111 protein-coding genes, 1 tRNA gene and 1 pseudogene (1 of these 113 running past the window's edge) are annotated in these 115,343 nt (G+C 47.3%); 49 read left to right on the top strand and 64 right to left on the bottom strand.

What is annotated here, in order from left to right:
• The 4 genes from H608_RS0107585 to H608_RS0107570 form a co-directional block, all read left to right on the top strand.
• Positions 1–218: the end of a glutamine synthetase III family protein gene (locus H608_RS0107585; protein WP_028787146.1), read on the top strand. Its footprint begins 1,972 nt before the window's first position; only the last 218 of its 2,190 coding nucleotides appear in the window; its start codon lies beyond the left edge, outside the window; its stop codon occupies positions 216–218.
• A 246-nt stretch (positions 219–464) separates the two neighbouring features.
• On the top strand, positions 465–1,880 hold the full coding sequence (locus H608_RS0107580) for an ammonium transporter (RefSeq protein WP_028787145.1): 1,416 nt from the start codon (positions 465–467) through the stop codon (positions 1,878–1,880).
• A 101-nt stretch (positions 1,881–1,981) separates the two neighbouring features.
• Positions 1,982–3,052 (top strand): outer membrane beta-barrel protein, encoded by a 1,071-nt coding sequence (locus H608_RS0107575; protein ID WP_028787144.1) that lies wholly within the window; start codon positions 1,982–1,984, stop codon positions 3,050–3,052.
• A 195-nt stretch (positions 3,053–3,247) separates the two neighbouring features.
• Positions 3,248–4,021 carry a toxin-antitoxin system YwqK family antitoxin gene (locus tag H608_RS0107570; protein ID WP_028787143.1) on the top strand — a complete coding sequence of 258 codons (774 nt, stop codon included), beginning with the start codon at positions 3,248–3,250 and terminating at the stop codon, positions 4,019–4,021.
• 81 nt (positions 4,022–4,102) lie between these two features.
• Here the strand turns inward: H608_RS0107570 and accC are convergent, their stop codons facing one another.
• The 5 genes from accC to H608_RS0107545 form a co-directional block, all read right to left on the bottom strand.
• A complete protein-coding gene (gene accC / locus H608_RS0107565) occupies positions 4,103–5,440 on the bottom strand; it encodes an acetyl-CoA carboxylase biotin carboxylase subunit (RefSeq protein WP_028787142.1) in 1,338 nt (445 codons plus the stop codon).
• Between the two features lie 65 nt (positions 5,441–5,505).
• Positions 5,506–5,994 (bottom strand): acetyl-CoA carboxylase biotin carboxyl carrier protein, encoded by a 489-nt coding sequence (gene accB / locus H608_RS0107560; RefSeq protein ID WP_028787141.1) that lies wholly within the window; start codon positions 5,992–5,994, stop codon positions 5,506–5,508.
• Positions 5,995–6,153: 159 nt separating this feature from the next.
• Positions 6,154–6,720 (bottom strand): elongation factor P, encoded by a 567-nt coding sequence (efp, locus tag H608_RS0107555; RefSeq protein WP_028787140.1) that lies wholly within the window; start codon positions 6,718–6,720, stop codon positions 6,154–6,156.
• Positions 6,721–6,842: 122 nt separating this feature from the next.
• Complete coding sequence (locus tag H608_RS23505) at positions 6,843–8,345, bottom strand: M56 family metallopeptidase (RefSeq protein WP_051268118.1); 1,503 nt, start codon at positions 8,343–8,345, stop codon at positions 6,843–6,845.
• 27 nt (positions 8,346–8,372) lie between these two features.
• The gene (locus tag H608_RS0107545) at positions 8,373–8,729 is read right to left on the bottom strand and encodes a BlaI/MecI/CopY family transcriptional regulator (protein ID WP_028787139.1); all 357 of its coding nucleotides are present in this window, start codon (positions 8,727–8,729) and stop codon (positions 8,373–8,375) included.
• A 115-nt stretch (positions 8,730–8,844) separates the two neighbouring features.
• Here H608_RS0107545 and H608_RS0107540 point away from each other — a divergent pair, with 115 nt between their 5' ends.
• The 3 genes from H608_RS0107540 (at position 8,845) to H608_RS0107530 (ending at position 11,751) form a co-directional block, all read left to right on the top strand.
• Complete coding sequence (locus H608_RS0107540) at positions 8,845–9,357, top strand: thioredoxin domain-containing protein (protein ID WP_028787138.1); 513 nt, start codon at positions 8,845–8,847, stop codon at positions 9,355–9,357.
• Between the two features lie 257 nt (positions 9,358–9,614).
• Positions 9,615–10,544: a malate dehydrogenase gene (gene mdh, locus H608_RS0107535; RefSeq protein WP_028787137.1), complete on the top strand. Its 930-nt coding sequence runs from the start codon at positions 9,615–9,617 to the stop codon at positions 10,542–10,544.
• 109 nt (positions 10,545–10,653) lie between these two features.
• Complete coding sequence (locus H608_RS0107530) at positions 10,654–11,751, top strand: lipase family protein (protein WP_028787136.1); 1,098 nt, start codon at positions 10,654–10,656, stop codon at positions 11,749–11,751.
• On the opposite strand, the gene H608_RS0107525 is transcribed toward H608_RS0107530, so the two are convergent.
• On the bottom strand, positions 11,736–12,680 hold the full coding sequence (locus tag H608_RS0107525; protein ID WP_028787135.1) for a class I SAM-dependent methyltransferase: 945 nt from the start codon (positions 12,678–12,680) through the stop codon (positions 11,736–11,738). The genes H608_RS0107530 and H608_RS0107525 overlap by 16 nt on opposite strands.
• Positions 12,681–12,763: 83 nt before the next feature.
• On the opposite strand from H608_RS0107525, the gene H608_RS0107520 reads away from it, so the two are divergent.
• Positions 12,764–14,164: an exonuclease domain-containing protein gene (locus tag H608_RS0107520; RefSeq protein WP_245565733.1), complete on the top strand. Its 1,401-nt coding sequence runs from the start codon at positions 12,764–12,766 to the stop codon at positions 14,162–14,164.
• Between the two features lie 150 nt (positions 14,165–14,314).
• On the opposite strand, the gene H608_RS0107515 is transcribed toward H608_RS0107520, so the two are convergent.
• Positions 14,315–14,752, bottom strand: a complete 438-nt coding sequence (locus H608_RS0107515; RefSeq protein ID WP_028787133.1) for an acyl-CoA thioesterase — start codon at positions 14,750–14,752, stop codon at positions 14,315–14,317.
• Between the two features lie 93 nt (positions 14,753–14,845).
• On the opposite strand from H608_RS0107515, the gene bamJ reads away from it, so the two are divergent.
• On the top strand, positions 14,846–15,592 hold the full coding sequence (bamJ, locus tag H608_RS0107510) for a BamJ family beta-barrel-assembly machinery protein (RefSeq protein WP_028787132.1): 747 nt from the start codon (positions 14,846–14,848) through the stop codon (positions 15,590–15,592).
• A gap of 81 nt (positions 15,593–15,673) precedes the next feature.
• Here bamJ and cmk read toward each other — a convergent pair whose 3' ends face one another.
• Positions 15,674–16,360: a (d)CMP kinase gene (cmk, locus tag H608_RS0107505; protein ID WP_028787131.1), complete on the bottom strand. Its 687-nt coding sequence runs from the start codon at positions 16,358–16,360 to the stop codon at positions 15,674–15,676.
• A gap of 111 nt (positions 16,361–16,471) precedes the next feature.
• Between cmk and H608_RS21630 the strand changes: the two genes are divergently transcribed.
• Together H608_RS21630 and H608_RS0107495 are read left to right on the top strand one after the other, a co-directional pair.
• A complete protein-coding gene (locus tag H608_RS21630) occupies positions 16,472–18,253 on the top strand; it encodes a chloride channel protein (protein ID WP_038007671.1) in 1,782 nt (593 codons plus the stop codon).
• 207 nt (positions 18,254–18,460) lie between these two features.
• Positions 18,461–19,297, top strand: coding sequence for a dienelactone hydrolase family protein (locus H608_RS0107495; RefSeq protein ID WP_028787130.1), 837 nt, complete (start codon positions 18,461–18,463; stop codon positions 19,295–19,297).
• Between the two features lie 368 nt (positions 19,298–19,665).
• Here H608_RS0107495 and H608_RS21625 read toward each other — a convergent pair whose 3' ends face one another.
• A complete protein-coding gene (locus H608_RS21625; RefSeq protein ID WP_051268117.1) occupies positions 19,666–20,883 on the bottom strand; it encodes a M43 family zinc metalloprotease in 1,218 nt (405 codons plus the stop codon).
• 408 nt (positions 20,884–21,291) lie between these two features.
• Here H608_RS21625 and H608_RS0107485 point away from each other — a divergent pair, with 408 nt between their 5' ends.
• Entirely contained in the window at positions 21,292–22,095 is an 804-nt protein-coding gene (locus H608_RS0107485) for a glutaminyl-peptide cyclotransferase (RefSeq protein ID WP_038007668.1), read from the top strand.
• A gap of 3 nt (positions 22,096–22,098) precedes the next feature.
• Here the strand turns inward: H608_RS0107485 and H608_RS0107480 are convergent, their stop codons facing one another.
• Both H608_RS0107480 and H608_RS0107475 read right to left on the bottom strand, forming a co-directional pair.
• Positions 22,099–23,004 (bottom strand): class I SAM-dependent methyltransferase, encoded by a 906-nt coding sequence (locus H608_RS0107480; protein ID WP_028787128.1) that lies wholly within the window; start codon positions 23,002–23,004, stop codon positions 22,099–22,101.
• A gap of 67 nt (positions 23,005–23,071) precedes the next feature.
• Positions 23,072–23,416: a HesB/IscA family protein gene (locus tag H608_RS0107475; RefSeq protein WP_028787127.1), complete on the bottom strand. Its 345-nt coding sequence runs from the start codon at positions 23,414–23,416 to the stop codon at positions 23,072–23,074.
• Between the two features lie 97 nt (positions 23,417–23,513).
• On the opposite strand from H608_RS0107475, the gene H608_RS0107470 reads away from it, so the two are divergent.
• The 3 genes from H608_RS0107470 to H608_RS0107460 are packed head-to-tail and all read left to right on the top strand — an operon-like array spanning position 23,514 to position 27,142.
• Positions 23,514–24,041, top strand: a complete 528-nt coding sequence (locus tag H608_RS0107470) for a DUF7935 family protein (RefSeq protein ID WP_028787126.1) — start codon at positions 23,514–23,516, stop codon at positions 24,039–24,041.
• 13 nt (positions 24,042–24,054) lie between these two features.
• Complete coding sequence (locus tag H608_RS0107465; protein WP_028787125.1) at positions 24,055–25,611, top strand: acyl-CoA mutase large subunit family protein; 1,557 nt, start codon at positions 24,055–24,057, stop codon at positions 25,609–25,611.
• A gap of 16 nt (positions 25,612–25,627) precedes the next feature.
• Complete coding sequence (locus H608_RS0107460; RefSeq protein ID WP_028787124.1) at positions 25,628–27,142, top strand: serine hydrolase; 1,515 nt, start codon at positions 25,628–25,630, stop codon at positions 27,140–27,142.
• A gap of 92 nt (positions 27,143–27,234) precedes the next feature.
• Here the strand turns inward: H608_RS0107460 and H608_RS0107455 are convergent, their stop codons facing one another.
• Positions 27,235–27,723, bottom strand: a complete 489-nt coding sequence (locus H608_RS0107455) for an SRPBCC family protein (RefSeq protein WP_028787123.1) — start codon at positions 27,721–27,723, stop codon at positions 27,235–27,237.
• Positions 27,724–28,049: 326 nt separating this feature from the next.
• On the opposite strand from H608_RS0107455, the gene H608_RS0107450 reads away from it, so the two are divergent.
• The 14 genes from H608_RS0107450 to H608_RS0107385 all read left to right on the top strand — a co-directional run bounded on the left by H608_RS0107450 (position 28,050) and on the right by H608_RS0107385 (position 42,590).
• Entirely contained in the window at positions 28,050–28,598 is a 549-nt protein-coding gene (locus H608_RS0107450; protein ID WP_028787122.1) for a DUF2975 domain-containing protein, read from the top strand.
• A 3-nt stretch (positions 28,599–28,601) separates the two neighbouring features.
• Positions 28,602–28,811: a helix-turn-helix domain-containing protein gene (locus H608_RS0107445; RefSeq protein WP_028787121.1), complete on the top strand. Its 210-nt coding sequence runs from the start codon at positions 28,602–28,604 to the stop codon at positions 28,809–28,811.
• 579 nt (positions 28,812–29,390) lie between these two features.
• A complete protein-coding gene (locus H608_RS0107440; RefSeq protein WP_028787120.1) occupies positions 29,391–29,771 on the top strand; it encodes a hypothetical protein in 381 nt (126 codons plus the stop codon).
• Positions 29,772–29,792: 21 nt separating this feature from the next.
• Entirely contained in the window at positions 29,793–32,291 is a 2,499-nt protein-coding gene (locus H608_RS0107435) for a cation-translocating P-type ATPase (protein WP_028787119.1), read from the top strand.
• A gap of 297 nt (positions 32,292–32,588) precedes the next feature.
• Positions 32,589–33,419 (top strand): hypothetical protein, encoded by an 831-nt coding sequence (locus H608_RS0107430; RefSeq protein ID WP_028787118.1) that lies wholly within the window; start codon positions 32,589–32,591, stop codon positions 33,417–33,419.
• 26 nt (positions 33,420–33,445) lie between these two features.
• Positions 33,446–34,285, top strand: a complete 840-nt coding sequence (locus H608_RS0107425; RefSeq protein WP_028787117.1) for a universal stress protein — start codon at positions 33,446–33,448, stop codon at positions 34,283–34,285.
• A 36-nt stretch (positions 34,286–34,321) separates the two neighbouring features.
• Positions 34,322–34,531, top strand: coding sequence for a YgaP family membrane protein (locus H608_RS0107420; RefSeq protein ID WP_028787116.1), 210 nt, complete (start codon positions 34,322–34,324; stop codon positions 34,529–34,531).
• A gap of 100 nt (positions 34,532–34,631) precedes the next feature.
• The gene (locus H608_RS0107415; protein WP_028787115.1) at positions 34,632–35,672 is read left to right on the top strand and encodes a zinc-dependent alcohol dehydrogenase family protein; all 1,041 of its coding nucleotides are present in this window, start codon (positions 34,632–34,634) and stop codon (positions 35,670–35,672) included.
• A 48-nt stretch (positions 35,673–35,720) separates the two neighbouring features.
• Entirely contained in the window at positions 35,721–35,957 is a 237-nt protein-coding gene (locus tag H608_RS24345) for a diacylglycerol kinase (RefSeq protein ID WP_155990084.1), read from the top strand.
• A 9-nt stretch (positions 35,958–35,966) separates the two neighbouring features.
• Complete coding sequence (locus H608_RS0107405) at positions 35,967–36,512, top strand: flavodoxin domain-containing protein (protein WP_028787114.1); 546 nt, start codon at positions 35,967–35,969, stop codon at positions 36,510–36,512.
• A gap of 25 nt (positions 36,513–36,537) precedes the next feature.
• The gene (locus H608_RS0107400; RefSeq protein ID WP_071836935.1) at positions 36,538–37,368 is read left to right on the top strand and encodes a universal stress protein; all 831 of its coding nucleotides are present in this window, start codon (positions 36,538–36,540) and stop codon (positions 37,366–37,368) included.
• A 9-nt stretch (positions 37,369–37,377) separates the two neighbouring features.
• Positions 37,378–39,807, top strand: coding sequence for a phosphoenolpyruvate synthase (gene ppsA, locus H608_RS21620; protein WP_051268116.1), 2,430 nt, complete (start codon positions 37,378–37,380; stop codon positions 39,805–39,807).
• A 72-nt stretch (positions 39,808–39,879) separates the two neighbouring features.
• Positions 39,880–40,644, top strand: a complete 765-nt coding sequence (locus H608_RS0107390; RefSeq protein ID WP_162142849.1) for a porin family protein — start codon at positions 39,880–39,882, stop codon at positions 40,642–40,644.
• Between the two features lie 167 nt (positions 40,645–40,811).
• Positions 40,812–42,590 (top strand): hypothetical protein, encoded by a 1,779-nt coding sequence (locus H608_RS0107385; RefSeq protein ID WP_028787111.1) that lies wholly within the window; start codon positions 40,812–40,814, stop codon positions 42,588–42,590.
• A gap of 69 nt (positions 42,591–42,659) precedes the next feature.
• On the opposite strand, the gene lepB is transcribed toward H608_RS0107385, so the two are convergent.
• Positions 42,660–43,340, bottom strand: coding sequence for a signal peptidase I (gene lepB / locus H608_RS23500; protein WP_028787110.1), 681 nt, complete (start codon positions 43,338–43,340; stop codon positions 42,660–42,662).
• 100 nt (positions 43,341–43,440) lie between these two features.
• A complete protein-coding gene (locus H608_RS0107375; RefSeq protein WP_028787109.1) occupies positions 43,441–44,106 on the bottom strand; it encodes a DNA alkylation repair protein in 666 nt (221 codons plus the stop codon).
• Positions 44,107–44,495: 389 nt separating this feature from the next.
• On the opposite strand from H608_RS0107375, the gene H608_RS0107365 reads away from it, so the two are divergent.
• The 5 genes from H608_RS0107365 (at position 44,496) to H608_RS0107345 (ending at position 48,114) form a co-directional block, all read left to right on the top strand.
• On the top strand, positions 44,496–45,035 hold the full coding sequence (locus tag H608_RS0107365; protein WP_155990083.1) for a DUF6169 family protein: 540 nt from the start codon (positions 44,496–44,498) through the stop codon (positions 45,033–45,035).
• 45 nt (positions 45,036–45,080) lie between these two features.
• Entirely contained in the window at positions 45,081–45,674 is a 594-nt protein-coding gene (locus H608_RS0107360) for a TetR/AcrR family transcriptional regulator (RefSeq protein ID WP_028787107.1), read from the top strand.
• A gap of 61 nt (positions 45,675–45,735) precedes the next feature.
• Positions 45,736–46,458, top strand: coding sequence for an SDR family oxidoreductase (locus tag H608_RS0107355; RefSeq protein WP_028787106.1), 723 nt, complete (start codon positions 45,736–45,738; stop codon positions 46,456–46,458).
• 3 nt (positions 46,459–46,461) lie between these two features.
• A complete protein-coding gene (gene fabF / locus H608_RS0107350; RefSeq protein WP_028787105.1) occupies positions 46,462–47,703 on the top strand; it encodes a beta-ketoacyl-ACP synthase II in 1,242 nt (413 codons plus the stop codon).
• A 120-nt stretch (positions 47,704–47,823) separates the two neighbouring features.
• Positions 47,824–48,114 (top strand): hypothetical protein, encoded by a 291-nt coding sequence (locus tag H608_RS0107345; RefSeq protein ID WP_028787104.1) that lies wholly within the window; start codon positions 47,824–47,826, stop codon positions 48,112–48,114.
• 201 nt (positions 48,115–48,315) lie between these two features.
• Here H608_RS0107345 and H608_RS0107335 read toward each other — a convergent pair whose 3' ends face one another.
• The 4 genes from H608_RS0107335 to mgtA form a co-directional block, all read right to left on the bottom strand.
• Positions 48,316–48,654, bottom strand: a complete 339-nt coding sequence (locus H608_RS0107335) for a zinc ribbon domain-containing protein YjdM (RefSeq protein ID WP_028787103.1) — start codon at positions 48,652–48,654, stop codon at positions 48,316–48,318.
• A gap of 72 nt (positions 48,655–48,726) precedes the next feature.
• The gene (locus H608_RS0107330) at positions 48,727–49,341 is read right to left on the bottom strand and encodes a Crp/Fnr family transcriptional regulator (RefSeq protein ID WP_028787102.1); all 615 of its coding nucleotides are present in this window, start codon (positions 49,339–49,341) and stop codon (positions 48,727–48,729) included.
• A 288-nt stretch (positions 49,342–49,629) separates the two neighbouring features.
• Positions 49,630–50,520 (bottom strand): hypothetical protein, encoded by an 891-nt coding sequence (locus H608_RS0107325; protein ID WP_028787101.1) that lies wholly within the window; start codon positions 50,518–50,520, stop codon positions 49,630–49,632.
• 113 nt (positions 50,521–50,633) lie between these two features.
• Positions 50,634–53,177, bottom strand: coding sequence for a magnesium-translocating P-type ATPase (mgtA, locus tag H608_RS0107320; protein WP_028787100.1), 2,544 nt, complete (start codon positions 53,175–53,177; stop codon positions 50,634–50,636).
• Between the two features lie 420 nt (positions 53,178–53,597).
• Here mgtA and H608_RS0107310 point away from each other — a divergent pair, with 420 nt between their 5' ends.
• Together H608_RS0107310 and H608_RS0107305 are read left to right on the top strand one after the other, a co-directional pair.
• The gene (locus H608_RS0107310; protein WP_028787099.1) at positions 53,598–54,008 is read left to right on the top strand and encodes a VOC family protein; all 411 of its coding nucleotides are present in this window, start codon (positions 53,598–53,600) and stop codon (positions 54,006–54,008) included.
• 30 nt (positions 54,009–54,038) lie between these two features.
• Positions 54,039–54,398, top strand: a complete 360-nt coding sequence (locus H608_RS0107305) for a ketopantoate reductase family protein (protein WP_071836934.1) — start codon at positions 54,039–54,041, stop codon at positions 54,396–54,398.
• Between the two features lie 82 nt (positions 54,399–54,480).
• On the opposite strand, the gene H608_RS0107300 is transcribed toward H608_RS0107305, so the two are convergent.
• A complete protein-coding gene (locus H608_RS0107300) occupies positions 54,481–55,503 on the bottom strand; it encodes an LLM class flavin-dependent oxidoreductase (protein ID WP_028787097.1) in 1,023 nt (340 codons plus the stop codon).
• A gap of 251 nt (positions 55,504–55,754) precedes the next feature.
• Here H608_RS0107300 and H608_RS0107295 point away from each other — a divergent pair, with 251 nt between their 5' ends.
• Positions 55,755–56,579: an alpha/beta fold hydrolase gene (locus tag H608_RS0107295; protein WP_028787096.1), complete on the top strand. Its 825-nt coding sequence runs from the start codon at positions 55,755–55,757 to the stop codon at positions 56,577–56,579.
• 455 nt (positions 56,580–57,034) lie between these two features.
• Here H608_RS0107295 and H608_RS21610 read toward each other — a convergent pair whose 3' ends face one another.
• The 11 genes from H608_RS21610 to rpsA all read right to left on the bottom strand — a co-directional run bounded on the left by H608_RS21610 (position 57,035) and on the right by rpsA (position 72,968).
• Positions 57,035–58,300 (bottom strand): McrC family protein, encoded by a 1,266-nt coding sequence (locus H608_RS21610; protein ID WP_081658820.1) that lies wholly within the window; start codon positions 58,298–58,300, stop codon positions 57,035–57,037.
• Positions 58,290–60,251, bottom strand: coding sequence for an AAA family ATPase (locus tag H608_RS23495; protein WP_028787095.1), 1,962 nt, complete (start codon positions 60,249–60,251; stop codon positions 58,290–58,292). The genes H608_RS21610 and H608_RS23495 overlap by 11 nt, the downstream gene beginning before the upstream one ends.
• Positions 60,252–60,253: 2 nt before the next feature.
• Entirely contained in the window at positions 60,254–61,033 is a 780-nt protein-coding gene (locus tag H608_RS0107280) for an HNH endonuclease family protein (protein WP_028787094.1), read from the bottom strand.
• The gene (locus H608_RS0107275; protein WP_028787093.1) at positions 61,030–62,589 is read right to left on the bottom strand and encodes an AAA family ATPase; all 1,560 of its coding nucleotides are present in this window, start codon (positions 62,587–62,589) and stop codon (positions 61,030–61,032) included. Before H608_RS0107275 ends, H608_RS0107280 begins: the two co-directional genes overlap by 4 nt.
• The gene (locus tag H608_RS21600; RefSeq protein ID WP_162142848.1) at positions 62,586–63,986 is read right to left on the bottom strand and encodes a restriction endonuclease subunit S; all 1,401 of its coding nucleotides are present in this window, start codon (positions 63,984–63,986) and stop codon (positions 62,586–62,588) included. The genes H608_RS0107275 and H608_RS21600 overlap by 4 nt, the downstream gene beginning before the upstream one ends.
• Entirely contained in the window at positions 63,983–65,443 is a 1,461-nt protein-coding gene (locus H608_RS0107265; RefSeq protein ID WP_028787092.1) for a type I restriction-modification system subunit M, read from the bottom strand. The genes H608_RS21600 and H608_RS0107265 overlap by 4 nt, the downstream gene beginning before the upstream one ends.
• A gap of 28 nt (positions 65,444–65,471) precedes the next feature.
• A complete protein-coding gene (gene hsdR / locus H608_RS0107260) occupies positions 65,472–68,726 on the bottom strand; it encodes a type I restriction-modification system endonuclease (RefSeq protein ID WP_028787091.1) in 3,255 nt (1,084 codons plus the stop codon).
• Between the two features lie 151 nt (positions 68,727–68,877).
• A tRNA-Ser gene (locus tag H608_RS0107255) sits at positions 68,878–68,962 on the bottom strand.
• Between the two features lie 65 nt (positions 68,963–69,027).
• The gene (locus H608_RS0107250) at positions 69,028–70,032 is read right to left on the bottom strand and encodes a LacI family DNA-binding transcriptional regulator (RefSeq protein ID WP_028787090.1); all 1,005 of its coding nucleotides are present in this window, start codon (positions 70,030–70,032) and stop codon (positions 69,028–69,030) included.
• Between the two features lie 19 nt (positions 70,033–70,051).
• Complete coding sequence (locus H608_RS21595; protein WP_038007660.1) at positions 70,052–70,822, bottom strand: lysophospholipid acyltransferase family protein; 771 nt, start codon at positions 70,820–70,822, stop codon at positions 70,052–70,054.
• A 211-nt stretch (positions 70,823–71,033) separates the two neighbouring features.
• Positions 71,034–72,968 carry a 30S ribosomal protein S1 gene (gene rpsA / locus H608_RS0107240; protein WP_028787089.1) on the bottom strand — a complete coding sequence of 645 codons (1,935 nt, stop codon included), beginning with the start codon at positions 72,966–72,968 and terminating at the stop codon, positions 71,034–71,036.
• A gap of 365 nt (positions 72,969–73,333) precedes the next feature.
• Here rpsA and H608_RS0107235 point away from each other — a divergent pair, with 365 nt between their 5' ends.
• Positions 73,334–74,287, top strand: coding sequence for a 1-acyl-sn-glycerol-3-phosphate acyltransferase (locus tag H608_RS0107235; RefSeq protein WP_162142847.1), 954 nt, complete (start codon positions 73,334–73,336; stop codon positions 74,285–74,287).
• Between the two features lies 1 nt (position 74,288).
• Here the strand turns inward: H608_RS0107235 and H608_RS0107230 are convergent, their stop codons facing one another.
• The 24 genes from H608_RS0107230 to rplC form a co-directional block, all read right to left on the bottom strand.
• Positions 74,289–76,256 (bottom strand): sensor histidine kinase, encoded by a 1,968-nt coding sequence (locus tag H608_RS0107230; protein ID WP_028787087.1) that lies wholly within the window; start codon positions 76,254–76,256, stop codon positions 74,289–74,291.
• A gap of 101 nt (positions 76,257–76,357) precedes the next feature.
• A complete protein-coding gene (locus tag H608_RS0107225) occupies positions 76,358–77,608 on the bottom strand; it encodes a BaiN/RdsA family NAD(P)/FAD-dependent oxidoreductase (RefSeq protein WP_038007658.1) in 1,251 nt (416 codons plus the stop codon).
• 6 nt (positions 77,609–77,614) lie between these two features.
• Positions 77,615–78,442: a type I methionyl aminopeptidase gene (gene map, locus H608_RS21590; protein ID WP_038007656.1), complete on the bottom strand. Its 828-nt coding sequence runs from the start codon at positions 78,440–78,442 to the stop codon at positions 77,615–77,617.
• A gap of 277 nt (positions 78,443–78,719) precedes the next feature.
• Positions 78,720–80,057, bottom strand: a complete 1,338-nt coding sequence (secY, locus tag H608_RS0107215; RefSeq protein WP_028787085.1) for a preprotein translocase subunit SecY — start codon at positions 80,055–80,057, stop codon at positions 78,720–78,722.
• A 74-nt stretch (positions 80,058–80,131) separates the two neighbouring features.
• Positions 80,132–80,581, bottom strand: a complete 450-nt coding sequence (rplO, locus tag H608_RS0107210) for a 50S ribosomal protein L15 (protein WP_028787084.1) — start codon at positions 80,579–80,581, stop codon at positions 80,132–80,134.
• Positions 80,582–80,719: 138 nt separating this feature from the next.
• Positions 80,720–80,899 (bottom strand): 50S ribosomal protein L30, encoded by a 180-nt coding sequence (rpmD, locus tag H608_RS0107205; RefSeq protein ID WP_028787083.1) that lies wholly within the window; start codon positions 80,897–80,899, stop codon positions 80,720–80,722.
• 41 nt (positions 80,900–80,940) lie between these two features.
• A complete protein-coding gene (gene rpsE, locus H608_RS0107200) occupies positions 80,941–81,459 on the bottom strand; it encodes a 30S ribosomal protein S5 (protein ID WP_028787082.1) in 519 nt (172 codons plus the stop codon).
• Between the two features lie 116 nt (positions 81,460–81,575).
• Positions 81,576–81,932 carry a 50S ribosomal protein L18 gene (gene rplR, locus H608_RS0107195; protein ID WP_028787081.1) on the bottom strand — a complete coding sequence of 119 codons (357 nt, stop codon included), beginning with the start codon at positions 81,930–81,932 and terminating at the stop codon, positions 81,576–81,578.
• A gap of 116 nt (positions 81,933–82,048) precedes the next feature.
• Entirely contained in the window at positions 82,049–82,603 is a 555-nt protein-coding gene (gene rplF / locus H608_RS0107190) for a 50S ribosomal protein L6 (RefSeq protein ID WP_028787080.1), read from the bottom strand.
• A 97-nt stretch (positions 82,604–82,700) separates the two neighbouring features.
• Positions 82,701–83,099, bottom strand: coding sequence for a 30S ribosomal protein S8 (gene rpsH, locus H608_RS0107185; protein ID WP_028787079.1), 399 nt, complete (start codon positions 83,097–83,099; stop codon positions 82,701–82,703).
• A 92-nt stretch (positions 83,100–83,191) separates the two neighbouring features.
• A complete protein-coding gene (gene rpsN / locus H608_RS0107180) occupies positions 83,192–83,461 on the bottom strand; it encodes a 30S ribosomal protein S14 (protein WP_028787078.1) in 270 nt (89 codons plus the stop codon).
• Between the two features lie 56 nt (positions 83,462–83,517).
• Complete coding sequence (gene rplE, locus H608_RS0107175) at positions 83,518–84,102, bottom strand: 50S ribosomal protein L5 (RefSeq protein ID WP_038007654.1); 585 nt, start codon at positions 84,100–84,102, stop codon at positions 83,518–83,520.
• Positions 84,103–84,131: 29 nt separating this feature from the next.
• A complete protein-coding gene (gene rplX, locus H608_RS0107170) occupies positions 84,132–84,491 on the bottom strand; it encodes a 50S ribosomal protein L24 (RefSeq protein ID WP_028787076.1) in 360 nt (119 codons plus the stop codon).
• Positions 84,492–84,559: 68 nt separating this feature from the next.
• A complete protein-coding gene (rplN, locus tag H608_RS0107165; protein ID WP_028787075.1) occupies positions 84,560–84,928 on the bottom strand; it encodes a 50S ribosomal protein L14 in 369 nt (122 codons plus the stop codon).
• Between the two features lie 107 nt (positions 84,929–85,035).
• Positions 85,036–85,293, bottom strand: coding sequence for a 30S ribosomal protein S17 (gene rpsQ / locus H608_RS0107160; protein ID WP_028787074.1), 258 nt, complete (start codon positions 85,291–85,293; stop codon positions 85,036–85,038).
• 44 nt (positions 85,294–85,337) lie between these two features.
• The gene (gene rpmC, locus H608_RS0107155) at positions 85,338–85,547 is read right to left on the bottom strand and encodes a 50S ribosomal protein L29 (protein WP_028787073.1); all 210 of its coding nucleotides are present in this window, start codon (positions 85,545–85,547) and stop codon (positions 85,338–85,340) included.
• 94 nt (positions 85,548–85,641) lie between these two features.
• Positions 85,642–86,064 (bottom strand): 50S ribosomal protein L16, encoded by a 423-nt coding sequence (rplP, locus tag H608_RS0107150; RefSeq protein ID WP_028787072.1) that lies wholly within the window; start codon positions 86,062–86,064, stop codon positions 85,642–85,644.
• A 42-nt stretch (positions 86,065–86,106) separates the two neighbouring features.
• Positions 86,107–86,892: a 30S ribosomal protein S3 gene (rpsC, locus tag H608_RS0107145; RefSeq protein ID WP_028787071.1), complete on the bottom strand. Its 786-nt coding sequence runs from the start codon at positions 86,890–86,892 to the stop codon at positions 86,107–86,109.
• A 2-nt stretch (positions 86,893–86,894) separates the two neighbouring features.
• Positions 86,895–87,335: a 50S ribosomal protein L22 gene (rplV, locus tag H608_RS21585; protein WP_038007651.1), complete on the bottom strand. Its 441-nt coding sequence runs from the start codon at positions 87,333–87,335 to the stop codon at positions 86,895–86,897.
• A gap of 48 nt (positions 87,336–87,383) precedes the next feature.
• A complete protein-coding gene (gene rpsS, locus H608_RS0107135; RefSeq protein WP_028787070.1) occupies positions 87,384–87,650 on the bottom strand; it encodes a 30S ribosomal protein S19 in 267 nt (88 codons plus the stop codon).
• A 67-nt stretch (positions 87,651–87,717) separates the two neighbouring features.
• Positions 87,718–88,557, bottom strand: coding sequence for a 50S ribosomal protein L2 (rplB, locus tag H608_RS0107130; protein ID WP_028787069.1), 840 nt, complete (start codon positions 88,555–88,557; stop codon positions 87,718–87,720).
• 96 nt (positions 88,558–88,653) lie between these two features.
• A complete protein-coding gene (gene rplW / locus H608_RS0107125; protein WP_028787068.1) occupies positions 88,654–88,953 on the bottom strand; it encodes a 50S ribosomal protein L23 in 300 nt (99 codons plus the stop codon).
• A gap of 67 nt (positions 88,954–89,020) precedes the next feature.
• On the bottom strand, positions 89,021–89,653 hold the full coding sequence (gene rplD / locus H608_RS0107120; RefSeq protein WP_028787067.1) for a 50S ribosomal protein L4: 633 nt from the start codon (positions 89,651–89,653) through the stop codon (positions 89,021–89,023).
• Positions 89,654–89,685: 32 nt separating this feature from the next.
• Complete coding sequence (gene rplC, locus H608_RS0107115) at positions 89,686–90,303, bottom strand: 50S ribosomal protein L3 (RefSeq protein WP_028787066.1); 618 nt, start codon at positions 90,301–90,303, stop codon at positions 89,686–89,688.
• Between rplC and H608_RS24340 the strand changes: the two genes are divergently transcribed.
• Positions 90,304–90,450, top strand: coding sequence for a hypothetical protein (locus tag H608_RS24340; RefSeq protein WP_155990081.1), 147 nt, complete (start codon positions 90,304–90,306; stop codon positions 90,448–90,450).
• 130 nt (positions 90,451–90,580) lie between these two features.
• Here the strand turns inward: H608_RS24340 and rpsJ are convergent, their stop codons facing one another.
• The 4 genes from rpsJ to H608_RS0107085 form a co-directional block, all read right to left on the bottom strand.
• Positions 90,581–90,886 (bottom strand): 30S ribosomal protein S10, encoded by a 306-nt coding sequence (gene rpsJ, locus H608_RS0107110; RefSeq protein WP_028787065.1) that lies wholly within the window; start codon positions 90,884–90,886, stop codon positions 90,581–90,583.
• A gap of 188 nt (positions 90,887–91,074) precedes the next feature.
• Positions 91,075–91,701: a porin family protein gene (locus H608_RS21580; protein WP_051268112.1), complete on the bottom strand. Its 627-nt coding sequence runs from the start codon at positions 91,699–91,701 to the stop codon at positions 91,075–91,077.
• Positions 91,702–92,110: 409 nt separating this feature from the next.
• Positions 92,111–94,255, bottom strand: coding sequence for an elongation factor G (gene fusA, locus H608_RS0107095; RefSeq protein WP_028787064.1), 2,145 nt, complete (start codon positions 94,253–94,255; stop codon positions 92,111–92,113).
• A 373-nt stretch (positions 94,256–94,628) separates the two neighbouring features.
• Positions 94,629–97,493 carry a DEAD/DEAH box helicase gene (locus H608_RS0107085; protein ID WP_028787063.1) on the bottom strand — a complete coding sequence of 955 codons (2,865 nt, stop codon included), beginning with the start codon at positions 97,491–97,493 and terminating at the stop codon, positions 94,629–94,631.
• Between the two features lie 232 nt (positions 97,494–97,725).
• Here H608_RS0107085 and H608_RS24240 point away from each other — a divergent pair, with 232 nt between their 5' ends.
• Positions 97,726–98,412 (top strand): hypothetical protein, encoded by a 687-nt coding sequence (locus H608_RS24240; RefSeq protein ID WP_211227042.1) that lies wholly within the window; start codon positions 97,726–97,728, stop codon positions 98,410–98,412.
• Positions 98,413–98,626: 214 nt separating this feature from the next.
• Here H608_RS24240 and H608_RS0107075 read toward each other — a convergent pair whose 3' ends face one another.
• Positions 98,627–101,176, bottom strand: coding sequence for an ATP-dependent Clp protease ATP-binding subunit (locus tag H608_RS0107075; RefSeq protein ID WP_028787062.1), 2,550 nt, complete (start codon positions 101,174–101,176; stop codon positions 98,627–98,629).
• Between the two features lie 95 nt (positions 101,177–101,271).
• Here H608_RS0107075 and H608_RS0107070 point away from each other — a divergent pair, with 95 nt between their 5' ends.
• Together H608_RS0107070 and H608_RS0107065 are read left to right on the top strand one after the other, a co-directional pair.
• Complete coding sequence (locus H608_RS0107070) at positions 101,272–101,649, top strand: STAS domain-containing protein (protein ID WP_028787061.1); 378 nt, start codon at positions 101,272–101,274, stop codon at positions 101,647–101,649.
• 83 nt (positions 101,650–101,732) lie between these two features.
• Entirely contained in the window at positions 101,733–102,641 is a 909-nt protein-coding gene (locus tag H608_RS0107065) for a ribonuclease Z (protein WP_028787060.1), read from the top strand.
• Positions 102,642–102,761: 120 nt separating this feature from the next.
• Here H608_RS0107065 and H608_RS23490 read toward each other — a convergent pair whose 3' ends face one another.
• Positions 102,762–103,889: an alpha/beta hydrolase gene (locus H608_RS23490; protein WP_051268111.1), complete on the bottom strand. Its 1,128-nt coding sequence runs from the start codon at positions 103,887–103,889 to the stop codon at positions 102,762–102,764.
• 276 nt (positions 103,890–104,165) lie between these two features.
• On the opposite strand from H608_RS23490, the gene H608_RS0107055 reads away from it, so the two are divergent.
• The 4 genes from H608_RS0107055 to H608_RS0107040 all read left to right on the top strand — a co-directional run bounded on the left by H608_RS0107055 (position 104,166) and on the right by H608_RS0107040 (position 108,426).
• A complete protein-coding gene (locus tag H608_RS0107055) occupies positions 104,166–105,185 on the top strand; it encodes a ferredoxin--NADP reductase (protein WP_028787059.1) in 1,020 nt (339 codons plus the stop codon).
• A 16-nt stretch (positions 105,186–105,201) separates the two neighbouring features.
• Entirely contained in the window at positions 105,202–106,404 is a 1,203-nt protein-coding gene (locus H608_RS0107050; protein ID WP_028787058.1) for an MFS transporter, read from the top strand.
• 71 nt (positions 106,405–106,475) lie between these two features.
• On the top strand, positions 106,476–108,113 hold the full coding sequence (gene pafA / locus H608_RS0107045) for an alkaline phosphatase PafA (RefSeq protein ID WP_028787057.1): 1,638 nt from the start codon (positions 106,476–106,478) through the stop codon (positions 108,111–108,113).
• Positions 108,114–108,171: 58 nt separating this feature from the next.
• A complete protein-coding gene (locus tag H608_RS0107040; RefSeq protein ID WP_028787056.1) occupies positions 108,172–108,426 on the top strand; it encodes an acyl-CoA-binding protein in 255 nt (84 codons plus the stop codon).
• 51 nt (positions 108,427–108,477) lie between these two features.
• On the opposite strand, the gene H608_RS0107035 is transcribed toward H608_RS0107040, so the two are convergent.
• The gene (locus tag H608_RS0107035; RefSeq protein WP_028787055.1) at positions 108,478–109,659 is read right to left on the bottom strand and encodes an AIR synthase related protein; all 1,182 of its coding nucleotides are present in this window, start codon (positions 109,657–109,659) and stop codon (positions 108,478–108,480) included.
• A gap of 89 nt (positions 109,660–109,748) precedes the next feature.
• On the opposite strand from H608_RS0107035, the gene H608_RS0107030 reads away from it, so the two are divergent.
• A complete protein-coding gene (locus tag H608_RS0107030; protein WP_028787054.1) occupies positions 109,749–110,684 on the top strand; it encodes a bifunctional riboflavin kinase/FAD synthetase in 936 nt (311 codons plus the stop codon).
• 175 nt (positions 110,685–110,859) lie between these two features.
• Here H608_RS0107030 and H608_RS0107025 read toward each other — a convergent pair whose 3' ends face one another.
• Positions 110,860–111,627 carry a hypothetical protein gene (locus tag H608_RS0107025; protein ID WP_028787053.1) on the bottom strand — a complete coding sequence of 256 codons (768 nt, stop codon included), beginning with the start codon at positions 111,625–111,627 and terminating at the stop codon, positions 110,860–110,862.
• 86 nt (positions 111,628–111,713) lie between these two features.
• Positions 111,714–112,712, bottom strand: coding sequence for a DNA polymerase III subunit delta (gene holA, locus H608_RS0107020; protein WP_028787052.1), 999 nt, complete (start codon positions 112,710–112,712; stop codon positions 111,714–111,716).
• A 220-nt stretch (positions 112,713–112,932) separates the two neighbouring features.
• Here holA and H608_RS0107015 point away from each other — a divergent pair, with 220 nt between their 5' ends.
• The gene (locus tag H608_RS0107015) at positions 112,933–113,916 is read left to right on the top strand and encodes a hypothetical protein (protein WP_028787051.1); all 984 of its coding nucleotides are present in this window, start codon (positions 112,933–112,935) and stop codon (positions 113,914–113,916) included.
• Positions 113,917–114,033: 117 nt separating this feature from the next.
• Complete coding sequence (locus H608_RS0107010; RefSeq protein WP_028787050.1) at positions 114,034–114,924, top strand: hypothetical protein; 891 nt, start codon at positions 114,034–114,036, stop codon at positions 114,922–114,924.
• Between the two features lie 289 nt (positions 114,925–115,213).
• Here the strand turns inward: H608_RS0107010 and H608_RS24930 are convergent.
• Positions 115,214–115,343, bottom strand: a pseudogene (locus tag H608_RS24930) (transposase); the annotation flags it as partial.

The raw sequence follows: 115,343 nt of genomic DNA, 5'->3' as shown, positions 1-115,343 counted from the left end.
ACATCAACAAAGCCAGCGACCTGGTGGAGAAGATGATTGAAGCCCGTAAGATCTGTAACGCCATGGAAGACACCCGCACAAAGGCTATTGCTTACCAAAGCCAGGTGAAGGACGCTTTCTTCGATGAGATCCGCTATCATGTGGATAAGCTCGAATTACTGGTAGATGACCGCGAGTGGTATCTGCCGAAGTACCGCGAGTTGCTGTTCCTGCGCTGATAGTCAGGATAATAAATTACGAAACCCCGCCATTGAGCGGGGTTTTTTATTGGAAAATACCCATATATGCGTTTTCTTTAATCTAATTAAAATTTTAAATAATATCAATTTTGTTTTGGCATTTGTTGAATTTTTTACACATTTTTAGGCAATTTTATCAAAACTAACAGGCGTTAATAGCACAATAGTTTAAATTCATAATGTTATTTTAATATTATACATATTTATTATTTAAAAAAAAGCACTATGCCCAAACTAAGCATCAAGCAAATCGCCCCCTTCCTGGTGTTGACGGTGGTGGCCGTGGCCGCCATCTTCGTTACGCCCGGAACCGCCTTTGATCCTTCCTCGGTTGTTGAAAACGGAGCTCCCAAGTACACTTACGACAGCGGTGACATTGCCTGGATGCTTGTGTCCTGCGCGTTCGTATTCCTGATGACCCCCGCCCTGGCTTTTTTCTACGGTGGCATGGTCGGTCGCAAGAACGTTTTATCAACCATGATCAAAAGCACCGTGTCGGCGGGTATCATTTCTGTGCTGTGGGTAGTAGTTCAGTTCAGCCTTTGCTTCGGCAAATCGATCAATGGCATTATCGGTGATCCTTCCACATTCTTTTTCTTTAAGAATGTAATGAACGGGGAGCCCTGGCCACTGGCGTCTACTATTCCCCTCCCGCTGTTTGCTTTTTTCCAGCTGATGTTTGCCATTATTACTCCCGGTCTCGTAGTAGGTGCTGTAGCCGAACGTATCCGCTTCAGTTCTTACACCCTGTTCATTGTACTTTTCGGCGTATTGGTTTATGCTCCGCTTGCACACATGGCCTGGCACCCTGAAGGCCTGATGTTCCAATGGGGCGTACAGGATTTTGCCGGCGGTACAGTTGTGCATATTTCTGCGGGCATGGCCGCCCTCGCAGGCGCCCTGGTACTCAAACCCCGCAAAAACAAGACAGCCAGTTCTCCTGCCAACATTCCCTATGTGCTCATCGGCACCGGCCTGCTCTGGTTTGGCTGGTTTGGTTTCAATGCCGGTAGTGCTGTCGGGGCCGGTTCACTGGCCGTGTATGCTTTTGCCACTACCAATACCGCTGCGGCCGCTGCCGGCCTCGCCTGGATGTTCTTCGATGTTGTCCGCGGTAAAAAACCTTCCGTGCTTGGCTTCTGCATCGGTGCGGTTGTAGGATTGGTAGCCATCACTCCCGCTGCCGGTTTTGTAGGCGTTCCACAAGCCATCTTCATAGGCTTTGTTGCCGCTATCGTTTCCAATTACGTAGCAGAAATACTCAAACACAGAACAAAACTCGATGACCCGCTGGACGTATTTGCCTGCCACGGTCTCGGAGGCATGACTGGTATGCTGCTGACAGGCGTATTCAGTATGACCGCCCCCGGCGAGTCTGCGTTGTTCAAATCACAATTCCCCATTCAACTCGTAGGCATGGTCGTGGCCGTCAGCTACAGCTTCATCGTTTCCTTTATTCTCTTTAAAGTGATCAACTGGGTGATGCCGATGCGCGTAAGCGAACAGGAAGAAGAGTCCGGCCTCGATGCTTCACAACATGACGAAAAATATTTCCAGGGACATCTTATTGTCAACGGCACCAACGGTTCGCTGACAGTTACCGAAACAATACATAAGGAAATAGAGATCGTGAAAGAATAAGACGGCAAAGCATTTTGCCTGTTGCAAAAAAAGGTACAGCACATTGGACTTCTGACACAAGTCCGTGCTGTACCCATTTCTAATAAAAAAAACCAACCACAATGTTAAGAAAAAAAATTTTAGCATCGGTCATCCTCATGCCCTTTACGGCAGCTATGGCACAAGACTCAACAGTTGTAGAAGAAAAGAAATCCCCACTTACTTTTTCCGGTTCGGTCGATGGCTATTACAAATATGATTTTGCAAAAACAGCCGCCAACAGCTTCACCAGTTTCACCGGCAAACATAATTCGTTTGCATTGGGAATGGGAAGCATCAAAGCCACCTACGAAGGCGATAAGATCGGTGCAGTCGTTGATCTTGGTTTTGGTCCGCGTGCAAAAGAGTTTGCTTATACCGATGATGGAATCACTGCAGCGATCAAACAACTTTATGTAACGTATACTCCTGCAGAATGGCTGACGCTTTCATTGGGCACCTGGGGTACGCACGTGGGTTACGAAGTGCTGGATCCGCAGGTCAACCGCAACTACAGCATGTCGTATATGTTTACCAACGGACCTTTCGGTCATACCGGTTTTAAAGCGCAGGTAACAAAAGGTGCACATTCATTCATGGCAGGGATAGCCAACGCTACCGATTACCGTGTGGTACCGGAGGATCAGATCAACAAAAAATTTGCGCTTGCGCAATACGCTTATGCCGGCGACAAAGTGAGCGTGTACCTGAACTATGTAGGCGGTAAAGCTCCCGACACAACCAAGAGCAACCAGGTCGATGCCGTGGTCACCGCAAAATTCAGCGACAAATTCTCCATCGGTTACAACGGCACCGTTGCGTTTGTAAACGGTTGGGATGGTGTAAAGAATACCAGTTCCAAAAGCTGGTGGGGTTCGGCGCTTTACCTGAATGTAGATCCGAAACCATGGTTTGGGCTCACCCTTCGCGGCGAATATTTCAATGACGACAACCAATTGAAAACGTTCTCCGGCGCTGCCGCGGGCGGCAACATATTCGCCACTACCCTGTCGGCCAATTTCAAAGTGAGCTCGCTTACGCTGATCCCCGAGATCCGTTTCGATAACGCCAGTGAAGATATTTTTACCGACAAAAATGGCGCAGGCACCAAATCTGCCACCAGTGTTCTCGTAGCAGCCGTGTTGTCATTTTAAAAAAAATAGCCAACTGCTTTAGATTTATTTCAACTCCTGCCCGGAATGATTGTCATTTGACGATTGTTCCGGGCTTTTTGCGTGCATACGTTTTATCGACAAAAATCACTGTACGAACAAGCGTCAGTTTAAGCATTATCTTTGCCGCAGGTTTAGAAGAAGAACTGATTAGCACATTTTTTCAATTGCCTGCATATGAAGCTGTTTCTATTCGTACTGGTTACAGCGGCTTCTCTGCATACGCGAAGCCAGCCGTTGTTTCATCTTGCCGATATCAAAGAGGCCACTCCTGTCTCTGAAGACTCCGTTTTGTTTGCCCACCATGAAGCAGGTCACCCGCTTTACCGCGGCATTACGCGCAATGGCAAATTGCACGGTAGCTGGACAAGCTGGTATGCTTCCGGAAAGAAATGTGATGAAGGCCGCCTCGAAAAAGGCATTCCCGATGGTGAATGGAAAACTTGGTATGAGAATGGCCAGGTGCGCCACGTCCGCAACTATTCTTATGTGAAATGGTCGCGCATCAGGGAAGAACTCAGCAAACCAGTGAAGCATCCGTTATATCCGCTAACCAGACTGGCACGTACACGTTCGGGTGCCGAACTCCGCGGTCTGCATCCCGACAAATCATTTCAACGTTCGGCTACAGGTGCCACGCTCCGCGACATCGTTACCAGTAATATCACCAATCATATCGGCTACATACCAGTGTTTGCACAATGTGTGCTGCATGGACAATACCTCAACTATGCAGACAATGGTGCACTGCTGGATTCGGGTTATTATAAAAATGGCTTGCGCGACGGTATATGGGTCGAATGGTCAACGGACCGCACCGAGCGTGGCACGGGCGCTTATCATCACGGACAGCGTGATCGTGAATGGAAATACTATGACATCAATAACCGTCTTCTTTATATCGTTGTTTATAAGCAGGGGCAAAAGCAATTCAGAAAAGACTTTTCGTGAAAACCAACCCCTGAAGCTGCCGTCACGTTAACAAAAAAGCGACCTGTACAGGTCGCTTTTCTTTTATCATGCAGGAAACAATTATTGCAATTTGAATCCTTCGATGAATTTGGTATTAAAGTCGCCGCTGCGGAAACGTTCGTCCTGCATCAACTGCAGATGGAACGGAATAGTAGTCTTGACACCTTCGATTACATATTCGCTGAGTGCGCGGTACATGGTATCGATGGCTTCGTTGCGTGTGCGGGCAACCGTAATCAATTTGCCGATCATGGAGTCGTAGTATGGCGGGATCACATAACCTGCATACACGTGGCTGTCTACCCGTACACCGTGGCCACCTGGCTGGTGCAATGTGGTGATCTTGCCCGGTGAAGGTCTGAAATCGTTGTACGGATCTTCGGCATTGATACGGCATTCGATGGAATGCATCTGGGGAATATAATCGCTGCCGGAGATGCGCTCACCCATGGCGATCTTGATCTGTTCTTTGATAAGGTCGAAGTTGATCACTTCTTCTGTTACGCAGTGTTCTACCTGGATACGCGTGTTCATTTCCATGAAGTAGAAATTGCGGTGTTTGTCTACCAGGAATTCGACGGTGCCTACGCTTTCGTAATTGATAGCGGAAGCAGCCTTCTTGGCGGCATCCCCCATCCGTGCACGGAGTTCATCGGTCATGAAAGGAGAAGGAGACTCTTCAACGAGTTTCTGGTGACGGCGCTGGATAGAACAATCGCGTTCGCTGAGGTGACAAACGTTGCCGTATTGGTCGCCGGCTACCTGGATCTCGATGTGGCGGGGTTCCTCCACAAATTTTTCCATGTAGATACCGTCGTTCTTGAAGGCGGCACCGGCTTCCGCTTTTGCAGTATCGTAGGCTTTTTCCAGTTCACTTTCTTCCCATACGATGCGCATCCCTTTACCACCGCCACCGGCAGTAGCTTTGAGGATAATGGGGTACCCCATTTCGCGTGCAAGGCCACGGGCTTCTTCCACGCTTTGCAGCAGTCCTTCGCCACCGGGTACCACGGGTACGCCGGCTTTGATCATGGTATCTTTTGCGGTGATCTTGTCGCCCATTTTGCTGATCATGTCAGCCGTGGGCCCGATAAACTTGATGCCGTGTTGTTTGCAGATGCTGGCAAACTTTGCATTCTCGGCAAGGAAACCATAACCGGGATGTATGGCATCGGCGTTGGTGATTTCCACCGCGGCCATGATATGAGGAATATTGAGGTAAGAATCGCTTCCCTGTGGTTTGCCGATACAAACTGCTTCGTCGGCAAACTTAACATGCAGGCTGTCGCGATCAGCGGTAGAATAGACGGCCACCGTTTTGATACCCATTTCCCGGCAGGTACGAATGACGCGCAGGGCGATCTCACCACGGTTGGCAATCAATATCTTTTTGATCATAGTGTGTTGAATAAATAAAAAGATGAAATAGTAAATCGCTGTCTTGGTTGTTTAGCCTTGCTTTATCAAGCAGGTTCAACCAGGAACAGTGGCTGATCGTATTCCACCGGAGAGGCGTCGTCTACCAGCACTTTTACTACTTTACCGCTTATTTCGCTTTCGATTTCATTGAAGAGTTTCATGGCTTCGATGATGCACACTACTTTACCGGGTGTGATCTCGTCGCCGGGCTCAACGAATGAAGGTTTGTCGGGAGATGATTTGCGGTAGAATGTACCGATCATCGGGCTCTTGATTGTTACCAGGTTGGAAGCAGGTGCTTCGGCCTTGGGTTTTTCACTGGCAGGGGCGGCTCCTGTTACCGGCTGGCTCTGAGCGGCAGGCTGAGGTGCGTATACCGGAGCGGCCATCTGAGCCGGGGCAGCTACCACTTGCGTGATATTGTCTTCTTTCTGCCGGATAGTTACCTTGAAATCCTTCTGCTCGATGGTCACCTCACCGATATTTGATTTGTTGACCATTTTGATCAACTCCTGGATCTGTTTAAAGTCCATGTGTTTCAATTTAACAGGTATTTTATTTAAAGAAAAGGATGGCTAAGATAGGGGCAATAGAGGATTCGCAGATCATTTTTACCCTAATTTTCGCCAAAAACAATAAAAAATGGCCTAAAATCAGTTGTTTTCAGGCCATTTTCAATAAATATGGGGTAATTATTCTTTTACGCGTTCAACGTATTCACCGGTTTTGGTATTCACCCGGATCAGTTCGCCTTCGTTTACAAACAAAGGTACGCTTACGGAAGCGCCGGTTTCCACGGTTGCAGGCTTCAGGGTACGGGTGGCGGTGTCGCCTTTCAGTCCCGGCTCTGCGTAGGTTACCAGCAATACAATCTTGTCAGGCAATTCAACACTCATCGGTTGTTCAGTCTCGGTGTTGATGAGCACGCTTACTTCCTGTCCGTCTTTCAGGAACTGGGGAGCATCGATCAGTGTTTCGGCAAGTGCTACCTGCTCAAACGATTCATTGTCCATGAAGTTGTAGCCGGAGTCGTCTTTGTAAAGAAACTGATACGCTCTTCTTTCCACGCGCACGGGGTAGATATTGTCACCGGAGTTCCATGTTTTTTCAATGGAGCGGTTGTTGTCTACACCTTTCAGCTTGGCCCATACTTTGGCGGCTGCGCGGGCAGTTTTGTTTTCACCGAATTCTACGATAGAATAAAGGCTGCCATCGAGTTTGATGATCATGCCCCGGCTGATATCTGAGGTAGTTGCCATAATTGCGATTTTGATCCCGGAAAATTTCGGGGAGGCAAAGATAAGGGTCTGCCCTTTTAACCGCAAAATCTAAAAAATGCGGGGCTGATTTGGTAATGTGTTAGTTTGAAAATTAGCGCAGGCTACTTCAATTTGGGGGCAGGTGCCGGTGCATCTTTGGATGTATGCTCCACCGGGATCACGCGGATATGGTCGGCGCGCATCTGGTACGTTCCGTTTTTGGCATCGCCGGTCTTGGTAATGACAACCGAGTCGGACATCAATGTCACTCTACCATTGGTGTATGCAACGTTGCCTGTGTATACCTGTTTCATCTGCTTGTCGGCCGCCACTACGCGTTTTTCTTTTTTATCGGCAGCAGCTTTCTCCCATTGCTGTTCCGTGGGCAGTTTCGCCGCTTTACTTTTTTTCACGGGCGTTTCGATGATCTCGATCTCCTGGACCTTCCTCTCCCTGGTTTTCATTTTCTCTGCCGGCACTTTTTTCTCCCTGACCGGCGTGATTTCGAGGGTCTCTTTTTTCTTTTCGACGGGTGCCAATTGCAGCGTTGTTGTTTTTTCTTTTACAGGTACGATCTCAATGGTTTCCGTTTTTGCAGGTTGCGTTTTCGGCGCTTTGAAACGCACCTCTTTAACTACCGGCTCTTTGGCTGATTTTTTAGCCGCCGGTTTTTTAAATGCTTTTTCCTGAACTCTTACTTCTTTCACCTTGGGCACCGTGTCTGTAAGCGGCCATGCGGGTGCTATCGCAATAGTCGTTTTTGCCGGCGGCCAGTTGCTGCGGAAAGAAAGTAAGACGATGGAGGCTACCGGTAACAGTAGCAGGAACCAGGACAAATGTGCCCTTGCTGTTTTGTTTTTGTTCATCATGGCTATACGTTTTTTAAGTGAAGAGACATTGAAGGAAATGCCTGCCGGTACAGGTCGCTGACCAAGCACCTGCAGCAAGAGGTACTGGTACTCTTTTTTATCAACACCGGTGGCCAGCACACGGTTATCCGCAATGAACTCCAGGTTTTGACGGATAGCTTTCCGGATCAGCCAGGCGGCAGGATTGTACCAATTGATCAGGCATAGAAATTCTGCCCATAACATGTCCACCGTATGACGTTCGCGGACATGCACAAACTCGTGCCGCAATATATTCTCCAGCTCACCGGCGGTATGTTGATGCTGATTGATATAAATGGCATTGCCGAAAGAAAAAGGAGCGATCGGCTCTTCCACCTGGTACACTTTCACCTGCCCATCTCGCAGCAGCGAAGCTTTGCTGCGCAATTGCCGGAGCGACCATAAACGGACACAGATACGTATCAAAAGAAACAGGCTTACGGCAACCAACAGGCCCATGACCCAGGTGCTGAGGCCGGCGGCTTCTGCGGCAGGACGTGCATACTGTGTTACAGGAGGCACCCATTCTTTTACCTGCTGCATACCCGGTGAAGACGGCGACCACAAATCGGTGAGGTCGATCAATGGAATAAGAAAACTAACCATCGAGTACAACAACAGGTACCAGCGGTTATGACGGTAAAAGGTGAAGCGCTGCAATACCAGGCGGTAAAAAATGTACATCACGCCGAGCGATAATGACAGCTTCAGCAAATACAACAACAAGGTTGACATGCAAGAAATAATTTAATTATGAAAAGATCACTTTCCCTTTTCAATCATCTGCAGTATCTCTTTGAGCTCTTTGGCACTGAGCTTTTTCTGTTCTACGAAAAAGTTCACCAACTCCTTATAGGAGTTGTCGAAATACTCACGCACCACCGTGCCCATGAATTTCTTTTTGTAATCGTCCTCGTCAATAGCCGGCTTGTAGAGATAAGTATTACCGATAAGCCGGCTTTGCAAATAACCTTTCTTTTCCAGGTTCTTGACGGTGGATGCCAATGTGGTGTAAGGAGGCGGATCGGACATCTGCTCCATAAAAGCCTTGATGTTTCCTTCTCCTGTACGCCAGATCACGAGCATCGTTTCTTCTTCCTGTGTGGTTAAACGTTCCATATAAATCTACGAAGTTTTCGTAAAGATTACGAATATTTCGTAGATAGGCAAATTTTTTGCATTCTTTTTTAGCATTTAAATGACGCCCGGTGGCTGAATGCTGTTTCTTTGCAGGATGAAGAGATATCTTGTCCTGCTGCTGATGATTACCAGCCTCATGCAGGGGCTTGCAGCACAAACAGACAGCGTCGACATAGCGCGTCCGCCGTACAAACGGTTTCCGCAAAACCTGCCGTTGCAGTTGTTGTTGCCGGACAGCACCACCAGATTCACCCGGGAAGATTTTGCCCGCAAAAAACCTGTGTTGCTGATGTTGTTCAGTCCCGATTGTGAGCACTGCAAGCATGAAACGGAAGGTATTATCCGGGAAATGGAACGCTTCAAAAAGATCCAGATCGTAATGGCCACTACGGCCCCGCTGGACCGTATGCGCGAATACATTGCCAGCTACGGCCTCAACAGATACAAGAACATTGTAGTGGGCAAGGACGTCAACTACCTCCTGCCCGTTTATTTCGATCTGAAAAACTATCCCTTCCTCGCATTTTACAATAGCAAGAAGGAACTGATGGAGGTGGTGGAGGGCGCATTGCCCATTGAAAAGGTGTTAGCGAAGTTTGGGCTTTAGGGAGTATTAAGTAGTAAGTTTTAAGTAGTAAGTTTTAAGTAGTAAGTCGGGGTTTAGGTAATAAATACACAAGCCTTGCTGAAGACCCGAGGATGGTTCGTGAATACACGAACCATGGGGTTGGATGATTTATTGACGATTGACCATTCACGATTCACCATTGACTATTCACCATTGACGATTCACGATTGACGTATTAACTTCCTGCGTATCTTTGCCGCGCAAATAATTTCCTCATTCCATAAATTCTTCGATTCATGAAAGTAACTGTAGTAGGTGCCGGAGCCGTAGGTGCTACCTGTGCAGACAATATTGCACGCAAAGAGCTCGCTTCGGAACTGGTTTTACTGGACATCAAGGAAGGGCTGGCCGAAGGCAAAGCACAGGATATGATGCAAACGGCGGCACTGCTGGGTTTTGACACCAAGATCACCGGCAGCACCAATGATTATTCCAAAACTGCCGGCAGCGACGTAGTCGTTATCACCTCCGGTATTCCCCGCAAACCAGGCATGACCCGTGAAGAACTCATTGGTACCAACGCCGGTATTGTAAAGTCTGTTGCCGAAAACATCCTCAAATATTCTCCGGATGCCATCCTCATCGTGATCAGCAACCCGATGGATACCATGACCTACCTCGCGCTCACTGCTACAGGCCTGCCTAAAAACCGTATCATCGGTATGGGCGGTACACTCGACAGCAGCCGCTTCAAGTATCAGTTGAGCCAGCACCTCGGTGCCAGCCCGGCCGATCTGAATGCCGTTGTAGTGGGTGGCCACGGCGATACTACCATGATCCCCCTCATCCGCCTCGCTACCTGGAACAGCGTACCCGTAACACAGTTCCTGTCTGAAGATCAGCAAAAACAAATCGTGGCCGATACAATGGTGGGTGGTGCTACCCTTACCAAACTCATCGGTACGTCTGCCTGGTATGCTCCCGGTGCGGCCGGTGCCGCCCTGGTAGAAAGCATCCTGCGCGATGAGAAGAAATTGTTTACCTGCTGCGTAGCCCTCGAAGGCGAGTATGGCCAGAAAGATATCTGCCTGGGCGTACCTGTGATCATCGGCCGCAACGGCTGGGAGAAAATCCTGGACTTCGGATTGAACGAAGCAGAACAAGCAGAATTCAACAAGAGCGCCGACGCGGTAAGAAGCATGAACGACGTGCTGAAAACCCTCTGAGCTTTTCCCTGATATTTATACGAAAGGGCGTACCATGTACGCCCTTTATTTTTGCGTAAACACGCATCCTCTTAGCCTTTTGCCGCGTATATTTAAGTAAATTTTCTTCATGCGTTTTATCAGCTGCCTTGTCTTATGCCTGCTGCTCTCCCGCAGCCATGCCCAAACCATTCAACCAGGCTTTGATGCCCGCGAATACGCCCAGCTTTTATCGCTTGCTTTTTACAGCTCGAGTATTCCCGATTCAGCAGCCCGTCTCACTACACACGACCCTTATCATCTCGAATACCGTTCCCCTGAAGTAGGCCTCAAAAACCGCTGGACATTGTACCTGCGCGAAGACGGTGTGGCCGTAATCGACGTAAGAGGAACAGTGGCGGATAAAGCAAGCTGGCTGGCCAATTTCTATGCGGCCATGATTCCCGCTACCGGCAGCCTGCAACTCAATGACACTACGCAATTCTCCTATAAACTTTCCGCAGATCCCAAAGCCAATGTGCATGTGGGATGGACGGTAGCACTCGCTTATCTCGGACCCGATGTGGCGAATAAAATCCGCGAGTATTACAGTAAAAACAAGATCAAAGAATTTTACATTTTCGGTCACAGTCAGGGAGGCGCCATCTCCTTTTTGCTCCGCTCCTACCTGCATTACGAACAACAGGCCGGACGTTTACCCGCCGATGTAAAATTCAAAACCTATTGCAGCGCGGCACCCAAGCCTGGCAACATGTTCTATGCGTACGATTATGATTTTATCACCCGCGGCGGCTGGGGCTTCAATGTGGTAAACGCGGCAGACTGGGTACCTGAAACACCCTTCTCCATTCAAACCATCAACAGTCTGAACCCCACCAACGTATTTGTGAACCTGCCCAAGACCATCAAAAAACAAAAGTTCTTTGTACGGCTTGTCGGCAATACGCTTTACAACAAAATGGAACGCAAGCCACGCAAGGCACAACGCAAGTATGAAAAATATCTTGGGAAAAAATTATTCAGGCTGGCCCTTCGCAAAGAGCTGCCCGGTATGAAAGAACCCACCTATGTACACGATGGCAATTACATGCGTGCAGGGTCTCCCATCATCCTCATGCCTGACAGCAGGTATTATGAATTATACCCCGAAAATCCTGATAAGCCCTTCACCCATCACGTGTTTGGCGCATATATGCATCTTCTGCAAAAAGATTACCTCGTGAAATAATAACACCAGCGGAATAATCGCCCTTCAAAATCAAACGGTGTGGTCGCCTTCGTGATGTCGCGAAACGAAGCGGCATTGATGTGTTCGGTATCGAGCACAAATTTTCTGAAGTTCGTACTGAAGAAAAGGTGTCCGCCGGGATTGAGCCGGTCGAGGCATTGATTGATCAGCACAACATGATCACGCTGGATATCGAGAATGTCTTCCATGCGTTTGCTGTTGCTGAAGGTGGGCGGATCGAGTACGATGATATCGTACAACGTATCGGAAGGTTCGCGGAGGTATTGCTTTACATCGGCAGGGATGAAACGGTAACGGTCTTCATCGGTAAACCCATTCAGCGCGAGGTTGCGTTGCGCCCAACCGAGATAAGTGCGCGACATATCCACCGTATCAACCTGTGTAGCACCGCCAGCCGCTGCGTATACAGAAAAGGAACCGGTGTAGGAAAAAAGGTTCAGCACTTTTTTACCTTCACTTAATTCTCTTACACGCATGCGTGTGAGGCGATGGTCGAGGAATAACCCGGTATCGAGATAATCGCTCAGGTTTACGAGAAACTTCAAACCGTTTTCTTCCACTACCCATTCGTTGCGCGCCTGCTCGAGGCGTTGATATTGACCGAGGCGTCCGGGTTTGCGCTGACGCAGTTTCAGAAAAATACGCTCTTCCGGAACGCTGAGGATCTCCGATAACACCAGTAACGCTTTCGAAAGCCAGTTGTCATGTTCTTCGTCGGTCAGGTTATGACGGCGCTTGTACTCGGCAACATATAATTTGTCTTCATACAATTCCACGCACAGCGGAAACTCCGGCAGATCGTGGTCGTAGAGACGATAGCAGGTAACACCCTGCCTTTTTGCCGTTTTGGAGAGATGCCTGTACACTTTTTCCAGCCTGTTGCGAAACATGTCGAACTTATCCTGCATGCCGCAAAGATTTGATGATTAGGCCGGAAAAAAAATTTATCCGTTATAAAACAATATTTTGCTAATTATTTTAGGAATTTATTTTGGAAAATACGATCTTAGCTGTCGCTTTTTTTACCATGTATGCGATAGTGGATATAGAAACAACGGGGTCGTACGCGTCCGGTAATGGTATTACGGAAATAGCCATCATGCTGCACGATGGCCAGCAGGTAACGGGACAATTTCAGTCACTTGTCAATCCGCATCAGCACATACCCCGCTACATTACGGCGCTCACCGGCATTACCAATGAAATGGTGGAAGCTGCGCCTTCGTTTGCAGATATTGCAGAGCAAGTTTATCAATTGCTGGACGGACGTGTGTTTGTTGCACACAGTGTCAACTTCGACTATCCGTTTGTCAAGGGCCAGTTGAGTAAATGCGGATATGAATTGCAGGTAAAAAAACTGTGTACGGTCCGGTTGAGCCGCAAACTGGCGCCGGGCTTTCCTTCGTACAGTCTCGGCAATTTATGTCATTCATTAGGCATTCCGCTGGAAGACCGTCACCGTGCCGCAGGTGATGCCGCTGCCACGGCCAGACTGTTTTCCTATTTATTACAGCGTGATGAAGAAAAATTCATCCTTAAAAGTCTGCAACGGAACTCCAAGGAAACGATCCTGCCGCCACATGTGCCGAAGGAACAATTTGATCAACTTCCTTATACTCCCGGCGTTTATTATTTTCATGATGACAAGGGCAAGGTGATCTATGTAGGCAAGGCACGCAATATCCGCTACCGGGTCAACAGCCATTTCAGCAACAACAGCCAGAGCCGGCAGAAACAGAATTTTCTCCGGCATACGCACCAGATATCCTACCAGCCTTGTGCAACCGAACTAATGGCCCAGATACTGGAATCAACGGAAATCAAAAAACGCTGGCCCATCTATAACTATTCCCAAAAAAGACAGGAGCAGCTTTATGGCATTTTCGCCTATGAGGACCGCAATGGTTATCAGCGGTTGATCATTGAAAAAAACAAAGCCCGTCTCGAAGCCGTTCATACTTTCCATTACCTCACCGAAGGCCATACATTGCTGCGCCGCCTGATACAGGAATACCGTTTGTGTCCGAAGTTGTGTTTTATCCAGACCAGCAACGACCGTTGCGTGGGCCTGGAAGACGGCTACTGCGATGGCGCCTGCGAACATGAAGAAGATGCGTACACTTACAATGAACGCGTAAGGGCAGCCATGCGTTCCGTGCAAGAACGTCCTTCTTTTGTTATCGTGGAAGAAGGAAGGCAACCACAGGAGCAATCCTGCATATTGGTATGGAAAGGGGAATTTGTGGCGATGGGCTATATCGCTTCCGATATACAGATCAGCGATATCGATCAATTACGCGATATGCTGACGCCTTATAAAGAGAATTTGTTTATCCGCAACCTGGTGCATAGTTATGCGGATAAGTACCCGCAGCGTGTGAGGAAGTTTTGAAGAGTTGAAACAGCCGTTGTAAGTTTTGAGTAATAAGTTTTAAGTAATAACAGCGATCCCTCGCTGCCTTGGTTCGTGTATACACGAACCAAGGTGCCTATTTATTCAATCATTTCCACATTTTCACACTTACACATTTGCACATTTCCCTCATTCCTCCCACACAAACGTCTCATGCTTCGGTATCTGGTTGAACACATCCGCTACCTGTTGCGGTGCTATTGCAATTTTTCTTTTCGCTGTATTCAGCCACGCTCCGTCTACTGTAACGATCGCGGCCACCGTCTCGTCATTCTTCACAATCTCATGACGGATCGACCAGCGTGAAAAATCTGCGCGGGCTTTCACCAGCGTCAGATCGATCGTCACTTTATCGCCCAACCTGATCTCCCGCTTGAATAAGGCTTCTTCCCGGAACAGGATCGGCCCGATCGATAGACCGGCCATCACAGCGGGCGTAAGACCACATCCATTCAAAAACTCGATCCGGCAGAATGCGCCCCAATCGTAATAAACAGAATGACGCAGATGCACATTCGGATCCAGATCCGACCAACGCACCTGTAATTCACGTACAAAACGGTCCATAATCGCGTGATTTTGTTAACAGCCGCTAAAATTAAAGGATTTATACGCCGGAATCGGAAGGCAGACTATATTTTTGCCATTCAATTTTAGTACATGAAGAAATTATTCCTTTTTACCTTATCTGCCGGTCTCGTACTTTCTGCCGCTGCGCAAAAGACGCCGGTGAAGAAACCAGCAACCAAACCCGCCACCAAACCTGCTGCAAAACCTGCCACCGGCGGTGTCGTTCTTAAAAACCTTTCCGATTCTGCCAGCTATGCACTGGGCGTCAACATCGCCACTTCCCTGAAGATGCAGAACATGACCAGCATCAATACCACTTTGCTCAACCGCGCCATGCAGGATGTGTTCAACAACAAACCAACCCTGATCGACGAAAACTCTTCGTTCATGGTCCTGAATGCTTACGCCAGCAAAATGCAGGAAGAAAAAAGCAAATCTGCGATCGACTCAGGTCAGAATTATCTCGCTAAAAACAAATTGCGGCCCGGCGTAAAAGTTACTTCCACCGGCTTGCAGTACGAAGTACTCACCCAGGGTTCAGGTCCTAAGCCGGCTGCTGAGGACACAGTTACCGTTCACTACCGCGGCACGCTGATCGACGGTACTGAATTCGACGCCTCTTACAAACACGGACAACCCATCTCCTTCCCGCTTAATCGTGTCATTCCGGGATGGACAGAAGGTTTGCAATTGATGAACCAGGGTTCCAAATACAAACTCTTCATTCCTTACAATCTTGGTTATGGATTGCAAGGCAGCCCTCCCGTTATTCCCGGTGGTGCAGCCCTGATCTTTGAAGTAGAGTTGCTTGAGGTGAAAAAAGCCAGTCAACAATAACTATTATAATCGTCTTATAGCGAAAAAGGGAACCAATGGTTCCCTTTTCTTTTATGAGTTCGGTGTCTTGTCTTATTTCGTTTATTTTCCGGCTTTCTTTCTATCGTGGATCCAACCCAGGGCGAGCTTAAACTGTTCGTCTTCTGTTAGTTTTGTATTGTCCAGCACCACGGCGTCATCCGCTTTACGCAGGGGACTTACTTCGCGGTGTGAATCGATATAATCGCGCATTTCGAGATTGTTCTTTACTTCTTCGATGGTTACGTTGGGATTTTTTTCATATAATTCTTTGAAACGGCGTTCCACGCGTACGGCATTGTCTGCCGTCATGAAGATCTTCATTTCTGCATCGGGGAATACGACTGTACCGATATCCCTTCCGTCCATCACGATCCCTTTTTTCTTTCCGAGTTTCTGTTGCTGGGCCACGGCAAACTCGCGCACTTCGCGGATGGCCGCCACATCGCTCACTTTCTCGGCTATCACCAGGTCGCGGATCACATACTCAACGTTCTCATCGTTGAGATACATCTCGCTGCTCTGTGTTTTTTCATTGAAATGAAAATCGAGGTGGATTTCCCCGAGCGCCTTATGTACTTCGCGCTCGTCGGTCCAGTCGATATGATTACGGAGAAAATAGAGCGTAATAGCCCTGTACATCGCTCCGCTGTCTACATACACATAGTTCAGTTCGCGGGCTAATTGACGCGCCAGGGTGCTTTTTCCGCAACTGGACCAACCATCTATCGTAACAATAATCTTCTTCATGAATGAGCCGGCAAAATAATAAAAAAAGAGCGAGACCTGTTCTCGTAGTGTATTTTTTCCTGTCCTTATCCTCAACAGCCTATCTTTGCCCTTCACCAGTTATCACAGAGAATGCAGGGATTCAAGAAATTGTATCAATATTTGCTTCAGTTTCTCCGGGAAAAAGTCACACGGCCACAATTCATGATGATCATTGCCTCACTGGTCGGATTCGTTTCGGGTATGGCGGCGGTGGGATTGAAAACGCTGGTGCACTACCTGCAATACTGGATCGAAACACTCCCGGTTTCCCGGTTTGCTTATTTATTTTTCCCTGCTGTTGGTTTGGTGATCACTGTATTCATTATTCACCGTTTTTTTGGCGACCAGATCGAACGCGGTATCGCGATGGTATTACGGTCGATCGCGCGAAGATCGTCTTTCATTCCACTCCGCAACACTTATCAGCATATCATCACCAGTTCTGCAACCGTTGGTTTTGGTGGTTCAGCCGGTCTGGAAGCCCCTATCGTGGCAACGGGTTCCGCCATCGGTTCCAACCTCGGCCGCATCAGTGACCTCAATTATTCGGAGCGGTCTTTATTGATTGCCTGCGGTGCCGCCGCCGGTATCTCGGCTATTTTCAATGCGCCTATTGCGGGCGTAATCTTTGCGGTGGAGGTTTTACTCGCCGAAACCCTGGTAAGCTATTTTATCCCGCTCATTATCTCCTCCGTTATCGGAGTACTCTGTTCAAAGATTATCCTCGAAGAGGCCATTCTTTTCAACTTTTCACTCAAGCAAACCTTCGACTACAACAATGTGCCGTTTTATATTCTGCTTGGGGTGGCCAGTGGTTTTGTTTCATTGTACTATGCACGCTTGTTCAAACGCACCGAAAGCCGCATCGAGCATTGGAAGATCAATCGGTATACCAAAGCGCTGATCGGTGGCGTGATGCTGGCAACCATGTATTTTTTACTCCCCCCTCTTTTCGGGGAAGGTTATGAAAGCGTGAAGGTGGTGGCCAGCGGACAAATGGATACCATCACCGAAAAAGCGAAACTATTTGGATTACTCGGCCGAGATTGGGGACTTGTTTGTTTTACGATCCTGATCTTTTTACTCAAACCGATTGCGGTTGCCATTACCATTGGCAGTGGCGGTAACGGGGGCAACTTTGCACCTTCCCTGTTCACGGGTTCCTATCTCGGTTTTGCCTTTTCCAAATTACTCAACAATACCAACTGGTTTCGCGTACCGGAAGGCAATTTCAGCCTGGTAGGCATGGCGGGCGTGCTGAGTGGCGTAATGTATTGTCCGCTCACGGCTATCTTTTTGATCGCGGAAATCACAAATGGCTACGAACTATTCATTCCGCTGATGATCGTTTCCTCCATTTCTTTTTTTATTGTAAAAAGTTATGAGCCCTACTCAATGGAAACGAAGAAGCTGGCGCTCGAAGGACAAATTTTCACCCATAAAAAAGAAAAAAACATCCTCACCTCCATCAACCTCGATGATATATTGCAACCCGCTTATCAGAGTCTCGCTATCGACCAGCCCTTGTCGGCACTGGTAGAAGTGATCAAACACAGTGACAAAAACATTTTCGCCGTCCATGATCAGAAAGACCGTTTTGCCGGTGTGATCGAATTGAATGATATCAAGCAAAAACTTTTCCAACCGCATCTTTTTGAAAAGACCACGTTGCGTTCGCTCCTGAAAAAACCTGCCGCCACCATCAGCGACCAGGAAAGCATGCACACCATTATGGAGAAATTCGACATCACACAAAGCTGGTATTTGCCCGTGCTGGATAATGAAAAGAAATTCCGCGGTTTTGTATCCAAGTCGATGTTGTTTAATAAATACAGGGAGATTTTGTCGAGACAGTCGGATTTGTACGAGTGAGTCGTCAATCGTCAATCGTGAATGGTCAATGGTGAATGGTCAATGGTGAATCGTGGGTTACTTGAGCTTAGTAGCTTCGATCTCACGCAAAGACGCCAAAAAAATACCTAAAACTTATTACTTAATACTTAATACGGCTGTTCCCCCCTTACACCTTACGCCTTCTCCCTTTTGCCTTAACTTTACAAAACAAAAACACACTCAACTATGCAATTCAATCGCCTGTTGTTTGCTGCCGGAATAGCGTTGGCAGCGACTACAATGACCGCTTGTAATAATGAAAACAAGCAGGACAAACCTGCTGAAACGGCGGCCTCAAAAGATATCAAAGGAGAAAACGTAACCTACAAATCGGACAGCCTTTCCATGCAGGGATATGTAGCCTACGACAATGCCGTTGAAGGCAAACGTCCGGTGGTGCTGATCATTCCAGAATGGTGGGGCGTTACGGATTATGTGCGTGGCCGTGCGCGTCAACTGGCAGAGCTTGGTTACCTGGCATTCGTGGTAGACATGTATGGAAACGGCAAAGTTGCCGAAGCACCCGATTCTGCGGGCGCGTGGGCAGGTGCTTTTTATAAAGATGCCCCCTTGGCGAAAAAACGTTTTGATGCAGCCCTGAACCAGGCACTCACTTATGCGCAGGCCGATGCTTCCAAAAAAGCAGCCATCGGTTATTGCTTTGGCGGTGCGATGGTACTGAACATTGCGCGTCTGGGTGAAGACCTGAATGGTGTGGTAAGTTTCCACGGCAACCTGCCCGTGATCCCCACCACCAAAGAAGCATTGAAAGCAAAAATCCTCGTTTGCCACGGTGAAGCCGACGGCTTCATCAAACCCGAAGAGATCACTGCTTTCCGCAAACAACTCGATTCACTGGGTGCCAGCTATGAATTCAAATCTTACCCGGGTGCGCAGCATGCGTTTACCAATCCTGATGCAACGGCCAACGGTAAGAAGTTTGGCATTCCCATCAGCTACAACGCTGCGGCCGACACCGCTTCGTGGAACGACATGAAAGCTTTCTTCAAAACGATCTTCTGATAAAAAAAATCCCCTGCAATTGCGGGGGATTTTTTTTAAAGTCAAACGTTAAACAGCCGTATTAAGTAGTAAGTATTAGGTTGTAAGTTATCCCTACACCTTAAGACTTCTACCTTCCAACGACTGAATCACTTATTACTTACTACTTAGAACTTATAGTTGGCGCCCTTGTTGGTCTCCCGACCAGCAAGCAAGAGTCAGGTTTATTTGACAGGTTAAGGTCTACTTCGTACCTAACGAAGGGATGAGCAGGTCCGTTGGTCTGGAGACCAACGGTGGCGTGATGTCGGATTCACTTAATACTTATTACTTAATACTTATTACTTAATACTTATTACTTAATACTTATTACTTAATACTTAGCACTCCTATTGCCGTATTATCTTCTGCTGCAACTTCTGTCCGTCTTTCCTTACAGCGGTGAGCAAATACATCCCAGCCCGGAGCCGGCTAAGATCGAGTTCCTGTTGTTTCATTTTAACGGTAGCCTTCAGCACAGTTTGCCCCTGCATGGAGGTAATAGAAATTTCGCTGCCGATCCATCTTTCATCAAAGGCTACATCCATCCACACTTTACCTGTTGTGGTTGGATTGGGGTAAACGTTTGCATAAAGCCAGGCAGGATCTGTCTGTGGCAATGGAATTTCGTTGATGAGTGGCGGGTTGAACGCGTAGGTGCGTAACAGTGATTCGCGCGGGCCACCCGGCGCAAACTGTCCGCGCATTCTTTCTTTTTGCCCGTTGGTAAAAAGATTGGTGCAGTTTCCGTCGGTGAGGTCCATGTAATTCATGTACATATCCCCACCCGCTCCGTTGTTGCAGGTAGAACGTATTCCTGAAGGACAGCCTGAAGTGAAATTACTCTGGGTGGGTGTATCGCCTATCAGGTCATCACCGCAATAAGCATCGCCCCAGATATGCCGTAGACCAAGCCAGTGGCCCACTTCATGCACAGCGGTGCGATTGGTGCCGAATGCAGGAAAACTCAAAACGATCCCGTCGCGGAAACTTTCACCACCCACCACGCTGCTGTAACCCAGCCCGCGTTTGAGGCTCACGACCCAGATATTCAGGTAATTTGCGGGATCCCAGGCGTCCAAACCCATCTCTGTTGCTTGTTTCATTTTATCGTCCGCTTCCCAGGAAACAACGGGTGTATACTTACGCTCAATGCCGGAGGTCGAACGTTTACGCGGGTCAGAAACAGCCAGGGCAAATTCAATTTCGCAATCGGCGGCCAGACGTCTGAATGCCGCGGGTGTATTGTTGGTATCTGCATTGCGCCGGCGAAAGCAGGCATTGAGTTCGGCTATCTGCTGGTGCACCAGTGCATCGCTGATATTTTCCGAAGGAGCATGATAAAGAATATGAACCACTACAGGAATTTTGATCACCGGCATATCTTCCACACGCGCCGCTTCATTGGGATGTTCGCTGATAAAACGTTCGATCGCCTGCTGACGGATCTTCAGCAACGGATCAGCCGAAACCTGTGCCTGTTGGTAGGTAGTGCTTAAGCAGGATGATGATTGTGCTCCGGCAATTGCTGATACAAGGAACAGCAGGAAAAGTATCCCCAGTCTCATAGAGGAAATTTGTCTTTTGATGAAAAATCGGATTGCCCTGGAGATTCAGTGGAATTGGTACGGATTCAGAAGAATTGGAGAGAGACAGAATAGTGGACAGTTCTCGATTCGTCAACAGATACGGACTTCAGATGAGGGGCGCTGTACAAGAATTTGTTAATAAGCAGTCAGCGATGGATCAAATATAATCGTTTTTATAATTAGTAGGTTATTTTTACGTATAGTAAAACTACGATGGGAAAGAGGCTCAGAGAGCCAATGTGGAAATGTGCCCGCCTGCGGCGGGGCCATGTGGAAATGTGAAACCAAATTTTTATTGACAGAAATGGCTGTTTCATTTGCACATCTACATATTTCCACATTTACACATTCTTGCCATCCACTACCTTTGCATCCACAAACAGGAATATGAAATATTTTTTCTATAGCGTTTTATTCATCACACTGCTCACTGCGTGCAACAACAACGAACCGAAAAATCCGGGCAACAACAACCCCACCCCCGGCCTCAGCGCGCCCGCATCGATCAGCTATGCGATCCTGAAAAATTATCCGCACGACACCACCTCGTTTACCCAGGGCCTCACCTTTTACAAAGGGCAGTTCTATGAAGGCACTGGCAATTACGGCAGTTCGAAACTCCTCGAAGTAGACCTGGCTACCGGTAAAGCAAAACGCTCCATCACGCTTCCCAAAGAATTTTTTGGCGAAGGCATCACCATATTGAACGATACTGTTTACCAACTTACCTGGAAGGAAAAGAAAGTATTTGCTTACACCGTAAAGGATTTCAAAAAAGTAAAAGAGTTCCCCATCAATACAGAAGGCTGGGGCATTACCACCGACGGTAAAAGCCTGATCGTGTCCGATGGCACCAGCAACCTTTATTATTATGAACCCGCCACCTTCCAGTTGCTGCACACACAAATGGTAACGCAGGAAGGCAGCCCATCTTTCAATCTCAATGAGCTCGAGTATATTGATGGGTATATCTACGCCAATCAATGGCAATATCCTTATATCTTCAAAATCGAACCGGGAAGCGGCGCCATCGTCGGTCGCATCGATCTGCAACAGATCTGGGATCGTGTAAAGGCAGACGATCCGCATGCGGATGTCCCCAATGGCATCGCACACGACACTACGACCAACAAGACTTACATCACGGGTAAAAACTGGCCGCAGCTTTACGAAATAGAAATCGGGAAGTAATAATTATTCAGCGGTGTGGCGGATCAGGTAAATCACCGAACTGCAACGACGCACATCGCCGGATGCTTTCAGGTTGGAACGCAGGCCCTGCCAGGCCGCACCGATCCAGTTGGATTGACCATTTTTATATTTGCTGCTGAGCAAGGCAATATAAAAACTGTCGTACCACATCGGTTTGTGCGCTATCACTTCCATGGCATGTTGCGCCATCAGACGATCTATTGATGCCGGGGAAAAATGATACAGGTGACGCGGCACATCATAAGCCGCCCAGTAAGGACCATAGGTGTCCGCATCTTTTGACGTATAGTTCGGTACGGCAATAAGCAAGGTGCCACCGGGCTTGAGTAATTGTTTCAGCTTTTCGATATAATCATGCAATTGATGTACGTGCTCGAGCACATGCCACAGCGTAATTACATCATAAGTGGCAGCGGGAAGTCTTTCCAGTTCATCTATCTCCTGTACCTGCAGGTTGTATAATTGAGCCGCAATTTTGCGCGCCTCGGCATCAGGCTCGAGCCCTGTCACTTTCCATCCACTTTCCTGCATGGCGTGCAGGAAGGTTCCCACACCACAACCGATATCGAGCAGGTGACCATTGGACAAGCCTGTTGTACGCTCAATCAGCCGGCGTTTGTTGCGGATCGTGCGGCGACGCACGGCCTGGTAAATTTTATTGATGAGCCCGCGCGAGGTATTGGTATGGGAAATATAATCTTCGGATTTGTAATACGGACCTATCTGCGTGCTATCGGGCACATCCTGTGTAAAGCGTAAAGTACATTCCCGGCATTCCCATACGGCAAAAGATTCTTTGCTTACGGTATAATCGATTGCGTTCAGCACAGGCTTGAGTGAGGCCGAATGGCACACGGGACAATTCGTGTAGTGAATACGGTCAGGCATACAGGAATAATAAGGCGCAAAGAAAAGCATTCAACCGGAATATTCAGCCGGTTGCGCTCATTTCAAGTTATACGGCGAAGGAGGTGCCGCAACCGCAGGTACTGCTGGCATTTGGATTGGTAAATGTAAACCCGCGGTTATTGAGCCCATTTTCCCAATCGATCTGTATACCGAGCAGGTACAGTTCATGTGCCTTGTTCATGGTACACGGAATGCCTTCTATGGTGAACTGCTGGTCCACTTCTTCCATTTTATCGAATCCGAGCACATAGGAAAGTCCCGAGCAACCGCCGCCTTTCACACCTACGCGCAGGTGCAGGCTGTGGTCAAAGCCCGGTTCGGCCATCAGTCTTTTGATCTCTTTCACGGCCCCGGCCGTCAGGCTAACGGGCGCTTCAACTTGTGTATCCATACTGCAAAAATACAAAGAAATCCGGTGACGCACCCGCGGGCGGGCTAACAGATGTTTGCAAGCCATTGAAATCCTTATTTTTGAGCAAAATAATTGCATGGATACTTCAACCGTCAGCCTGATCATTGCTGTCCTGGCCCTGCTGATAGCAGTGGCTGCCTTTTTTGTCCGTAATTCCAAAACCTCCTCCGCTCCCGCTGCTCCCGCCACTCCCCGTGAATCTGCAGACGGCTACACGTCAAGACCTCTTCAACTACAGGCCTACGAACGCCTGGTGGTGCTTACCGAACGCATAGCCCTGCCGTCGCTTGTCAACAGATTGAATCAACCCGGCCTCAGTGCCAACGACATGAGAATCGTCCTGGTAGAAAACACACGCCAGGAATATGAATACAATGCTTCACAGCAGATTTATGTAACCCAGCAGGCCTGGGAAGCCGTGCGCAATTTCAAAGACCAGAATATTATGCTGATCAACCGCGTGGCCGCATCGCTGGCACCGGAAGCATCAGGCGTCGATCTCAATAAAAAAATTCTTGAAACGCTGGTCGCGCAAAAACTCGGCGAAGTGCACAACATGGTGCTGGAAGCCCTCAATCACGAAGCAAAACAACTGATGGGCTAATCCCGTCTTACTTATGCCAGAAGAAAAATACACAGATTCCGGTATCCTCATTAAGCCGGTTTACCATTCGTCCGATATACCTGCGGGCGAGCCTGCACAACCGGGTGCTTTTCCTTTTACGCGTGGCGTACAACCCGATATGTACCGCGGTAAACTTTGGACCATGCGTCAATACGCGGGTTTCAGTACCGCGGAAGAAAGTAATAAACGTTATCACTACCTGCTTTCGCAAGGCGTGAGCGGATTAAGTGTGGCGTTTGACCTTCCGACACAAATCGGTTACGACAGTGACCACGCACTGGCCGAAGGCGAAGTAGGAAAAGTAGGCGTTGCCATCGACAGTATCGAAGACATGCAAACGCTGTTCCATGGTATCCGCCTCGATGAAGTGTCGACCTCGATGACCATCAATGCCACCGGGTTCATTTTGCTTTCCCTGTATGCCGCACTGGCAAAACAACAAGGCGCCGATCTGAAAAAAATATCCGGTACTATTCAAAATGATATCTTAAAAGAATACGCAGCCCGCGGTACGTATATCTATCCGCCGAAACCGTCTATGCGCATCATCACGGATATCTTTGAATGGTGCAGCCGCGAAGTTCCAAAATGGAATACCATTTCCATCAGTGGTTATCACATTCGCGAAGCAGGGAGTACGGCGGTACAGGAAGTGGCATTTACCCTGAGCAATGGCAAAGCTTATGTACAGGCCGCGCTCGAAAAAGGACTCGACATCAATGTGTTTGGCAAACGGCTTTCTTTTTTCTTCAATGCACATAACAATTTGTTTGAAGAAGTGGCCAAGTTCAGAGCCGCGCGCAAGATGTGGGCATCGATCATGAAAGAGCTGGGTGCCACCGATCCCAAAGCGATGATGCTGCGCTTTCACACGCAAACCGGTGGCAGCACTTTGACGGCGCAGCAACCCCTGAACAATATTTCCCGCGTCACTATTCAGACAATGGCCGCGGTACTGGGCGGCACGCAATCATTGCACACCAATGGCTACGACGAAGCGCTGAGCCTGCCAACAGAAGAAGCAGCACGCATTGCTTTGCGCACGCAACAGATCGTGGCATTTGAAAGCGGTGCGCCGGACACGGTGGATCCGCTGGCCGGCTCTTATTATGTGGAGGCACTGACGGCCGAAGTAGAACAAGCTGCCTGGCAACTGATGGAGAAAATAGATGCAATGGGCGGCAGTGTGTCAGCTATCGAGGAAGGATTTATCCAGGATGAAATTGCACGCAGTGCCTACGAATACCAGCAACATATCGAAAGCGGAGAAAAGATCATCGTTGGCGTGAATAAATTCCAGGTAAGCCAGGAAGCGCCTATTCCCGTGTTCAAGATCGACGATTCCATCCGGCTGGTGCAATCGGAGAAGCTGCGCAAACTACGCCAGGACCGCGATCAGGCTACCTGCGATCGTTTGCTGAACCAACTGCGCGACAAAGCGGTGACTGGTGAGAATATGATGCCTACCGTTGTGGAAGCCGTCGAAAATAAAAGCACGCTGGGCGAAATTGCCGATACATTGCGAAATGTATTTGGTGAATACCGTTAACCATTAATACGATTGTATGAAAAAACTCATTGCAGCCTGCCTGCTGGGTGTTTCTTTTTGTGCACATGCACAATCCTCTTTTGTAAAAGACAGTCTCGACAGTTATATACAACGCGGCCTGCGCAACTGGAACCTACCCGGCCTTGCCGTGGTGGTGGTGAAAGATGGGAAAACGGTTGTGCTGAAAGGTTATGGCGTGCGCGACATCGGGACGAAGGAACCGGTGAATGCCGATACGCGTTTTATGATCGCCAGTAATACCAAACTCTTCACGGGCACGGCATTGGCACAATTGGAGTTTCGCAAAAAGCTTTCACTGGACGACAAAGTGACCAAATACTTTCCCGACTTCCGTTTGTACGACAGCATCAGCACGCAATTGGTATCCGTGCGCGACATGCTGTGTCATCGCATCGGCACCAAAACATTCCAGGGAGATTTCACCTTTTGGAACAGCAGTCTTTCGCGCGCGGCCATCATGCAAAAAATGAGGTTGCTGAAACCCGGACGTCCTTTCCGTCAGGATTACGGCTATTGCAACAGCTGTTTTCTTACCGCGGGTGAAGTCATTCCCAAGGTAACCGGCCTGTCATGGGAAGCCTATATAACGGACAGTATACTCAGACCTTTGGGCATGACCCGCACTTCGGCTTTGTCGGCAGGTATGGAAAAAATGGATAACGTAGCGCGGCCTTACACCACGAGCTACAGCGACCAATTGCATCGTGTGCCCTACGATCAGTGGGACAACCTTGCTCCCGCTGCGTCAATCATCAGTACGGTGAACGATCTTTCGCACTGGCTGCAATTCCAACTGGACAGCGGGCGCTACCAGGGCAAGACGATCATGCCTTTTGCAGTACTGCAAAAAACAAGAGACGTCAACATCATTACCGGCAGCCGCAAGTCGCTGCAATTCCCGATGCACTTTCGCGGATATGGCCTGGGTGTGTACTCAGCCGACTACAATGGCAGGCAGGTTTACTGGCATACAGGCGGTGCGGGGGGCATGGTGAGTAATGTATGTTTTGTTCCGGAGGAAAATCTCGGCATTGCCATCCTTACCAACAACGACAACCAGAGTTTCTTCGAAGCATTGCGTTATCAGCTGCTCGATGCTTATCTCGGCGTAGCTTATGTTGACCGCAGTGCGCAACTACTACCGGGTGCGCAAAAAGAAGCGAAAGAACAATTGCAGGAGATCAGCAGTTGGCACGCTCGTGTGAAAGGAGCATTACCGCCACTTCCCGTTTCCAGCTATACAGGCACCTATCGCAATCCTATCTACGGCCCTATCGATATCAGCACAGGCAAAAAAGCGGATCAGTTATTCATCCGCTTCGAAGGACATGCCGATCTCACCGCTACCCTTTCCTGGATGGATAATAATGAGTGGCTTCTTGAATACACGAATATCGAGTATGGAATTTTTAAAGTAAAATTCCGCACGCAGGGAAACAAAGTATCGGGCATTGAGTTAAGGGCGAATGAATTTGTGGAGTATGATGCGTATGATTTTGTGAAGCAGTAGATAAGTCAAAAGTTTCAACAGCCGCAAATTTTCGCAATGGAAATTTGTTGACTTAATACCTGCTGATTTACGGCTATTTACTTGACGGCCTGTTACCTGCTACCTTTCAAATCCCTCTCTTTATCCGTCTGCGCCTGTCCGCCTTTATTAGGTAAGCCCTTACCGGTGACGATATAATCACGAAGACTTCTGCCGATATAATGTGACCAGCCCTGGTAGCATGCTTCATAGCATTCATCGGCGGGCGTGAGGCCTGCGTGTGTGAACACCAATTCTGTCTGATCGCCTTTTGTGCTTATTTCAAAGATCACGTTGGTGTTGATCCATTCAGTTTTGTCTTTGGTAAAATTGAAAGCATTATCGAGTATATGCCAGACAACTTTTTTATCCGGAACCACTTCGGTTAATTCGACTTTACAGCGATGAATATCTTCGAATTGGTAAACGAACAGATCATTAACATTTTCTGTTGCGCCTTTGATGTCTTCCGACCACCAGGCACGGGGATTCTGCACGGCTTTAAAAACTTCAGCGGGCGTATTGTTTACCACAACAGTAGTGGTGAAATCCTGATTTTGCATGAAATAAGTTTGGGTCAAAGTTATTTTCTAACAACAATTATGACGGGGTGTAAACTGGCCGATGTGAAGGGTTGGGTTGGACAATTTGAGAAAGAGGTAAGGTGAAAGGTATAAGGTTGAAGGCGTAAGGCTTAAGACGTCAGGTGAAGGCGCTATATCATGACAGGGGTTGTCGGTGAGCCTGGCGTCAATTGCCTTACTGTTACGTAAAGACTTAAGGCATATACGTTGAGTCTCACACCTTTGAATTTTCATGAAAATCAAACTTTTTTTATTGTTTTTCAATAAATATTTATAGTTTTACCCCATCAACTAAAAATCAAACCATGACAATTACAACCAAACACATGCTGACTTTCCTGCAAGTCCTCTCGTGGGTCATCTTTGTTGGTGTGTGTATCGAAGCCGGCGGTATTTTATTCAAAATGATCTATACGCTGTTCTGGCATCCCGCCGGGGCAGATTTCTTCTGGGACAAAGCAGACCTCTCGCCGCTGTATCACTATGACCGCTCACATTTTATTGTCGAAACCTCTTACATGGTCATCGTATCCTGCCTGAAAGCAACCATTTTCTACCTGATCATTAAAGTTTTTTATGATAAAAAAATAAGCCTCTCCAACCCTTTTAACCGGTACGTATCACGCTTCATTCAAAGCATGGCTTATCTCGCTTTCATTGTCGGCGTCTTTTCCCATTGCGGCGTCAACTATACCGAATGGCTGGTATCACAAGGCGTAAAAATGCCCGAGATGCGTCACTTGCGTTTCGACGGAGCAGATGTATGGCTGTTTATGGGCGTATCGCTGCTGGTCATCAGCCAGATCTTTAAAAGAGGTATCGAATTACAGGAAGAAAACGATTTAACCATCTGATCTATGCCCATAATTGTAAATCTCGACGTGATGATGGCGAAGCGAAAGATGTCGCTCAACGAACTGTCGGAAAAAGTAGGTCTTACCTTGTCCAATCTTTCCATTCTCAAAACGGGCAAGGCCAAAGCCATCCGCTTCAGTACGCTTGAAATGATCTGCATCGTGCTGGATTGCCAGCCGGGCGACATTTTGGAGTACAGGGAGAAGTGGTAAATTTAGGTATAAGGCTGAAGGTATAAGGTAATAAGTAGTAGATTGACCAACAGTGGCCGGAATCATTCGGGCTACTCTTTACGCTACCCGCAAATTCCTTTTTTGGTTCATGAGGACACCACAACTGTTTGGAAGATTTTAAAACCTGTCAATCCGACATCACGCCACCGTTGGTCTCCGGACCAACGAACGGGCCTGCTCACCCCTGAGTTATGTACGAAGTTGGCCTTAACCTGTCAAAGCAACCTGACGCTTGCTTGTTGGTCGGGAGACCAACAAGGGCGCTAACTTCTAACTCACGCCGCCATTACGTTAAAAAATGAAAAGCGACTCTTAGGGATAAACGTTCCGAACAGATGTAGTGCGGACACGAACCAAGAGTGATATGACTCAGTATTGACTAATCAAATGCCAAAGCAGCATTCCGCTGATGGTTCGTGAATACACGAACCACGGACTCCCATTCACGATTCACCATTCACGATTGACCATTGACCACAATCATCTGTTGCGGTGAGGCACCTCATGCCCTGTTAACAGTAACCTGCCGACATTCACTGGTAATTAATTTATTTTTTTATGCCATACACCGACATCAACAACCTGGAACTCAAATCCAATGAATGGCTGGCCACTGTAGGCTTCTACCGCGAAGACCTTGAAATACTGGAGGAACGCCTCGCCGAAGTAGCTGCCAAAAACACTCATGAAGAAGTACTGAAAGAAGTAGAGCATTTTCAGAATCAATTCGACATACAAAAAGCCAACATGGCGGATTATACCAGCCGCATCAAGGACTACGTACACCTTTGCGCGGAAGATGTGAAAGCACATGCGGGAAAGGTGAACGTATCATTGAAGAAAGACCAGGAGCAACTCGGACAGGAACTGGTTTCCTTTGAAAAAATTGTCAAATCGCTCAGGGCTGATTTCAACCGGTTCCTGGCAAAACGGATGTAATCCACCTTCAATAACATTCCCATGCCCGGCAAAGTAGCCAAAGCGACCGGTGTAACAGGTCTTTCGTCGTCTGAAGCTGCTGAGCTTCGTCTTCAGTATGGAGACAACAGGATCAGCTCACGCAGGCAAATGCGGCTGCTACATACACTCGTAGCGATACTCCGGGAGCCGATGTCGGTACTGCTCATCGTTGCCTGTCTGCTTTATTTTGTACTGGGTAACACAGCGGAAGGCATCCTGATGGCGGCGGCCATCGCACTCATTTCAGCCATTTCCGTTTACCAGGAAGTTCGCAGCAATCATGCCGTACGTGCGCTGCAGGAATTCACGCGGCCTGCCGTGACCGTTATCCGGGACGGTCTGCCTAAAAGCCTTCCCTCCGCCGAACTGGTGCCGGGAGACGTGATCGTGCTGGAGGAAGGGGCAAATGTTCCGGCAGATGCGTTGGTTATTCAGGCAAATGATTTCACCCTGAACGAATCCGCGATTACCGGTGAGTCGTTACCCGTGATCAAAAATGAACAACCCGGCAATAATGTATTGTACCAGGGCACGCTTGTCAACAGCGGTAAGTGCCTGGCGCGTGTATCCGCTACCGGCAATGAAACCATATTGGGCAAGATCGGGCTATCCGTCGGGGGTTACCAGACACAGAAAACCATTCTGCAAAAACAGGTCAGTAAAGTAGTAAGGAACCTCGCCCTGTTCGGCATGGCTGCTTTCACCGCCATCTTCCTGGTTAATTATTTTCATTCCGGTCAATTTGTCGTCAGCCTGCTTTTCGCTTTAACCCTCGCCATGTCTGCTATACCGGAGGAGATTCCCGTAGCTTTCAGTTCCTTTTTTGCCCTCGGCGCTTACCGGCTTGGCCGCGCCGGCATTATTACGCGACAACCACAGATACTCGAAAACCTTGGTGCAGTAAATGTTTTGTGCCTCGATAAAACAGGCACCATTACCGAAAACAGGATGTCGTTGAAAATTCTTTACGATTTTAAAACTGATAGCCTCATTGAACCGGCCGACACCATTCCTCCACAATATGAACGCTTGCTTTTATATGCAGCCCTCGCCAGTGAAGCCGAACCATTCGACGCCATGGAGAAAGCGATCATGGAAACCTATCTGCGCGTAACAGACACCTCTGTTTATCATCGTATGGAAATGGTGTATGAATATCCGCTGGAAGGCAGGCCGCCGATGATGACCCACGTTTATAAAGATGGAGCAGCAATAGTAGTGGCGGCAAAGGGTGCGACAGAACGCATACTCGATGTGTGTCACCTGGATCCGGCAACCAGGGTACGCGTAACTGCCGTACTGAACGACATGAGCAGCAAAGGTTACAGGGTTTTGGGCGTTGCCAGTGCTACCGCCTCCCTTTCGCATCTCCCCGCGCAGCAAAACGACTTTAACTGGTCATTCGAAGGATTGCTGGCCCTGTATGATCCGCCCCGTAAAGAAATGCCGGCCTTTATCCGCAAACTCTACGAAGACGGTATTGAGATAAAAATCCTGACCGGCGATCATGCCACCACCGCCAGTCAGATTGCCGGACAGATAGGTATAAAAGAACCGTTGCGTTGCCGCAACGGCGAGGAGATCATGCAGATGGATGCTTCGACACTGGCAGCAGTGATAAAATCAACTGCTGTTTTCGCAAGGATGTTTCCGGAGGCAAAAAGAAAAGTTATCAAAGCCTTACAGTCGGCAGGCAATGTAGTAGCCATGACGGGTGACGGCGTGAATGATGGCCCCGCATTGAAAGTAGCCGATATCGGTATTGCCATGGGGAAGAAAGGAAGTGAAATTGCCCGGCAGGCTTCCGATCTCATCCTTACCGACGATAATCCTTCCGGGTTTCTGCAGGCAATAAGCGAAGGCCGCAGAATTTACAGCAACTTGCTGAAAGCAGTCCGGTATATTCTTGCTATTCATATCCCCATCCTGCTTACAGCCTCCCTGCCCGTCATATTGGGATGGCGGTTTCCCAACATCTTTACACCAGTCCACGTCATTTTCCTGGAATTGATCATGGGCCCTACCTGCTCCATCTTTTTCGAACGGGAACCCGTGAGTGACGCAGAACTAAATGCCGGTCCCCGTAACAAAGACCAGGGATTGTTTACCAGGCGTGAATTGCTGATAAGTATTGTACAGGGACTGGTCATTGCGGCCGGTACCTTGTTGATCTATTATGTATTTATGACGCGCGGATATGCCCTGGAAGAAACAAGAATGGCGGTTTTCACCACCATTATATGCGGCAATCTATTTCTCACCTTTACCGGCAGATCTGCTGTCCATACCATCTTTCAGTCGCTAAAGTTTAAAAACAACCTGGCCATATTCGTCGTGCTTGCTTCGGTTTGTTTCCTGCTGATGTTGCACCTGCTGCCTCCGGTACGTGGCTTATTCGGCCTCCAACCCATAGGTATCACCAACTTCCTCCTTTGCCTGGCAACAGCGTTCGTAAGTGTAATGTGGATAGAATTGTTCAAAAGAAAGCGGCCGTTTTAAGTAATAAGTTTTAGTAGTAAGTAAATAAGCACAGGCTGGGCCGTAAGGAAATGAACCAGGAAGAAAGGTTGCAGGTGTCTGGATGCATTCATTGTTGGTGTCAACACCAACAATGGCGGCGAACTAATGAAGTACTATTGACCTATTGACTTATTCACGATTGACGATTCACGATTGACGATTCACGATTGACGATTCACGATTGACGGGTACTGACATATATCACATCCCTCCCTGCCCCTCCTCATAGGAAACCGCCTGTCGACAGAATAGCTTTACTATCTAACTCTACAGGACATGAAAAAGATCTTACTTGCCTTTGACGGAACGCATTACTCGCAGGCAGCACTCGATTTTGCCTTTCAATTGCACCAGCAAGCCCCTATCTTTCTTACGGGAGCGTTTCTGCCGCAGGTAGATTATTCCGCCCTGTGGAGTTATTCTGTTGGCAATGAAGCAGGCAGTGTGATCCCGTCCGCCGAAGAATCCACCTCCAGGGAGATTCACCAGAACACTTCCCGCTTTACCGACTACTGTAAAAAACACGAAATCCCTTTTAAAATACACAGGGCTTACATGAATTTCGCCCTGCCGGAATTAAAAAAAGAATCCCGGTTTGCCGACCTGCTGATCGTCAGCAGCCAGGAGTTTTATAAACAGGCTGGCACCGAGTTGTCCAATTATTACCTGAAAAATATTCTGCACGAACTGGAATGTCCGTTGATCGTGATGCCGGAGAAAAAGATGAAAGCCGGCAATAATATTATCGCCTATGATGGCAGCGCCTCCGCCATGTATGCCATCAAGCAGTTTGCTTACCTCTTTCCAGAATGGGCCGGCAATCCTACTACCGTTGTATATGCCACACCACAACAGGGCAATGAATGGCCCTACGAAACCGAAATACGTGAGTTCATTTCCGCACATTTCAAAAACGCAGTCTGGCAGCGGTTGGTAATCCCCTCAAAAGATTTTTTTACCAGTTGGCTGATGGAGAAAAATAATTCCATCCTCGTAACCGGTTCTTTCGGCCGGTCCGGTTTGTCCATGTTATTCCGAAGGAGTTTTGTAACAGAAGCCGTCAATGAACATTACATGCCTGTATTCATTGCGCATCAGCATACCTGACATTATTAACGCTAAACTTTTTTCCCGTGAAAAGAATACTACTGGCAATAGACGCCACCAATCCCGATCCGCAGGCCATCGATTTTGCCTGTTATATCGGCCGGCTCACCAAATCTGACATTACAGGTTTCTTCCTGGAAAATCTTGTAGCAAACGAAGAACCTTCGTTAACAGAGACCGGTGGCATGCCGCAAATGGAATGGAAAATCGATGAGAAAGGAACGGACCTTCAGCATAAAAAATCATTGACCGGGAAAAATATTGAGTTGTTTCACAACTGTTGCGAACGCAAGTCAATACATAGCAAAAGCCTTGTGGTCAGTGGCAGACCGGCGAAGGAACTGATAGCAGAAAGCCGGTACGCAGATCTGATTATTATCGATGCCGCTACTTCTTTCGACAAATTGTACGAGGGTTCACCGACTGAATTTGTCAGGGATGTTTTAAAAGATGCGGAATGCCCCGTTATCATCGCCCCCGATTCATTCGAAGGCATCGACGAAATCGTATTTACCTATGACGGCACCAAGTCTTCCTCTTTTGCCATCAAGCAATTCACTTTGCTCTTCCCCGAATTGAGCGAAAAAAAAGCCACCGTGCTCAACATCACACAAGACGGCGAATGGAGCAGCGCCGGCAAACAGCATTTTCTCGACTGGCTACAGCCACATTATACGACAGTCGGGTTGAAGACGATGACAGGCGATGCAGGCTATTGCCTGTTTGATTATCTCTTTAAAAGAAAAAATGCCTTTATCGTAATGGGTGCCTATGGCCGCAGTAATCTCTCCCGTTTTTTCCGGCACAGCCAGGCCGACCTGCTCATCAATACCATGACGCAACCCATCTTTATTTCCCACTACTGATCATCCTGCAGAAGGGATCATTTTAAAATATACATCATGAAAACAAATATGGGCATGGCCGACCGCATAATACGTATTGCCATCACAATAGCCATCGTTATCCTTTATCTCAACGGCGTGATCAGCGGAATCGCCGGTATCGTACTGCTCGCGCTTGCCATGGTTTTCCTGCTAACCGGTCTTATCGGCACCTGCCCGCTCTACCGGCTGCTGCACATCAGTACCTGCCAGCGGAAAACCGTCTGACCGCTATCAGCCGGAAACACCTGATGCGAATCATGTTTCCTTAAAACAGGGGTCAGCAAACAGGCAGTTATATCACATTACATTCGGAAAAATTAAATCAATGAAAGCACTTATCTATCACGGACCGGGAAAAAAATCATGGGATGAAAAAAACAAACCGGAAATATTACACCCGACAGATGCAATCATCAAAATATCCAGCACAACGATCTGCGGCACCGATCTTCATATATTGAAAGGTGATGTACCTACGGTTACCGAGGGAAGAACGCTCGGCCATGAAGGGGTAGGCATTGTCGAAGAAACAGGTGCTTCCGTTTCGAATTTCAAAAAAGGCGATCATGTACTCATTTCCTGCATTACGTCCTGCGGCAAGTGTGCTTACTGCCGTAAGGGAATGTACTCACATTGTACCGACGGAGGATGGATACTTGGCAATACGATCGACGGCACACAGGCCGAATTCGTTCGCATCCCGCATGCAGATACGAGCTTGTATCCTATACCCGAAGGCGCAGATGAGGAGGCCCTCGTCATGCTCAGCGATATTTTCCCCACCGGCTTTGAGTGCGGTGTATTGAACGGCCAGGTTAATCCCGGGGATACCGTTGCCATTGTGGGTGCAGGCCCTATAGGACTGGCATCACTGCTTACCGCACAGTTCTATTCCCCCGCGGCCATCATCATGATCGATCCGGATGCCAACCGGCTGGAGACAGCCAAAAAATTCGGAGCGACGCATTGCATCAATAACAGCAAAGACAATGTAGCAGACAATATCGGCCGCATTACCGGTGGCACCGGCGTTGACGTAGCCATCGAAGCGGTGGGCATCCCCGCTACTTTCGGCATTTGCCAGGATATCATTGCACCCGGCGGACGGATAGCCAACGTGGGCGTACACGGCAAAAGTGCCGAACTCCACCTCGAAACACTCTGGTCTAAAAATATCACCATTACCACCCGCCTGGTCGATACCGTCACCACCCCGATGTTGTTGAAAACAGTCGGGGCAGCCAAACTTAAACCGGCGCAATTGATTACTCACCGGTTTAAATTATCAGAGATCATGAAAGCTTACGATACGTTCGCCAATGCTGCCGAAACCAAATCGCTTAAAGTAATTATGACAAACGAATAAGGGAACTGTTCGTCAGCAAGAAGTCTGTCACCTGTTAAACAATCCTGTATGCGTCGTAACTATTCTTACCAGAAAATTGCTGCACTTTATAAGCGATTCCAGTTTCACGTGTCAGGCTTTGTACTCGCAGTATTGGGCGTATGGCTGGGCTGGAAAATATCCATGAAGCCATACGTACCCGACTGGCTGCTTATCATACTGGCCATCTGGATGCTCGTGCTGATAGCAGAGTTGATACGCTTCCGTATTATTTTCAAACAACGGATCAGGCGTGATAAAGACTAATGCATTTATATGAAAAATTTAATTGTTTACCAGGGAAAATACGGCGCCACCGAACAATATGCTCAATGGTTAGCCGAAGAGTTTCCCCTGCCTGTATACCGCGCAGAGTCCTGCGACGCAAATGAACTCGAACAGACAGGGCTGCTGGTGATGGGCAGCAGTGTATACATCGGTAAGTTACAAATCTCCCGGTGGGTAAATAAATACCTTAACCAGTTGTATGGAAAGCAACTCATCCTATTTGTCGTAAGCGGCACACCACTCAGTGAAAAAGAGACACTGTTGAAATACGTCAACTCGTCGCTTCCCGAACAGATCACCGACCGCTGCCGCATATTCTATCTTCCCGGCAGACTCATTTACAATAAACTCTCCTGGAAAGACCGGCTGCTACTGCGCATCGCATCCATATTTACCGGGACCAGCAGGGAAAATAAAAAAATGCTGCGGGGATACGACGATGTTAAAAAGGAACACCTCGCAGCCATCAGCAGTGAAATAAGCAGGCTGTTAAAAGAGCAGCAGCCCTCAAGTATGACTACGGTTATCGGCTGACAAACCACTCACAAATAAAAAACTTATGAAACCCATTCTCGTTGCGACCAATTTTACGAAAGATTCTATGAACGCTGTAAACTATGCGGCTGATCTTGCCGTAGCATTGCATACCAACCTGTTTATTTTATTCGTCACCCCGCTACCACTGGTCTATTCAGACCTGCCGGTATCGGAGCAGTTCTTTTCCGTAATGACGGAAGACGCCGAAAAAGAATTGGTCAGACTGAAAACAGCCGTTGTTAACAGAACGCAGCACGGCTGTGAAGTGCATACACATCTCGCACAGGGAACAGTGGAGTCGCAGTTGGAGAAATATTGCAGCACCGTCGATCCGTTTGCAGTAGTAATGGGCACGGGAGATTCAACGGCCGTGGAGAGAACCTTATTCGGTGCCACCACGCTTACAGCCCTCAGACAACTTCACTGGCCGCTGATCATGATACCTGAAGATGCCCTTTTTGTACCCATGAAAAACATCGGTCTCGCCTGCGATCTGAAAGACGTGCGCGAAACACTTCCCGTTAAAGACATTAAAGATCTCGTAAAACTGTTCAACGCAGACCTGCATATCATTCATGCCAGCCCGGAAAGCCCCGGTTCTTTTGATAACGAAACCATTTCCGAGACGGAATATGTAAATGAACTCTTCGCCGACCTTTCGCCGCTCTATCACTTTATTCACACACAGCACACAGAAAGTTCGATCATCGATTTTTCGGAAAAGAACAAGCTGGATCTGCTGATCGTTATTCCGAAAAAGCACAGCCTCATTAACCGGCTTTTTACCACCGCTCATTCCAAACAGCTCGTGTTACATACACATGTACCGATCCTTGCCATGCATGAGCACTAAATAAGTATCATGAACAACTATGTGATCCCGTTCTCCCATATAACGATTGATGATGTGGGCATAGTAGGCGGCAAAAATGCGTCCCTGGGAGAAATGTATGCCAGGCTTTCCCCCCGCGGCATCCCGGTTCCTGATGGTTTTGCTACTACCGCAGTCGCCTTTGACGAATTCCTGACCGCTAACCGGCTCAAAGAACCACTGCGGAAACTAATGGCGCAAATTGATAAGATCACCTATAGTAATCTTGAAGAAACGGCTGTGCAGGCCAGGCAGTTACTACTTAAAGCCAGCCTGCCACAACAATTGCAGGAAGCGGTATTGGACGCATATAAAGTATTGCAGACATCGGGCACCTCCGCAGTAGCGGTACGCAGCAGTGCCACGGCAGAAGATCTTCCGCAGGCGAGCTTTGCAGGACAACATGAATCTTACCTCAATATCAGCGGCGGTGAAAATGTACTCAACGCCATCCGGCGCTGTTATGCTTCCCTGTATACCGCCAGGGCCATCAAATACCGTGAAGACAATGGTTTCGCTCATGACAAAGTATTACTCTCTGCGGGCATACAGCAAATGGTGCGCAGCGATCTGGCCTGTTCGGGTGTAGCATTTACCCTCGAACCGGAGTCCGGGTTCAGCGATGTGGTCACGCTCAGCGGCGTATGGGGACTGGGTGAAAACATGGTGCAGGGAACCGTGACACCCGATGAATATACCGTGTTTAAACCAACCCTGCGGCAAAACAAACTGGCCATTATCCAGAAAAAACTCGGCGATAAGGCGAAGACCATGCTGTATAACAGTATTTCCGGTGCCACCGAAACGATTGTGAATACCGATACACCTGCGGAAAAACGCACGCAATTTATTCTGACGGATGAAGAGGTGATGAACATCTCACGTTGGTGTGTGCTGATCGAAGAACATTATCAAAAACCAATGGATATAGAATGGGCTAAAGATGGTGTATCCGGAAAAATTTTCATCGTGCAGGCCCGGCCCGAAACCGTCCACTCCCGGCAAAGTCCTTACCTGCAAAAAATATTTGCGTTACAGGAAAAAACAACACCCATTGCAACAGGAAACGCGGTTGGCGAAAAAATTGCAACCGGTATTGCAAGGGTCGTTGCCAGCCCGGAAGAATCAGAAAAAATACAGGCTGGAGAAATTGTGGTAACCGATATCACCAGTCCCGACTGGGATCCTGTATTGAAAAAATCGGCAGCGATCGTTACCAACAAAGGAGGCCGGACAAGCCATGCATCGATCGTAGCGCGTGAACTCGGCGTGCCTGCAGTGGTAGGCACCGGCAATGCCACAACAGTCATAAAGGACGGAGATGTAATCACCGTCTCCTGCGCCGAAGGCAAGACAGGTTTTATCTACAATGGAAAATTAAACTACACTACCCGCGACATCGACTTCCGGAAAATAACCAAACCTGCTTCCACACAGGTAATGCTGATCGTGGGTGATCCGGATCAGGCTTTTAAACTTTCCTTCTATCCAAATGATGGTGTTGGACTGATGAGACTGGAATTTATTATCACTCATTCGGTACAAATACATCCGATGGCACTGATCAGGCCCGCTCAGATCACTGATCCGGTCACGAGGCAACGAATCGAAGCACTTACATCCGGCTACCCCGACAAAAAGCAATATTTTGTTGAGCGGCTTGCCCAGGGAATTGCGACCATAGCGGCTGCCTTCTATCCAAAAGAGGTGATTGTTCGCACCAGTGATTTTAAAACCAATGAATACGCCAACCTCATCGGTGGCAGCAGCTTTGAACCGGTTGAAGAAAATCCGATGCTTGGATTCAGAGGTGCATCCCGCTACTATGATGAGCGTTACCAGGAAGGATTTGCCATGGAATGTGAAGCCCTTAAACGCGTGCGGCAGGATATGGGTTTTACCAATGTAAAAGTGATGATCCCCTTTTGCCGAACGGTGGAGGAAGCGAAAAAAGTAGTAGCCGTGATGCAAAAAAATGGCCTTGACCGCGAGAAGGATGATTCACTTGATATCTATATGATGGTGGAGATTCCTTCCAATGTATTGCAGGCGGATCAATTTGCCCGGATCTTCGATGGCTTTTCGATCGGCTCAAACGACCTGACCCAACTCGTATTGGGCGTGGACCGCGACTCATCCATCATCAGCACCATCTTCGACGAACAAAATCCTGCTGTAAAGGAAATGATTGCCACGGCTATTTCAAAGGCCCGGCAGGCAGGTATCAAGATCGGCTTGTGCGGACAAGCACCAAGCGACTTCCCTGCGTTTGCCTCCTTCCTTGTGCAACAGGGAATATCCGGTATCTCCTTTAACCCCGACGCACTCCTGGCTGGTATCGCCAACATCTGTCAGGCAGAGCTTGAAATGCGTAAAGCACACCTGCCTGAACCTGACACAGCCGTTAACGGCCAACCATAGCATGTGTCCGAATATTGAATTTGTGCTGAACAACAGATGCAGCGATCACCGGAAAAAAATAAACCTGTTCTCATGAAAAAGAAATACTTCCTGGCTTTAATCGTCGTCACCATCCTGGGAACACAAAACATGCTGGCGCAGCAAAGAATCGATATCGGTATCAAAGGTGGATTGAGTATACCTAACCTCACAACCGGCAGCACTGCCAACCCCGTCAACAGCGGTTATGGTTCGAGGCTTGGTGCCGACTTTGCCATGCATGCTGAATTTCATTTATCCAACCATTTTTCTTGTCAACCGCAATTGCAATACTCGCAGCAAGGCGGCCGGAAGGACGGTAACCAGGCATTTGCCGTACCGCCCGATATGACTGCTATGTTTCCCCCCGGAGAAGTTCCTCCATACCTCTATGCCGACTATAAAAGCGTGGCCAAGATCAACTACCTGATGCTTTCTACATTAGCCAAATACCGTCTAGCTCTTGGCAAAAATTTTACGGGATATGTTGCAGCGGGCCCTTTTGTAAGCATCGTACTATCGGCTAAAAATATCACCAGTGGTGCCAGTATTATTTACCTGGATGCGCAACAGACTACTCCCCTGGTGTCAACGCCTCAATCATTTGACAATACCGAAAACATCAAACCGGATCTCCGGCCCGTCAATGCGGGCATAAACGGCCATGTGGGTATCAGTTACCAACTCAGGATGGGCGCTGTTTTTATTGAAGGCGGCGGTAATTACGGATTGATCACTATTCAGCAAAACGACGCGAACGGTAAAAACAATACGGGTGCCGCTACTGTCAGCCTCGGTTATCAATTTACGCTGCGGTAATACCGTAAACAGATTATTCTATTTTATTATCCGTCACTCCTCATCTTAACTCAACTAAGAATTTACCATTACGCACTTCTTCATTACTTGATATTTATCATGCAACTTCTCTCCGGTTGACGTAGTAGTTATTCTATCTTCGCCGCGTAAAAATTTTAATATCCACTATGCACCGATCTCTACCCACAAAATGGGTGAAATGCTTTGTCATTTCACTAAGTCTCTTTGTCTCTTATCGTACTACGGCGCAGTTCACGCCGAGCCACACCTTCACTATCGAAGCCAGCACCAACAGTGTACAGGTACAGGGCAGCGGCGAACAGGGCAACCATATTTTTCCGAATGGAAGGATTGGTATCCGGATGAACAACGGCAACTATCGTGTTTACAAAACCGATGGCACCTTACTCACCACCTTCAGTACTAACTTATCGGGTTTTACTGCGGCAAAAGTTATTGGCCTTTCCAATAACCAGTTGCTGCTACTGGCGGATTCGCGTTTTGCGATCATGAACCTGGCGGGACAGACAATATTGCCGGTTACTTCAACAGGCATGAGTATTTACCCGGGAGGTTATCCCTATCTCGATGCAGCAGAGTTATCCAATGGTGATATCGCTTTCAGCATTTATGCCAGCGATGGCTCCAACCAGATCCGCGTATTTACTAAAGCCGGTGTGGCCGTAAGCAGTATCGTCAATGTGAAAACAACCGGCACGGGCCGTCCAAGCCCTTCCGGAAACCAATACTACAGCGGCCAGATCAAAGCAAGTAACAACGGTACATTCCTTTTTGTATACACCACTTACTATGCCGGTATCCATGGTGTGATGTTCAACAACGACGGCTCGATGCGTACATGGCCCGCTACCGGCAACAACCATTATCAATTGCTGACGACCAATGGTCAGGATGGCTTTGAGTTGTTTGCCACGTCAAACGGCGACTACATGGTATCGCTGATGCGAAGCAATATTGGCGGAGTAAGAATCGGCTATGACGGCGCTATTCTTTCCACGTCCATCGCCCGCGGCACCAACAGTTACAATATCGGCGCGCTGGCTGTCAACAGAAAGACGGGGGGCAACTATGCCCGCGCCACCGCTGATGAAAGTATCGGTACGCGATATGACGGCACCGATGACTTCAACGGCACCGGAAACCTTTATGCCGAACAACGCAGCTTTACCGGCACGGTTAACCTCGCCAAACAATCATTTGCAACCGGTTATTACAACGTCAAATATGACGACAACGAATGGGATTATCTTCCCAATATCCGTCCCGGAATTTTTACCGTATCGAGCATAGAAGGCGGCAGCGGCGGATATGGTTTAATTACCATGAATTACAATACGGCAGGCACTGCCTGGTCGCTGACCATGCGCTTGTATGATGTAACAGGTACCTTGCCTGTAAAGTTGGAAAGCTTCCAGGGCAAAAAGCAAAATGAATCGGCTGTACTGAATTGGAATACTTCCGGGGAAACGGCCTTCAGTCATTTTGAAGTGGAGTGGTCGGCCGATGGCAGCACATTTGCCAAAGCGGGTACGGTTCAGTCTGCAGCAGGCAATGGTGCAAAGGCTTATACCTTCACCCATCCGTTTACCGCCGATATGTCGCAGGAAAGCCGGTTATATTATCGGTTGAAAATGGTCGATAAAGACAACAGCTATACACACAGCAGCATTGTTACGATCAACAACAGCGATTTCTCTGACGTAAAATTATATCCCGTTCCCGCCGCCGGTCATATCTGGATCGAAGTGCCGGTTAGCGTAAGCAGGCAGCGACCTGTTTACAGCATCGCAACGCCAGGTGGACAGATCGTTCTGCAGGGCAAGATTACCCAGGCGGTGCAGCAAATCCAGCTTCCCGCTATGGCTCCGGGTATGTATTACCTGCGATTGAATAATGAAACAGGCAAATCATTCCTGAAAAAATAATTGCTCAGAACTCGACAAAATAAGAGAGCCGGCTATAATGGCCGGCTCTCTTATTTACAATGAAAAAAATTATCGCCGTCCTAATACGGTAGCGACGTAGTCGCTTTTATCTACAAAACCGGTATAACGGGAATCTTCGGCATAAGCGCGGTTGTCACCGAGTACAAAATATTTACCTTCCGGAACGATGATGGGACCGAAATGATCCTGGTTCCAGGGCTGTTTAAATTGCTCCTGTATGCCTTTGTTGATCTCGTCCTTCGGAAGGGTCAATCTCCTGCATTTAACACCATGCGTGGCAACGAGTTTATCCGATAAATAAGTAGTGATGGAATCGGAGGTTGTATTGGTGACAAAAGGGTTGGCCAGGGTATCGATCGTTTTCACTCGCTCCCACTCGTTTGCGGCGAGTATATAATTGTGCGCGAGTGAAAGATCCTTGTCCGCATCCACGTCGTTGACGAACAACCGGCCATCGCGGATCTCGATCTTATCTCCTTCGAGTCCGCATAAGCGGAACAGTTTGGCATGGCGACCGAATTGCGCACTGTTGGCATTATAACAGATAAAATCGAAGCGGGACGGTTTCTTGAGATTGGAAACAAAAAAGCCCTCACGGTTCTGAAACGTAGGGTAATTGGCGATGCCGCCGGAAGAGAGGCGACGAAAAGCATTGGTCATCTGTCCGATAGCCCAGAGTGCGAGCAGCGAAATGACAATGATGAACGTGTATTTGAGTTTTTTCTTCATTTGTATAAAAAGTTGGTAACAGACGGACGCGGCAAGATAAACAATTAGTCAAAGCAGCGGTCGGGCATAGCAAGCTGAGTTCGCTGACAGGATAGCAAAACTATTTCTGACGTTTCACCATTTCATTGATCCAGATCGGTGCATAAGGTGAGGTGCAGCCTTTGGAAACCGGGTAGTCTTTATAAATGCCAAGCTTTTCTCCGATAGCGAGTGCTCTTTTGCGGTGTTCAGCGTGATGGATGCCGATATTGGCCAACGCGCTGTTCATCGTCCACTGCACTTCGGGCGGCGCCTTGGGCATTTCTTTCTCCAGCCGATCGAGCAAGGCGGAAATATCGATGCCTTCCGGACTGCGGGCAATGCGGCCGGAGGTGAGGCTCCAACCCTGGCGTGCACACATTTTGTCTTTGGACTTCATCCACTTCTCGCGCAACTTTTCTTTATCAGGAAAATCTTTGATCACGTGAGAATAGAGCCAATCTGCCACCTGTGAAAAGGTTTCTGATTTCACCATGTTCTCCAGTTCAGCAGGGGATAAATCTTTGGGTCTAAGAATAAGAATAGCAACGAGCCTGGCGTCGATATTGCCGGTGGCCCATAAATCGAGGGCGAGTGCATGATCGGATTTGATCTCAGCCGCCACTTTGCGGATATCCCACATCTTAACGCCGAACTGGTTATTACCTGCGCCGGCTTTGAGATTGTGTTTGAGGGTGGATGGATTGGCAAGTGATTCGAGCTTTTTGAGCACGTCGTTGACTTTCATGGCGTGTTGGTTTGGGCCAAAGATAGCGAGAGAGCGTTGTAAGTAGTAAGTAATAAGTTTTAAGTAATAGGTAATAGGTGTAAGGTGTAAGGCGTAAGGTGTAAGGCCCGACACTTCGGGCCGAAGCTTCGGGCATTCACGACTGACGATTGACCATTCACTATTGACGACTGACGACTGACGATTGACGATTCACGATTGCTATTGCCCGATTATTAAACGCTTAGTCTTATCACGAAAAATCTCAGCGATTTATCGTGTTTTCCCTTTGGACTTCGGCTTGTTGCGATCGTAACTTTGTTTCATTATGAAAAAGACGCCAGATAAATCTATCAATTCCAAAGGAGCCCCCTTCTTCAAAAAAATGCTTGAAGATCAAAAAATCATTCATGAACACATCAGGAAAGGGGGAAAACTCAAAGACCTTAAACAGTATAAGTTCTACAAACCTTTATTCATTAAAGAGGAATGACGACCACGTCTTTGAGTTCACTACTAAACTCGGTGTACGATACAAAACTTACTTCCTTGATTACAATACTTTGTTTGAACATTATCCTCACATCGTCTGTCGTGCATATTCATTCGGCCTAGAAGTGCTCGAAGGCAACCCAGCCAGTTCACCTCCCGACCCAAAAGTCGGCGCAACCATAGCAGAAGTAATCAGACTTTTTCTCACGGAAGCTGAGAATGTTATTGTTTATGTCTGCGACAACCTCGACAATAAGCAGCTTGCCAGAAAAAGAAAATTTGACAATTGGTTTAGGCAATATAACGATGGTAACTACACGAAATACAACAATATTGCGTTAATTGATGGGGTGGAAGTCTATAACTCGCTTATCGTTCATAATCAAAATGAACAGCATCATTTAGCCCTTACGGCATTTGAGGAGGTAAATCGCTGGGCTGAAAAAATTGAGAAATAGATTTTATACCAATCGGTATATTTCACCTATCTTTGTCCTCCAATCATGTCAAAAGCAGCACAAACCAGGCAATTCATTATCGAAAAAGCATCACCCCTTTTCAATATCAAAGGGTACGACAACACCTCGCTGTCCGACATACAAGAAGCGACCGGCCTCACCAAAGGTGCTATCTACGGCAATTTTGCCGATAAGAACGAACTCGTTATTGCCGCTTTCGAGTATAATTGCTCGCTCCTGCGGCTCACTATCGACGAAGCCATCGCCTCTACCTCCACCGCCAAAGAAGCGTTGCTCGCCTGCACCGGCTTTTACGCCAAAAACTGGCCAACGGTTTTTAAAAAAGGAGGCTGCCCCATGATGAACGCCGCCGTAGAAGCCGACGATCATCTCCATTTTATGCGCGACGCCGTACGGTCGAGCATGAAACGTTTTATGAAAAAAATCCAGCAGTTGATTGAAAAAGGACAGGCCAACGGCGAGTTTAAAAAAAACGTTCATTCCGCTGAGTATGCCGCCCTCCTGTTCAGCATCCTGGAAGGCAATATCCTTTTGGCCAAGATCATGAACGATCCCAAATACCTGAAAACCGCCGCAACAAGAATCAGCCGCATGATCGAAGAAGAATTATCCACTTAACCTTTTTTTTAACTAATTATATACCGATCGGTATATTTTATAAACATTAAATATTACAGTCATGAACACTTCCGCAAACACCATTTTTATTTCCGGCGGCTCCGCCGGCATCGGCCTCGCCATCGCCAAATTGCTTTCAGCCCAGGGTAATAAAGTCATCATCAACGGCCGCAACCAGCAACGGCTCGATAAAGCCCTGCAACAGTTGACCAACGCCGTTGCCATCCAGGGCGACCTTTCAATCGAGAACGATCGCATCAGAATAGCAACCACATTAAAACAAGATCATCCCGATCTCAATATCCTCATCAACAATGCCGGTGAAGCTTTTCCCTATTCCCCTGGCCAGACAGCCAACGATTACGAATATGCCGCCAGGGAAATCAATACCAATTATACCGCCATCATTCATTTCACCCAATTGCTCCTGCCTGCCTTAAAGCAAAAACCCCAATCAGCTCTTGTCAACGTCACTTCCATCCTGAGTATGATCCCTTCGTCCGGATTGCCAACCTATGCAGCCAGCAAAGCCGCCTTACATTTTTATACCCAATCGTTGCGCCAATCACTGTCCGACACCAATGTGCGTGTTTTTGAATTGATGCCTCCATTGGTTAACACCGATTTTTCAGCGCCCATCGGTGGAGAAAACGGCATCCCTCCGCAGGAAGTCGCCGCCGATTTATTAGTAGCTTTAGCAAGTGATCAATTTGATATTCCGGTTGGTCAGACAAAAGCCGTTTACGCGTTATTCCAGGAGGCTTCGGCAAAACTTAAAAACTAATTTATGAAACGTGTAGTCATCACCGGTATCGGAGCGCTTACGCCGATCGGCAACAACGTAAAAGATTTCTGGCATTCGCTCGCCAACGGTGTCAGCGGTGCCGCACCCATCACCAGGTTCGATACAGCTAAATTCAAAACGAAGTTTGCCTGCGAGTTGAAAAATTTCAACCCGCTCGATCATATCGAAAAATCAGAAGCCCGGCGTTACGATCTCTTTACGCAGTATGCCCTTATTGCCGTAGCCGAAGCCGTTAAGAACGCCGCTATCAATTTTGAAACATTGAACCGCAACCGCATCGGTGTGATCTGGGGATCCGGCAACGGCGGCATTGGCACTTTTGAGGAACAGGTAAAAGAATATGTAAAAGGCGACGGCACACCGCGCTTTAATCCGTTCTTCATTCCCAAGATGATCGTGGATATCGCTTCCGGCGTTATTTCCATAAAATATGGTTTGAGAGGCGTCAATTTTGCGACCGTGTCAGCCTGTGCTACCTCCAACACGGCCCTGATCGATGCCTTTAATTATATCCGCTGGAACAAGGCCGATATGATCGTTACCGGCGGTTCGGAAGCGCCGATCAACGAAAGCAGCGTCGGGGGCTTCAATTCATCCAAAGCTTTATCCACGCGCAATGATAGTCCGGCAACGGCTTCCAGGCCTTTTGATGTAACCCGCGATGGTTTTGTAATGGGTGAAGGTGCCGGCGCTATTATCCTCGAGAGTTATGAGCATGCCATTAAACGCAATGCGCCCATCCTCGCGGAAATCGTGGGCGGTGGCATGGCGGCAGATGCGTATCACCTTACCGGCACGCACCCCGATGGCGAAGGCGCTTACCTCGGCATGCTGGCCGCGCTGGAAGAAGCCGAAATTAATCCTTCCGATATCGACTACATCAATACACACGCCACTTCTACATTGTTGGGCGATAGTAGTGAACTCAGGGCTATCGAAAGAGTTTTTGGCCCACATCCCAACCTCAATATCAGCGCCACCAAATCCATGACCGGACATTTACTGGGCGCGGCGGGTGCGGTGGAAGCCATTGCCTGCATCATGGCCGTACAGCAAAACATCGTACCGCCTACCATCAATTCAACCGATATCGATCCGGGGTATAAAGATGCGTTCAATCTTACCCTCGGCAAGGCACAGCCAAGAACGGTGAACTTTGCCATGAGTAATACCTTTGGTTTCGGCGGACACACGGCCACCACCATCATCAGGAAGTTTGCCTAGACGCAACTGAAAACCAGACACTCCCATTGAAAAAATGACAGTAACCACTGTCATTTTTTTATTCAAATCCATTGCTGGCATTGTATCTGATAGGATTTAAACGGAAGATAAAATGCGGTTATGAGTACGGAATTTTTTATATCCCTGACGCTTCTCACACCCGAGGGGCCCCAGAGTTTTGCCCGCTTTACGCTGGGCGGGGACCAAAAGTATGCGCTCAGCATTTTCAACGCCCTGCAAGGTGCGGCTGAAAGCGATTCCCCGGGGCTTCTTCAACTCGAGTTCATGGAACTATCCAATGGATTGCCGGTTAACATAAAACTGAAAGACTGTACATTGGAGCAGTTGAGCTGGAATTGTAAATACCTGACGAAAGAAGCGTTCAAAAGAGCCGGAATGAATTACCGCTAAATCTGCTTATTCCTTTTTCTAAAAAACGATGACGATGAAAAAGAAACTGCAACAACCCTGGCGTTTATTGAAAAAATATTACCGGAAACTCTCCTGTGACCATCGCGAAGACGATGACCCATTTGACAGTCCGTATATCGTGCTGTAAGATCATCAAAAAAGGAGCCGCTGGCTCCTTTTTTATTTTAAACAGCATTATGTTTATGCTTTTTTTACAAACTCGGATTTGAGGGACATGGCTCCAAATCCGTCGATGCGGCAATCGATATTGTGATCGCCGTCCACCAGCCGGATATTTCTCACTTTCGTACCGGCTTTGATACTTTGTGCGGATCCTTTCACCGGCAGTGTTTTTATCGTCACCACGCTATCCCCGTCTTTTAAGATATTTCCATTACTGTCCTTTACGATAAAAGCACCGGCAGTTTGCGCTTCTTCTTCCGGATTCCATTCATGACAGCATTCGGGACAGATCAGCAAATTGTCCATTGCGTAAGTATAAGTTGATTTACAAAGCGGGCAAGGTGTTGTTTCGGACATGCTGTTTTCGTTTTGCCGCAAATGTAAAAAAACTATTGCGCTTAGTTAGACTGATTTTCGTCAGCCTGCAGGTCAAAGCGTCGCATACAACTTATTCGTTTCAGGTCCGTCCCCGGATTTTTTTTGCAATCGTCCGCGCATGCGGCTGAGGGATTGCGGTGTAATGCCCAGGAAACTGGCCAATTGATATTGTGGAACCCGCTGTACCAGGTCGTAGCGTGTTTCAAGCAATGTAAGATACCGTTGTTCAGGTGAAGATGTTTTGAACTCATCAAAGGTCGCCTGGTTCCTCGCCACTTTTTCCTCCGATATCATGCGGCACAACGATTCGAACCGCGGAAATTTTTCAAAAGAGATCTGCTCTATTTCCGGAGTGGATACAGCCAGGATAGTCTCTTCCACGCAGGCAACAAAATACTCCGATGGTTCTCCCGTGACGCTGCAAAGAGGCGCGAATATCTCCCCCTCGGTATAAAAGGCGGTTGTTTTTTCTTCTCCGTCGATCATGTAATAGCAACGGATACATCCTTTGACCACAAAGAAACCTTCGTTTAACACTTGCCCTTCCCTGAGTAAAATGGCATCTTGTTCAAACCTTTTAAAAACGCTGAGGTCGATTATAGCCTGCTTTTCCTCTTCAGAAAGTGTTATGTATTTCTCGATGTAGTCGAACAGTATTCTTTCCATGACTGTATTTATTATCTAAAGTTAATCAGCCGCTGTATTTCGCCGCCGGTGTATCTACAAACGACACAAAAAGTAGCACGAAAAACATTTGCAGGACCGGATGCCTGCTGGTAATTTAACCCATTAAACTGTTGACAGGTGATTTTTCTTGGTCCGCCCTGCTGTTCATTTTACTAAAAAAGACGCTTTTTTCCGGGCGTCTTGAACAGGAAAACAAGTTGTGCCGGGTGATGGCGAGATGTAACATTGGGTATGTGAGATGACTAAATGAAACTCAGAGACTATCGGCTATTGAATTTTAATACCTGCACGTTGCAATCGATCCTTCAATTGTCTCCACGTACTATCATTCAACGTTCCGGCCGGGAAAACTTCAACATGGTGATCTTTAAAGATCAGACGAATACATTCAGCCTGCCTGGATTTTGTTTCATAATTCACGTTCGCAACAGTATCTAAGTCATAACTTCTTTTCAGGAATGGGTCCAAATGATTTTTAACCAGCATCACTTTATCAGAAATTTCGAAATAATGCATCGACCAGCGATTGAGCACAACCCACAGGCTGCAAAAAAAACCAGCAAATACGACTCCGGCATAAGAGGTGTCGTCATGCAGACACGCATAGAGAACTGACCAAAAAACCAACCACAATATTAGTCCCCGAAATGAAAAAAAGGGATTACCACTATATAACTGAAAACTTTCTTCCGCAGGCTCCATTGTACCATCTTTTCCGGCGAGTATATATTGGTGAAGATGAGCTTTAATTTCAGCTGCATTGGTGTAAAAATTTTCATAAATGTTTTCCTGGCGACCATCCTTGAAATATATAACAGTAGCCCTGGTCTGGGGATCAAACAACATGGGGAATATTACTTTCTTTTGAAATTCTACCCGCTTGATATCAGAAAGTTTAAATATCCGGGAACTGAACGCGATAAAGGACCCATCTAGTGTAATCTTCGGCGCATTGCTGACATATTTCCAGGCGGTATAAAGTCCAAAAAGAATGAGCATGATTCCCAACACCATGGCAATGTCTCTCCCAAGATGATAATCCCCACGAAACTTGGGCATGGTTATAAACAACATCCCTAATCCTGAAAGGGATGCAAGAAGGAAAACAGTCAACAAATAAAATTTCACCGGGTGACGGCGTAGTGTAATGGTGGGCATGCTGGCTCGGTAATTTAATACGACATCCGTTCGGACAAAACTAAGACTTTTGCTTTTCCTTTATCAGAACAAAGCAACCCGACAACTTCTTTTTTTTATCCTGCCAACACAACTCAGCCCACACGACCTACCCGCTTGTAAAACCATTTCTTAGCTACTTCGGCCATCACAATATATCCCGTTATGAGTAACAACATCCAAGCATAAAAAATACCCGGCAATCGCGTAAAACCCAGCAGTGTTGCAAAAGGCATAAACGGAATTGAAAGAACGACGAGGATAACTGCGCCGGTGGCGACACTCAACAACCGGCCGGGCAAACTCTTGAAAAAAGGCAACCGGGTACGTACCACCAAAACGATCAGCGTAGCGGAAATCACCGATTCGGTAAACCAACCCGTTTGAAAAACCTTTTCATCAGCTTTTAAAAAATGTAACAACACACCAAATGTCAGGAAATCAAACACCGAACTGATCATGCCAAACACGATCATGAACCGCTGAATAAATTTAATGTCCCATTTACGGGGTTTATCAACGGAAACCGCATCCACGCTATCTGTAGCAATCGTCATTTCCGGAAAATCAGTCAGCAGATTCGTCAGTAATATCTGTTTGGGAAACAAGGGAAGAAATGGGAGAAACAAGGATGCGCCGGCCATGCTGAACATGTTGCCGAAATTGGCGCTGGTGGCCATAAAAATATACTTCATCGTATTGGTGAAAGTCTTACGCCCCGCTACGATGCCCGTCACCAACACATCCAGCCCATTTTTCAGCAATACGATGTCGGCGGCCTCTTTGGCCACGTCCACCGCCGTATCAACGGAAATGCCCACATCTGCAGCATGGAGTGCCGGTGCATCATTTATTCCATCCCCCATAAATCCTACCACGTTGCCGGATTTTTTTAAGGATAAAATGATCCGTTCTTTCTGATTAGGTTCTACCTCAGCAAAAATATCGGTATGCGCCGCCTGCTGGAATAAAGCACTCTCACTCATTTCTCTTAACTGTTTTCCCGTCAGTATAACCGGTTCTTCCATACCGATTTGCTTAGCGAGACTATGTGCCACCAGCTCATTATCCCCTGTAATCAATTTGAGTTGCACACCAAGGTTTCGCAGATCAAGTATCGTTTGTCTTACTTCCGGCTTTGGCGGATCAAACAAAGCGATAAAGCCAAGAAATATCATATCGCATTCATCATTTCTGGTAAAATCTGTTGCCTGGCTGCTATTTTTATAAGCTACGCCAAGTACCCGGTAACCTTCGGCACTCAGTTTTTCATACTGTCCGTTGATCGAAGCGAGTTTATCAGCCAGCGGAATCAACTGGCCGGCGCCTGTTTCCGCGCGATCGCAGACTTTAATCACAGCGTTCAGCGCACCCTTAGTGATAGCCAGGTTTTGTTGACCACTCCTTACCTGTACGGTAAGCCTTTTGCGGATAAAATCATACGGCACTTCTGCCTGAATAGTAAATCCGGCTTTATCACCGGCATAACTGGCACTTATCGCTTCGTCGATGGGGTTTTTAAAGCCCTTTTGAAAAGATGCATTCAACCAGGCGTAATGCAATATTTTTTCTGAATGATTTCCTTCTGTATCCAACGTATCCTTCAGCGTAACTTTTCCGGCAGTGATGGTGCCTGTTTTATCGGAGCAAAGAATATTCATGCTTCCGAAATTCTCGATGGAGGAAAGCCGCTTGACAATCACCTGATTTTTGGCCATGGCTTTTGCGCCAATGGATAGATTGATACTGATAATAGCCGGAAGCAATTGTGGTGTAAGCCCCACAGCCAATGCCAGTGAAAACAGGATCGAGTCGAGCGCCGGCCGGTGCAGCAGAATATTGATACCGAAAATAATGATCACCAGTATCAGGGTAATCTGCATCAGCATGTAACCAAAATGCCGTATCCCTCTTTCAAACTCAGTTTCCGGTATGCTGGTTCTTAACCTGGCAGATATTTTTCCTAATTCTGTTTGTTTGCCCGTTGTGACGACCAAAGCTTTTGCCGTACCGCTGATAACATGTGACCCCATAAAAAGCGCATTGCTCCTGGCAGCGAGTTGCGCATCTGCCGCCACTACCCCGCTGTTCTTTTCTACCGGGAAAGTCTCGCCGGTAAACGCTGCCTCATCGATAAACAGTTCTTTTGACTCGAGCAATAAACTGTCTCCCGGAATCACATCTCCCGCATTCAAAACAATTACATCACCTGGCACCACCTGTTCCACCGGCAATTCCGCTTCCACGTTGTCTCGTATGATACAGCATTTGATCTGAACCATCTTCAACAATCCGGCAACAGCATTGGCCGCGCCTTTTTCCTGCCAGAACCCCAGCAAACTGCTCACGAGGGTAATAAATAAAATAATGACTGCATCCGTAAAATCGGCCAATCCAATGGAAATTAAAGCGGCAACGATCAGCAATAATGTAAGCGGGCTTCGAAACTGGTTTATGAAAAGGATAAGGGAAGATGTATGCGAACGGGCTTTTAATGTATTGGGCCCGTAATCTTTTAACCGCGTGGCAGCCTGTTCTGCTGACAAGCCTGTCTGGCCGGAGGCTAATTGCCGCAACACGTCATCTGTGCTTAGACTCCAGAATAGTTCGACGGAAGGGGGTGATGAAGAAAGGGGCATTGGTATTGCTTTTTCTCATTGAATGGCTAAAGCTATACTATTAAAGCGGGGTATCAAATGAGACCGGTCATCTGCCGTATGTGTGCAGGTCAGGTGATTTTCGGAGATCGGTGCTACCTCGGTGGATAAATCATTTTCAGGGTATGTGGCTGAACCTCCAATGACAGACAGTTACCTGGAAAAACGACCGCGAATAATGTCTGCAACTTGTAGGCTCCTTACTTGGAAACAGACAGCGGCTTCTTTTCATCGCAAAGAAGTTGAAGGCGGAGGCGGCGATGAATATGTGAGAGGCTTCATCCATATTAATCTTTGACTCTTACCCGACGCAAATCGCCCCTTATTTTGTTGCAAATCACCCCCAGGCTTATAATAGAGAAAATTACCTTTGGATAAATTAAGCAACCAAATTTTACAAATATGGATACCGGCTCTGCAATAAAACTGGACGTTTACATAAATTACCCGGGACATTGTGAGGAAGCATTCCGCTATTACGAGCAGCATCTCGGTGGAAAAATAACGATGATGGTGCCTCACCAGGAACCACCACCCAATTTTCCGAAAGCATGGAAAAAACCAATTCTTCATGCAATAATTGATATTGGTGGCACGATCCTGAGGGGAGCAGATATTCCCGGCGCCGAGCCTATGCGCAGCGCCTATCTCACGCTCAGATTTGACACTGCGGAGAAAGCAGAACACATTTATAAATTGTTTTCCAGCGAGGGCGAAGTGTTCATGAAGATGGGAAAAACGCCCTTTGCCAATAGATTTGCCATGATACGTGATAAGTTTGGCACTTCATGGATGCTGCTTAACCAGGACTAGATACAACCCGTAAGCTAGAAAAAGGCGATTGTGAACAGTGTGTTTAACTCGGTTTGCCCGTTGCTGGAGACGGACAATGGTATCTTTCACCGGAATGTTGCTGCACTGGAAATTGCGAGGACCGTCATTGCAGAATGTATTGCTGTTGCACGCACGCAAGGCATTTCGCTTACAGCGTCAGAAGTGGAAGAAAGCCTGTTGAAGATCAGCAAGCTCTCGGATGGGCAGTTGATCTCTACCTACCAGGATATTCTCGCCGGAAGACGGACAGAGATCGATACCTTGAATTTTGAAATAGTCCGGATGGCGGGGAATGTCAATGTATCTAATACGAAGTTACTGGGGGAATTGGTGCGGTTAAAGGCAGATATGAGTGGCGGAATAATATGAACAGGCAAACTCCTCTTGCCTCTTTGCGTTAAAAAAAATAAACGCCTGATAAATCACCAGGCGTTTGAAGCTGTTTGTAAAATTATCGCCAACCCAGCCCCGGCGCTACATGTTCAAGAATAGAGGACAATACGTGTACGTTGTAATCGACACCTAACGTATTGGGTATAGTCAATAGCAATGTGTCTGCTTCGCGGATGGCTTCGTCTTCAGAAAGTTGTTTAATCAACTGATCAGGTTCGGCGGCATAACTTCTTCCGAAGATGGCACGCTTGTCGGCCTCGATCATCCCGATTTTATCGGAACTACCGCTCTCCCGCCCAAACAACTGACGATCGCGCTCATTGACCAAAGCAAAAATCGACCTGCTTACAGATACGCGTGGCTCACGTGTATGGCCTGCTTTTTTCCAGGCTTCTTTGTAGAGTCTTATTTGCTCGGCCTGTTGTATATGAAAAGGTTTTCCGCTTTCATCGTACTTCAATGTGGAACTTTGGAGATGCATGCCATTTTCTGCGGCCCATACGGCGGTAGCATTGGAGGCAGCGCCCCACCAGATCCGCTCACGCAGACCTGCCGAGTAAGGCTCTAGCCTTAAAAGACCGGGCGGATTGGGAAACATGGGATAAGGATTGGGCTCGGCAAAACCAACGCCCTGTAGCTTATCGAGGAATTCAAGCGCTTTCTGTCGCCCCATATCCGCATCGGTTTCGCCTTCCTTCGGTTCATAGCCAAAGTAGCGCCAACCGTCAATTACCTGTTCGGGCGAGCCCCTGCTGATACCAAGTTGCAAGCGGCCGCCTGCAATCAGGTCCGCGGCTCCGGCATCCTCCACCATATAAAGCGGGTTTTCGTAACGCATATCGATCACGCCGGTTCCTATCTCAATCTTTTTCGTTTTGGCGCCAATGGCGGAAAGCAAAGGAAAAGGCGATGCCAGTTGCGCAGCAAAATGATGCACGCGGAAATAAGCCCCATCGAGTCCTATCTCTTCTGCAGCAACAGCCAGATCGATGGACTGAAGCAGGGTGTCGCCCGCAGTACGGGTACTATAGGCCGGATGATTGGCCCAATGGCCGAATGATAAGAATCCGATTTTTTTCATAGATAGCTACTTGTATTATCCAGTTTGAAATTAAGGATGAAGGAAGATCAGGACACTGGCACTTCTATCGCTTGTCCCCTATTAAAACAACAGAGTCAGCAAAAGGTTTGTCGGAAAATTGCCCTTGATTGGTCGCCTTTGCACCGCCTGCAACTGCGGTATACCATTGAATTTTGCATTCATAATACAATTTTATGAAGCGCTTACGTAAACCGGGAAATCTCCTTAAATTACTTGCAATAGCAATCCTTATGTCTGCAACACTTCCCTCAAACGCCCAGGTAATTAAACCCGTTACCAGTGGTTATGCGCCGGCCAACGGCATCAATGTTTACTATGAAGTATACGGCCAGGGCGAACCGGTCATTTTGCTGCACGGCGCCTACCACACAATCCAAACGAACTGGGGGCAACTGATACCGGAACTGGCGAAAACCAGGAAAGTAATTGCCATCGAAATGCAGGGACATGGCCATACGCCTTATTCGGAAAGAAAATTGACGCGGGCTGCATTGGCCAGCGATGTGGAAAAGGTGATGGATCATCTTAAGATCGACAGCGCCGATGTAGTGGGATATAGTTTCGGTGGGCAGGTGGCTTATCAATTTGCCATACAAAGCCCCGACCGTTTGAAAAAGCTCGTCATAATTTCTTCCGTACATAAAAGCGAGGGCTGGATAAGCAGCGTGACCGATGGTTTTAAAAAACTAAAGCCCGAATTCTTCACGAACACTCCGATGCATGCCGCCTATGATGCGGTCGCACCGGATAAAAACAAATGGATTCCATTCGTTGAGCAAATGATTGCTTCGGCGGGCCAACCCTTTGATCTGGGAGATGAAAATATAGCTAAAATCGCCGCACCCGTATTGATCATCTCAGGCGACAATGACGGCATGGATAAAATTGAGTTGGCCAAAACGTATAGACTATTAGGCGGCGATGTTGCGGCGGACTTCCAGGCAAAGCCTGCCTCGCGCCTGGCCGTTGTGCCCGACCAAAGCCATGTGAGCCTGATGAGGCAAACTAAAACGATACTGGATTACCTGGAAAATTTTTTATCAATGATGAATTGATAAACAAATATTGATGTTCCAATGCTTCGGCAAGCCACAGCCTGGTTTATTATCCTCCTGTTCCGATTGCTTCAGTAATTCACCCTATTCATCGGTAACAAATGGCAGGCTTGCGTGCATAAATCTACCGGCTCAAAAAAATTACGGTTTGGCTCCGCTTAATTTACCGATCAGAGAGGTAATCAAAAAAAACTCCCTGATAATAATTAATTATCAGGGAGCTGGGCGGAGAGGGTAAGCCAGTTGGCAAAAAAATGCAGTTCACCGGATGCTTACGCGAAAAGAATAACTAAGATCGATACGTTGAACTTCGAGTTGGTGCGGGTGGCGGGAAGATGGAGGTACCGAATAAAAAGATTTTTGGAAATTGGTAAGTTTGAGGATGGAGTTTACAGGGAATTAGATTTCCAAAGTTGAATACTATTGCTATTTAAAAGCAAGTTTAAACATCCCATTCAATATGAGCCCATTAAACTCAGCAAAAAAAGTCGGCCAAAGCTATCATTGACATTACCGTTTTCTTCATCGAATATATCGACAAAATACATCTCGCAATAGTGAGAAAAGTCCTTTATTGAGACAGAACTATTATAGACTTTTTTACCAATGTTTTTTTGACCAACTGATGGATAGAGAAGAATGGCGTGATTGGAATTGAACTGGATATTGTACGTGAACATCTGTTGAAGATCACGATCGGAGGGATAGTCTTCATCTACGATCTTCCACTTTGTATCTATGATTACACTTCGTTTTGCCTCTCCTTTTTTGAAAGTAACCAGGATATCAGGCCGGATAGTTTTATGTGCCCAAAAAAGTTGGCTATTTTGAGCAGTTACAGATAGCTCGCTTTCCCCGAATTCACTTTCAATTTCTTTGAGCGTTTTATAAATGAACTTTTCAAAGAGAACATTCATATCAAATAACAAAGCAAGTACTTGCTGCCGCCCAGATTTAAAGGCAGGGCAATAATTAAGGATAATCATCTCAGCCAGCACTAACGCATCTTTATACACAAAAGTTTTGCGGTCCAGCTTTAATTGACCAAAATCTGAAATATCCTGCTTCCGGGGTTCAACGTCTTCGAAATAAAGTAACAAGCGTTTAGCATCGTGTATAATATCGCTTTTAAATGAAATATCGGCAACAATTTCCAATGCTCTTTTCAAAATCCGGTTATAAAGATTATCCCTGGTGTAGCATGTGTGCTCTGTAAAGAAGCGTTCTTTATGCAGTAGGTTGTGCTGTAATTGCTTTCCGATCAATAGTCTCCCTTTCAGTACAGATAGATTGGCTTGTGCTTTCTTATATTTTTTTACCAGGCCTTTATGTATCAGCTGTTCAGTTTCCTGCAGGAATTCCCGTAAGTAGATGTCTAACAGGTTGGCATTTTGCGTATGCTGCGACACACTGGAGGCCTCATTTATCTTAATATATCCAGCTTTGCGCAACATATATAGTAGCGCTCTTTGCCATTTCGATACATCTTTTTCATCACTATTCCTATCTGCTTTGGGTAGTATCTCAATAGTCTTGTTGCCTACTTGTATTAGCCCTACATAAGATTTGAACGTAATTTTCTTATGGCCTACATTAAAGTATTTGCTTCGATGGAGGTCATTATATTTAACCAGGGTTTCGAAATGAGGCATTTCAAACCCCTGTTCTCCTAAACTCAAGCGGGAATACTCAAAAACAGAAATAACATGGTTACGATTCATAGATTGTTTTTACCGCTGCTATGAATTTTTCATCGTTATCAAAATCCCGGATGCTTTTCAGGTGATAGATCTTCCCATCGTTCATATCCTGAACATCATAGCCAGGAACTTTCATCAAGTTAACGCTATTCTTAGTTGTCTCATCCAAGAAAGCCATACCGATGACCAAACCAATACGGCCATAATCCCGGTAGCAATATTCCTGTAGCAGCGGTATGATCTTATTGAAGAGTGTAGCTTTTAAATCTCCAACGGAACGGACGTTTATAAGGTACGCATGACCGATCATAACATCCCGTCCCAGTATTTTTTCAATACGTTTATTAACAGCATTCAGCAATAAGCAGAGATTGATGCCCGAAAATTCTTTTGCCAAGTCAGCCAAAGCAGCTATCTGACTTTCCAGTGGTGTATTCTCCTTACGCATAGGCCCCCAATAGATCTCTTTATCTTTCTCATTATTCTTGTCTTCCGGGAATCCCAATAATTGGTAAAATGGTGTTTCCAATGCTCTGTACTCCTGATCGTCCCAGGAATATTTTTCATTGTCCCACCAAAATTGCCACAGCATTCGCTCCGGTTTTAACAGTGAGGGTTCCGGCGCCATTTCTTCAAAGACAAAACGGCGCCTTAATGCCGTGTCCAAAGCTTCAACGCTACGATCTGCTGTATTCATGGTGCCGACAATATACAGATTCGGCGGCAGCGCGAATTTTTCCTTACTGTAGGGAAGCATTGCGGTTATACTTTCTTTTTTTCCTAGGCGTTTATCCTCCTCCATCAGGGTAATCAGCTCGCCGAATATCTGGGCAATGTTACCTCTGTTGATCTCGTCAATGACAAGGACATAATTTTTTACGGTTTTATCATTTGAATTATTGCCCACAAATGATTTCAGATGTTCCAGTATGCCAGGATAATAAATACCTACGCCTGTTGGTCTCACTTCCTTCCTTTTATAATAGTAGTCTCGTAGTGTACCAATACTGAGCGTATGTCCCGTACTGCCGTTGGCTTTTCTGAACCGGATGGATGATTTCGTAAAGTCCGCAATCGTAAATTCCTTCCCCTCCGTTTTCATGCTGAACTTTATAGACGGGTTTTCTTCCCATTTTTCCAGCAAATGACTGAAGGCTTCCTCAAATGAGAGTTCTCCCTTGGTTTCGTTCTTCGCATCCAGCCAATTACCTAATGCCAGGTTGGCAATGTTTTTCAAAATGCCTGGTTCTACGTCATAAGTAACTTGTTCTTTGCCGTTTGTCATTGGTTTGATGCCTTCAACAAAGTCTTCATAGCTCATACTCTGGTGAAACGTAACAAAAGCTATCTGACCATCTCCCGGGTTCTCCCAATCTTCAATCAGCAATTCGTCAAAACGGTCCTTTAACTCTGTTCGGTTACTAAAACGTTTAAACAAATGGGGTTCTTTAACGCCATCTGCAATAGCCACAGCCTTATTAATTGTATGATAGGTTTTTCCCGTTCCAGGAGGTCCGTAAAGGATAAGATTTGATGGGAACTCATTAGTCAGATCTTCCGGGTCAAACGATAAAGCCAATTCAGTAGCCGGACTATCAATGCCACCCCGGTTAAAAATAAGCCTGACATTATCCATATTATTAACACTGCTGATGGTAGAGCGATAAGCACCCCGCCCGTCGATATCAAAGCGTTTGAAGGCTTTGTCCCAATCAACTTTCAGGATTTTACCATCTTGTTTATTTTCTGTTACAGTACCTAATGCATGTACACCCAATACAGAAATGGTTTTCCCATTTTCTTTACGAGTATAGGTTGTTTTTGCTGCCAGGCGCGCTCCTATCGGAACAGCATTAACTGTATGTTGAAACTTATCGTTATACCCGTTTTCCCAAATCCCTTCTTTTAAACAGCGTTCTAGCTGACTTACTCCGTCCCATTGAAAACCTACGCAATAGTATCTCGTATCCATAGTTATATGAGTCCTTTTCTAATATTTTCTATTATCATTCCAGCAAAAGGATATTTAGGATTCTGTGCTTTTTTTAGGTGTGCTCTCGCATCTTTCTTCTTTTGTCGTGTTACGCCGTTTCCAATGGGAAGATTTGAAATAAGCTTTTGAGCTTGATAAAGAGATAAATGATCTTCCCTGCTTGATTTCAAATCTGCTCTATCCTTTAGTTTAAATATCTCTATGTTCAGATCTCCACGCCCACCAACGACAGTTCCTACTGGAACAGATAAATTAAATGTTATGTGAATAACAGGATCAATCTTCGTAGGATTAATTATTGTGCAATTTTCACCCGAACAATCTGACGGGGCGATACCACGTACGCCTGTTACAGGGAAATAGTTGCCCTTCTGTCCACTTTGATTACACACGGTGCAAGAGATTAACATATTATCCCAACTATACGCAAGCCAATAATATCCCGGACGAGCAAATGCAGCTCTTCTGGTCTGTTGCCAAGCAGTCTTTGGTCTGAAATGTTCTATAGCCCCTTTGTAAAGAGGCTTTTCGCAATAGGCGCATTTAGGTCCTTGGCATTCCAAGAGCTTCTTTCTAAATTCATCACCGCCGTAGTCAGCACTAAATAAATATTTCCCGTTATTAAATGGTGTCGGGTCATGCGCATAATCACGCAAAACTTGATTTGTTGCGACTTTCCATTTTACTTTACCTCTATGGGGATGCCCAACTTGGGAAAAAATTGCTCTGGGAGGGTGTTTATTTTTCTTAATAAAGATCATATCGAATTGTGCTTATTCGCTATTGAATACACCAAATGCATAGCTTTAAAATCGTTTAAGGTTTCTCCTGTAGGCAGTACGCCCGTCTCTTCTTCCATCGTTCGTAACTGTTGAATGTCGCCTTCAGTTAATTCTGGCTGTGACAATAACCTTTCTCTCAATTTCATGTAATCATCCAGCTGTGGAGGGCGAGTATTCTCAAACTCAAAATATTCACTAGCTAAAACCTGGTCTATTCGCCAATTATGAATTTTTAGATCATTATCATCCACAATGATTTTATCTCCTGCTCTTTTATACAAGAATATATCAGCCTCTTCAGCGGCTTGAACAATTAATGGACTATGCGTAGCAACAATAATATGGCTGTTATCATCATTCAGGTTAAAATCATTTAAAAGCTGAACGTAGCTTCTTTGCCATACCGGGTTAAGGTGGGTATCCGGCTCGTCAAGCAAAAACAAGCAATCATCTTTTCCCGTTATCAGGATTAGCCCTAAAACAGTGATTAACTGTTGTTCTCCTTCACTTAGTTGCGTGAAATCAAAAGTAACATCGGCTGTCTTGGATTTCACATTTAACTGTAGTGTCTGAATTGAGTCAATCTGTAGTAGTGATTCTAATGCATCAAAGAAGTGAATAGGATGGCCGAATTTGTCATAAATGCCTGCAGCCAGGTCAGTTTTATTAATGTTATTGAGTTCTAACTTTTCAATTTTCTTTTCTTCGTCAAAATAGCCAGAATAGCTCCGAGCATTGTTATAGAAATAAGAGATCACTTCATTTGCTTTGCCTTTTGCTCCCCAAAATGGAGTGGTCACTTTACTACCTTCAAGAATGTTCTCTTCGAGGTAATCCATACCCATTACTTGTTGTTTACTCGTTCTGCTGTACCAACTGGGTTGTCTCAATATAAAGTTGATTTCCTCCAATTCTGTGAAAGAACAAAATCGATTGATCAGGTCTTGAGTTTTAGCTTGAAATGCTGCACTAGCCGTTTGACCTTTATAAAGGAGCAGGGTAAGCAATACCAACTGGGCATGATGATTTTCGGCAAAAAATAGTTTACGGAAACGCTTATCCAGTCCCTCGTTTTCCTTTAAATCACCCCATACCAATTCTTCATAAGGTCTGATAATTTGCCGTATTCGTTTGTTTTCACCCGAATAATAACCAATGATATATTGAGGTAAATACTCTTCTCCTCTATTGCGTTTGAATGTATTAAAATCAACTACAGCGAAAAGATCGACGCCCCCCTTCTGTCTTCTGAAAACCAAAAATTTATCTTCCCGACAAAGAATACGCATTTCAGAATTGCGACATTCATATTGAATGAAATATTCAAAGTTACCGGCTGCATAAGCCCAATCCTTAAAAGCCTCCTCCGTCTCCAATTGATCTAGTTCTCTAAAAATAAGCGCAAGAATCTCTATCAGATTAGATTTGCCTAATCCGTTTTTCCCAACAAGAAGACTAATCAAGTGATTTTTAAACTTAAGATTCAGTCCTTCTACATTTTTGTATTTAGAAACGATAAGCCGTTTAATCCTCATTTTGCTTTCATTTGAGTGATTTTCTGAAGGAGTAAGCTTGCGGGTTCATCATTTGGATCTTGGTTTACTAATTGACCAGCGAAAGCTTTACCTAGAATACGTAATGGCAGTTTACGTAGCTTAGTTGTAAGTTCGTTGTACAATATTTCTATTCTATCAGCAATCGAAAAAAGGTCATTTATTTGTTTTACGATTTTCTCTTGCTCATCAATTTCTGGCAGAGGAATTGCAAATGCAGATAGCTTCTTTGCATTAATATTAGATTGACTTACGCCATCTGATTTTACTTGCCAAGCCCAATCACGTCCATATTTTGAATTCAAAACAAAATTCAGGTAATATGGATTTAGCTCTTCGTTTGCTACAACTCTTATAATATATCCTGCATAGATTGCGGGCTGTTGTCCCTCATAGATAGAGGTCTTACCAACCAGCTCGGGACTATTAGTTCTATTAAATAATACATCTCCAGATTCTAATAAGTAACTCGCTATTTCCTTTTCGTCAGACGAATATTTTAAGTCAGACCAATCGAGTTTCCCATTTTGAAGGTTTCCCATTCGCAATACTGGGACTTTCCCTTCATTCTCCGATTTTTTTGATGTACCATAAGATACTCTTTTAGTTAGTGTCCCCAACTCATGCCATTGCCATGTATCCGGTATTATAAATGGTGTGGAACTATTAGCAGTACCATTTTCTATCTTTCTATTTTCTCTCCACTCCTCCGTCAATTTCCCGGTTACCGCCTGCATAAGTACATTCTCTCTGAATTGATTTAGCAACACAGGAATTTTATCCAATCGTTCGTTAAGTAAATCCAAATGATGATATAGATTATCAAGTTTATCTGCTATTCGCTTTTGTTCATTAAGCGGAGCTATTGGTATCGAAATCTGCTCATATTCTTTGTATTTTAAGTTTCTGAGGTTATTACTCCCACCTTGATAATTAACTATTTCTCCGCTATTATAAAAGTGAGTTAAATAGTAATTTATGTACCGCTTATCTAAATGAGGGGTTAGCCTAATTTTTCTGAAAAAATTAGTACATATTTTCGGGATGTGAGATTCAAAAGATAGAGTTTCCTTGTCAATAATTACAGTTCTTCCAACAGGTTGGTTGGGTCCACCGCCGGATACCTCTAATAATATATCTCCTTCTTTAAGTTCTCTTTTTTCTAAACTTACTTTTTTAATTGCTCTTAGCGCAGCTGTTTTACCCTTTTCTTCACGCCAGTTTTTCAATTCACTTCCTCGAATACAGTACACCAATGAATATTCTCTATCATCAAATAACGTATCTGAATCGATACCCCAGTCACCACCAATTACACTAGAAATTAATGAGTGGAATGGAGAAGAGTTCCAGCTATCGGGTAGTTTATTTTCTATCACTTTAATAATGCCATTATTTTTTCAAGTTCTAATTCAATGGTTTTTATTTCATTCTGTGCTTCACGGGCAATGTCTGCCGGTTCCGTTATTTCACTTTCACCATTTAAGGCTCTTTCGTTCATCAGCCCTATATCCAGCGAATCTTTTTTGGAGACGATTTCTTCGCGAGTATAACGGCTCCAACGTACATCGTTAACCTGCTCACGTTTTTTTAAATCAATCACACCATCATATTCCTGCTTTACGTTATCAATGCTTATGCCGCCTGTATAGGCTAATACAAAATCAGCAAAGGCATCCCGTTTGAATGGCGTACGCTTACCATAGGCGGGTGCATTCGTTCGCATATCATAAAACCAGACTTGTTTTGTGTTGCCTGTTTCCGTTTTGCCGCGTTCAAAAAAGAGCACATTGGTTTTTACTCCTTGTGCGTAAAAAATGCCGGTCGGCAGACGAAGAATAGTATGCAGGTTACATTTGTCCATTAGATCTCGCCGGATTTTCTGTCCGTCATTATCTTCAAATAATACATTATCCGGTAACACTACAGCGGCCCTAGCGCCTCCTCGTTTATGCAGGGAGCGGTATATATGCTGTAGGAAATTGAGTTGCTTGTTGCTGGTTGGAAAAGTAAAGTCGCCGCGTGTAGGGCGCTCACCACCTATCTTGGTACCAAAAGGAGGATTCGCCAATACGCCATCATAATTTTTAAAGTTCTTTCCCAACTCGCTCAAAGTATCCCCTAGAATAATTTTGCTATCCTGTCCATGCAATTTTACGTTCATTAGTGCCAATCGATGTGCATCCTGTACCAGCTCACAACCACTGAATGCCTCTGTAAGCTGAAATTTTCTTTCCTTGGTATCCAGGTCATAATAGTTGTCTGTCTTTTCGCGCAGGTACTGGTCTGCCGCGATCATAAACCCGAAAGTGCCTGCTGCGGGATCATTCCAACGCTCACCAATTCTGGGTACCAGCAAGTCAACCATTACATTGATCAAGGGTCTGGGTGTAAAATACTGCCCGGCACCGCTCTTCTTTTCGCCTGCATTGCGTTCCAGCAACTCTTCATAAATAGTAGCAATCTTGTCTTTTTCATGATCGTCGAACCAGTCAATATTGTCGATGCTCGTGATCAGCGTACGCAGATTAGCCGGTTTGCGTAAGGTTGTTGCCGCATTGGTGTAGATCTCGCTTATGGTGTCATTTTCACTTTTGGCAGCAATGGTAGCTAATAACTCCCGGTAGGTATCAAAAAGGTCTTTATTGTCTTTAATACCTTTCAACCGGCTCCAGCGGTACTCTTCCGGAATTTGTTCTTCAAATCCTTTCACTTCGGATAACCGAAGGAAAAGGATATAGGTCAACTCATTCAGGTATTGGTGATAGGTGACGCCATCGTCGCGCAACACATCGCATAAGCTCCATAATTTCCGGGCAATATCTTCTGCACTCATAATATACTATTGTTCTTTAAATTGTGCTTTATGCCGATTGGGCATATAAGTTATCATTAATGGTATCTAATACGGCTTGCAACTGGTGTTCGAATATTTTATCTAATCGCCGGAAACCGCCTTCATCTTTAAAAGGTTCGTCATCCAGGTCTTTTATTTGCAAAATTGTTTCTTTCAGCAACTGCTTTTCAAAACGATCCAGCCACTTACTTTGTACGGCATTCCATTGTTTCATATTCCTCACCTTCAGCATTGCCCGTTTAATTCTGTCTTCATGGCTTTCCAGCGATGTACCTATGGCAAATGTGCGTATAAAGGAAATAATATCAGCCGCGATATCTTCATTTTTCGCCTGTTTCCAGGCTGTGCGTAAAGATACCGTATTGAACCCTGCTGCATCTAAAACGATGAGCAGCTCTTTTAATGATTTTCGATCCAATTCCTTAGGCCGGTTGCATACAATGGATAATGCTGCTACCTGGTTAAGGTTGTTTTTGATAAAACTGGTGAAACTATCCAGATAGTCTTCAGGCTTGCTACCTTTTCCATAACCACGCGTTGTTTCGATATACTCATCTTCATGCTCTGATACCATTACATAACCCGGAGCAGGTTTAAATTCATCAAGGTATCTCCATAGTGCCCGTCGCTCTTGAATGATATTTTGTATCTCGGTACTGTTCAACTGGCTTTTAAGGATATCGATGAATTGAGAGATGTTATTTCCTTCGGCATAAAAACTGAAGGTATTTTCTGCATCCTCCGAATCTTCGATATGACGTCGTTTCCTTTGCAGTTTGGCAATGATCTGTTCTACCTGTTTCTTTACCCGTTCCTGCGTTTGGATAACATCCAGCTCCTCCGATAACTGTTGAAAGGATGCCTTTGCATTTACAGAAACAGGCCTCATTTGTGTATAATCCCTAAGGGTTTCGTATAAGCCCACGGCGTCATAAATCTGGAAAAATTCTTTATTGATTTCGTCGCATCTGCGCGTAGCACGTCCTAACATCTGCTCATATAAAATACGGGATTTTACCCGACGCATAAACACCAGGTTACTGATACGCGGCACGTCGATCCCGGTTGTCAATAAGTCAACGGTGACGGCTATATTAGGGAACTGTTCATTTTTATAACGGTTCAACAATTCCTGCGGCTTATAGGATTTACCGGTAATCTTTTGGATTGCATTATCCGGCACATCAATTCCTAAGCTGCCGTATTCTTCTTTAAACAAATGAACCAGGGTATCAGCATGTTCATCGGTAGCGGCAAATACCAGTGTTTTAGCATCGCCTTCCGGGTCCAAGGCTTTTGCCAATTGTCTCACTACTGTCCTGTTGAAGTTTTCGGAAAGTACCAGTTTGTTGAAGGCCGATACATCAAAATGCAACTCATCCTCCAGGGCTTCCAGTTCAATAATGCTATTCTCTTCCTGGTCATAAGCTTTGGGCTTTTCTCCTTTTTCCCAGGTGATACCTTCTTTACTCAGTTTGGTTTCTATCTGGTGTGGCGGTTCATGATCTATTAGATAACCATCTATGACGGCTTCTCTGTAAGAATAGAAATAAACCGGGGTGCCAAAAATTTCAGTGGTATGTAAGGCCGGCGTTGCCGTTAATCCGATGGCATAGGCATCGAAATAATCCAAAACCATACGGTATTTGCTTACATAATCATTCTGATCTTTGAATACTAATTCCTCGTCATCCATTTCCTTATCCATCAGGTAGCCCCGATGTGCCTCATCAATGATAATACAATCATACTGATCTACCGGAAAGACATCTTCATCACCTTCTTTGTAAAACAGGCGTTTTACCATACTCTGCACTGTAGAAAAATGCAGCCGAGTATCCTGTTCCGGCATTTTTTCTTTCAGCTCTTTCACATCGTAGATCTCTGCGAATGTGTTCAAGCCTACCACTTTATTATCCTTGAAAGCATTAATCGCTTGCGTACCTAAAAGATTGCGATCCACGAGAAACAATATCCGGTTAAACCTGTTCGTCTGTATTAAATGGTAACATAGGCCGATAATAGTTCGGGTTTTACCGGTACCCGTTGCCATGGCAACTAAGGCTCTGTGGTTTTCGGGTGCTGTTACAATCCTTTGTTCAACAGCTCTGATAGCATCAAGCTGATAGGCACGAAGTCCTAACCCTGACCTGCTTTCCAGGAAATCGAGACTCGATGATAGTAGTTTCTGGTTAGCCTGCTGAATGTCCTTTTCCCTCAGTTTAATGAGCCCTTCCGGGGAGTACCATCCCTGCAACGGACGCGCATTGTTTGTTTTTTCGCGTACATCCAGGAACCAGATGCCACTCTTTGTCTTGATCTGTTCCAGATAGGGACGCCCATTGGTTGAAAATAAAAAAGGTACTTTATACCTGTCCCATGCGCCTAATAATATAGCTTCTTGATCAGCTTCCACCAATTCTGCATATACTTTTGCTTGCCGGAGATCTGTGGAAATATCCTGCCCATATTTTTTTGCCTCTACAAATCCATACAATTCGCAACCAATAAACAAAGCATAATCAGCCCAGTTGGGGCCTGAAGGCCACTCCGCGATAGCCATATTTTTACCTCTTTGCGGAAGCGTTTTATGTTTTTTATAATTAAGCGTTTCTGTATTCACCAGCCAGCCTGCAATTGCAAGCCGCTCATCTATTAGTGCCCTCGTTTCTGCTTCAGACATGCTGATCTTTGCAGCTGCTTTTGTCGCTCTTTGCCTGATCGTTGCTCTTTTTTCTTCACTCAGTTCATTTATATTCCGTTCTTCAAGTAATTTATTAAACGCAGCTTCCAGCCGCGTATACTGCATTTCCAGCTGCTTTAACTGAGTGTCTTCTCTGACATCATCCGGAAGAATAAATTTAACATGGTCTAAGGACTGATCACCTGATGAATAGATTTCGCAGAACCATTTAGCGAGTTGGAATGCTGCATATAAACATGATTTGGCTTCATCAAAGGTCCCTTTGCCATCATGAGCAGCCGTATTTCCTTTCTTTTTGATCAGAAAGAATAAGTCCGAAACAGTAGTAGATAGTATTTTTTCTTCTTCCAGTATTTTTATACGGTTGTGAAATGTATTAACCCAGGGAAATACTAATTGGTGTTCTTCAAATAAGTATTCGGATATCTTTTCACCTAATTGCCTCAACTTAATCAGGCATACCACTGGATCGTTGTAAAGGTAGTGTTCAGCAGTTTTACCGATATTATACAACAGCGGAAACCCCTGTTCCAGGTATATGAAATTAGATGGTTGCATATCCGCAATAAATTACATAGCATTTAATGGCAAATCAATATATAAAATAAAGATGATTGTGAAAAATGACATTAAAGCAATTTATCAATACAATCCCCCCAACAAAAAAGCCTCTTGTCATCGACAAAAGGCTTTTCCTATTTGGTTCCAGCGGAGAGAGAGGGATTCGAACCCCCGGACCTGTTACAGTCAACGGTTTTCAAGACCGCCGCATTCGACCGCTCTGCCATCTCTCCGCGGCAAAAGTAAGTGTACGCAGATTAATGGCAAAATTCATGTTCTACTTTTTTACGATAATATTTTAATTCACAATCAGTTTGGCTTCCAGTACCTGGTAACCCGCCGCTATTCCCTCCTCGCCTTCCACCATCCTCAACAACAACTCCGTAGCGGCCTTCCCCTGCTCGGCGGGAAATTGTTCTACCGATGCCAATAACCCTCTTTCCAGGTAACGCATAAACGACAGGTGCGCATAACTTACAAAGCTGATGTCCGTGTTGATCGTCAGCCCCTGTTCGCGGCAGTAGGCCATCGCTTCCAGTGCTACATAATCATTGAAAGTGATCACCGCCGTAGGCCGTACTTCGCGCGCCAGCAATTGTTTCATGGCAATTCGTGTGGCATGCGAGGCCAGTCCCGTATCAGTTAGCACGATCTCCATGCCGGGATGCCGGGCCGCCGCCGCTTTGATGCCCTGCTCGCGTTCCGCCGCCGCAGCCAGCGTAGCCGGACCATTGATGAATCCTATATGAGTATGTCCGCGTTGTGCCAGCAACTCTACCAGTTCCGACGATGCCCTCGCGAGGTTGCAACGTACACCATGATAGAGTTGCCCGGCAGGTACCCGGTCGAAGAATACCACCGGCAACCCGTATTGTTTCAGTTCATCGAACAGGCCATAGTCACGCGTGTCTTTGGCTAATGATATTAATACACCATCTACACGGTTGCGGCGCATCGAGTCCAGCACTTCGCGCTCTTTGGCGGGGCGGTCGTGCGACTGGCCGATGAGCACGGTATACCCCTGCTGCTGCGCCAGTTCTTCCACTGCCTGGATGGCCATGCAAAAAAATTCTTCCCGTAGATTCGGCACTATCAGACCGATAGTGCGGGTACGGCCTTGTTTGAAAGAGATGGCCGCCTGGTTGGGTTCATAGTTCAGTTGTGCCGCCAGTTCCTGTACGCGCTGGCGCGTTCGCAATCCGATACCCGGGTGATCACGCAGGGCGCGCGATACGGTGGATACGGATACATTGAGTTGCCGCGCAATTTCTTTGATGGTTGCGGGCTTACGTGTATCGGTCATAGTGGTTAGCCTCCCTGCTTCAGGAGTTAATGGCTTCAGGCGACACCCATTGGTGTTTACCTTCCGTCATATAGTGTTTGCTTTGTTCGATGGCATCCATCACTTTTTCCAGTATCACATCCGCCGGTTCGTTGTAAGTCAGTTCCAGCGGGGCTTTAAAGGTAACTGTTAGTTTGGTGCCACGCTTCAGCAGCTTGAGGCCGGTTTTGTTAAAGGCGCGCGAAAATCCCGAGATCACCACCGGTACCACTACGGGTTTGCTGTAGCGGATGATGATGGCCGTGCCTTTACGTCCTGGTGCAAAGGGCGCAGTAGTTCCTTGCGGAAAGGTGACGATCCAGCTTTTTTCCAATGCCCTTGTGATTTTACGGGTATCGGAAGGATCGAGTCCTTTGCGTACTTCCTTGCTTTTTTCATTCCAGGTGCGTTTGACCGTGATGCCGCCTGCCAGCAAAAAGAAACGTGCGATCCAATTGGAATGCATGGTTTCTGCCGCAGCGATATATTGTATGCGCGTGAAGGGGTTCAGTAAGTAGTAGGGAATCGGGCCCAGGCTTTTTTTCCTGCCCCATTTTATCGCGGAGAAGATGGCAAAAAAAGTGATGACGTCGGCGAAGTAGGTCTGGTGATTGCTGACGAAAAGTACATTCTGCTTCGGCAGTTTGCGGACATGCTCTGCTCCTTCGATCCGTAATTTGTTGATGATAGAAAGGCGGGGCCAGTAGAACAAGCCTACTACCAGGTGAACAAACTTCCGCACAAGGCTATAATTGACCAATCGCTCCCACATGCAAGCATATTTTGATTTGCAAATAGAACCCAATTTAAGAATAGAATGTGAAAATGTGTAAATATGTAAATGTGAAAATGTACGGAGTGGACCTGGGTTGAGTTGCCCTTTCACATTTACACATGGCCCCGGGCAAGGCCCGGGCACATTTGCACATTAAAAAAGCCCCCGCCAGAGGCGAGGGGCTTTTTTGTATAAACAGGATTAGTGCTTATTCTGCTTTGGGTTCGTCAGCAGCGTTGGCAGCGGCGTCGTTATCCAGTTTTTTCTTCAGGTCGGCCAGCACGCCCAGGTCACCCAGGGTTGCTTTTTCTACCTTGTTCTGGATAGTTTTCACAGCTTTTTTGGTCTTGTCAGACTCAACCTTCGCTTCTTTCTTAGCAGCTTCACGCTCTTCGAACTGACCCTGCTCCCAGATGCGGCTGTGTGAAAGCACAATACGCTTCTCGTTGCGATCGAATTCGATTACCATGAATTGCAGTGTCTCGTCGGCACCTACGCTCTTACCATCTTCCTTGTTCAGGTGACGGTTAGGCGCAAATCCTTCCAGACCGTAGGGCAGTTGTACAACGGCACCTTTATCGTCGCGGCGGATCACGGTTCCTTCATGGATACTGCCGATGGCAAATGTATCCTGAAGGGTATTCCAGGGATCTTCCTCGAGCTGTTTGTGTCCGAGTTGGAGTTTGCGGTTCTCTTTGTCAATACCCAGGATCACTACGTCGATGTTTTCACCAACTTTCGTGTATTCACCGGGATGGTTGAAACGCTTCAGCCAGCTCAGGTCAGAGATATGGATCATACCACCAATGCCGGAAGCCAGTTCAACAAACACACCGTAGTTGGTGATGTTTTTCACCAGGCCGGTATGACGGCTGCCTTCAGCAAAGCGTGTTTCGATGTCGTTCCAGGGATCAGGAGAAAGCTGCTTGATAGAGAGGCTCATCTTGCGGCTGTCTTTGTCGAGGGTAACGATCTTCGCTTCGTACTCGTCGCCGAGTTTGAAGAACTCTTTCGCATTGATTGGTGTGTTAGCCCATGTGATTTCGCTAACGTGTACCAGACCTTCCACACCCGGGAGGATCTCCAGGAATGCACCGTAGTCTTCGATGTTCACTACGCGGCCTTTAACCACATTACCCTCTACCACGTTCTCAGGCAGCACATCCCAAGGATGCGGAGTCAGTTGTTTCAGACCCAGGCTGATACGTTTTTTCTCGTCGTCGAAATCCAGTACCACCACATTGATCTTCTGGTCCATCTTCAGCACCTCGCTTGGGTGAGAGATACGGCCCCATGAAATGTCGGTGATATAGAGCAGACCGTCCAGGCCACCCAGGTCCATGAAGGCACCGAAATCGGTGATGTTCTTCACAGTACCTTCCAGTACCTGTCCTTTTTCCAGTTTGCTCATGATCTCGGCGCGCTGAGCTTCGATATCGCTTTCGATCAGTGCCTTGTGCGATACTACGGCATTCTTGATGGTCTCGTTGATCTTAACCACTTTGAATTCCATAGTCTTGCCAACAAACTGATCGTAGTCAGTTACAGGCTTAACGTCGATCTGAGATCCGGGCAGGAAGGTTTCCATACCGAATACATCCACGATAAGACCACCTTTGGTTTTAGAGGTAACGATACCGGTGATAACTTCACCAGTTTTGTGTACTTCCACGATACGCTCCCATGCACGTGTGATACGCGCTTGTTTGCGGCTCAGGTTCAGGTGACCATCGCGGTCTTCTTTCTCCACGATCATTACTTCCACATCATCACCTACTTTCAGACCGGGGATGTCACGGAATTCGTTGAGAGAGATCAGACCATCACTTTTGAAACCGATGTTCAGTACCACGTCGGTCTTGGTCAGACCTACCACGATACCTTTGATCAGTTCGCCGTCGTTCAGTTGTATGAACGTGTTGTCATAAACATCGTCATACTTTTCTTTTTCTTCTTTGGTGTAAGAAGTGACGTTGCGTTTGTCTACGCTCCAGTCGAAATCGTCATGCGCTGTCTCTACAACAGGCGCAGCCACAGGTGCAGTTGTTGTCGCTGCAGAAGCGTCAGGTGCGGTTTCCACCTCACCAGCTGCGTTCTCCTGTGCATCAGCGTTTAAGTGTTTTTGAATCAATTGATGAAACATAAATTGTTCCCGAAGGGTTTTAAAATCGGGGGAGCAAAGATACGGAAAAAAGGTGGAAGGCGGAAGGTTTAAGGGAAAAACAGCCGCTTCAGGTTATAAGTAGTAAGTTATAAGTTAACAGCCATATCTGAATGATAATCAATCTAAAACATGCGTTGTGGTTGGTTCGTGTATACACGAACCAAGGCGAACGGACGGATTCACGATTGACGATTGACCATTCACCATTCACTATTCACCATTCACTATTCACCATTGACCATTGCCGCTTGACAATTCACAAGTATTTTCAGTTTTAAGTGTTTTCTGTGCATCGTATTGTGTTTCAAGCATTCAATCACTTATTTTCACCCAAAAGAACACTTTTGCTTTACGCTGTACTCCGGGTTCATGTCCGGTTATGCTTGTGGATCTGCTGTCCGGAAATCAGGGTTAACCGCCCGGATCTGCTGCGTACGCCAGGGCCCGTGCTCATTGCAGCCAATCACCCCAACTCCTTTCTCGACGCCGTTATCATCGATGTATTGTTTCAACGTCCCGTTTGGTCGCTGGCACGTGGCGATGTTTTTAAGGGAAAAATGATCCGCCGCATTCTGCACGCCGTAAAAATCCTTCCGGTATACCGCCGCTCCGAAGGCGTGGAAAATCTGCAGGAAAATTACCGCACGTTCGAAGATTGTATCCGCCTTTTCGAAAATAACGAACAGGTGCTCATTTTCAGCGAAGGAAAATGTATCAACGAATGGCATCTGCGCCCCTTACTCAAAGGCACTGCGCGGCTCGCCTTCCAGGCCTGGGATCGCGGCATTCCGTTGACCGTATTACCCACCGGCATCAATTATGATTCATTCCGGTCCTTTGGCAAGATCGTGGAGATCGGGCTCGGCAACCCTATTCAGCCCTTGCCCGCTTCCGCGGAACTAAGCGACGGGAAACGCATGCAGGATTTTAACCGGCAGTTGCAACAACAACTTGCCTTGCACGTAAAAGAAATTGCACCAGGGGACAAAGAAAAAGCAAAACGTTTATTTAAAAGACCGCTCTCCGTTATACAACGTATCGCATTAGCAATACCTGCCGCACTGGGATGCTTGCTGCATTTACCCGTTTTCCTGCTCTCCCGTTTTCTTACCAACAAGTATTTTTCCAACAACGATCACTACGATTCCATTCAACTAAGCCTTATTATTCTCGGCTACCCTGTTTACTTATTGGTCGTTTTATTATTGGCGCTGTTTTTTGCTCCCTGGCCCTGGTTTTTATGCATCATCCTGATGCCCTTGCTGGCACGTGCTGCGGTTATTTTTTATAAAAAATAAATCAGCCGGGACTGATCACCAACGCCGTTCCTCCTCCATCATTCTCTTTCCAGCGTATTTGCCATCCTACTTCATGGGCCCTTGCCCGCATATTGTACAATCCGTTGCCGGCGCCTTGTTTTTCCGCATCGGCGGGCAGTCCTTTTCCATTGTCTTTTACCGTCACCTGCCAGCTTTCTCCTCCCTGGAAGAGTATCAGCACTTCATCTGCGCCACTGTGACGGAACGCATTGTTGATCGCCTCCTGGAGAATCCTGTAAAGATGGAATGCCTGCGACGGAGGTAAAGAATGATCATTGTCCAGTTCGTCTACCACACCGGCATGAATATGCGGATAGCTCGGTTGGATGCGTTGCAGGAAAACTTTTATCCGGTCGCTGATGGCCGTTAAGGTCAATGCTTCTCTTTTCAATACCCAAATGGTGTCCGTCAGTTCCGATACGATCGACAATGAATTATTCCGCAGTTCCTGCACCGATCGTTCCGCTGCTACCACAGGCGCCATCATCTGTAACTGGCTTACATTCGACACCATCGATGCGGCATAGGCCCCGAGGTTGTCGTGCAGGTCGGCGGCTATCCGTTTGCGTTCCTGTTCTTCCGCTTCTTTCACTGCCTGCGCCGATAGTATTTTTTCTTCTTCGTGTATCATGCGCATCTTCAGTTGCTGGCGCTTACGGTAGCTGATGAATAAGATTACCGCGATAGCCGCCGCCGCAAGCAGGATACCGGCTATACCGTACAATTGCTGATTTTTGCGCGTGATATCCAGCTGCTGCTGGATGATGGTGTTTTCTTTTTTCTGTACTTCGTATTGCGTTTGCAGTTCCGCAATAGCCCTTGCAGAATTCTCCCGATACATCGTGTCTTTGAAGGAAGAGAGTTGCTGCACGGTCTGCGCGTACTTTGCATTGTCGCCTGCTTTTCTATAACATTCCGCCAGGGTATTATAGACCAATACGATCGCGGCACTCATTTTTCTTTCGCGCGCAATTTGCAATGCTTCCATGCATAAAACCACCCCTTGCTGCGGCTTGCCGGTTGCGCTGTAGAAAGACGCCAGCACCGTCATGTCCGACACGGTATACAACGGATCACCGATCTGCTTGCGCAATTGCAACCCGGCCTGTAAGAGTTGTTCCGCTTCCTCTACGCGGTTAACATAACTCAACATCAGCCCTTTCACGTTCATACTTGCACAACGCACATAAAGGCTTTGTATCCGTTCCCCTATTTCAATGGAACGTGTGGTATAGTAAAGACACGAATCGGCATAGCGCTGCTGATGATCCGCTTCGTACAGGTGCAGAAAACAAATGCCTGCGTTGGAGTTAAGTAATCCTTCCACCTGGAGCGTCGTAATTGAGTAGTGATGTTTGTTGTACACCCGGGCCATCGCCAGAGCAGGATGAACCACCTTCAGTGTTTCATTGAAATGTCCCATCATCGACGGGCCGGTAGACATATTCAGTTGAAGGTTCAGCAACATGGTCGTATCGCGGTCTTTCTCCAGCAATGGCAACAAGCCATAATAAAGCTGCATCGCTTCCTTGATCTTGTTGCTGCGTGTAAGCCGGTTGGCATCGAGCATGATGAAACGTGCATAGGGTTCTTTGTAATCATCTTTGTAAGCAAGTGTCTTCAATTCCTTCTGGATAAGACTATCAAGACGTCCATCGATGATGCCGCTGCGGGCCATGCTGTAACCCGTGTAGTAACGCATCAGCGAAGCACGCGGTTTGTCTTTTAATTTTATGGCAAGCTGGTATCCTTTCTCTGCGTAATGAGCCAAGGTGTCGTTAGAGAGTGATGCATTGTCCAGTAGCAGGTGGTAGATCGATAATAGTTGTTGCGAAGAAGGTTGCTCTGCGGCAATTACTTTTTTCAGGCTGTCGATGCGTGGCGTTTGCGCCCGCAGCAGGCAGGTAAGCATCAGGAAAATGATACACAGGAAGGTCTTGGTTGGCATGGTGGAAAGAGGTTGGGCATCTTAAAAGTACGCCAATTGCTTCCACTCTGCAGCATATTTATTTATGCACTACTACAAATTAAGTAGGGGAAATAAAGGCATCAGGACAGGTCGGTATCTGCTGCGATGGAATTAGCGGCGATCCAGCCGCTTGTCCACGCATGCTGGAAATTGAATCCGCCGGTAATGCCGTCCACATCCATGATTTCCCCGGCAAAAAACAAATTCGGCAGCTTACGGCTCATCATGGTTTGCGGATCGATCTCGCTGAGTTTGATGCCACCTGCGGTTACAAATTCCTCTTTGAATGTTGTTTTGCCGGTGACATTGAATTCACTGTTCACCAATTCTTTGATCAGTTTGTTCTGCGCTTTGGCGGGAAGATCGGCCCATCGTGTATCAGGAGTTATTTCACATTGCTGCAACATGAATTCCCATAAGCGTTGCGGCAACTGCCAGGGATTTTTGTTAACGAGTTTTTGCGCAGCGCGTTCATGTCTGTATTGCTGAAATTCTTCTCTGAGTAACTGCTCCTGTTTATCACCGAGCCAGTTGATCTGGCAGGTAAAATGATAGTTCATTTTTTGCAGATCGCGGGCACCCCAGGCGCTCGTTCTTAATACAGCCGGGCCGCTGAATCCCCAATGCGTGATGAGTACGGGGCCTGTTTGTTCGAGTTTGGAACCGCTGATGCGCACACGTGCTTCCGGCACGCTGACGCCCATTAAGGCCGTGATGGGATGATTGGGAACATTAAATGTAAACAGGGAGGGAACCGGCTCTTCGATGGTATGGCCGATGGCACGCAGCCAGTCAAACATCGAAGACCTGGGGTAGCCGCCGCAGGCGATACAGACATAGTCTGCCGTCAGCGATGAGTTTTTGTCTGTACGAAGAAGGAATTGATTATTCTCCGTTATCGTCAGTGCTTCCACTGTCGTTTGCAGGCGGATGTCGATGTTATAACGGCTTGCTTCGCGAAGCAGGCATTCAACGATCGTCTGCGAGTTATCGGTAACCGGAAACATGCGGCCGTCGCTTTCGGTCTTGAGTTGTACATCGCGTTCGGCGAACCATTCAATGGTGTTTTCGGTAAAAAAACGATGGAATGCTTTTCTCACGAAATGTGTTCCGCGCGGATACCTCATACTGAGTTCGCGTATATCGAAGCAGGCATGTGTTACGTTGCAGCGTCCGCCACCGCTGACACGCACTTTGGACAACAGCTTGTTTGTTTTCTCGAGGAGAAAAACTTTCAGCCCGGGGCGGAGCCTTGCTGCGTTGATGGCACAGAAGAAGCCGGCAGCACCGCCGCCGACCACTACCAGTGTTTTATTCACCGGAACGGTCATGCAGTGTTATTGTTGGGTATCGGCAGTTACGGCCGTGTTGGCGAAGTAGAGATAAGGGTTCTTTTCTTCCGCAGCTTCGATCGGTGCATAATTGGAGAGGATATCGGCCTTGCCTTTGCGCACGCACACGTCGTGTTCGAAATGAACGGAAGGTTTGCCATCGAGTGTGCGGACGGTCCAGCCATCCGCTTCGGTGTACACATCTTTTTTGCCCATGTTGATCATGGGTTCGATGGCGATGACGATTCCTTCGCGGAGTTTGGCGCCGGAGCCACGTTTGCCGTAATTAGGCACCTGCGGATCTTCGTGGAGGCTGCGGCCGAGACCGTGGCCCACGAGTTCGCGTACTACGCCGTAGCCGTGTTTGCGTTCGGTATGTTCCTGGATGGCAAAACCGATGTCGCCGGTGCGGTTGCCAGCTACGGCTTTTTCGATGCCTTTATAAAGCGATTCTTTGGTGATGCGGATCAGGCTGAGGACTTCGCGTGCAGGTTCGCCAATGGCAAACGTGTAGGCGTGGTCGCCATGCCATCCATCGAGGATAACGCCGATGTCGATGGTAACGATATCATTTTCCCGCAATTCGCGGGTATTGGGAAATCCGTGTACGACAACGTCGTTGACGGAAATACAGGAATTGAAGGGATAGCCATGGTAGTTGAGGAAAGAAGGGATGGCTTTATGATCATGGATGTACTCACCGATCTTTTTGTCAATGCTCAGGGTAGTGACGCCGGGCCTGAGGTCGGCGGCGATCGTTGCCAGCGTCTGGCTTACGAGAAGCGCGCTCTTGCGCATGAGCTCGACCTGGTCATTTGTCTTTACAATAATCATAGTGCAAAGGTACGACTGGGAATGTGAAAATGTGCAAATGTGCCGCGCGTTCCGCGCGGTTGATGTGGAGATGAGTGAATGGTGAATCGTCAATCGTCAATGGAACAGCCTGAGTCCCCTGACTCACTGAGACTCCCGACGGGCGTTCTTCACTCGATTCTTTTGCTCCCCATTTTCACATTTACACATGGCCCCGCCTCAGGCGGGTACATTTTCACATCATAAAAAGCACCCCCGCAAAACGGGGGTGCTTTTTATAACTTATTTACCTGCAAACTTAATACTGCACAGCAGAAGTTGTCTGGCGTCCCTGGATACGACCGCTCTTCATGAGGCCGTCGTACTGGCGCATCAGCAACTGTGTTTCGATCTGCTGGAGCGTATCGAGGATTACACCAACCATGATCAGCAGGGATGTGCCGCCGAAGAAGTTGGAGAATGCCTGTGTCATACCAAAGGTAAGCTGGATGATACCGGGAAGGATACCAACCAGGGCCAGCAAAATGGCACCGGGTAATGTGATACGGTCCATGATGGTACCGATATAATCTGCGGTAGGCTGTCCGGGTTTAACACCGGGGATGAAACCGTTGTTTTGCTTCAGGTTGTCTGCAATTTGCTTCGGGTTGAAGATCAGGGCAGTGTACAGGAAGGTAAACCCGATTACTACTACAGAGTAGATGATCATGTACCAGATATTGGTATGATCGGTAAAGATTGCGGAGATCGAGTTTTGTTTGCCGAGTGTGAACAACGTAGGGAGGAACATGATCGCCTGGGCGAAGATGATCGGCATTACGTTGGCACTGTTTACTTTCAGTGGCAGGAACTGGCGTGCGCCGCTGAACTGGCGGTTGCCTACGATCTGCTTGGCATAGTTGACGGGTACTTTACGTACGCCCTGTACCAGCATGATACATCCTACGATGATCGCGATCAGTACGGCAATTTCCACGATGAAGATCAGGATGTCGCCGGCACGCAGTGAGCGTGTGGTCAATTCCTGTGTAAAGGCTTGTGGCAGGCGGGCCAGGATACCGACCATGATGATCAGTGAAGTACCGTTGCCGAGACCTTTATCGGTGATCTTTTCACCCATCCACATCACGAGCAGTGTACCTGCAGTGAGGATGAATACGGTGGTGTAAGGGAAATAGCCGGAGAAGGCTGCGATTTTGGCTTGTGCTGCAGTCTGGTTGAGGTAACCGATATAGGCAATTGCCTGTACTACGGTTACGGCAACAGTGAGGTAGCGGGTGTATTGGTTGATCTTTTTACGACCGCTGTCACCGTCCTTCTGCATTTTCTGGAATTTGGGAACCAGCACGGTCATCAGCTGCATAAAGATAGAGGCAGAGATGTACGGCATGATACCCAGGGCAAAGATAGAAGACATGTTGAACGCTCCACCTGCGAAGGTGTTGATGAGGTCAAGCATACCGTTGCTGGATTCGCTGTTTTTGTTGATCGCTTCCAGTTTAACCGGGTCGATACCTGGCAAAACGATGTGCGAACCGATACGGTAAACAACGACCAGCAGAAGCGTGAAGACGATTTTGCTTCTCAGCTCCTCGATGCTCCAGATATTCTTAAGTGTCTGAATTAATTTTTTCACGGAAGTTATAACTGTTTAAAGGCCCTGAAACATAAAAGACGCATTTGGTAATGCGTCGCGCAAAATAAGAAAAATTACTTAACGATCTCTACAGTTCCTCCTGCAGCTTCGATGGCAGCTTTTGCCTTTTCACTTACCGCGTTCACTTTGAAAGTGAATTTCTCTTTCAGTTCACCGTTACCGAGAACTTTGATACGGTCGGTCTGGCTGATCAGCCCGTTGATGTAAAGATTCTCCAGGGAAAACTCGGTGATACCGTACTTCTCTGCCAGTTGTTCGATCTGACCGAGGTTGAGTACTTTGTATTCTACGCGGTTGATATTGTTGAACCCTCTTTTGGGAACACGGCGCTGGATGGGCATCTGACCACCTTCGTGAGCCATTTTGCGTTTGTAACCGGCGCGGCTTTGTCCACCTTTGGTACCTTTTGTGGAAGTACCACCATGTCCTGAACCGTCACCACGGCCGATACGTTTTACTTTGTGTGTTGCGCCTTTTGCGGGTCTTAATTCGTGCAGTTTCATTTTTTTAATTTTTACTCGACGGGGTTTATTCCCCTCGCTTGTTTATGAATGTGAAAAAGTGAAAACCTGGTTGATTAAATCGCCGCGAAGTTACGGGATTCATCACCACATTTTCACATTTTCTGTTTTTTCAATCAATTAGGCTTCTTCCACCTTCACCATGTGCTCTACTTTACGCACCATGCCGAGGATCTGTGGGGTAGCTTCTACCTCTTTGGAAGAGTTGGTTTTATTGAGTCCGAGGGCACGCAGGGTAGCTTTTTGGCGTTCCGGGCGGTCGATCGGGCTCTTAACGAGCGTTATCTTGATCTTTTTCATTGTTAAAAGAGTTGAGGGAAAGGGTCAGGCCTTTCACCGGATTATCCATTAAATACTTTCTTCAGGCCCACTGTACGTGTTTTCGCTACGTTGATGGGTTCGCGGAGCATAGCCAGCGCCTTGAAGGTAGCTTTTACCACGTTGTGAGGGTTGGCAGAGCCAAGTGACTTGGCCAGTACGTCTGTCACACCTGCGCTTTCCAGCACGGCGCGCATAGAGCCTCCGGCGATTACACCGGTACCATGAGCGGCAGGCTTGATCAGCACTTTCGCAGCGCCTTCTTTAGCCCACTGATCGTGAGGAATGGTGCCTTTCATAACCGGAACTTTGATCAGGTTTTTCTTGGCATCTTCGATCCCTTTGGTAATAGCTTCCTGTACCTCCTTGGCTTTACCCAGACCATGTCCTACAACCCCGTTTTCATTACCTACCACAACCAGTGCAGAGAAACTGAAAGCACGGCCGCCTTTGGTAGTCTTTACAACACGATTGATAGCAACAACTTTGTCTTTCAGTTCAAGGTCGCCTGCTTTTACTCTGTTTAAATTAACTTTTGACATACTCTTTGTTTGGTATTTTGTCCGAAGCTTTACTTCGTAGGGTCCGGGAGCGGCTTGCACCGCTACCCTTTCCGTTATATCTTAAATTACGTTAGTACCTGTTTGGATTGGTTTGATTAAAACTGCAGGCCACCTTCGCGAGCACCTTCAGCCAGTGATTTAACACGGCCATGGTACAGGTAACCGCCACGGTCAAACACTACGTCTTTGATACCGAGTTCAGCGGCTTTACGGGCCAATGCTGCACCTACGAGCTTGCTTTTATCAGACTTGTTACCGGACTGCGCCTGTACGTCTTTATCTTTTGAAGAAGCTGAGGCCAATGTCTGACTGTTGTCGTCGTCGATCAACTGAGCGTAGATATCGGAATTGCTTCTGAATACGGACAGACGGGGCTTCTGAGCTGTACCCGCGATTTTCTTGCGGATATTGAAGCGGATCTTCTGCCGTCTTACTGCTTTTACGTTTGACATCTTTGTTGTATTTAGAATCCTGATGCTGCCAGGATTTATATAATTTGAAAATTTGAGGATTTGAAGATTTGATAATGAGCTTTTTTTCAATTAGCCCGGTTTCAAATTTTCAAATTTTACTTGCCGGCTGCTTTACCTGCTTTCTTACGAACCACTTCACCCACATAGCGAACACCTTTGCCTTTGTATGGCTCTGGCTTGCGGAGGCTGCGGAGTTTGGCAGCTACCTGGCCGATGAGTTGTTTGTCGGTACCTTGCAGGGTGATGATCGGGTTCTGACCTTTTTCCTGTTGGGTAGCTACAGACAGTTCTTTAGGAACTTCGAAGATGATGTTGTGGGAATAACCGAGTGCCAGGTCAAGTGTATTGCCGCTGTTGGCAGCCTTGAAACCTACACCGATCAGTTCGAGTTTGCGTTCGAAACCGTCGGTAACACCTTTCACGAGGTTTGCCAGCAGTGCGCGGTACAGACCGTGCATAGCACGGTGACGGATCTGGTCAGTGGGGCGGGTCAGCACGATTTCATTCTCCTTCACTTCCACTGTGATATCGCGGTCAATGCTTTCTTTCAGTTCGCCTTTGGGGCCTTTCACCGTGATCACGTTGTCTTTTCCTACGGTTACAGTAACACCGGCAGGAATGATCACTGGTTGTTTACCTATACGAGACATAATTAAAAAGTTTGTCGTTTGTATTGTTGTTTAAAAATCTGCCAACCGGTCAGCCTGTACAGGTGAGGGCTTAATGTATCGGCAAACAATGCTTTGCTTAGTAGATGTAGCAGAGTACTTCGCCACCTACATTCTGTGCTTTTGCTTCCTTGTCCGTCATTACACCTTTAGAGGTAGAAATGATGGCTACACCCAAACCGTTTTTCACGCGGCGGAATTCAGAAGGAGAAGCATACTGACGCAGACCGGGGCGGCTTACGCGCTCCAGGCTCTGGATAGCAGGCTGCTTGCTTGCGAGGTCGTACTTCAGGGCGATTTTGATTACGCCTTGTTTGTTGTCGTCCTCGAATTTGTACTTCAGAATATAGCCCTGATTGTAGAGGATCTCTGTCATACGCTTCTTCAGGTTTGAAGCCGGAATATCTACGACACGGTGTCCTGCCATCTGCGCATTACGGATTCTTGTCAGGAAATCTGCTATAGGATCTGTTACCATTTTCTATTAGAATTAATTCAATTTGATAATTTGATACGTTGAAGACGGTGAGTCGGTTAATGTTGGCTCACTTTCAAATCTTCAAATTTGATTTACCAGCTTGCTTTTTTCAGGCCGGGGATTTTTCCGTTCAGCGCCATGTCGCGCAGAGCCACACGGGAGATACCGAAGTAGCGAACGTAACCTTTGGGGCGGCCGGTGAGCTGGCAACGGTTCTTCAGACGTACTGGAGAAGAGTTCTTTGGAAGCTCGTCCAGTGCAGCCCAGTTGCCGGCTTTCTTCAGTTCTTCCCTTTTCGCCGCATATTGTTCAACCATACGTTCTCTTTTATGCTGGCGGGCTGTTACTGATTTTTTTGCCATGTTGTAAAGTTTCTGTTTTTAAAAAGCTTCAATGATTTATTGAAAGGCCTGGGCTATTAAGCCTGGGCTTCTGTGTTTCTCTTGATGTTTTTGAACGGCATTCCCAATTCTTTCAGCAGTTCGTAAGCCTCTTCGTCTGTGTTGGCGGTGGTTACGAATGTGATATCCAGACCGGTGATCTTGTTCACCTTATCGATGTCGATTTCGGGGAAGATGATCTGCTCGGTTACCCCCAGGGTGTAGTTTCCACGGCCGTCGAAAGCTTTCTCGTTGATGCCTTTGAAGTCGCGTACGCGGGGCAGGGCAACTGCGATCAGACGATCCAGGAATTCATACATCTTATCGCCGCGCAGTGTTACGCGCGCGCCGATCGGCATGTTCTTCCGGAGTTTGAAGTTGGAGATATCCTTTTTGGAGTTGGTTGCTACCGCTTTTTGACCGGTAATGGTGGTCAGTTCGTCAACGGCGATGTCAACTAACTTCTTGTCGCTTACCGCGCCGTTTACGCCACGGTTCAGGCAGATCTTCTCCAGGCGGGGAGCTTGCATTACGGAATCGTAGGCAAACTTCTTCACCAGGGCCGGAGCCACTTCATTCTTGTATTTATCGGCCAGTCGCGGAGTATATGCTTTCGTACTCATTATTTAAATCTTTTAAAAGTGCTTAGAGATTATATTTTTTCTCCTGATTTCTTTGAAATGCGAGCCACTTTTCCTTCTTCGCGTACGCGTTTTACCTTGGTAGGTGCTTTGGCTTTCGCATCCCACAACATCACATTGCTGATCTGGATGGGCATTTCCTTTTTGATGATACCACCCTGTGTGTTCTGTGCAGAGGGTTTGGTGTGTTTAGAAACAACGTTAACGCCTTCTACAATCACCTTGCCTTCGGTGAGGAGAACTTCCTTCACCACCCGGGGTTTGTACTCCGGTTTGCCGTTATTATCTTTCTGGGGTTTAGCATCGCCGGCAATAACAATTACCAGGTCTCCCTTCTTGATGTTGTACTTCGGTTTGAATCTTGTGCTCATTTTTTTATGCTTTATGCGAAACGCTTTGACGCAGTACGCAATGTTATGATTAGTCGGGTCGCAGGATCTTACAATACTTCCGGCGCCAGGGAAACGATCTTCATGTAACCCTTGTCACGCAGTTCACGTGCAACAGGGCCGAAGATACGTGTACCGCGAGGCTCATCAGCCTGGTTCAGCAGTACAACGGCATTGTCGTCGAAGCGGATATAAGAACCGTCTTTACGGCGCAGTTTGTTGGTGGTGCGCACGATTACGGCTTTGGCTACGGTACCTTTTTTGATACCACCTGCAGGCAGGGCGTCCTTCACCGTAACGACTATTTTGTCGCCGATCTTGGCATAACGCTGACCGCTGTTACCCAATACGCGGATGCACAGAACTTCTTTTGCTCCGCTATTGTCGGCTACGTTCAATCGGCTTTCTTGCTGTATCATCTTATTTAAGCTTTAAGCTCCTTCTGCCATGCAGAGTGAGCAGTTTAAACTGTTATTTATCATGCAGGCACGGCTGACCTTCCCGGTAAATTCCGCACCCTTTCGGATTACTTCACTTTCTCTACCACCTCAACCAGTCTCCAGCGTTTTGTTTTGCTGAGCGGGCGGGTTTCCATGATTTTAACCACATCACCGATGCTGCACTCGTTCTTTTCGTCGTGTGCATGGAACTTGGTGGTCTTCTTCAGGAATTTACCGTAGATAGGGTGTTTTACTTTTCTTTCCACCGCAACGGTGATGGTTTTGGTCATCTTGTTGCTGGTGACCACCCCTATCCTTGTTTTTCTTAAATTTCTTTCAGCCATTTTATTGAGCTTTTAGCTTGATATTTAATTATCGGGAGACCGGTTTAGGCTTCCACCTTTCTTTTATTGAGTTCGGTCTGTACTCTGGCGATATCTCTGCGGAGACCACGGATAGTCATCGGGTTTTCCAGCGGAGAAATTGCGTGGGCAAACTCTACCTTCTTCAGGCGTTGCTTGTCCTCTTCGAGACGGGCTTTCAGGTCGCTGTCGCTCAAACCCTGGAGGCTCTTTACAAAATCTGCTTTCTTTGACATGTTTCTTAATTTGAAAATTTGTGAATTTGAAAATTTGAAAGTTTATTCTATATGAGCCATTTTCAAATCAGCTCATTTTCAAATCTTCAAATTATTATGCGGTTACCAGGTCACGACGCATGATGAATTTGGTTTTGATCGGCAGCTTACCGGCAGCGAGTGCCAGGGATGCGCGAGCAACTTTTTCATCAACACCGTCGATCTCGAAGATGATGCGGCCCGGCTTCACCACGGCAGCCCAGTACTCCAGGTTACCTTTACCTTTACCCATACGTACCTCTGCAGGTTTGTGGGTGATCGGCTTATCTGGGAAAATGCGAATCCACACATTACCTTCTCTCTTCATCTCACGGGTCAGGGCCTGACGGGCAGCTTCGATCTGACGGTCAGTGATCCAGTGCGAATCCAGAGCTTTCAGCGCGTAAGAACCGAATGAAATGGTAGCGCCTCTTTTGGCATCACCTTTCATGCGACCTTTCTGCATCTTTCTGTGTTTCGTTCTTTTCGGTTGTAACATTTTATAAAAAATTTGAAAATGTGAAAATTGATAATGCGGATATTAGTTCCGGCGCTCTCCGCGTCCGCCACCACGACGATCACCACCACCTCTGCGGTCATCACGACGATCACCACCTCTGCGATCATCACGGCGATCACCACCAACACCGCCTTCGTTCTTACCACCAGCGATGATGTTAGGGTTCAGGTCGCGTTTAGCCAGTACTTCACCTTTACAGATCCACACTTTGATACCGATCTTTCCGTAAACGGTTTGGGCAAATACGTTAGCATAGTCGATATCCATACGGAAAGTGTGCAGGGGTACACGACCTTGCTTGAATTCTTCACTGCGGGCGATCTCTGCACCGGCCAGACGACCGCTCAGTTTGATCTTGATACCTTCGGCACCCATGCGCAGTGCAGAAGCGATAGCCATTTTGGTGGCACGTTTGAAGTTGATACGATTCTCGATCTGACGAGCGATGGTATCACCTACAATCATGGCATCCAGTTCGGGACGACGAATCTCGAGAATGTTGATCTGTACATCGTCTTTACCAGTCAGTTTCTTCAGCTCTTCTTTGATGCGATCTACTTCTCCACCACCTTTACCGATGATGATACCAGGCTTCGATGTATGAATAGTAACGATCAGTTTACCCAATGTTCTTTCAATAACGATCTTGGAGATACCACCTTTATTAATACGGGCGTTCAGGTAAGTCCTGATCTTATGATCTTCGATCAGTTTGCCAGCATAATCTTTTTTGCTGCCATACCAGTTAGATTCCCAACCACGGATGATACCTAACCTGTTACCAATCGGATTTGCTTTTTGACCCATGATTATTCGTTGTTAGTTTTTTTTGTTCTTTTTGCTGTTGTCTTTTTGGGAGCCGCTGCTGCAGTTTCAGTTGCAACCTCTTCGCCCTTGGGGGCTGCGGTGGCACCACCTTTCACATCCACGATCACAGTTACGTGGTTGCTGCGCTTACGAACGCGATAGCCACGGCCCTGGGGAGCGGGACGCATACGCTTCAGCGTACGTGCACCGTCAACGAAGATGGTTTTTACGATCAGCGCGCTTTCATCCCCGCCTTCATTCTTCTGCTTCCAGTTGCTGATTGCACTCAGCACCAGTTTACGCAGAGGCACCGCAGGATGCTTGGGGTTATGTTCTAACTCGGCCAGCACTTTTTCTACTTTCTGACCACGTATCAGGTCAGCCAGCAAACGCATTTTGCGGGGCGACGTGGGATAATTTCTCAATTTAGCTACTGCTTCCATTGTTGCTTATTTAAGGTCTGTGGTTTCCCTCAGACTGTTAAACGATCATTAGTCTTTTTTAGAGTGTCCTTTGAAAGAACGTGTTGGAGCAAACTCACCCAGTTTGTGACCAACCATGAATTCGGTTACGTATACAGGGATGAATTTGTTGCCATTGTGTACGGCAAATGTGTGGCCTACAAAATCAGGAGAGATCGTAGAGCGGCGGCTCCATGTTTTGATCACGCCTTTTTTGTTTTTGCCTTCGTTAATAGCCAGTACCTTCTTCTCGAGGTGAGTAGCTATGTAAGGACCTTTTTTAATTGAACGAGCCATATTCTAATTCGTTAATTTGATAATTTGATAATTTGAAAATGTTCTTTTGGTGAGCGATTTTCAAATCTTACTTCGCCAATTTGCTTCCGTTTTTGCGCTGGATGATCAGTTTGTCGCTGGCCTTACCACGTGTACGTGTTTTCAGACCGCGTGAGTATTGACCATTTCTGCTGCGGGGCTGTCCGCCTGAAGCTTTACCTTCACCACCACCCATCGGGTGATCTACAGGGTTCATGGCTACACCACGGTTGCGGGGCTTGATACCTTTCCAGCGGTTACGGCCGGCTTTACCCATGCTCTGTAGGCTGTGGTCGCTGTTGCTCACCACTCCTACTGTTGCATAACAGTTAACCAGTACTTTGCGCAGTTCGCCGGAAGGCATTTTCAGCACGGCGTATCTTTCTTCTTTGTTGGTCAGCTGAGCGGAAGAACCGGCGCTGCGTGCCAGCTTGCCACCCTGACCAGGCTGCATTTCAATGTTGTGAACGTTGGTACCCAGCGGCATGTTTTTCATCTGCAGGGCGTTACCAACTTCAGGAGCTACGGCATCACCACTGATGATGGTTGTACCTACCTGGAGTCCCTGGGGGGCCAGGATGTAGCGTTTTTCACCGTCTGTATAGTTCAGCAGCGCGATGAATGCTGTACGGTTCGGATCATATTCGATAGATACAACAGTGGCTGCAATATCTTTCTTGTCGCGTTTGAAGTCAACGATACGGTACTTCTTCTTATGTCCGCCACCACGGTAGCGCATAGAAAGGTGACCGGAAGAGTTACGACCGCCGGTTCTTTTCTTGGGTTCCAGCAGGCTCTTTTCAGGTTTGTCAGATGTGATCTCTGCATACGCGTTCCCGATTCTCCAACGGGTACCAGCGGTAACAGGTTTGAATTTCCTTAATGCCATTTTTAAAATTCTTGTGCCTTTCAGGCTTTTGTTGATTTCAACACTTCGCGGCGGTTGGTTGCCTTTCGGTGGTAACCTTGGTTACCCCGGGGGTGATCAGATGTTTGCGTACAGATCGATCGTTTCACCCTCGGCTACGGTTACATAAGCTTTCTTGTAAGAAGGCTTACGTCCGGAGATGAAGCCGGCTTTGGTAAAGCGGGTTTTGCTTTTGGCGGGAGATACTGCAGTGTTAACATTCGTAACCGTTACGCCGTAGAAGCTTTCGATCGCTTTCTTGATCTCCAGCTTGTTCGCTTTCTTAGCCACTTTGAAGGCGTAGCGACGCAGTTTGTCTTGCTGCGCGTTAGCCTTTTCAGTCAAAATCGGCTTTATCAATACATCAGAAGGATTCATACCTTTTTAATTTGAAAATTTGAAAATTTGATGATTTGACGATGATAAGATCAATCAAATCAGTCACTTACGCTGCAGCTTCGTCTTCTACAAATACTTTAGCCGCACTTTCTGTCAATACCAGTACTTCGGAGTTAACGATGTCGTAGGTATTGATATCGCTCAGCAGTACACCCAGTACAGAGGGTACGTTGCGGAGAGACAGTTCAACATTGCTGTCGTTCTCAGGAAGGATGAAGAGGGCTTTTTTATCAGCCACTTTCAGGTTACCCAGGATGTCAACAACAGATTTTGTCTTCGGAGCGTCGAGGTTGATGTCCTCTACCACTACGATCGCATTTTCTTTTGCTTTATAAGACAGGGCAGAGATTTTGGCCAGGTCCTTCACTTTACGGTTCAGTTTGAAATCGTAGCTGTGAGGCTTGGGGCCGAAGATGGTACCACCACCTTTATAGAGAGGGTTACGGATGTTACCTTTACGGCTACCACCAGTACCTTTTTGACGATGCAGTTTGCGGCTGGCTCCTTGTACTTCAGCACGCGTCTTCACTTTGTGCGTACCCTGACGCTGAGCAGCCAGGTATTGTTTCACAGCCAGGTAGATCACGTGATTGTTAGGCTCTATGCCGAAGATATCTTCGGGCAGTTCAATCGATCTGCCTGTGCTTGTTCCTTTGCTATTTAAAACTTCAACTTTCATTTTCTTAGTTTTTGATAACCCTCACAGGTTGATTACTTCTGGATTAAAACAATTGAACCGATGTGGCCCGGTACAGAACCGCTAACCAGGATATAATTTTTGTCGGCGAAAATTTTCACCACTTTCAGGCCTTTCAGTTTTACGCGGTCACCGCCATCACGGCCGGCCATGCGCATACCCTTCATAACGCGGCTTGCGTCAGAAGAGTTACCAAGAGAACCTGGAGCACGCTGACGGTCATGCTGACCGTGGCTTTGCTCACCTACACCGGAGAAGCCATGGCGCTTAACAACACCCTGGAAACCTTTTCCTTTGGTAGTACCGACAACTTCAACCTTGTCACCTTCTTCGAAGATGTCAACAGTTACAGTTTCACCAATATTTTTTTCGAGAGAAGAGTCGCGGAATTCTTTGGAGAATTTTTTAGGCGCAGTCTGTGCCTTTGCGAAGTGATTTTTTTCGGCTTTCGTAGCACGTTTTTCTTTCTTTTCGCCGAAAGAGAGTTGGAGAGCGTTGTAACCGTCAGACTCTTTGGTCTTCACCTGTGTTACAACACATGGACCTGCTTCGATGATCGTGCAGGCTGTTTGTTTTCCAGTGGGATCGAAGATGCTTGTCATCCCGATTTTCTTCCCAATAATACCTTTCATTTGTTTCCAAGTTTACGCCTGCAGGATTATTGGGACATGCCTGAGCGGTGTGCTACCGTCGGCATCGATCCCCGTTTAGCTACCAACCTTTTCCTTTGTGTGAGCAACTTCGCTCCCTCGGAAGTACCGGTAGTAAACAAACCCTGAATGGCTTGTTTTTATGTAATAAACCAGAGCTCTTTTGGTCCGCCCGAGGCGAATTTGAGAGATGGCATTGATTTAACTAACGAGTATAAGAACTAAAAACGAAAAGGCGCCAGGGCGCCCATCCGATATGTTATGCTTTGATTTCAACTTCCACACCACTCGGCAGATCCAGCTTGCTCAGCGCATCTACTGTGCGTGAAGAAGAAGTGTAGATGTCCAGCAGACGCTTGTGCGTAGCCAACTGGAACTGCTCACGGCTTTTCTTATTCACGTGGGGAGAACGCAGAACAGTAAAGATCTTCTTACGGGTAGGCAGGGGAATTGGTCCTGTTACTACTGCACCTGTGCTGCGTACTGTTTTTACGATCTTTTCCGCTGATTTGTCTACCAGGTTGTGATCGTAAGACTGTAATTTTATTCTGATTCGCTGAGACATGTGTGTAAACCCGCTTTTCTTTTGGGAGTGCGAAGGTAAGGAGTTTATGATTATTGCCAAAAGTTTTACGCTTTTTTTCGTTTTTTTTCAGGCAATTATTTTTCACCTCTCCCCTGTTCAAACGCTGTATTCTACCTCTTTTAATTGACAATCAACTACTTATCATTTTTCAGCGCTTTTGACGGTTTTCAGAAGGTTACGCCGGCAAAAATATGAAAAGCCTGGCTTCTCCATTTGTCCTGGTTGCTTACATCATTCAGATTGGTCAGTCCCATTTCATACCGCGCTCCAATGTTGATCAGCGGCAATTGCAGCAACAAACCGCCGAGCAAAGAAAATTCCCCTTTCCGGAAAATGTCGCGGCCCGGCTGGCGCAGGCTGTCCACCTTGCTGTTCATCAGTTGCCCCCATTGAGGCCCCAGTTGCAGTTTCACCCGCTGTGATTGCCCGATATCAATATTCAGCAGGATCGGGATTTTGAAGTAGTTCAGTTTGGCCTTTTTCTGGTCGCCGCCCAGGAATATGTCGTCATAGATGTCGGTTTCGTCGCTGGTGATCTCGCTGGAAGTCTGGGTAAAGTTGATTTCCGGCTGAATACCGAAGCGACGGCTGAAGTTCCACTGCAGAAACCCTCCCAGCATATAGTTGTAGCGGAAAGACTCGTTGAAGGCCTGGCCTTCGATCTTATTGATATTCACGCCCGCTTTGGCACCGAAGCGGAAGGTCCGTTCCGTGTCTTCATGAAATTTTTGCTGGGCGTTGAGCAGGGCCGGGAAAAGGACAATGGCGGTTAAGGTAGTGACAAACAGGCGCATAACAGAGTTTTTGGGATAAGGCCAAAGAGTGTGCCGGGATGAGATCGTGAATGGTGAATCGTGAATCGTGAATAAACAGCCCTTGCCCCCAAGCGCTTCATGGTGCGTCACTGCGGGTCATGGCTGTTTACTTATAACTTAATACTTATAACGGCTGTTTAACCTTACACCCCAAGCCCTACACCTTTAACCATAAAAAAAGGCTCAAGAATGAGCCCTTAACCTTTAAATGTGTTTTTCAAGTAGCCTGGACGGCCTTATAGGATGATCCTAAAAACGGGTGTGTTTTCAGGAACTATTTCAGCAAACCTGATGCCATATCACCTTCATTTGCTTGATCAGGATTAATTTATCCGCATAAAAAAGGCCGCCCCGGAGGGCGGCCCTATCTGATTTGAATAGTGTCAGATTAAGCGCTCACTTTACCTTTCGCTTTCGCTACTACCTCTTCAGCAATGTTGCTGGGGGCTGGTGCATAGTGAGAGAACTCCATGGTAGAAGAAGCTCGGCCTGATGACAGAGAACGAAGCTGCGTTACGTAGCCGAACATTTCGCTCAGCGGTACTTTTGCTTTGATCACTTCTGCACCTGCACGGCTGTCCATGCCTTCCATCATACCACGACGACGGTTCAAGTCACCCGTAACGTCACCCATGTACTGGGCTGGTGTGATTACTTCTACTTTCATGATCGGCTCCAGCAATACCGGCTTGGCTTTGCGTGCAGCTTCACGGAAACCTTGCTTGGCGCAAAGTTCGAATGACATACCATCAGAGTCAACCTGGTGGAAGCTACCGTCGAACAGACGGATCTTCAGGTTGTCAACAGGATAGTTAGCCAATACACCCTGGGTCATTGCAGATTCGAAACCTTTCTGCACAGGCTGGATGAATTCACGGGGAATCGATCCACCTACGATATTGTTCACGAACTGGAAGTTCTTGTCAGGGTTTTCTTTTTGCCATTCTTCGTCAACCGGTCCGAGGTCGAACACGATGTCGGCGAACTTACCACGACCACCGGTTTGCTTTTTCAGCGTTTCACGGTGTTCAACGGTTGTGTTGAAGGCTTCTTTATAGGCAACCTGGGGAGCACCCTGGTTTACTTCTACTTTAAATTCACGACGCATACGGTCGATGATGATCTCAAGGTGCAGCTCACCCATACCACGCAGGATGGTCTGACCGGTATCTTCATCTGTGTTTACACGCAGTGTAGGGTCTTCTTCTACCAGTTTAGCGATAGCCATGCCCATTTTATCAACGTCGGCCTGGGTTTTGGGTTCAACCGCGATAGCGATTACGGGCTCGGGGATGAACATGTTTTCCAGTACGATCGGATGGTTTTCGTCGCAAAGGGTATCACCGGTTTTGATTTCTTTGAAACCAACAGCCGCTCCGATATCACCAGCTTCGATGAAGTCGATCGGGTTCTGTTTGTTTGCAAACATTTTCATGATACGGCTGATACGCTCTTTCTTACCGCTACGTACGTTCAGTACATAAGAACCTGCATCCAGGTGACCGGAATAGGCGCGGAAGAAGGCCAGACGACCTACAAACGGGTCGGTCATGATCTTAAACGCGAGGGCCGCAAACGGCTCTTTCGGGTCAGCCTTACGGGTGATTTCTTCACCACTGTCAGGATGAGTACCAACGGTATCAGGAATATCCACCGGTGAAGGCAGGTAACGGCAAACCGCATCCAGTGCAGTTTGTACACCTTTATTCTTAAAGGAAGAACCGCACATCATCGGAACGATAGACAGGTCGATCGTTGCTTTACGGATCGCTTCATGGATCTCGTCTTCGCTAATGCTGTTGGGATCTTCGAAGAATTTCTCCATCAGGGTGTCGTCGTATTCAGCTACGGCTTCTACGAGGCTCGCTCTCCATTCTTCTGCTTCAGCTTGCATGTCGGCAGGAATGTCGATCTCGTCATAAGTCATGCCTTCTGTTTCCATGTGCCAGATGATCCCTTTCATTTTGATCAGGTCAACCACACCCTGGAAATTGTCTTCAGCGCCGATTGGCAGCTGCAGAGGTACTGCTTTGGAACCCAGCATTTCCTTTACCTGCTTCACTACATTGAGGAAGTCGGCACCGGAACGGTCCATTTTGTTTACAAAGCCGATACGGGGTACGCCGTAACGGTTGGCCTGGCGCCATACAGTCTCAGATTGAGGTTCTACACCGTCAACCGCAGAGAACAGGGCGATCAGACCGTCGAGTACACGCATAGAACGCTCCACCTCTACGGTAAAGTCCACGTGACCCGGAGTATCGATGATGTTGAAGTTGTATTTCTTGCTGTCACCAGTTACTTTACCCTTGTCAGTAGGGAAGTTCCACTGGCAGCTAACGGCAGCCGAAGTAATGGTGATACCGCGTTCTTTCTCCTGCTCCATCCAGTCGGTAGTAGCTGCACCGTCGTGCACCTCACCGATACGGTGAATCATACCTGTGTAGCGGAGGATACGCTCCGTGGTAGTGGTCTTACCGGCATCGATGTGCGCGGCAATACCAAAGTTTCTTTGAAATTTCAAGTCTGCCATGACTGGTTAAATTTGTTGTTTACTTTATTTTTTGTTGTATTGATTGGCCGAATGTTGATCGAAAAACTGAATGCGTTTCAGGCTATTTTCAGTAGTGGGGAGGTATATCAGCTAACTATAAACAGAACAATGCATCCCGGCCGGGGAGCAAAAAAGCTGATATGGTAGATTAGACTCTCATAGACTGCCGTATGGGTAAAATCTCTTTCGCGTCACTTTCGTCCACATCCTTGGTTTCTACCTACGGCGGCGCAAAGGTAGGAATTAATTTGAAGATTTGGCAATTTGAAGATTTGAAAATGGGGAAACCGACGCATCAACTTGATAATCAATTTTCAAATCAGAGTTTTCTGGTCACATTCCCCTCTCCCATTTACCCAAACAAATAAGCGATATCTTCTTCGTTCAGCATTTTCACAAATCCTTCGTCTGCGCCTACCAGCTCTTCCGCCAGTTGCTTTTTCTTCTCTTGCAAACGCACAATCTTTTCTTCAATCGTGTCCTTGCAGATCATTTTATAGGCAAATACATTGCGGGTCTGACCGATGCGATGCGTCCGGTCGATAGCCTGTTGCTGCACTGCCGTGTTCCACCACGGATCAAAGAGGAACACATAATCTGCCGCAGTCAGCGTCAACCCTGCATTACCGGCTTTCAGGCTGATCAGGAACAGATGCGTGTCGTTGCCTTCTTCCTGGAAAGCATTAACCATTTCGGCCCTTTTGGCCGGCGGTGTCTGCCCGTCGAAGTGATAATATTTTATGCCCTGCCGTTTACATTCTTCCGCCAGCAGATCGAGCATGCTGCTGAATTGCGAGAACACCAGCGCTTTGTGCGCCGGCAAGATTTGTTTCAGTTCGTCCATTAATACATCTGTCTTCACGGAGTCGGCACCAGTGCGTTCTTCTTGCGGCAACAACATGGGCGAATTACATACCTGCCGGAGTTTGAGTATGCCTTGTATAACGGCAAGCTTGCTCTTCGCCAATCCTTGCTGTTTAATGTCGAGGAACAGGCTGCTTTTGATCTGATCGCGGATCTGCTCGTACAGTTCGCGTTGCAGGCCTCCCATTTCGCACCATAAAACAGATTCCGTTTTTTCCGGAAGTTCCGTAGCCACCTGCTCTTTTGTTCTGCGAAGAATGAATGGCGCTGTCAACTGACGCAGGGCGCGTATTTTGTCTTCATCGCCGAACCGGTCGATGGCGTCGGCATATTCACGTTTGAAGAACTCGCGGCTGCCGAACATGCCAGGCAATACCACGTTGAGCTGCGCGTACAGGTCGAATGTATTGTTTACCACCGGCGTGCCGCTGAGTGCCACACAAACCGTCACCTGCAGGGCACTTACCGCCTGCGTGATCTGCGCCGAAGGATTTTTGATATTATGGCTTTCATCGACAATGGCGGTTTCGTAGGAAAATGCCTGGATAGTGCCTGCGTCGGCACGGAGTGTGCCGTAGCTCGTGATCAGCACCTGCACTTCGGGATCGTCTACCTGTGCGGACTTCCGGTTGGCGCCATGATACACCAACGTGCGGATGCCGGGTGCAAATTTTTCCAGCTCCTGCTGCCAGTTATAGATGAGCGAGGAAGGACAAACAATGATATGCCTGCCCTGGGGGAACTGTTCTACGCGGGAAGCGAGGAAACAAATAGCCTGAAGCGTTTTTCCCAGCCCCATGTCATCCGCGAGGCAGCCACCTGCACCGGCTTCGGCCAGTAACCGCATCCATTCATATCCTTTTTGCTGGTAAGGCCGCAACTGGGCCTGCACCTGGGCTGGGACCGTATAAACCAGGTCGTCGCTTTGCTGCCATTGCTGCCAGCGTTGCCACCATTCCTTTTTCATGGAAGGGATCGGTGAAGCTTCTGCTCCGGCTTCCGTTTCGCCGAGTGCCATCCATTTGCTCACGGTCAGTTGGTCACCCTGCACTTTACCATGTTTGATTAGCGGAGCGTATTGCCGCAGCCACTCCTCTCCCAGCACACCGAGGCTGCCGTCTTTCAGCATCACGGCACGTTGGCCGGCCAGCAACATTTTTTGCAGGGACCCGAGTTCTACTTTTTCCTTGCCGAAACGGATCTCCATTTTCAGGGTCACGCGGGTCTCTTCCTCCTGCGTCACTTTGACAAGCGTCTCCACCTGGTGGGTTGAATACCGGAAATGCTTCAGCATGTCCATTCCCAGTAATTCAATATTACTTGTGAGCAATTGGTGATAAGCTTTGAGAAACCACTGCTTCTTTTGCGCATCGGCAAAAGACAGGTAATAGTAACCGTTTATTTGTTTGGAAAAATTGGCGTGAAGCGATTCGAGCAGCTCCAGGAATTCTTTCTCATGTGTTTTGTCGCGGCGGATGGCATAGGCCACTCCATTCTGCACAATATCCACCTGTTCCTGCCACGGGCCTTCTATCACGAAGCCGTCGTAAAGCCATTGCGGCGTCAACATGAGAAAGGTGTTGTTGAGTTCGCTGAAGAATACGCGGTTGACCGGTTTTACCGCTACTTCCTGCTGGCCGAAAAGGTTATTGCGGTTAACCGTATAATCCTGTTCGAGCCGGGCGAGCACCTGGCTGGCCAGTTCTTCGGGCCGGGAAGCATATTGGGCCGGATTTTCGGCTGCCAGCCATTCGAGTGTCTGGTAGTCGCGGTATGACAACAGGAAGTATTCGTTACCACTTTCCAGGAGGTAGTGGGTACGGAGGAAATCGGTGAGTGGGTATACAGCGCCGTTCAGTTCTACCTGGTTGAGGAGCTGTAACGCGCCTGTTTCATCTTTTTTCACCTCAAACTGTAACCGCGGGCGATAAGTACTGAAGCGGCAGGGTGCGGTGGAATAATGCCGGTTGCCGTTCAGTTGTTTGGTATGATACCATTTGGCAACACCGGTAAAAGGTTTGGCTTTTTCCAGCAGTTGGTGGTAATGGCGCAGCATGGCCTGCCGGAAGAATTGGCCGTACTGGATGCCGCCTTTTTGTTTGGTATGCCGTTGTTTGATCTCGCGTTTGGCCTCGTCGAGGGCTTCGCGGCCAAATTCGCGGAAGAGTTTGAGCATTTCCCTGGGCCATTCGGGAAAGAGGTTGCCGAGGCTGCCGCCCATATCTCCGACGTCGTATTGCAGACTGGCGTCACCTTTGCGGATGAGCAGGGTCTGCACAAGAATGTTATTTTCCAATAACCGATGCGGAGCTAACAGCAGGGCTGGTTTGACAGTTTCCTTCGCGGCCTTCATGGTGATTATTACCCGGATTTTAAACGTACCAATGATATAAAAAGGGCGGCAAACTTAGGACTTACCGGTGAAACGTCCAGCGGCCGGCAGCAAAATACAGGAGAAGAGGGAGGTGAACATCAGTAAATATTTATAAAATGGCTATGGAAATTTTGAAATTACTTTTTATTCGTTGTAATTTCATCACCGGTTCTAATCATTCAATTTAACCCCACTTAAAATCTTACCGGTCATGGCAGTAAAAAAGAAAGCCAAAGCATCTCCCGCAAAAAAGAAAGCGGTGAAAAAAGCAGCGAAGAAAGCCGCTCCTAAAAAAGCAGCTAAGAAAGCGGCTCCCAAAAAGAAAGCAGCCAAAAAGGCCGTTAAGAAGGCAGCTCCTAAAAAAGCCGCCAAAAAGCAGGTTAAAAAGAAAGCAGCGCCGAAGAAGAAGGCTGCTCCAAAAAAGAAAGCCGCTCCTAAAAAAGCAGCTAAGAAAGCGGCTCCCAAAAAGAAAGCAGCTAAAAAAGCCGCTCCGAAGAAAGCGGTGAAAAAGGCAGCAAAAAAGGCCGCTCCCAAAAAAGCAGCTAAGAAGGCAGCTCCTAAAAAGGCCGTGAAAAAAGCGGCTCCGGCTCCCAAAAAGGCTGTGAAGAAGGCAGCGCCGAAACCTGCTCCTAAGAAAGCAGCTCCGGCACCCGCACCAAAGAAAGCCGTTAAAAAAGCAACACCTGCACGCAAACCGGCTCCGAAGCCGAAACCTGCACCGGCTGCTACTCCCGCAGTGATCGAATTTCCACCCGATGAACCGGTAGTGGAACAAAAGGATATCGTTGATGAGCCCGCCATTGAGGAAACCGATAATGTGGTGGACGATCTGCCCGAGGTTGACGAAACCGTTACCGAAGCAGATGAAAACGAAGAGGACGAAAAGCCTTTCGTTTAATTAACCAGCAACCTTGTTTAGTAAGTACAGGCCCGGAGAGATCCGGGCTTTTTAATTTGATGATTTGAAAATTTGAAGATTTGGTAATTGCTTATTTAGGTTACACCTTACAAGGCTGTTCTATTTTCAAACTTTCAAATTTTCAAATCATCAAATTAAAAAAGGGGACCACACTGTGGTCCCCGGGGCTTACTAAACCTTATATGTTTACAGCTTACGCTTTCGACTTGGTAGATCCTGAAGGTGATTCCTCCACCGGATCACGGAAGGTAAAGCGCAACTTATTGTTCTCTTTATCCAGATCGGCTTCCAGCACATCGCCTGCTTTCACATTCATGTTGAGGATCTCTTCAGCCAGCGGGTCTTCCAGGTATTTCTGGATCGCCCTGTGCAGCGGACGTGCACCGAATTGCACATCGTATCCTTTTTCTGCCAGGAATGCTTTCGCGTCTTCCGTCAGTGCCAGATCGTAACCCAGCGCATTCAGCCGCTTCAGTACTCCCTTCATCAGGATGTTGATGATGCTGAAGATATTTTCTTTAGACAGGCTGTTGAAAATAATCACGTCATCGATACGGTTGAGGAACTCGGGAGAGAAGGTACGCTTCAGCGCTTTCTCGATCACCGCTTTATTGGCTTCGTCTTCATGCTCCATTTTGGAGGCCGTGGTAAAGCCAACACCTGAACCGAAATCTTTCAACTGACGCACCCCGATATTGGAGGTCATGATGATCAGCGTGTTCTTGAAGTCCACTTTTCTGCCCAAGCCGTCGGTCAACTGGCCATCATCAAGTACCTGCAGCAGGATGTTATAAATATCCGGGTGGGCTTTTTCGATCTCGTCGAGCAGGATCACGCTGTACGGTTTGCGGCGTACGCGCTCGGTGAGTTGTCCACCTTCTTCGTAACCTACATAACCCGGAGGCGCACCGATCAGCCGGCTCACCGTGAATTTTTCCATGTATTCACTCATGTCGATGCGGATCAGTGAGTCTTCTGAATCGAACATGTAACGCGCCAGTGCACGTGCCAGCTCCGTTTTACCAACACCTGTGGGGCCGAGGAAGATGAAAGTGCCGATTGGCTTCTTCGGATCTTTCAGACCTACACGGTTACGCTGGATAGCTTTCACCACTTTGGAAATGGCTTCATCCTGACCGATCACCATACCGCGCATGTCTTCCGACATTTTACGCAGCTTCTCTGTCTCTGCCTGCACCATTCGTTTTACCGGGATGCCGGTCATCATGCTGATTACCTCGGCAATCGCTTCTTCGTCGATCGGATAGCGTTTGTGTTTGCTCTCCTCTTCCCAATCAGCTTTTGCTTTCTCGAGATCTTCTGCCAGACGTTTCTCGGTATCGCGCAGTGAAGCAGCTTCTTCGAACTTCTGACTTTTTACTACTTTATTTTTTTCGTTCTTCACATCTTCGATCTTCTTCTCAAGATCAACGATGTTTTGCGGAACGTTGATGTTTTTCAGGTGAACGCGCGCACCTACTTCGTCCATTACGTCGATAGCTTTATCGGGCAACAGCCGGTCGGTGATGTAGCGGTCGCTGAGTTTAACGCAGGCGTCGATCGCCTCATCGTTGTAACTCACGTTGTGGTAGTCTTCGTATTTAGACTTGATATTATTCAGGATCTGAATCGTGTCTTCAACACTTGGCGGATCGATGATTACTTTCTGGAAACGACGGTCAAGTGCACCATCTTTTTCAATATACATACGGTACTCATCCAGTGTGGATGCGCCGATGCATTGCAGTTCGCCGCGTGCCAGTGCCGGTTTGAAGATGTTGGAGGCATCCAGTGATCCGCTTGCTCCGCCGGCGCCCACGATCGTGTGCAACTCGTCGATGAACAGGATCACGTCGCGGTTTTTCTCCAGCTCATTCATGATGGCTTTCATGCGTTCTTCAAACTGACCGCGGTATTTGGTACCGGCCACGAGGGCGGCAAGGTCGAGAGAGATCACACGTTTATCAAACAATACGCGGGATACTTTGCGTTGTACAATGCGAAGTGCCAGGCCTTCCACGATGGCGGTCTTACCCACACCGGGTTCGCCGATCAGGATCGGGTTATTTTTCTTGCGGCGCGAAAGAATTTGCGACACGCGTTCGATTTCTGCTTCACGCCCCACAATGGGGTCGAGCGTACCCATTTCGGCCAGTTTGGTGATATCACGACCGAAGTTGTCCAGCACAGGGGTTTTGCTCTTTGCATTGCCGGCCTGTTTGGAGCTTCCTTTCTGCTGGGAGTATTTTTTCTCTTCGTCGAAGTCGTCGTCGTTTTCGTCGGTGTATTCTGCGCGCGGGTCGCTGGATTTTACAATACCAAGCTCCTGGCGAAACAGGTCGTAGTCCACGTCAAACTGATTTAGGATTTGTGTAGCAATATTTTCTTTGTTCTTGAGGATGGACAGCATCAGGTGTTCGGTCTCCACGGTGGTACTTTTCAGCGCTTTCGCTTCGAGCACCGTCACACGGATCACTTTTTCAGCCTGTCGCGTCAGTGGCAGACTGTTGATGTTTGCGATGTTTTTCCCTGTCTTATCCTTAACGGCCAGTTCGATTTCCTTTCGGAGCTCATACAGATCGACGTTGAAGCTCTTCAGGATCCGGACAGCCGTATTATCTCCTTCCCGGATTAATCCGAGCAGCAGATGCTCTGTGCCGATAAAGTCATTTCCCAGTCTCAACGCCTCTTCCCTGCTAAATGAAATGATCTCTTTTACCTGGGCTGAAAAGTTATTATCCATATTAGATAATTGGGTTTGATACAATATTAACGAATATATTTGGTTCTTGTTTGCCTCTATTTATAAACGTATTGTTCATAAACTTGGTTGTAATTATGCAGGTCAAAATAGATACCAAAGAAAAATTTCATGTCATCACGGTATCAGATGCCATACTTTCTGCTAGTATGACAGTAGAATTGGAAAAAAGCTTGCTTCCCTACCTGCAAAATGTCGTTAAAAATGTGATTCTGGTCTTATCGGAAGTTGGCAGCATCGAAGTTGAAGCGGCCGAAAAGCTCGTTTTGATCCAGCAACAGTTTTACGAAAACGGTGCTTCATTTGTTATCTGCGGCCTTCAACCAGCCGTTGAAGATTTTTTGGACAAAAGTGAACTTTTGGAGATTATGAATGTTACACCAACCGAAAGCGAAGCTTGGGACATTGTGCAAATGGAAGAAATCGAACGCGAACTCCTCGACGGCGAAGTCTGACAGTCCCGGCACCTCTGTGCAGCGCTTTGTCCTAAAATGCAGTCTTTCATCCATTAAGACGTCTAATCGTTTATTTTTATTGCATGCTCGCTGTTACAATACTCGGAAATAATTCGGCCGTACCGGCATTCGACCGTCATCCGACCAGCCAGATCGTTACGATGGATGGAGATAGCTTCATGGTCGATTGCGGTGAGGGCACCCAGATACAGCTCATCAATTACAAAATCCGCCGCAGCAAGATTTCCCGCATCTTCATTTCCCACCTGCACGGCGATCATTACTTCGGTCTTATTGGTCTCATTAATTCATTCAGCCTGCTCGGACGCAAACAGGATCTCCATATTTATGGCCCTGCACCGTTGCAACAACTGATCGAACTGCAACTGAAAGTTGCCGACACCACACTTTGCTTCGACCTCCATTTTCATACCATCCGTAATGAAGGCATACTGGTGGAAGATGATAAATGCATCATCCGTTGTTTCCGCACCAACCACCGCATCGAGTGTTTTGGTTTTTCTTTTACCGAAAAGAAAAAACCCCGGCGCCTGCTGGCAGATAAAGCAGCAGAACTCGGCATACCCGTTGCCTTCTACAGTTGGCTCAAAAGCGGTGAAGATTATATTGCCGAAGACGGCACCGTGATCAAAAATGAAACCGTGACGGCACCCGGCCCCCGCAGCTATTCCTATGCGTTCTGCGCTGATACAAAGTATGACGAACGGCTGCTGCCACATGTTACAGGAATGGACATGATCTACCACGAAACAACCTACCTCGATCATTTGCGCGACCGCGCGGAGTTACGTTTTCATTCCACTACGCGTCAGGCTGCAGAGATCGCGCAGAAAGCAGGTGTAGGAAGATTGCTCATCGGACACTTCAGCAGCAAGTACGATACGCTGGAAGAATTTGAGACCGAAGCACGTGAAGTATTTGCCCATACAGATCTCGCACTCGAAGGCGTCACCTATCTGGCAGGCGTGTAGGTTGTGAGTAGTAAGTTATAAGTGGTAAGTAATAAGTAATAATTGTTAATTCACGATTCACGATTCACGATTGACGATTCACGATTGACTATTCACCATTGACGATTCACTATTCACCATTCACCTCCCCAGCAACCATTCCAATGCTTTGGGAAAAACCTTGCGCCATTCGCTTTCGGTGTGACGCCCTTCCGGATTTATATCAATCTGGTATTTCCCTTTACTATTCTGTTGCATCAAACCGAATATCGACTGCATATCTGAAACCATCTTAGCGCTTTCTTTCTCTCCCGCATAAGCAAACATTTTTCCTTGGAAGCTTTTCGCTTTTTCTTTCACCGTTTCTGCGAGCGGTCTGGCGGTCCAGAATGCGGGAGATAACACAGCCGCGCCACCGAATATTTCCGGGTACATCAATGCGGTATAAAAAGAAATGAGTCCGCCCATTGAACTGCCTGCCAGTATACGGTCCCTTGCATGGGGCCGCGTGCAGAATTTTTTATCGATATAGGGCACCAGGGTTTTGGCAAGGAAGGCTGCATATTTTTTCCCTTCGCCGGCGATACTGTCGAGGTTGTAGGGATTGTATTCCTTCAGGCGTTGTTGCGCACCATGATCGATGGCAACCACAATACACGGAGTGCCGGTGCTGTCGAGGTATTCATCCACTCCCCATTCGCCGGAAAAAGATGTGGCATCATCAAAAACGTTTTGACCATCCTGCATGTAAACCACCGGATACCGTCTTTGGCCGGATGCATAGTCTTTCGGTAAATAAATCCATATCCGCCGCGTACGGTTGAGTTGTGGTATGAGGAAAGCTGTATCCAGCACTTGCACCTGCGGGCTGGCCGTGGATAACCGCGCGGGTCGCGGAAAACGATCGGTCCAGCAGTCTACCCGCCAGTTGATAGCCGTATCCCTGCCAATGCGGAACACGCGGTTGGGAATATCGCTGCCATCGGTTTTACATTCTGTCTTTTCCCAGCTCCCTCTGGTGATCTTGCAGACATATTCGCCTGGTGGCAGGGAAATGTTTAACCGGTAAGTGTTGCCTTCGTGCTGAAAGCGATAAGCCGTATCCGCGGGGTTCCAGCCATTGAATGAACCGGCCAGGAACAGATCTGCCTGCTGCGGATGATAAGGCGGCAGTTGCGTTACGGCAACGGATACATTGTATTGCCCCGCCGCGGCAAGTGGCAATAATAAGCTGCAGGTAATAAATTTTAAGTTTACGAACGAAGGCATGCCACAAGGTAAATAAGTTTTAAGTATTAAGTAGTAAGTAGGAAGTTTTGGGCGCGGAACGATTCACTCATGGACTTATTCACCTACAAAAAACACCCCATGGTTCGTGTATACACGAACCATGGCAGATTCCCTTATTCACTTATTGACTTATTCACTCCCGATACTTCGGGATGACGATTGACGCCCCTTCGGGAGCCTCCGGAAGCGCTATACCTCATTCACTATTCACCATTCACTCCCGATATTTCGGGATTGAATTTTTACTTTTGAACCATGCACGAGGTTATCATAAAAGAGATAAAAGACGAAACGGCCGACAGCAAAACCTTCGAGCTGTCACCTGTGGCGCCCTGGCAACCCACTTACCAGTCCGGGCAGTTCATCACCTTCCTCTTCACACATCACGGAGAAGAAGTGCGCCGCTCCTATTCCTTTTCCTCTTCACCCGAAGCGGGCGAACCGATGCGGATCACCGTCAAACGCGTTGACAATGGCAGCTATTCACGCTGGCTACTGCAGCACGCTTATCCCGGCATGACCCTGCGCACAGCCGGTATCAGCGGACGTTTTGTGCTGCCGGAAGAAACTATTCTCCCACCTTTATTTTTCCTTGCCGCCGGCAGTGGCATCACGCCCATTTTTTCTTTGGTGAAAAAAGCGCTGCTTACCACCGATCAATCCATCACGTTGATTTATAGCAACCGCTCGCAAAGCGATACTATTTTTTATGCTGATTTAATGGCCTTGCAGCAACAGCACCCCGAAAGATTGCACATTGATTTTTTATTCAGCGATTACGGCGATTTCCGGCACAGCCGGTTAAGCAAATGGCTACTGCTTTCATTGCTGGAACGTTTCCGTATTCCCCTCACACAAACCCTTTTTTATACCTGTGGTCCCGAGACCTATATGCTGTTCACTTCAATCGTACTCGTGGGTGCGGGTGTACCCAAAGATCATATCAGGCGGGAAAGTTTTGACTCGCGCAAACCCGCTTTTGTTCCCGTGCCGCCGGACAAAGACGAACACCTGGTAACACTCGAAGGACGCGATGCCATTTTTCAGTTGAAAGTAAAATACCCCGATACCATTCTTTCCGCCGCCAAAAAACAACACATCAACCTGCCTTATAGTTGTGAGACCGGCCGCTGCGGCAGTTGCCTCGCACGCTGTGTGCAGGGCCAGGTATGGATGGCGCGCAACGAAGTACTGATGGAGGAAGAAGTACGCAAAGGCCTGTTGCTGACCTGCCAGGCATATCCTGTTTATGGGGATGTGCGGATCGAACTGTAATTTTGCACAGCTTTCTATGTTTTCATCTTCTCTGCGAACCTATCGCAACGCTTATACGGGGCTCTCCCGCTCCACCTGGCTGCTCTCCCTGATCATGCTGATCAACCGGAGCGGTACCATGGTCGTGCCCTTTATGACGCTTTACATGCGTTCACTCGGTTATTCGGTAGCGGATGCCGGCCTCATTTTCGGGGTGTTCGGGGCAGGCTCTTTCTTCGGCGCTTTTGTCGGAGGAAAATTAACCGACAAACTCGGCTCTTATCCCGTACAACTGATGGCGTTGCTGGGCGGCGGTATTTTATTCATGGTGCTCGGACAGGTACATTCTTATAAGTGGATCGCCATCGTTACGTTTGCGCTGAGTTTTGTGAACGAAGCTTTCCGGCCGGCCAATGCTGCGGCTATCGCGCAGTTCAGCGAAGAACATAACCGCACCAGGTCTTATTCGCTCAACCGACTGGCCATTAACCTCGGCTGGGCCGCAGGCAGCGCATTAGGCGGCATACTCGCCAAAATCGATTATCAATTGTTATTCTGGGTGGATGGTTTTACGAATATTTCCGCGGCACTCGTGCTTTATTTTTTCCTCAAACCCAAACCGAAAACAGAAAAGGAAATACATCCCGCGCAAGAATTGCCAACGGTCACACGATCGGCTTACCAGGACAAACAATTTATCTTTTTCATTCTGCTGACGGTGTTGTTTGCAAGTTGCTTTTTCCAGATGTTCACCAACATGCCGATCTGCATGAAAGAGGACCTGCATTTTGGCGAACCTTTTATCGGTTTCCTGATGGCTATCAGTGGCATCATCATCGCTTTGGTTGAAATGGTCATGGTGTATAAACTGGAGAACAAGGGCCGCGATGCTATTTATATTGCCATCGGCTGCCTGCTGATCGGGCTTGGGTTCATCCTCCTGAATGTGCCGGGACTCGCCAGATCGGGTGCGTTCGGACTTATTTTAGCGCTCACCTTCGGTGAAATATTGTCGATGCCGTTTATGAACAGTTACTGGACGCGGCGTGCCAACCGTACCAACCGCGGGCAGTACGCCGCTTTGTATACCATGGCCTGGTCGCTGGCACAAACCATCGGGCCGGCAGCAGGTGCGGAACTGGCCGACAAACAGGGGTTCCCATTGCTGTGGTGGATCTTGGGTGGTGTATGTGTACTCACGGGTTACCTGTTTTACCGATTACTGTCTTTCAAACGATAGGTGTTACTGTTTCGTTAAGCGGACGGCCTTTGTGCTCAAAGCCTTACATTTGAACCTAAAATTTTTCAGGCATGAGATTACCTGCTTTTTTAATCGGCTCCCTTCTCCTTTTCTCCGTTGCGAATGGTCAGAAAACAACGGCCAACAACGGCGTCAACCGTCCGAAACTGGTTGTTGGTATTATGATCGACCAGATGCGCTGGGATTACCTGTACCGTTTCCAGGACCGCTTTGGTCCCGATGGATTCAGGCGTTTGCTGAACCAGGGCTTCAGTTGCGAAAACACGTTTATCCCTTATACACCTACTTATACAGCCGTGGGACATACCAGCGTATACACAGGTTCCGTTCCGGCCATCACCGGCATCATCGGTAATAACTGGTACCGCCGCGATATCAAGCGCAACTGGTATTGTACCGACGACAGCACCGTTGCCGCGGTTGGCAGCACCTCTTCTGCAGGTAAAATGTCGCCACGCAATATGTGGACTACAACAATGACCGACGAATTGCGGCTTGCAACCAACTTCAAAAGCAAAACGATCGGCGTGGCGCTGAAAGACAGAGGCGCTATCCTGCCCGCGGGCCATTCCGCGAATGCGGCCTATTGGTTCGACAACGCCACCGGCGGCTGGATCAGCAGCACTTATTACATGACGGAATTGCCGGCATGGGTGCAGCAACTCAACGCAAAAAAATTAGCAGATCAATACATGGCGAAAGATTGGAATACACTTTATCCGATCGAAACCTATACGCAAAGCACCGGCGATGTAAAAGCCTATGAAGGCAAGATCCGCGGGGAAGACAACAGCTTCCCGCATACCACTTCACAGATTGCCGAGAAAGATAAATATGAAGCTTTCCGCACTACTCCGGGTGGCAACACCCTCACCTTCGATATGGCCCGTGCCGCTATCGAAGGCGAGCAACTGGGCCAGCGCGGTGCAACGGATTTCCTGGCGGTAAGTTTTTCTTCGACCGACTATATCGGGCATGCATTCGGTCCTAATTCCATTGAAGTGGAAGATTGCTATCTGCGTTATGACAGGGAACTGGCCGCCTTCCTCAAATACCTCGACACCAAAATCGGTACGGGTCAGTATTTGTTGTTCCTTACCGCCGACCATGCGGTGGCACATGTACCGGGTTTCATGAAAGAAAATAAACTGCCCGGCGGTACGTTCGATGACGAAGACGTGCGCAAATGGATCAACACGAATGCTGAAAAGAAATTTGGTGTAAAATCGGCGATTGAGAAAGTGATCAACTATCAGTTATTCGTTGACTTTCCGGCGCTGGCTGCAGCCAATGTAGACGAGACTGTTTTCAAAAAATGGGCGGTTAACGAGCTGCGTACGCATCCTGCGATCATGAGCGCTTTTGATCTGCACGAACTGCCCGGCACGCCGTTGCCGGCCCGCATCAAGGAAATGGTATCCAATGGTTACAATCACAAGCTGAGCGGAGATATCCAGTTCATATTCATGCCGCAATGGTTCGATGGCGGACCCACCGGCACCACACACGGCGCCTGGAACCCCTACGACTCGCATATTCCCCTGCTCTGGTATGGCTGGAAGATCAAACAAGGCAAAACCAACCGCGAAACGCATATGACCGATATTGCCGCTACGGTATCCGCCTTATTGCATATCCAAATGCCTAACGGCTGTGTGGGCGAGGTAATAGAGGAAATTACCAAGTAAGGCGGAATCCCCTTATTTTTGCCGGCAGAGAATTTCCTCTTTATCTAACTGTTTGACTATGGATCTTAAAGTGTTATTTGAAAAGGCGGTGACGGAAAGCAAACAACTGACTTCCCGTCCGAGCAATGAAATGCTGCTCCGTCTTTACGGCTTGTATAAGCAGGCCACTGAAGGCGATGTAAACACCGATCCGCCAGGTGCATTTGACTTTGTCAACAAAGCCAAATACGAAGCATGGTCCTCCCTCAAAGGCAAATCCCAGGATGAAGCCATGAAAGAGTATGCCGACCTTGTTGAGAAGCTGAAAGATTAAATCTTGTGAAATTGTATTTAAAAGAAGCCCCACATTATTGCGGGGCTTCTTTCATGAATGACTATAATGTAAAACCGGCTTATCCGGCAAATGTAGTTCGAGTTCTTTCTGCGATGATGCTTCCACTCTTCCGATCACTTTCGCGTCCACACCAAATGACGCTGCGATACCGATCAACCCCTGTGCTTCTTTTTCCGGCGTATATATCTCGAGACGGGTGCCCATGTTGAATACCTGGTACATCTCCCGGTCGTCGGCTCCGCTTGCATTGCGGATAAGATCAAAGATCACCGGTGGCGTGTGCAGAGCATCTTTTATTATTTTCAACGGAGCGGGCAGGTACTTCAGACATTTGGTCTGGCCGCCGCCACTGCAATGAATCAGGCCGTGAACCGCTTCAAAATTTTCTTCGAGTATTTTTTTCAATACCGGTGCAAAGGTTCTGGTAGGAGAAAGCAACAATTGTCCGATCGTTAAATGTTGATCGTTCACTTTCACTTCTTCGGTAAAACTATGCGGGCCGATATACACCACTGAATCATCCAGACCGTTGTCAAAGGATTCGGGGAAACGCTGACCATAACTTTTATTCAGTACATCGTGGCGCGCACTGGTAAGACCGTTGCTGGCGAGTCCGCTGTTGTAGCTGTTTTCATACTTCGCCTGACCGAAAGAAGCCAGTCCTACGATCACGTCGCCGGCGCGGATGCCGTCGTTGGTTATGAGGCGCGATTTAGGCCAGCGGGCGGCCATGGTGCCGTTGACGGCCATCGTGCGCACCACATCTCCCACATCGGCCGTTTCTCCGCCCATAAAGCTGATGTTGACGCCAAAGCTGCGCATGGTATCGAAGAATTCCTGTGTACCATTGATAACTGCTTCCAGCACTTCAGCGGGAATCAGGCGTTTGTTGCGATCGATCGTGGAAGAAAAAAGCAACTGATCATGAATACCCACACACAGCAGGTCGTCGAGGTTCATGACGATGGCGTCCTGCGCAATACCTTTCCAGACAGCTGCATCGCCTGTTTCTTTCCAGTACAGGTAAGCGAGAATACTTTTGGTACCGGCGCCATCCGCATGCATGACGTTCACCCAGTCGTCCTGTCCGCATAGTACGTCGGCGTATATCTTACAGAATGCATTAGGGTAAAGCCCCTGGTCCAGGTGACGGGTAGCGGCATGGACCTCTTCTTTCTGGGCAGAAACGCCTCGTTTGGAATACAGACTCATGGGTAAATTTGAGCGCAAAACTAATTAATCAGGGGTAGATGGTGAAATGGAACTTGGGCAGAGATGAATAGTTATCTTTGTGGGCAGCTATGCAGGTACACAGGAATATTGATCAGCTTCCGCCCTTCCGTAAGGCGGTGATCACGATAGGCACATTCGATGGCGTACACCAGGGTCACCGTCAGGTTATTGACCGCCTCCTGGAAGAAGCCGCTGAGATCAGCGGCGAAACCGTCATCGTCACGTTTCATCCGCATCCGCGGAAAGTAGTTTCTTCGGCTATTCTCGGCATCCGGCTGATCAACACGCTGGAAGAAAAGATAGAATTGCTGGAAGGACTGGGTATCGATCACCTCGTGATCGTGCCGTTTACCGAAGCTTTTGCCAACCAGGAAGCAGAAATATACATCCAGCAGTTCCTGGTTGAAAAATTTTCACCACATACGATCATCATCGGTTACGATCACCGTTTCGGCCGCGACCGCCGCGGCGACTATCGCCTGCTCGAGCGCTATGCACCCGACTACGGTTACCAGTTAAAAGAAATTCCCAAACATATTCTCGATCATATTTCTATCAGCTCCACCAATATCCGTGAAGCCATTCTTCATAATGATACGGAAACCGCCAATAAATTGCTGGGCTACGATTTCTTTTTCTCCGGACGTGTGGTACATGGCGACAAATTGGGCCGCGAACTCGGCTATCCGACCGCCAACCTGCGCGTGGAGAATGAAGAAAAAATTCTTCCCGGTAATGGCATTTATGCCGTTTATGCCGAACTCGACGACGAAGAGCCGCGCCGCCGCTTCAAGGGCATGATGAGCATTGGCTTCCGCCCCACCGTTGACGGTAAAAAACGTGTAGTGGAGGTCAACCTCTTCGACTTTGCCGAAGATATTTATGACCGCAGCCTGCGGGTTTATGTAAAGCAATATTTACGCGAGGAAGTCCGCTTCGCCAACCTGGAAGAGCTGGTAAAACAGATAGACCAGGATAAGGCGGTTAGTCTGGAGATTTTGTGAAGGCGTAAGGTGTAAGGCTTATGGTAATAAGTAATAAGTAGTAAGTAATAAGTTTAAACGTGCCATCAAATCTTCATATATATAAACAGCCGTGGCACGTACCCTTCGAGAACTTCAGGGATTGCACCACGGCTGTTTATTGACGATTCACGATTGACGATTGACCTATTCACTCTCAGTATTCAATCCTGAACTCCATCGCCGATCCGTCGTTAAGAAAACTTTCAACATCACCTTTGATGGTTACTTTCTTTTTATCTTCTGACAATGTCGCGTTCTTGCCTTCCACTTTTTTAGCCGCGCGGGGCAGGTTGATCACGAGTGACGTGGTAGGATTAACACCGAGCGAACTCATTTCCTTAACCGCTTTCAATCCTTCGTCGTTATCAACCCCGGCATACTTTGTTTTGTCGAGTTTACGCTCGATCAGATTTTTACCATACGTAGTAGTATAATAAGCTGTCAGGTTAACGCTGGGCATATCATCCTCTTCACCCTCGCCTTCTTTCTTGCCCTTGTCGAGCGCGCTGGTCAACCCTTTGTCCATCATGGTTGCAGAGAGTTGTTCCAGCCTGTTGATATCCGTAAGCGATTTAAAAGGAATGTTGTTGCGTGTGCTGAATTCATCCGTATCAAGGTTGAGCTTCAGGTTAAAAGTACCGTTTGCCAAAAGCTTGCGATCGGCATCGGAGAGATCTTTCAGGCTGTCGGTAAGAGATTTCAATTGAATAATGGTATCAATGGCTTTGCCACCCATTTTGTCTTTGAGATCAGGGGGCATCTGGCCCATCGCTTTGACCATTTCCAACATGGGTCCGAGGTTGGAATAAGTGCTTACATCACCACTGCCATCGGGTTTGATGTTGACTTCCTGCACAACTTCCAGGCAACTGGTGAAAAAGGTTGCCACGGCAACCAGGAGTACGAATAATTTACTTTTCATGTGTGGTTTCTTTTTTAGCATTACAAATAACGGCCATTCCCGTCATATTAAGATTTGAATTGTTTAACGTCCGACGACCAGCAATGTTACAGCATCATTTTCATTACCATTTCTTTCATCAATGCACCATCACCTGCACCGGCATTGCCGATACCGATACTTTTCAGGTTGTATTGATGCAGCAATAACAGCACTTTCTCCACGCCGGCATAATCATAAACTTTTGCGGCGCGCATATAATCTTTCATGAAAAACGGATGAACGCCGATCGCTGAGGCTATGGCTTTTTCGTCCTGGTTGCCGGCGCCGAAGATCATGAACACTTTACTGAAAAATCCATACAGTGAAGGAAGGATCAGTTGTATGGGTGCTGCTTTGGGATTGGCTTCGAAATATTGAATGATGCGGATGGCTTTCGGAAGATCTTTAGCGCCCAGCGCACTTTGCAATTCGAATACGTTGAACTCTTTGCTGACACCAACAAAATTTTCAATATCATCTTCATTGATGGAAGTACGCGTACCAAGGTTCACCGTGATCTTGTCGATCTCTTTTTCGATACGGCTCAGATCGTTGCCGATGTGATCCACCAGCAGGGCCACGGCTTTGGGAGTAATGGTCAGCCCTTTGGATGCAACCATCTCCTGCGTCCAGTCGGGCAGCTGGTTGTCGTACATTTTTTTCGTAGTGATCATTACGCCTTTCTCCTTGAGCACTTTGGCAAAGCGCGTACGGCCATCTACTTTTTTATCCTTGTATCCGATAACAAGTATGGTGGAAGACAGCGGGCTTTCTACATAAGGCTCCAGCTTGTCGATATCGCGCATAAACTGCGCTTCCTTCAATAATACGACCTGTCGTTCGGAGAACATGGGATAGCGCCGGCAGGCGTTCATTACATCGGCCCAGTTGGCATCACGGCCATAAAAAACGGAGAGATTAAAAGAGGCTTCGCTTTCACTGAGAATCGAATGTTCAGCATAATGCAATACCTTATCAATAAAGTATTCCTCTTCGCCTTCAAGCCAGTACACAGGCTTATAGACCTGCTTTTTCCATTCCGAGATAACCTTTTCCACTGACATAAGGCGCTAAGATACAAGCTTTGAACAGGTATTTTAACCAAATTTTGCATAGTCCTTACGCAACGTTTTATAATTTTCTGGCACGGTTTTCGGAATTAGCACGCCAGAACGCGCGAAAACAAAGGATTCAAGCGTTCGCAGGATGGCCGATGCTAACCTGAAAACACCACCGGTTTTTAACCGGATTAAATACAACATTCAATCTCTAAAACCCATCTGTATGGCAAACACGAATTATCCATCAGCAACGCCGCAAAATGAACCGGCTGCTCCGAAAAACAATAGCGGAAAGAACCTGGCTATCGGACTTCTCGCCGTAGGCCTTCTCGGTACCTGGGGTTATTTCCTGTATGATAAAAACCAATCAGGTCAGGAAACCAAAGACCGCGAAGTTCTGTCAGCTAACTATATGACTCAGCGCGACTCTCTGAAGCTCATGTACAATGAAGCAGAAAGCCGCCTTGATTCTATCACAGGTGCTAACAACAGTCTGCAAGGTGAAAAGACCGCTCTGCAAAAAGAGATCGATTCTAAAAAAGCAGAGATCAGCCGCATTCTTTCCAAATCAAATGCAACTGATGCGGAACTGAAAAAAGCACGTACACTGATCAACGAACTGAATGGTCAGATCGGCCGTCTCGAAGCGGAAGTAACACGTTTGACTGGTGAAAACCAGGAACTCACAGCTAACAATAGCCAGTTGAGTTCTGAAAAACAAGTACTGGAGCAAAACCTTCAGACTACTGTAACGGAGAAAGATGTACTGGCCAGCACTGTTGACGTAGGTTCTACGTTCAGCGCCTCCAACATCGCTATCACTCCGGTGAAAGAAAAAAGAAACGGTAAAGAAAAAACAACTTCTACTGCAAAGCGTGTCGACAAACTCAATGTGTCTTTCACAGTAGAAAACCGTATCGCTACTTCCGGTGCTGCTGACCTCTATGTTGTAGTAACAGCACCCGACGGTAAAGTAGTAACAAACGGAGAGCTTGGCTCAGCCAGCATGACTACACGTATGGACGGCGAACGTCAGTTCACTACCAAAGTACCTGTAGAATATGAGCAAGGCACCCGCAAACCTGTAGCATTCCCTATCCGCCAGGAAGACTTCCAGCGCGGTGACTATAAAATTGAAGTTTATCACAACGGGTTCAAGATCGGCGAAGGCATCAGAACCCTCAAAAAAGGTGGTTTATTCGGTTAAAAGCAGTTGCAAACTCCTGCAACACAGCCGTTCCGCTCTCCAGCAGAACGGCTTTTTTGTGCATATCTTATAAGGCTACTTCTTTATCAGCCGGTATTTGTTTCTTAGCTTACTAATATGAAAGATGCTAAACCACTGCTTTTGCTGCTGATGGCAACCGGCCTGGTGGCCACCTGGATCTATCATTTATATGATAAAAATGAATACAGCAAACGCAGAACGGAAGTGTATGTGAAAGACTCTGGAGCCATTGCCGACGGCATACGCGATTCGCTTACGCGCATGTTCACCTCTACCATCCGCGACCTCGATCAGCAACTGGATTCATCGCGGCAGCAGTCTGATTCGCTGCAAGGCGATCTTCAGCAAAAGCTGCACGCGATCCAGCAACTCAGAACAGAGATCGGGGGCTTATTGAAAAAAGGTAAAACCAGCCCGGCAGACCTGGAACAGGCGCGTAAAAAGATCCGCGAGCTGCAGGACCGCGTGGAGGAACTCCGCTCCCGCAACCGTTCGCTGGAAGAAGAAAAAGACCGGCTCTCGGGATTGCTCGATCAATTGGGTAATGAAGTAAAATCAATGGAGCAGAATATGCGCCGCCTTGACAGTGAGAATCATCGCATGGCTTTACAGATCAATACCGCCGCCACATTCGTGGCATCGGAGATCAACATGACCGCCATCGATGTGCGTGGTACGCGCGAGCACACTACCACGCAGGCAAAGAAAGCCGACGCGATCAATGTGTCGTTCGTATTACAAAACCTGGTGAGCAATTATGCAGGCACGCCCGTATTGATCAAATTGATTACTCCTCAAGGCAAGGTGCTTTCCGGTGACGCAGGCGAAGGATTTACGCGTCGCCTTATCGTTACTTATGAAAAAGGAGAACGCAAAGAAATGGGATTCAGCTACACGCTCAATGACGGAGCGGTAAGCGGTACTTACCAGATGCAGATATGGCACAATAACCTTTTAGTCGGCGAGCGTAAACTTCTATTGCGGTAAGGCGGCGTTAAGGTGAAAGCCCGAAGCATCGGGCGTAAGGTTTAGGGGATAAGGCGTAGGGTGTAAGGAACTGCCGTTATAGGTTATAAGTTATCACTAGTGTCCGGTTAAATTAGGTTGATTTTCAATTGAATATTGTTTAGTTCTTTGATATCTTGGTTTTCGGTGTTGTCAAAAAGGTCTCTGATCGGCGTTTTGTCGACAAGCGACATACCTATTATTTGAATGATTTCATAAATGGACTGCGTTAGTTTTAGTTTGCTTTTTAAGATAATGACAAGTACGTAGGTTATTATAGCAATATAGATTTGCGTCTTAACTGCATTGATTGACCGGCCCCAGAAGGTTTTTATTTTTAAGTGTTGTTTTATCCATTTAAAAAGTAGTTCGATTCTCCACCGGTATTTATACAGTAGTGC

Origin of the sequence: Terrimonas ferruginea DSM 30193, from assembly GCF_000425585.1 — a bacterium.
Lineage (GTDB): Bacteria > Bacteroidota > Bacteroidia > Chitinophagales > Chitinophagaceae > Terrimonas > Terrimonas ferruginea.
Note: the sequence above shows the minus strand (reverse complement) of the source record. Positions and strands in the feature narration are given on the sequence as shown.

Coding starts and splice junctions, on each gene's coding strand:
- H608_RS0107580 (WP_028787145.1), top strand. CDS start 465: ATGCCCAAACTAAGCATCAAGCAAATCGCCCCCTTCCTGGTGTTGACG.
- H608_RS0107575 (WP_028787144.1), top strand. CDS start 1,982: ATGTTAAGAAAAAAAATTTTAGCATCGGTCATCCTCATGCCCTTTACG.
- H608_RS0107570 (WP_028787143.1), top strand. CDS start 3,248: ATGAAGCTGTTTCTATTCGTACTGGTTACAGCGGCTTCTCTGCATACG.
- accC (WP_028787142.1), bottom strand. CDS start 5,440: ATGATCAAAAAGATATTGATTGCCAACCGTGGTGAGATCGCCCTGCGC.
- accB (WP_028787141.1), bottom strand. CDS start 5,994: ATGGACTTTAAACAGATCCAGGAGTTGATCAAAATGGTCAACAAATCA.
- efp (WP_028787140.1), bottom strand. CDS start 6,720: ATGGCAACTACCTCAGATATCAGCCGGGGCATGATCATCAAACTCGAT.
- H608_RS23505 (WP_051268118.1), bottom strand. CDS start 8,345: ATGTCAACCTTGTTGTTGTATTTGCTGAAGCTGTCATTATCGCTCGGC.
- H608_RS0107545 (WP_028787139.1), bottom strand. CDS start 8,729: ATGGAACGTTTAACCACACAGGAAGAAGAAACGATGCTCGTGATCTGG.
- H608_RS0107540 (WP_028787138.1), top strand. CDS start 8,845: ATGAAGAGATATCTTGTCCTGCTGCTGATGATTACCAGCCTCATGCAG.
- mdh (WP_028787137.1), top strand. CDS start 9,615: ATGAAAGTAACTGTAGTAGGTGCCGGAGCCGTAGGTGCTACCTGTGCA.
- H608_RS0107530 (WP_028787136.1), top strand. CDS start 10,654: ATGCGTTTTATCAGCTGCCTTGTCTTATGCCTGCTGCTCTCCCGCAGC.
- H608_RS0107525 (WP_028787135.1), bottom strand. CDS start 12,680: ATGCAGGATAAGTTCGACATGTTTCGCAACAGGCTGGAAAAAGTGTAC.
- H608_RS0107515 (WP_028787133.1), bottom strand. CDS start 14,752: ATGGACCGTTTTGTACGTGAATTACAGGTGCGTTGGTCGGATCTGGAT.
- bamJ (WP_028787132.1), top strand. CDS start 14,846: ATGAAGAAATTATTCCTTTTTACCTTATCTGCCGGTCTCGTACTTTCT.
- cmk (WP_028787131.1), bottom strand. CDS start 16,360: ATGAAGAAGATTATTGTTACGATAGATGGTTGGTCCAGTTGCGGAAAA.
- H608_RS21630 (WP_038007671.1), top strand. CDS start 16,472: ATGCAGGGATTCAAGAAATTGTATCAATATTTGCTTCAGTTTCTCCGG.
- H608_RS0107495 (WP_028787130.1), top strand. CDS start 18,461: ATGCAATTCAATCGCCTGTTGTTTGCTGCCGGAATAGCGTTGGCAGCG.
- H608_RS21625 (WP_051268117.1), bottom strand. CDS start 20,883: ATGAGACTGGGGATACTTTTCCTGCTGTTCCTTGTATCAGCAATTGCC.
- H608_RS0107485 (WP_038007668.1), top strand. CDS start 21,292: ATGAAATATTTTTTCTATAGCGTTTTATTCATCACACTGCTCACTGCG.
- H608_RS0107480 (WP_028787128.1), bottom strand. CDS start 23,004: ATGCCTGACCGTATTCACTACACGAATTGTCCCGTGTGCCATTCGGCC.
- H608_RS0107475 (WP_028787127.1), bottom strand. CDS start 23,416: ATGGATACACAAGTTGAAGCGCCCGTTAGCCTGACGGCCGGGGCCGTG.
- H608_RS0107470 (WP_028787126.1), top strand. CDS start 23,514: ATGGATACTTCAACCGTCAGCCTGATCATTGCTGTCCTGGCCCTGCTG.
- H608_RS0107465 (WP_028787125.1), top strand. CDS start 24,055: ATGCCAGAAGAAAAATACACAGATTCCGGTATCCTCATTAAGCCGGTT.
- H608_RS0107460 (WP_028787124.1), top strand. CDS start 25,628: ATGAAAAAACTCATTGCAGCCTGCCTGCTGGGTGTTTCTTTTTGTGCA.
- H608_RS0107455 (WP_028787123.1), bottom strand. CDS start 27,723: ATGCAAAATCAGGATTTCACCACTACTGTTGTGGTAAACAATACGCCC.
- H608_RS0107450 (WP_028787122.1), top strand. CDS start 28,050: ATGACAATTACAACCAAACACATGCTGACTTTCCTGCAAGTCCTCTCG.
- H608_RS0107445 (WP_028787121.1), top strand. CDS start 28,602: ATGCCCATAATTGTAAATCTCGACGTGATGATGGCGAAGCGAAAGATG.
- H608_RS0107440 (WP_028787120.1), top strand. CDS start 29,391: ATGCCATACACCGACATCAACAACCTGGAACTCAAATCCAATGAATGG.
- H608_RS0107435 (WP_028787119.1), top strand. CDS start 29,793: ATGCCCGGCAAAGTAGCCAAAGCGACCGGTGTAACAGGTCTTTCGTCG.
- H608_RS0107430 (WP_028787118.1), top strand. CDS start 32,589: ATGAAAAAGATCTTACTTGCCTTTGACGGAACGCATTACTCGCAGGCA.
- H608_RS0107420 (WP_028787116.1), top strand. CDS start 34,322: ATGAAAACAAATATGGGCATGGCCGACCGCATAATACGTATTGCCATC.
- H608_RS0107415 (WP_028787115.1), top strand. CDS start 34,632: ATGAAAGCACTTATCTATCACGGACCGGGAAAAAAATCATGGGATGAA.
- H608_RS24345 (WP_155990084.1), top strand. CDS start 35,721: ATGCGTCGTAACTATTCTTACCAGAAAATTGCTGCACTTTATAAGCGA.
- H608_RS0107405 (WP_028787114.1), top strand. CDS start 35,967: ATGAAAAATTTAATTGTTTACCAGGGAAAATACGGCGCCACCGAACAA.
- H608_RS0107400 (WP_071836935.1), top strand. CDS start 36,538: ATGAAACCCATTCTCGTTGCGACCAATTTTACGAAAGATTCTATGAAC.
- ppsA (WP_051268116.1), top strand. CDS start 37,378: ATGAACAACTATGTGATCCCGTTCTCCCATATAACGATTGATGATGTG.
- H608_RS0107390 (WP_162142849.1), top strand. CDS start 39,880: ATGAAAAAGAAATACTTCCTGGCTTTAATCGTCGTCACCATCCTGGGA.
- H608_RS0107385 (WP_028787111.1), top strand. CDS start 40,812: ATGCACCGATCTCTACCCACAAAATGGGTGAAATGCTTTGTCATTTCA.
- lepB (WP_028787110.1), bottom strand. CDS start 43,340: ATGAAGAAAAAACTCAAATACACGTTCATCATTGTCATTTCGCTGCTC.
- H608_RS0107375 (WP_028787109.1), bottom strand. CDS start 44,106: ATGAAAGTCAACGACGTGCTCAAAAAGCTCGAATCACTTGCCAATCCA.
- H608_RS0107365 (WP_155990083.1), top strand. CDS start 44,496: ATGAACACATCAGGAAAGGGGGAAAACTCAAAGACCTTAAACAGTATA.
- H608_RS0107360 (WP_028787107.1), top strand. CDS start 45,081: ATGTCAAAAGCAGCACAAACCAGGCAATTCATTATCGAAAAAGCATCA.
- H608_RS0107355 (WP_028787106.1), top strand. CDS start 45,736: ATGAACACTTCCGCAAACACCATTTTTATTTCCGGCGGCTCCGCCGGC.
- fabF (WP_028787105.1), top strand. CDS start 46,462: ATGAAACGTGTAGTCATCACCGGTATCGGAGCGCTTACGCCGATCGGC.
- H608_RS0107345 (WP_028787104.1), top strand. CDS start 47,824: ATGAGTACGGAATTTTTTATATCCCTGACGCTTCTCACACCCGAGGGG.
- H608_RS0107335 (WP_028787103.1), bottom strand. CDS start 48,654: ATGTCCGAAACAACACCTTGCCCGCTTTGTAAATCAACTTATACTTAC.
- H608_RS0107330 (WP_028787102.1), bottom strand. CDS start 49,341: ATGGAAAGAATACTGTTCGACTACATCGAGAAATACATAACACTTTCT.
- H608_RS0107325 (WP_028787101.1), bottom strand. CDS start 50,520: ATGCCCACCATTACACTACGCCGTCACCCGGTGAAATTTTATTTGTTG.
- mgtA (WP_028787100.1), bottom strand. CDS start 53,177: ATGCCCCTTTCTTCATCACCCCCTTCCGTCGAACTATTCTGGAGTCTA.
- H608_RS0107310 (WP_028787099.1), top strand. CDS start 53,598: ATGGATACCGGCTCTGCAATAAAACTGGACGTTTACATAAATTACCCG.
- H608_RS0107300 (WP_028787097.1), bottom strand. CDS start 55,503: ATGAAAAAAATCGGATTCTTATCATTCGGCCATTGGGCCAATCATCCG.
- H608_RS0107295 (WP_028787096.1), top strand. CDS start 55,755: ATGTCTGCAACACTTCCCTCAAACGCCCAGGTAATTAAACCCGTTACC.
- H608_RS21610 (WP_081658820.1), bottom strand. CDS start 58,300: ATGAATCGTAACCATGTTATTTCTGTTTTTGAGTATTCCCGCTTGAGT.
- H608_RS23495 (WP_028787095.1), bottom strand. CDS start 60,251: ATGGATACGAGATACTATTGCGTAGGTTTTCAATGGGACGGAGTAAGT.
- H608_RS0107280 (WP_028787094.1), bottom strand. CDS start 61,033: ATGATCTTTATTAAGAAAAATAAACACCCTCCCAGAGCAATTTTTTCC.
- H608_RS0107275 (WP_028787093.1), bottom strand. CDS start 62,589: ATGAGGATTAAACGGCTTATCGTTTCTAAATACAAAAATGTAGAAGGA.
- H608_RS0107265 (WP_028787092.1), bottom strand. CDS start 65,443: ATGAGTGCAGAAGATATTGCCCGGAAATTATGGAGCTTATGCGATGTG.
- hsdR (WP_028787091.1), bottom strand. CDS start 68,726: ATGCAACCATCTAATTTCATATACCTGGAACAGGGGTTTCCGCTGTTG.
- H608_RS0107250 (WP_028787090.1), bottom strand. CDS start 70,032: ATGACCGATACACGTAAGCCCGCAACCATCAAAGAAATTGCGCGGCAA.
- H608_RS21595 (WP_038007660.1), bottom strand. CDS start 70,822: ATGTGGGAGCGATTGGTCAATTATAGCCTTGTGCGGAAGTTTGTTCAC.
- rpsA (WP_028787089.1), bottom strand. CDS start 72,968: ATGTTTCATCAATTGATTCAAAAACACTTAAACGCTGATGCACAGGAG.
- H608_RS0107230 (WP_028787087.1), bottom strand. CDS start 76,256: ATGCCAACCAAGACCTTCCTGTGTATCATTTTCCTGATGCTTACCTGC.
- H608_RS0107225 (WP_038007658.1), bottom strand. CDS start 77,608: ATGACCGTTCCGGTGAATAAAACACTGGTAGTGGTCGGCGGCGGTGCT.
- map (WP_038007656.1), bottom strand. CDS start 78,442: ATGATTATTGTAAAGACAAATGACCAGGTCGAGCTCATGCGCAAGAGC.
- rplO (WP_028787084.1), bottom strand. CDS start 80,581: ATGAAACTGCACGAATTAAGACCCGCAAAAGGCGCAACACACAAAGTA.
- rpmD (WP_028787083.1), bottom strand. CDS start 80,899: ATGAAAAAGATCAAGATAACGCTCGTTAAGAGCCCGATCGACCGCCCG.
- rpsE (WP_028787082.1), bottom strand. CDS start 81,459: ATGTCAAAAGTTAATTTAAACAGAGTAAAAGCAGGCGACCTTGAACTG.
- rplR (WP_028787081.1), bottom strand. CDS start 81,932: ATGTCAAACGTAAAAGCAGTAAGACGGCAGAAGATCCGCTTCAATATC.
- rplF (WP_028787080.1), bottom strand. CDS start 82,603: ATGTCTCGTATAGGTAAACAACCAGTGATCATTCCTGCCGGTGTTACT.
- rpsH (WP_028787079.1), bottom strand. CDS start 83,099: ATGGTAACAGATCCTATAGCAGATTTCCTGACAAGAATCCGTAATGCG.
- rpsN (WP_028787078.1), bottom strand. CDS start 83,461: ATGGCAAAAAAATCAGTAACAGCCCGCCAGCATAAAAGAGAACGTATG.
- rplE (WP_038007654.1), bottom strand. CDS start 84,102: ATGAGTACGAAAGCATATACTCCGCGACTGGCCGATAAATACAAGAAT.
- rplX (WP_028787076.1), bottom strand. CDS start 84,491: ATGAGCACAAGATTCAAACCGAAGTACAACATCAAGAAGGGAGACCTG.
- rplN (WP_028787075.1), bottom strand. CDS start 84,928: ATGATACAGCAAGAAAGCCGATTGAACGTAGCCGACAATAGCGGAGCA.
- rpsQ (WP_028787074.1), bottom strand. CDS start 85,293: ATGGCTGAAAGAAATTTAAGAAAAACAAGGATAGGGGTGGTCACCAGC.
- rpmC (WP_028787073.1), bottom strand. CDS start 85,547: ATGTCAAAGAAAGCAGATTTTGTAAAGAGCCTCCAGGGTTTGAGCGAC.
- rplP (WP_028787072.1), bottom strand. CDS start 86,064: ATGTTACAACCGAAAAGAACGAAACACAGAAAGATGCAGAAAGGTCGC.
- rpsC (WP_028787071.1), bottom strand. CDS start 86,892: ATGGGTCAAAAAGCAAATCCGATTGGTAACAGGTTAGGTATCATCCGT.
- rplV (WP_038007651.1), bottom strand. CDS start 87,335: ATGGAAGCAGTAGCTAAATTGAGAAATTATCCCACGTCGCCCCGCAAA.
- rpsS (WP_028787070.1), bottom strand. CDS start 87,650: ATGGCTCGTTCAATTAAAAAAGGTCCTTACATAGCTACTCACCTCGAG.
- rplB (WP_028787069.1), bottom strand. CDS start 88,557: ATGGCATTAAGGAAATTCAAACCTGTTACCGCTGGTACCCGTTGGAGA.
- rplW (WP_028787068.1), bottom strand. CDS start 88,953: ATGAATCCTTCTGATGTATTGATAAAGCCGATTTTGACTGAAAAGGCT.
- rplD (WP_028787067.1), bottom strand. CDS start 89,653: ATGAAAGTTGAAGTTTTAAATAGCAAAGGAACAAGCACAGGCAGATCG.
- rplC (WP_028787066.1), bottom strand. CDS start 90,303: ATGAAAGGTATTATTGGGAAGAAAATCGGGATGACAAGCATCTTCGAT.
- rpsJ (WP_028787065.1), bottom strand. CDS start 90,886: ATGTCTCAGCGAATCAGAATAAAATTACAGTCTTACGATCACAACCTG.
- H608_RS21580 (WP_051268112.1), bottom strand. CDS start 91,701: ATGCGCCTGTTTGTCACTACCTTAACCGCCATTGTCCTTTTCCCGGCC.
- fusA (WP_028787064.1), bottom strand. CDS start 94,255: ATGGCAGACTTGAAATTTCAAAGAAACTTTGGTATTGCCGCGCACATC.
- H608_RS0107085 (WP_028787063.1), bottom strand. CDS start 97,493: ATGAAGGCCGCGAAGGAAACTGTCAAACCAGCCCTGCTGTTAGCTCCG.
- H608_RS24240 (WP_211227042.1), top strand. CDS start 97,726: ATGGCAGTAAAAAAGAAAGCCAAAGCATCTCCCGCAAAAAAGAAAGCG.
- H608_RS0107075 (WP_028787062.1), bottom strand. CDS start 101,176: ATGGATAATAACTTTTCAGCCCAGGTAAAAGAGATCATTTCATTTAGC.
- H608_RS0107070 (WP_028787061.1), top strand. CDS start 101,272: ATGCAGGTCAAAATAGATACCAAAGAAAAATTTCATGTCATCACGGTA.
- H608_RS0107065 (WP_028787060.1), top strand. CDS start 101,733: ATGCTCGCTGTTACAATACTCGGAAATAATTCGGCCGTACCGGCATTC.
- H608_RS23490 (WP_051268111.1), bottom strand. CDS start 103,889: ATGCCTTCGTTCGTAAACTTAAAATTTATTACCTGCAGCTTATTATTG.
- H608_RS0107055 (WP_028787059.1), top strand. CDS start 104,166: ATGCACGAGGTTATCATAAAAGAGATAAAAGACGAAACGGCCGACAGC.
- H608_RS0107050 (WP_028787058.1), top strand. CDS start 105,202: ATGTTTTCATCTTCTCTGCGAACCTATCGCAACGCTTATACGGGGCTC.
- pafA (WP_028787057.1), top strand. CDS start 106,476: ATGAGATTACCTGCTTTTTTAATCGGCTCCCTTCTCCTTTTCTCCGTT.
- H608_RS0107040 (WP_028787056.1), top strand. CDS start 108,172: ATGGATCTTAAAGTGTTATTTGAAAAGGCGGTGACGGAAAGCAAACAA.
- H608_RS0107035 (WP_028787055.1), bottom strand. CDS start 109,659: ATGAGTCTGTATTCCAAACGAGGCGTTTCTGCCCAGAAAGAAGAGGTC.
- H608_RS0107030 (WP_028787054.1), top strand. CDS start 109,749: ATGCAGGTACACAGGAATATTGATCAGCTTCCGCCCTTCCGTAAGGCG.
- H608_RS0107025 (WP_028787053.1), bottom strand. CDS start 111,627: ATGAAAAGTAAATTATTCGTACTCCTGGTTGCCGTGGCAACCTTTTTC.
- holA (WP_028787052.1), bottom strand. CDS start 112,712: ATGTCAGTGGAAAAGGTTATCTCGGAATGGAAAAAGCAGGTCTATAAG.
- H608_RS0107015 (WP_028787051.1), top strand. CDS start 112,933: ATGGCAAACACGAATTATCCATCAGCAACGCCGCAAAATGAACCGGCT.
- H608_RS0107010 (WP_028787050.1), top strand. CDS start 114,034: ATGAAAGATGCTAAACCACTGCTTTTGCTGCTGATGGCAACCGGCCTG.